This window comes from Cellulomonas sp. HZM (assembly GCF_000708885.1).
Taxonomy (GTDB): Bacteria; Actinomycetota; Actinomycetes; order Actinomycetales; family Cellulomonadaceae; genus Cellulomonas.
In genome coordinates, this window is sequence record NZ_JEOE01000012.1 from 1 (window position 1) to 99115 (window position 99115).

The 99115-nt window shown below is 73.4% G+C and carries 87 protein-coding genes, 1 pseudogene and 2 riboswitches; of the genes and pseudogenes, 51 read left to right on the plus strand and 37 right to left on the minus strand.

Going from position 1 to position 99115, the window contains the following annotated elements; translation table 11 throughout:
* Window positions 1–204 precede the first annotated feature (204 nt).
* Both AW16_RS0108395 and AW16_RS0108400 read right to left on the minus strand, forming a co-directional pair.
* Window positions 205–1353 carry a glutamate--cysteine ligase gene (locus AW16_RS0108395; protein WP_029289615.1) on the minus strand — a complete coding sequence of 383 codons (1149 nt, stop codon included), beginning with the start codon at window positions 1351–1353 and terminating at the stop codon, window positions 205–207.
* The gene (locus AW16_RS0108400) at window positions 1353–2525 is read right to left on the minus strand and encodes a class I SAM-dependent methyltransferase (RefSeq protein ID WP_029289617.1); all 1173 of its coding nucleotides are present in this window, start codon (window positions 2523–2525) and stop codon (window positions 1353–1355) included. The genes AW16_RS0108395 and AW16_RS0108400 overlap by 1 nt, the downstream gene beginning before the upstream one ends.
* Before the next feature lie 258 nt (window positions 2526–2783).
* On the opposite strand from AW16_RS0108400, the gene groES reads away from it, so the two are divergent.
* Complete coding sequence (gene groES, locus AW16_RS0108405; RefSeq protein ID WP_029289619.1) at window positions 2784–3080, plus strand: co-chaperone GroES; 297 nt, start codon at window positions 2784–2786, stop codon at window positions 3078–3080.
* 114 nt (window positions 3081–3194) lie between these two features.
* Here the strand turns inward: groES and AW16_RS0108410 are convergent, their stop codons facing one another.
* A complete protein-coding gene (locus AW16_RS0108410; protein ID WP_029289621.1) occupies window positions 3195–3491 on the minus strand; it encodes a WhiB family transcriptional regulator in 297 nt (98 codons plus the stop codon).
* A 286-nt stretch (window positions 3492–3777) separates the two neighbouring features.
* On the opposite strand from AW16_RS0108410, the gene AW16_RS0108415 reads away from it, so the two are divergent.
* From AW16_RS0108415 to guaB, 3 genes are all read left to right on the plus strand, one after another.
* Window positions 3778–4734 (plus strand): MerR family transcriptional regulator, encoded by a 957-nt coding sequence (locus AW16_RS0108415; RefSeq protein WP_231495982.1) that lies wholly within the window; start codon window positions 3778–3780, stop codon window positions 4732–4734.
* A 148-nt stretch (window positions 4735–4882) separates the two neighbouring features.
* A complete protein-coding gene (locus AW16_RS0108420; RefSeq protein ID WP_029289625.1) occupies window positions 4883–5536 on the plus strand; it encodes a response regulator transcription factor in 654 nt (217 codons plus the stop codon).
* A 43-nt stretch (window positions 5537–5579) separates the two neighbouring features.
* On the plus strand, window positions 5580–7079 hold the full coding sequence (gene guaB, locus AW16_RS0108425; protein WP_029289627.1) for an IMP dehydrogenase: 1500 nt from the start codon (window positions 5580–5582) through the stop codon (window positions 7077–7079).
* A 14-nt stretch (window positions 7080–7093) separates the two neighbouring features.
* Here guaB and AW16_RS0108430 read toward each other — a convergent pair whose 3' ends face one another.
* Window positions 7094–7813, minus strand: coding sequence for an exonuclease domain-containing protein (locus tag AW16_RS0108430; protein WP_029289629.1), 720 nt, complete (start codon window positions 7811–7813; stop codon window positions 7094–7096).
* Between the two features lie 180 nt (window positions 7814–7993).
* Between AW16_RS0108430 and AW16_RS0108435 the strand changes: the two genes are divergently transcribed.
* Window positions 7994–9118, plus strand: a complete 1125-nt coding sequence (locus AW16_RS0108435; protein ID WP_029289631.1) for a GuaB3 family IMP dehydrogenase-related protein — start codon at window positions 7994–7996, stop codon at window positions 9116–9118.
* 79 nt (window positions 9119–9197) lie between these two features.
* Here the strand turns inward: AW16_RS0108435 and AW16_RS0108440 are convergent, their stop codons facing one another.
* From AW16_RS0108440 to AW16_RS0108455, 4 genes are all read right to left on the minus strand, one after another.
* Entirely contained in the window at window positions 9198–9992 is a 795-nt protein-coding gene (locus AW16_RS0108440) for an ABC transporter ATP-binding protein (protein WP_081861549.1), read from the minus strand.
* Window positions 9993–10075: 83 nt separating this feature from the next.
* Window positions 10076–11137, minus strand: a complete 1062-nt coding sequence (locus AW16_RS0108445; protein ID WP_029289635.1) for an iron chelate uptake ABC transporter family permease subunit — start codon at window positions 11135–11137, stop codon at window positions 10076–10078.
* Window positions 11134–12186 carry an iron ABC transporter permease gene (locus AW16_RS0108450; RefSeq protein WP_029289637.1) on the minus strand — a complete coding sequence of 351 codons (1053 nt, stop codon included), beginning with the start codon at window positions 12184–12186 and terminating at the stop codon, window positions 11134–11136. The genes AW16_RS0108445 and AW16_RS0108450 overlap by 4 nt, the downstream gene beginning before the upstream one ends.
* A gap of 7 nt (window positions 12187–12193) precedes the next feature.
* Window positions 12194–13270 carry an iron-siderophore ABC transporter substrate-binding protein gene (locus AW16_RS0108455; protein ID WP_029289639.1) on the minus strand — a complete coding sequence of 359 codons (1077 nt, stop codon included), beginning with the start codon at window positions 13268–13270 and terminating at the stop codon, window positions 12194–12196.
* A 208-nt stretch (window positions 13271–13478) separates the two neighbouring features.
* Between AW16_RS0108455 and AW16_RS0108460 the strand changes: the two genes are divergently transcribed.
* From AW16_RS0108460 to AW16_RS0108495, 8 genes are all read left to right on the plus strand, one after another.
* Window positions 13479–14240 carry a DeoR/GlpR family DNA-binding transcription regulator gene (locus tag AW16_RS0108460; RefSeq protein WP_029289641.1) on the plus strand — a complete coding sequence of 254 codons (762 nt, stop codon included), beginning with the start codon at window positions 13479–13481 and terminating at the stop codon, window positions 14238–14240.
* Between the two features lie 59 nt (window positions 14241–14299).
* Complete coding sequence (locus tag AW16_RS0108465) at window positions 14300–15340, plus strand: zinc-dependent dehydrogenase (protein WP_029289643.1); 1041 nt, start codon at window positions 14300–14302, stop codon at window positions 15338–15340.
* Window positions 15341–15401: 61 nt separating this feature from the next.
* Window positions 15402–16994, plus strand: a complete 1593-nt coding sequence (locus AW16_RS0108470) for a PTS mannitol transporter subunit IICB (RefSeq protein WP_029289645.1) — start codon at window positions 15402–15404, stop codon at window positions 16992–16994.
* Window positions 16991–17428, plus strand: coding sequence for a PTS sugar transporter subunit IIA (locus tag AW16_RS0108475; protein WP_029289647.1), 438 nt, complete (start codon window positions 16991–16993; stop codon window positions 17426–17428). Before AW16_RS0108470 ends, AW16_RS0108475 begins: the two co-directional genes overlap by 4 nt.
* A 60-nt stretch (window positions 17429–17488) precedes the next feature.
* Complete coding sequence (locus tag AW16_RS0108480) at window positions 17489–18466, plus strand: 1-phosphofructokinase family hexose kinase (protein ID WP_029289649.1); 978 nt, start codon at window positions 17489–17491, stop codon at window positions 18464–18466.
* Between the two features lie 89 nt (window positions 18467–18555).
* Window positions 18556–18825, plus strand: a complete 270-nt coding sequence (locus AW16_RS0108485) for an HPr family phosphocarrier protein (RefSeq protein ID WP_029289650.1) — start codon at window positions 18556–18558, stop codon at window positions 18823–18825.
* Window positions 18825–20504: a phosphoenolpyruvate--protein phosphotransferase gene (gene ptsP / locus AW16_RS0108490; RefSeq protein WP_029289652.1), complete on the plus strand. Its 1680-nt coding sequence runs from the start codon at window positions 18825–18827 to the stop codon at window positions 20502–20504. The genes AW16_RS0108485 and ptsP overlap by 1 nt, the downstream gene beginning before the upstream one ends.
* Before the next feature lie 19 nt (window positions 20505–20523).
* Window positions 20524–22182 carry a succinic semialdehyde dehydrogenase gene (locus AW16_RS0108495; RefSeq protein ID WP_029289654.1) on the plus strand — a complete coding sequence of 553 codons (1659 nt, stop codon included), beginning with the start codon at window positions 20524–20526 and terminating at the stop codon, window positions 22180–22182.
* Window positions 22183–22192: 10 nt separating this feature from the next.
* On the opposite strand, the gene AW16_RS0108500 is transcribed toward AW16_RS0108495, so the two are convergent.
* From AW16_RS0108500 to AW16_RS0108510, 3 genes are all read right to left on the minus strand, one after another.
* Window positions 22193–23398: an acetate/propionate family kinase gene (locus AW16_RS0108500; RefSeq protein WP_029289655.1), complete on the minus strand. Its 1206-nt coding sequence runs from the start codon at window positions 23396–23398 to the stop codon at window positions 22193–22195.
* Window positions 23395–25491: a phosphate acetyltransferase gene (pta, locus tag AW16_RS0108505; RefSeq protein WP_029289656.1), complete on the minus strand. Its 2097-nt coding sequence runs from the start codon at window positions 25489–25491 to the stop codon at window positions 23395–23397. Before pta ends, AW16_RS0108500 begins: the two co-directional genes overlap by 4 nt.
* 71 nt (window positions 25492–25562) lie before the next feature.
* Window positions 25563–28040 (minus strand): phosphoketolase, encoded by a 2478-nt coding sequence (locus AW16_RS0108510; RefSeq protein WP_029289658.1) that lies wholly within the window; start codon window positions 28038–28040, stop codon window positions 25563–25565.
* Window positions 28041–28326: 286 nt separating this feature from the next.
* Here AW16_RS0108510 and AW16_RS0108515 point away from each other — a divergent pair, with 286 nt between their 5' ends.
* The 3 genes from AW16_RS0108515 to AW16_RS0108525 are packed head-to-tail and all read left to right on the plus strand — an operon-like array spanning window position 28327 to window position 31306.
* Window positions 28327–29229 (plus strand): SURF1 family protein, encoded by a 903-nt coding sequence (locus tag AW16_RS0108515; protein ID WP_231495983.1) that lies wholly within the window; start codon window positions 28327–28329, stop codon window positions 29227–29229.
* 57 nt (window positions 29230–29286) lie between these two features.
* Window positions 29287–29907: a TetR family transcriptional regulator gene (locus AW16_RS0108520; RefSeq protein ID WP_197021592.1), complete on the plus strand. Its 621-nt coding sequence runs from the start codon at window positions 29287–29289 to the stop codon at window positions 29905–29907.
* Between the two features lie 58 nt (window positions 29908–29965).
* A complete protein-coding gene (locus tag AW16_RS0108525) occupies window positions 29966–31306 on the plus strand; it encodes a DUF3533 domain-containing protein (protein WP_081861545.1) in 1341 nt (446 codons plus the stop codon).
* A gap of 54 nt (window positions 31307–31360) precedes the next feature.
* On the opposite strand, the gene AW16_RS0108530 is transcribed toward AW16_RS0108525, so the two are convergent.
* The 5 genes from AW16_RS0108530 to AW16_RS0108550 all read right to left on the minus strand — a co-directional run bounded on the left by AW16_RS0108530 (window position 31361) and on the right by AW16_RS0108550 (window position 38200).
* The gene (locus tag AW16_RS0108530) at window positions 31361–32374 is read right to left on the minus strand and encodes a magnesium and cobalt transport protein CorA (protein WP_081861550.1); all 1014 of its coding nucleotides are present in this window, start codon (window positions 32372–32374) and stop codon (window positions 31361–31363) included.
* Between the two features lie 619 nt (window positions 32375–32993).
* Entirely contained in the window at window positions 32994–33524 is a 531-nt protein-coding gene (locus tag AW16_RS0108535) for a carboxymuconolactone decarboxylase family protein (RefSeq protein WP_231495984.1), read from the minus strand.
* 99 nt (window positions 33525–33623) lie between these two features.
* Window positions 33624–34511 carry a sigma-70 family RNA polymerase sigma factor gene (locus AW16_RS0108540; RefSeq protein WP_197021593.1) on the minus strand — a complete coding sequence of 296 codons (888 nt, stop codon included), beginning with the start codon at window positions 34509–34511 and terminating at the stop codon, window positions 33624–33626.
* Between the two features lie 75 nt (window positions 34512–34586).
* The gene (locus AW16_RS0108545) at window positions 34587–36320 is read right to left on the minus strand and encodes an ABC transporter ATP-binding protein (RefSeq protein WP_029289666.1); all 1734 of its coding nucleotides are present in this window, start codon (window positions 36318–36320) and stop codon (window positions 34587–34589) included.
* Window positions 36317–38200 (minus strand): ABC transporter ATP-binding protein, encoded by a 1884-nt coding sequence (locus AW16_RS0108550; protein WP_029289667.1) that lies wholly within the window; start codon window positions 38198–38200, stop codon window positions 36317–36319. The genes AW16_RS0108545 and AW16_RS0108550 overlap by 4 nt, the downstream gene beginning before the upstream one ends.
* Window positions 38201–38393: 193 nt before the next feature.
* Between AW16_RS0108550 and guaA the strand changes: the two genes are divergently transcribed.
* The 3 genes from guaA (at window position 38394) to AW16_RS18945 (ending at window position 41422) form a co-directional block, all read left to right on the plus strand.
* Window positions 38394–39965, plus strand: a complete 1572-nt coding sequence (gene guaA, locus AW16_RS0108555) for a glutamine-hydrolyzing GMP synthase (RefSeq protein ID WP_029289668.1) — start codon at window positions 38394–38396, stop codon at window positions 39963–39965.
* 58 nt (window positions 39966–40023) lie between these two features.
* Window positions 40024–40464, plus strand: coding sequence for a DUF3817 domain-containing protein (locus AW16_RS0108560; protein WP_231495985.1), 441 nt, complete (start codon window positions 40024–40026; stop codon window positions 40462–40464).
* 202 nt (window positions 40465–40666) lie between these two features.
* On the plus strand, window positions 40667–41422 hold the full coding sequence (locus AW16_RS18945) for a hypothetical protein (protein WP_369794771.1): 756 nt from the start codon (window positions 40667–40669) through the stop codon (window positions 41420–41422).
* An 83-nt stretch (window positions 41423–41505) separates the two neighbouring features.
* On the opposite strand, the gene AW16_RS0108570 is transcribed toward AW16_RS18945, so the two are convergent.
* Both AW16_RS0108570 and AW16_RS0108575 read right to left on the minus strand, forming a co-directional pair.
* Window positions 41506–41925: a hypothetical protein gene (locus AW16_RS0108570; RefSeq protein WP_029289671.1), complete on the minus strand. Its 420-nt coding sequence runs from the start codon at window positions 41923–41925 to the stop codon at window positions 41506–41508.
* Window positions 41922–43499 carry a PspC domain-containing protein gene (locus AW16_RS0108575; RefSeq protein WP_029289672.1) on the minus strand — a complete coding sequence of 526 codons (1578 nt, stop codon included), beginning with the start codon at window positions 43497–43499 and terminating at the stop codon, window positions 41922–41924. Before AW16_RS0108575 ends, AW16_RS0108570 begins: the two co-directional genes overlap by 4 nt.
* A gap of 168 nt (window positions 43500–43667) precedes the next feature.
* Between AW16_RS0108575 and AW16_RS0108580 the strand changes: the two genes are divergently transcribed.
* From AW16_RS0108580 to pcrA, 5 genes are all read left to right on the plus strand, one after another.
* Window positions 43668–45017, plus strand: a complete 1350-nt coding sequence (locus tag AW16_RS0108580; protein WP_051681798.1) for an ATP-binding protein — start codon at window positions 43668–43670, stop codon at window positions 45015–45017.
* A complete protein-coding gene (locus AW16_RS0108585; protein ID WP_029289674.1) occupies window positions 45014–45676 on the plus strand; it encodes a response regulator transcription factor in 663 nt (220 codons plus the stop codon). Before AW16_RS0108580 ends, AW16_RS0108585 begins: the two co-directional genes overlap by 4 nt.
* 57 nt (window positions 45677–45733) lie before the next feature.
* Window positions 45734–46081, plus strand: coding sequence for a hypothetical protein (locus AW16_RS0108590; protein ID WP_029289675.1), 348 nt, complete (start codon window positions 45734–45736; stop codon window positions 46079–46081).
* A gap of 47 nt (window positions 46082–46128) precedes the next feature.
* Entirely contained in the window at window positions 46129–46611 is a 483-nt protein-coding gene (locus tag AW16_RS0108595) for a DUF456 domain-containing protein (protein ID WP_029289676.1), read from the plus strand.
* 80 nt (window positions 46612–46691) lie between these two features.
* On the plus strand, window positions 46692–49283 hold the full coding sequence (gene pcrA / locus AW16_RS0108600) for a DNA helicase PcrA (protein ID WP_029289677.1): 2592 nt from the start codon (window positions 46692–46694) through the stop codon (window positions 49281–49283).
* A gap of 28 nt (window positions 49284–49311) precedes the next feature.
* Here pcrA and AW16_RS0108605 read toward each other — a convergent pair whose 3' ends face one another.
* Together AW16_RS0108605 and AW16_RS0108610 are read right to left on the minus strand one after the other, a co-directional pair.
* The gene (locus AW16_RS0108605) at window positions 49312–49854 is read right to left on the minus strand and encodes a Clp protease N-terminal domain-containing protein (protein WP_029289678.1); all 543 of its coding nucleotides are present in this window, start codon (window positions 49852–49854) and stop codon (window positions 49312–49314) included.
* Window positions 49854–50063, minus strand: a complete 210-nt coding sequence (locus AW16_RS0108610; protein ID WP_029289679.1) for a helix-turn-helix transcriptional regulator — start codon at window positions 50061–50063, stop codon at window positions 49854–49856. Before AW16_RS0108610 ends, AW16_RS0108605 begins: the two co-directional genes overlap by 1 nt.
* Window positions 50064–50285: 222 nt before the next feature.
* Here AW16_RS0108610 and AW16_RS0108615 point away from each other — a divergent pair, with 222 nt between their 5' ends.
* The 4 genes from AW16_RS0108615 (at window position 50286) to AW16_RS0108630 (ending at window position 56023) form a co-directional block, all read left to right on the plus strand.
* A complete protein-coding gene (locus AW16_RS0108615; protein ID WP_231495986.1) occupies window positions 50286–52238 on the plus strand; it encodes an acyltransferase family protein in 1953 nt (650 codons plus the stop codon).
* A gap of 159 nt (window positions 52239–52397) precedes the next feature.
* Entirely contained in the window at window positions 52398–53585 is a 1188-nt protein-coding gene (gene sucC, locus AW16_RS0108620; protein ID WP_029289681.1) for an ADP-forming succinate--CoA ligase subunit beta, read from the plus strand.
* Between the two features lie 34 nt (window positions 53586–53619).
* The gene (gene sucD / locus AW16_RS0108625) at window positions 53620–54501 is read left to right on the plus strand and encodes a succinate--CoA ligase subunit alpha (RefSeq protein ID WP_029289682.1); all 882 of its coding nucleotides are present in this window, start codon (window positions 53620–53622) and stop codon (window positions 54499–54501) included.
* Between the two features lie 196 nt (window positions 54502–54697).
* A complete protein-coding gene (locus AW16_RS0108630) occupies window positions 54698–56023 on the plus strand; it encodes a DUF6350 family protein (protein ID WP_231495987.1) in 1326 nt (441 codons plus the stop codon).
* Window positions 56024–56026: 3 nt separating this feature from the next.
* Here AW16_RS0108630 and AW16_RS17670 read toward each other — a convergent pair whose 3' ends face one another.
* Entirely contained in the window at window positions 56027–56587 is a 561-nt protein-coding gene (locus tag AW16_RS17670; RefSeq protein ID WP_051681799.1) for a hypothetical protein, read from the minus strand.
* Window positions 56588–56652: 65 nt separating this feature from the next.
* Between AW16_RS17670 and purN the strand changes: the two genes are divergently transcribed.
* Window positions 56653–57285: a phosphoribosylglycinamide formyltransferase gene (purN, locus tag AW16_RS0108640; protein WP_029289685.1), complete on the plus strand. Its 633-nt coding sequence runs from the start codon at window positions 56653–56655 to the stop codon at window positions 57283–57285.
* A gap of 11 nt (window positions 57286–57296) precedes the next feature.
* On the opposite strand, the gene AW16_RS0108645 is transcribed toward purN, so the two are convergent.
* Entirely contained in the window at window positions 57297–58244 is a 948-nt protein-coding gene (locus AW16_RS0108645; protein ID WP_029289686.1) for an NAD-dependent epimerase/dehydratase family protein, read from the minus strand.
* 123 nt (window positions 58245–58367) lie between these two features.
* Between AW16_RS0108645 and AW16_RS0108650 the strand changes: the two genes are divergently transcribed.
* Together AW16_RS0108650 and purH are read left to right on the plus strand one after the other, a co-directional pair.
* Window positions 58368–59168 (plus strand): TetR/AcrR family transcriptional regulator, encoded by an 801-nt coding sequence (locus tag AW16_RS0108650; RefSeq protein ID WP_081861552.1) that lies wholly within the window; start codon window positions 58368–58370, stop codon window positions 59166–59168.
* Window positions 59169–59208: 40 nt separating this feature from the next.
* Window positions 59209–59294, plus strand: a riboswitch (ZMP/ZTP riboswitch).
* 71 nt (window positions 59295–59365) lie between these two features.
* Window positions 59366–61000 (plus strand): bifunctional phosphoribosylaminoimidazolecarboxamide formyltransferase/IMP cyclohydrolase, encoded by a 1635-nt coding sequence (gene purH / locus AW16_RS0108655; RefSeq protein ID WP_029289688.1) that lies wholly within the window; start codon window positions 59366–59368, stop codon window positions 60998–61000.
* A gap of 46 nt (window positions 61001–61046) precedes the next feature.
* On the opposite strand, the gene AW16_RS0108660 is transcribed toward purH, so the two are convergent.
* The gene (locus AW16_RS0108660; protein ID WP_051681807.1) at window positions 61047–62309 is read right to left on the minus strand and encodes an FAD-dependent oxidoreductase; all 1263 of its coding nucleotides are present in this window, start codon (window positions 62307–62309) and stop codon (window positions 61047–61049) included.
* Window positions 62310–62396: 87 nt separating this feature from the next.
* On the opposite strand from AW16_RS0108660, the gene AW16_RS18070 reads away from it, so the two are divergent.
* On the plus strand, window positions 62397–62864 hold the full coding sequence (locus tag AW16_RS18070; protein WP_231495988.1) for a DUF3017 domain-containing protein: 468 nt from the start codon (window positions 62397–62399) through the stop codon (window positions 62862–62864).
* An 87-nt stretch (window positions 62865–62951) separates the two neighbouring features.
* Here AW16_RS18070 and AW16_RS17050 read toward each other — a convergent pair whose 3' ends face one another.
* A complete protein-coding gene (locus AW16_RS17050) occupies window positions 62952–63932 on the minus strand; it encodes an MIP family channel protein (protein WP_029289691.1) in 981 nt (326 codons plus the stop codon).
* Between the two features lie 288 nt (window positions 63933–64220).
* Between AW16_RS17050 and AW16_RS0108675 the strand changes: the two genes are divergently transcribed.
* The 5 genes from AW16_RS0108675 to pulA all read left to right on the plus strand — a co-directional run bounded on the left by AW16_RS0108675 (window position 64221) and on the right by pulA (window position 75116).
* Window positions 64221–65438 carry an NADP-dependent isocitrate dehydrogenase gene (locus AW16_RS0108675; protein WP_029289692.1) on the plus strand — a complete coding sequence of 406 codons (1218 nt, stop codon included), beginning with the start codon at window positions 64221–64223 and terminating at the stop codon, window positions 65436–65438.
* 131 nt (window positions 65439–65569) lie between these two features.
* Complete coding sequence (locus tag AW16_RS0108680; protein ID WP_029289693.1) at window positions 65570–66016, plus strand: SRPBCC family protein; 447 nt, start codon at window positions 65570–65572, stop codon at window positions 66014–66016.
* 51 nt (window positions 66017–66067) lie between these two features.
* Window positions 66068–67060 (plus strand): malate dehydrogenase, encoded by a 993-nt coding sequence (locus AW16_RS0108685; protein WP_029289694.1) that lies wholly within the window; start codon window positions 66068–66070, stop codon window positions 67058–67060.
* A 125-nt stretch (window positions 67061–67185) separates the two neighbouring features.
* Complete coding sequence (locus tag AW16_RS0108690) at window positions 67186–67854, plus strand: GNAT family N-acetyltransferase (protein ID WP_029289695.1); 669 nt, start codon at window positions 67186–67188, stop codon at window positions 67852–67854.
* 362 nt (window positions 67855–68216) lie between these two features.
* Window positions 68217–75116 (plus strand): pullulanase-type alpha-1,6-glucosidase, encoded by a 6900-nt coding sequence (gene pulA, locus AW16_RS17675; RefSeq protein WP_051681801.1) that lies wholly within the window; start codon window positions 68217–68219, stop codon window positions 75114–75116.
* Between the two features lie 191 nt (window positions 75117–75307).
* Here pulA and AW16_RS0108705 read toward each other — a convergent pair whose 3' ends face one another.
* On the minus strand, window positions 75308–76633 hold the full coding sequence (locus AW16_RS0108705; RefSeq protein ID WP_034648506.1) for an ABC transporter substrate-binding protein: 1326 nt from the start codon (window positions 76631–76633) through the stop codon (window positions 75308–75310).
* A 344-nt stretch (window positions 76634–76977) separates the two neighbouring features.
* Between AW16_RS0108705 and AW16_RS0108710 the strand changes: the two genes are divergently transcribed.
* The 4 genes from AW16_RS0108710 to AW16_RS0108725 are packed head-to-tail and all read left to right on the plus strand — an operon-like array spanning window position 76978 to window position 81183.
* Window positions 76978–78156: an ROK family transcriptional regulator gene (locus AW16_RS0108710; RefSeq protein WP_029289698.1), complete on the plus strand. Its 1179-nt coding sequence runs from the start codon at window positions 76978–76980 to the stop codon at window positions 78154–78156.
* Window positions 78153–79253, plus strand: a complete 1101-nt coding sequence (locus tag AW16_RS0108715) for a substrate-binding domain-containing protein (RefSeq protein ID WP_029289699.1) — start codon at window positions 78153–78155, stop codon at window positions 79251–79253. Before AW16_RS0108710 ends, AW16_RS0108715 begins: the two co-directional genes overlap by 4 nt.
* Window positions 79250–79984 (plus strand): ATP-binding cassette domain-containing protein, encoded by a 735-nt coding sequence (locus AW16_RS0108720; RefSeq protein WP_034648508.1) that lies wholly within the window; start codon window positions 79250–79252, stop codon window positions 79982–79984. The genes AW16_RS0108715 and AW16_RS0108720 overlap by 4 nt, the downstream gene beginning before the upstream one ends.
* On the plus strand, window positions 79981–81183 hold the full coding sequence (locus AW16_RS0108725) for a sugar ABC transporter permease (RefSeq protein ID WP_029289701.1): 1203 nt from the start codon (window positions 79981–79983) through the stop codon (window positions 81181–81183). The genes AW16_RS0108720 and AW16_RS0108725 overlap by 4 nt, the downstream gene beginning before the upstream one ends.
* A 1-nt stretch (window position 81184) precedes the next feature.
* Here the strand turns inward: AW16_RS0108725 and AW16_RS0108730 are convergent, their stop codons facing one another.
* The 4 genes from AW16_RS0108730 to purU form a co-directional block, all read right to left on the minus strand.
* Window positions 81185–81673, minus strand: a complete 489-nt coding sequence (locus AW16_RS0108730; protein ID WP_029289702.1) for a VOC family protein — start codon at window positions 81671–81673, stop codon at window positions 81185–81187.
* 2 nt (window positions 81674–81675) lie between these two features.
* The gene (locus tag AW16_RS0108735; RefSeq protein ID WP_029289703.1) at window positions 81676–82182 is read right to left on the minus strand and encodes an SRPBCC family protein; all 507 of its coding nucleotides are present in this window, start codon (window positions 82180–82182) and stop codon (window positions 81676–81678) included.
* Window positions 82179–82517: a helix-turn-helix transcriptional regulator gene (locus AW16_RS0108740; protein ID WP_029289704.1), complete on the minus strand. Its 339-nt coding sequence runs from the start codon at window positions 82515–82517 to the stop codon at window positions 82179–82181. The genes AW16_RS0108735 and AW16_RS0108740 overlap by 4 nt, the downstream gene beginning before the upstream one ends.
* Before the next feature lie 75 nt (window positions 82518–82592).
* Window positions 82593–83456: a formyltetrahydrofolate deformylase gene (purU, locus tag AW16_RS0108745; protein WP_029289705.1), complete on the minus strand. Its 864-nt coding sequence runs from the start codon at window positions 83454–83456 to the stop codon at window positions 82593–82595.
* A gap of 49 nt (window positions 83457–83505) precedes the next feature.
* On the opposite strand from purU, the gene AW16_RS0108750 reads away from it, so the two are divergent.
* On the plus strand, window positions 83506–83994 hold the full coding sequence (locus AW16_RS0108750; RefSeq protein WP_034648511.1) for a GNAT family N-acetyltransferase: 489 nt from the start codon (window positions 83506–83508) through the stop codon (window positions 83992–83994).
* A 148-nt stretch (window positions 83995–84142) separates the two neighbouring features.
* Window positions 84143–84709, plus strand: coding sequence for a phosphotransferase (locus AW16_RS0108755; RefSeq protein ID WP_369794772.1), 567 nt, complete (start codon window positions 84143–84145; stop codon window positions 84707–84709).
* A gap of 29 nt (window positions 84710–84738) precedes the next feature.
* Here the strand turns inward: AW16_RS0108755 and AW16_RS0108760 are convergent, their stop codons facing one another.
* Window positions 84739–85617: a hypothetical protein gene (locus AW16_RS0108760; RefSeq protein WP_029289708.1), complete on the minus strand. Its 879-nt coding sequence runs from the start codon at window positions 85615–85617 to the stop codon at window positions 84739–84741.
* A 128-nt stretch (window positions 85618–85745) separates the two neighbouring features.
* A riboswitch (ZMP/ZTP riboswitch) is annotated at window positions 85746–85832 on the plus strand.
* Window positions 85833–85908: 76 nt separating this feature from the next.
* On the opposite strand from AW16_RS0108760, the gene glyA reads away from it, so the two are divergent.
* From glyA to AW16_RS0108780, 4 genes are all read left to right on the plus strand, one after another.
* On the plus strand, window positions 85909–87195 hold the full coding sequence (gene glyA / locus AW16_RS0108765) for a serine hydroxymethyltransferase (protein WP_029289709.1): 1287 nt from the start codon (window positions 85909–85911) through the stop codon (window positions 87193–87195).
* A complete protein-coding gene (locus tag AW16_RS0108770) occupies window positions 87195–88076 on the plus strand; it encodes a bifunctional methylenetetrahydrofolate dehydrogenase/methenyltetrahydrofolate cyclohydrolase (protein ID WP_029289710.1) in 882 nt (293 codons plus the stop codon). Before glyA ends, AW16_RS0108770 begins: the two co-directional genes overlap by 1 nt.
* Window positions 88077–88158: 82 nt before the next feature.
* Window positions 88159–88464: a hypothetical protein gene (locus AW16_RS0108775; protein ID WP_034648516.1), complete on the plus strand. Its 306-nt coding sequence runs from the start codon at window positions 88159–88161 to the stop codon at window positions 88462–88464.
* Window positions 88465–88529: 65 nt separating this feature from the next.
* On the plus strand, window positions 88530–89342 hold the full coding sequence (locus AW16_RS0108780; RefSeq protein WP_231495989.1) for an exodeoxyribonuclease III: 813 nt from the start codon (window positions 88530–88532) through the stop codon (window positions 89340–89342).
* A gap of 9 nt (window positions 89343–89351) precedes the next feature.
* On the opposite strand, the gene AW16_RS0108785 is transcribed toward AW16_RS0108780, so the two are convergent.
* On the minus strand, window positions 89352–90689 hold the full coding sequence (locus tag AW16_RS0108785; RefSeq protein WP_081861548.1) for an MFS transporter: 1338 nt from the start codon (window positions 90687–90689) through the stop codon (window positions 89352–89354).
* Between the two features lie 56 nt (window positions 90690–90745).
* Between AW16_RS0108785 and AW16_RS0108790 the strand changes: the two genes are divergently transcribed.
* Complete coding sequence (locus tag AW16_RS0108790; protein ID WP_029289714.1) at window positions 90746–91327, plus strand: winged helix-turn-helix domain-containing protein; 582 nt, start codon at window positions 90746–90748, stop codon at window positions 91325–91327.
* Here AW16_RS0108790 and AW16_RS0108795 read toward each other — a convergent pair.
* The 5 genes and pseudogenes from AW16_RS0108795 to AW16_RS18755 form a co-directional block, all read right to left on the minus strand.
* Complete coding sequence (locus tag AW16_RS0108795) at window positions 91308–92453, minus strand: Mrp/NBP35 family ATP-binding protein (RefSeq protein WP_029289715.1); 1146 nt, start codon at window positions 92451–92453, stop codon at window positions 91308–91310. The two genes, AW16_RS0108790 and AW16_RS0108795, sit on opposite strands and share 20 nt — an antisense overlap.
* A 53-nt stretch (window positions 92454–92506) precedes the next feature.
* Window positions 92507–93010 (minus strand): DUF1003 domain-containing protein, encoded by a 504-nt coding sequence (locus AW16_RS0108800; RefSeq protein WP_029289716.1) that lies wholly within the window; start codon window positions 93008–93010, stop codon window positions 92507–92509.
* Window positions 93003–94283, minus strand: a complete 1281-nt coding sequence (locus AW16_RS0108805) for a magnesium transporter MgtE N-terminal domain-containing protein (RefSeq protein WP_029289717.1) — start codon at window positions 94281–94283, stop codon at window positions 93003–93005. The genes AW16_RS0108800 and AW16_RS0108805 overlap by 8 nt, the downstream gene beginning before the upstream one ends.
* 43 nt (window positions 94284–94326) lie before the next feature.
* Window positions 94327–94779 (minus strand): siderophore-interacting protein, encoded by a 453-nt coding sequence (locus tag AW16_RS18750; protein ID WP_231495990.1) that lies wholly within the window; start codon window positions 94777–94779, stop codon window positions 94327–94329.
* 65 nt (window positions 94780–94844) lie between these two features.
* A pseudogene (locus tag AW16_RS18755) lies at window positions 94845–95141 on the minus strand (siderophore-interacting protein); the annotation flags it as partial.
* 98 nt (window positions 95142–95239) lie between these two features.
* On the opposite strand from AW16_RS18755, the gene AW16_RS0108815 reads away from it, so the two are divergent.
* Entirely contained in the window at window positions 95240–95845 is a 606-nt protein-coding gene (locus AW16_RS0108815) for a general stress protein (RefSeq protein ID WP_051681803.1), read from the plus strand.
* Window positions 95846–95881: 36 nt separating this feature from the next.
* Here AW16_RS0108815 and AW16_RS0108820 read toward each other — a convergent pair whose 3' ends face one another.
* On the minus strand, window positions 95882–97432 hold the full coding sequence (locus AW16_RS0108820; RefSeq protein ID WP_029289719.1) for an aminopeptidase P family protein: 1551 nt from the start codon (window positions 97430–97432) through the stop codon (window positions 95882–95884).
* 163 nt (window positions 97433–97595) lie between these two features.
* Here AW16_RS0108820 and AW16_RS0108825 point away from each other — a divergent pair, with 163 nt between their 5' ends.
* Both AW16_RS0108825 and AW16_RS0108830 read left to right on the plus strand, forming a co-directional pair.
* Window positions 97596–98438 carry a PHP domain-containing protein gene (locus tag AW16_RS0108825; protein WP_029289720.1) on the plus strand — a complete coding sequence of 281 codons (843 nt, stop codon included), beginning with the start codon at window positions 97596–97598 and terminating at the stop codon, window positions 98436–98438.
* The gene (locus AW16_RS0108830) at window positions 98435–99058 is read left to right on the plus strand and encodes a MarC family protein (RefSeq protein WP_029289721.1); all 624 of its coding nucleotides are present in this window, start codon (window positions 98435–98437) and stop codon (window positions 99056–99058) included. The genes AW16_RS0108825 and AW16_RS0108830 overlap by 4 nt, the downstream gene beginning before the upstream one ends.
* Window positions 99059–99115: the final 57 nt, after the last annotated feature.

A 99115-nucleotide genomic window follows, 5' to 3' on the forward strand; every position in this document is an offset into this window, starting at 1 on the left:
CCCTCACGAGGCGATCCAGGGACTTCGAACATGCGTATGAATCTACCCGAACCGGACACCCCGGGTCAACCCCAAAATGGCACCTGACCAGCACAAACACCGACAGGGTTATCCACAACCACAAGCCTGTGGACGGCTCGACCAACGGCCCTGCGCCAGCCCCTCGACCATGCCGAGCTCGTCACGGGCAGAGACGGGCCCGCCCTACAGCGGCTTGCCTGCCTTCATCTCCGCGACGAGCGAGCGCACCACCGCATCCAGCTCGCCTGCGTTGCGCCGTGCGACGGCCCGCTGCCGCTGGTACGAGGCCCCGCGCCGCAGGATGACGCGCACCTGTTCGAGCTCCTCGGAGCACCCGAGCCGCTCCGCGACGGGTGCGAGGTCGCCGAGCCAGCGCGTGACGGAGTCCGTGACGAGCTCCTCGTCGCCCGCCGCGTCGGTGATGAGGATCGCGTCCATCCCGTACCGCGCGGAGCGCCACTTGTTCTCCTGCGCGAACCACGGCGGGATCGTCGGCAGCGTCTCGCCGCGGTCGAGCATCGTGGAGAAGTGCTCGACGAAGCAGTGCGTGAGCGCCGAGATCGCCGTGACCTCGAGCAGGTTCGCGGCGCCGTCGGCGATCCGCATCTCGAGCGTCCCGAACCGCGGCGAGGGCCGGATGTCCCAGCGGACCTCGTCGAACTGGTCGATCACGCCCGTGTGCATCATGTCGCCGACGTACTGCTCGAGCTGGCCCCACTCGTCGAACCCGAACGGCAGCCCCGCGGTGGGCAGCTGCTGGAACAGCAGCGCCCGGTTGGACGCGTACCCGGTGTCCTTGCCGGCCCAGAACGGCGACGACGCGGACAGCGACTGGATGTGCCCGAACACGGTGAGCATCGCTCGCGTCAGGGGCAGCACCTTCGCGCGGTCCTCGATCCCGACGTGCACGTGCACGCCGTAGATGAGCATCTGCCGACCCCACCACTGCGTCCGGTCGATGAGCGTCGCGTACCGCTGCTTGTCGCTGACCTTCTGCTTGGACCAGTGCGCGAACGGGTGCGTCCCGGAGCCCATGAGCTCGATCCGCAGCGGCTCGGCCGCCTCGCCGACCTCGTCGAGCGCGCGGCGCAGGTCCGCGCCGGCCTCGCCCACGGTCCGGCACTTGCCCGACGAGATCTCGATCGTGTTGCGCAGGAGCTCCTGCGTGATGTTGGGGTGGTCGGTGCCGTCGTCGGGACGCACGGCCGCCAGGACCGTGTCCGCGGCCTGCCGCAGGTCACCCGAGTCGGCGTCGACGAGCGCGATCTCCCACTCGATCCCGACGGTCGAGCGCTCGGACTGCGCGAAGGGCAGCGTGACGGGCGCGGCCATCAGACGGGCTCCACCACGAGCACGCGCTGCTGCCCGGCGATCCGCGTCAGGACGATCGTCCCCGTCGCGTCGCCGCTCAGGTCGAGCTGGCGGCGCAGCTGCTCCGGAACCACGGCGGTCCCCCTCTTCTTGATGGTGAGCTTCCCGACACCGCGCTCGCGCAGGTAGGAGCGCAGGCGCTTGAGCCCGAACGGCAGGTCGTCGAGCACGCGGTACGCGGTCGCCGTGGGGACGGGGTGCAGCTCGTCGGACGTCACGTAGGCGATCGTGGGGTCGACGAGCCCGCCGCGCACCTCGGCGGCGGTGCGGCCGACGAGGCCCGCACGGATCACCGCACCGTCCGGCTCGTACAGGTAGGCACCGAGCGGCCGCGCGTCGGGGTGGTCGGTCGACCCCGAGACGACGTGGCCCTGGCCGCCGACGAGCACGAGCGCCGAGCGGCCGGGCCCCTCGGGCGCGAGCGGCCCGAACCACAGCCCCGCCTCGACGACGTCCCCGTCGACCGAGACCCACTGCGTGTGCGCGTCGGCCGGCAGCGCCGCGTGCGGCACACCGGGCCCGAGCTTGAGCCCGAGCGCGGGGACCCTCGAGCGCAGCGCGAGCACCGCGTCGAGCGGGGGAGCGTACGCGGCGGGGTCGAACAGCCGCGCGCCCGACGAGGTGCGGCGCGCCGGGTCGGCGTAGATCCCGTCGACGCCGTCGAGGTCGGTGGCCAGCCCGTCCTCGTGTCGCACGGTGGCCTCGGGGAAGTGGCGGAGGTTGACGGTCGCGATCGCGGCCGTCATCTCGTCGACCTCGCAGGCCGTGACCCGCAGCCCGATCGCCGCGAGGGCCATGGAGTCGGCGCCGATCCCGCACGTGAGGTCTGCCACGTGCGCCAGCCCGGCGTCGCGGTACCGGCGCGCGTGGTGCGCGGCGACCTCGAGCCGGGTCGCCTGCTCGAGGCCCGCCTGCGTGAGCAGCATGCCGTCGGCGAAGTCGCCGAGCTTGTCGTGCGCGCGCGCCCGCAGCCGGGACTGCGTCAGGGCGGCCGCGACGAGCACGGGGTCGAGACCCTCGGCGCGCATCCGCTCGGACAGGGGCATGGCGAGCTTCTCGTCGTACGGCGGCAGCGCGGACAGCAGCGCCCACCCCTCGGGCGCGAGCAGCGCGGTCAGTCCGGCGGCGTCCACGCGCCGATCCTTGCACGCGGCCGCGCTCCGCGCGCTCGTCACCGGCCCGGCCCCGCTTCGTCGGCCCTCTGTCGTCTTCCCTGAGCGAACGGCTGGCACTCGGGTTGACCGAGTGCTAACGCGTTCCTAGAGTGAGGAACTGGCACTCGCCTCGTGCGGGTGCCAACGCGCCACAGGCCCCGGCACCCGCGACGACGGTGGCCCGACGGTGCGACACCCGAATCGCTGAACCACTCACACGCGAAGGGGAGGTCCGCTGTGTCGGTCTCCATCAAGCCCCTCGAGGACCGGATCGTCGTCAAGACGCTCGACGCCGAGACGACGACCGCCTCGGGCCTCGTCATCCCGGACAGCGCCAAGGAGAAGCCCCAGGAGGGCGAGGTCCTGGCCGTCGGTCCCGGCCGTGTCGACGACAACGGCAACCGGATCCCGCTCGACGTCGCCGTCGGCGACAAGGTGATCTACTCGAAGTACGGCGGCACCGAGGTCAAGTACGCCGGCGAGGAGTACCTGATCCTCTCGGCGCGCGACGTCCTCGCGATCGTCGTCAAGTGATCTGACGCTGGTATGACGCCCGGCCGAGCCGGGTACGACGAAGGCCCTCCGTCCCGCAGTGGACGGAGGGCCTCTCGTCTTCCTGGGCTCCTCGGTGCCGGGGGGTGGTACGGCTCAGACCGCCGAGCGGCGGGCCGACTGCCGGCTGAGGATGGCGGCGCGCTCGTCCTCGGAAAGCCCGCCCCACACGCCGTAGGGCTCGCGCACCTGGAGCGACTGCTCGCGGCACTCCTTGAGCACCGGGCAGGTCGCGCAGATCGCCTTGGCGGCCTCGGCGCGACGACGACGGGCCGAGCCCCGCTCGCCCTCCGGGTGGAAGAACAGGTCCTGGTCGGCGTCGCGGCACGCGCCGTCGAACTGCCACTCCCACAGGTCCATCACCGGTCCGGGCAGTCGCGAGATCTCGGCCATTGCTCCTCCTGGGGTGTTCCTGGGCTGTGCGTGAGCTGGTGTGCTCCGGCGGGTCGTGCGGTCGTCGGCCACGTTGCCCGACGGGTTCGCGAGCGATCGGTGCGGAGCGACGAGATGCACGCTACAACCGCGCCAAAGGTTGTTCAAGACCCGTTCGGACTTTGGTCCCGTGAATCGATTGTCGGCCTGTGCTGCAACGCTCGGATCGTGGCGTTCACGCCCGCGGCGAGCGCGACGCACCGTGGACGAGCGGGCCGATCGCGCCACGGGCTGGCAGAATCGCGCCATGGTCACGCACGCCGAGCGCCCGCCCGCGCCGGAGGCGGAGCGCACGATGAGCGACGGCGCCGCCGTCACGTCGGCCGAGCCGTCGCCGGACGAGGCGGGTCCGGCGCTCGCGGTCGCGGCGGTCGCCCGCCGCCTCGGCGTCGCACCGGCCACCCTGCGTACGTGGGACCGGCGCTACGGACTCGGACCCAGCGAGCACTCCGCGGGCTCGCACCGTCGGTACTCGCCCGCGGACGTCGAGCGCCTCGTCGTGATGCGCCGGCTCACGCTCGACGGCGTCGCGCCCGCCGACGCGGCCCGCGCGGCCATGTCGCCGACCGTGCCGTCGGTGACCGTCACGCCCGCTCCGGCGGACGTCTCGCCGTCGATGCTCGTGGACGCGGCTCTCGTCGACGACGCCGCCACGTGCGCCCGGCTGCTCGCTCTCGACCCGTCGACGTCGGTCGCCGACTGGTGGACCTCGAGGGTCGGGCCGGCGCTCGCGGACCTGCGTCGTCGGGTCGTGCTCGACCGGCCGGGCTCGGACGCGGTGCGCACGCTCGAGGGGGCCGCCGTCGACGCGCTGCGCGCCAACCGCGTGCCGCTCCCGCGCGGGGCCGGGGTCGTCCTCGTGCTCGTCCCGTCGGGCCAGGAGCGCCCGCTCGTCGCGCACGCGCTCGCAGCGGCGCTCGCGGCCGGCGGCGTGGACGCGCGCGTCGTCGGCGGCCCCGCGCGCGGTGCGCACACCGCCGAGCTCGTCACGATGACCCGCGCGCGTGCGGTCGTCACGATCTGCACCTCGGGCGCCCCGGATCTCGCGGTCGTCGAGCACCTCGCCGAGCAGCGACCCGACGTGCCCCAGTTCGTCATGGTGCCTGACGCGGCCGCGGCGGACCTGCCCCTCGGGCACGCGGTGCACCGTGCCCGCAGCTTCACCGGTCTGCTCCACGAGACGCTCGCGGTCGCGGCGGCGTGACAATCCGCCCATACGACCTGGGAACCGGCGCCGTCAAGCCCTCTTGACGATTTCTTTCGCGCGGGCGCTAACGTCGCCCTGCGGTCGGGCCGATACCCGGAAGAGGGCCGTCAGGCCTGTCTCGTCGACCGTCCCAGGAGGAGCACGTATGGCAGGCGTCGTGGTGTGCCACGGCTCGACCGTCGTCCGCGAGCGACTCGTCGTGACGTCCATCGGCGTGCCCACGCTCAGCCCGGTCCGCGCGGCTGCGAGCGTCGACGAGCTCATGGCGCACGCGCGCCGCATCCCGCCCACGATCGTGCTGCTCGACGCGCACATCGCGGCGCCCGGTGCCAGCGAGGCGATCCGCCGGCTGCGTGCCGTCGCCCCGGGTGCGGCGGTCGTGCTGCTCGCCTCTCCCGACGACTCCGCGGCACTCGACCGCGCGCTCGCGCTCGGTGCTCGCGGCTTCCTCGCTCCCGACGTCGGCCGTCCCGAGCTGTCCGCGGTCGCCGCGCACGTGCTCGCGAGCCCCGTGCTCCCGACCGGTCCGCGCCCCGTGCACGAGGTCCCGCAGCCTGCCCCGCCGCCGCTCGGCGACTCCACGCAGGAGGCGCTCGACGCTCCGGTCGTGCTGACCAAGCGCGAGATCGAGGTGCTCGTCGGGATGAGCAACGGGCGCTCGAACGCGCAGATCGGGCAGGAGCTGTTCCTGTCCGAGGACACCGTCAAGACGCACGCTCGCAGGCTGTTCCGCAAGCTCGGCGCGAACGACCGTGCGCAGGCGGTCGCGATCGGGCTGCGCGGCGGTCTCATCCGCTGACTCGCGGGCCTTCGGGCCCTCCGCGGGGACGTATCCTGGGCCGATGACGGACCACGACCCGTTCGCCCGCACCGGACTGACCTACGACGACGTCCTCCTGCTGCCGGGGGAGACCGACGTCATCCCGAGCGAGGTCGACACGACCTCTCGGCTGACGCGCGAGATCTCGGTGCGCGTGCCGCTGCTGTCCGCGGCGATGGACACCGTCACCGAGTCGCGCATGGCGATCGCGATGGCCCGCCAGGGCGGCATCGGCATCCTGCACCGCAACCTGTCGATCGCCGACCAGGCGCACCAGGTGGACCGCGTCAAGCGCTCCGAGTCCGGCATGGTGACGGACCCCGTGACGGTCTCGCCCGACGCGACGCTCGCCGAGCTCGACGCGCTGTGCGGCACCTACCGCGTCTCCGGCCTGCCCGTGGTCGACGAGCAGCGTCGCCTCCTGGGGATCATCACCAACCGTGACCTGCGCTTCGTGCCGGGCGACGATTTCGCCACGCGCCGCGTGCGCGAGGTCATGACGCCGATGCCGCTGGTCACCGCGCCCGTCGGCATCGCTCGTGACGACGCCGCCGCGCTGCTCGCCAAGCACAAGATCGAGAAGCTGCCGCTCGTCGACGAGGCAGGCGTCCTGCAGGGCCTCATCACCGTCAAGGACTTCGTGAAGTCGGAGCAGTACCCGCTCGCGACGAAGGACGCCGAGGGGCGCCTCGTCGTCGGTGCGGCCATCGGGTTCTTCGGGGACGCGTGGGAGCGCGCGACCGCACTCGTCGAGGCGGGCGTCGACGCCGTCGTCGTGGACACCGCGAACGGCCACGCGCGGCTCATGCTCGAGATGGTCACGCGGCTCAAGACCGACCCGGGCACGCGGCACGTGCAGGTCATCGGCGGCAACGTCGCGACGCGTGAGGGTGCGCAGGCGCTCGTCGACGCGGGCGCCGACGCGGTGAAGGTCGGCGTCGGGCCCGGCTCGATCTGCACGACGCGCGTCGTCGCGGGGGTCGGCGTGCCGCAGGTGACCGCGATCTACGACGCGTCGCTCGCGTGCAAGCCCGCCGGCGTCCCGGTCATCGGCGACGGCGGCCTGCAGTACTCGGGCGACATCGCCAAGGCGCTCGTCGCCGGTGCGGACACCGTCATGCTCGGCTCGCTGCTCGCGGGCTGCGACGAGTCGCCCGGCGACCTCGTGTTCGTCAACGGCAAGCAGTACAAGCACTACCGCGGCATGGGCTCGCTCGGCGCGATGGCGTCACGGGGGCGCGTCTCGTACTCGAAGGACCGCTACTTCCAGGCCGACGTGTCCTCCGACGAGAAGATCGTCCCCGAGGGCATCGAGGGGCAGGTCCCGTACCGCGGTCCGCTCGGCGCGGTCGCGCACCAGCTGGTCGGCGGTCTGCACCAGTCGATGTTCTACGTCGGCGCGCACACCATCCCCGAGCTGCAGACCAAGGGGAAGTTCATCCGGATCACCCCCGCGGGCCTCAAGGAGTCCCACCCGCACGACATCCAGATGACGGTCGAGGCGCCGAACTACTCGAGGTAGCCGGCCCGAAGCGGCTACCAGAGCGTCCCGACGGGTTCGCGTGCCGGCCAGTACGCGTGCGCACCAGGCCCGTCGAGCCCCTGCTCGGCGCGCCACGCGTTGAACCCCTCGGCCCACGCGCGGTGCGCCGTCTCCTGGTAGGCGTGCAGCTCGTCGAGGTCGAGCGCCGCGACCTCGGGGAACCGGTCGACGATGCGCTCGAGGACGTCGAGCGTCGCGACGACGTCCACGTCCGCGCTGTGCAGCGAGCCGTGCTCCTGCACCTCGTAGTGCGCGCACAGGTCGACGAGCTTGCGCTTGCCCTTGCGGTAGCGGTCCGCGGCGCGGTCGAGCACCAGCGGGTCGATCACGGGCCGGGGGTCGCAGCACAGGCGGTCCGGGAGCGTGGGCAGGCGGTGGCGGCGCAGCTCGGCGTCCAGCAGGCACAGGTCGAACGCGGCGTTGTACGCGACCACGGGCACGCCGCCGCGCAGCGCCTCGGCCAACAGGGTCGCGATCTCGTCGAGCGCGTCCCGCGGAGCCGCACCGAACTCGCGCGCGTGCTCGGTGCTGATGCCGTGGATCTCGGACGCACCCTGCGGGATCTCGACGCCCGGGTCGATCAGCCACGTGCGCACGTGCGTGCCCGAGGCGTCGCGGCGCACGAGGGCCGCGGTGACGATGCGGTCGTGGTCGACGTCGACGCCCGTCGTCTCGGTGTCGAACCCGAGCAGCGGCCCCGCCGTCCACGTCATGCCGTCGTCACCTCCCGTCTCGTCCTTCTTCGTCCGGTCGTCGTCCGGTCGTCGTCCCGTCGTCGTCCGGCCGCCGTCAGCATCGCACCGTCCACCGACACGACCCCGCAGGCGGCGCCGCGTGGCGCGGACCCGCGGACCGGTGCGGGGCTCGAGCACCGGCCCCGGTAGCCTGGGCGGGTGAGCAACGAGATCGAGATCGGCCGCGGAAAGCGCGGTCGCCGCGCGTACTCCTTCGACGACGTCGCCGTGGTGCCCTCGCGCCGCACGCGCGACCCGCAGGAGGTCTCGGTCGGCTGGCAGATCGACGCGTACCACTTCGACCTCCCGGTCGTCGCGGCCCCCATGGACTCGGTGATGAGCCCGCAGACCGCGGTCGCGCTCGGGCGGCACGGCGGCCTCGGCGTGCTCGACCTCGAGGGCCTGTGGACCCGCTACGACGACCCGAGCTCGCTGCTCGAGGAGATCGCGACGCTGGACCCCGCACGTGCCACCGCGCGCATGCAGGAGATCTACGCGGCACCCATCCGCCCTGAGCTCATCGCCGAGCGGCTGCGCCAGGTGCGCGAGGCGGGCGTCACGGTCGCGGGCGCGCTCTCGCCCCAGCGCACGCAGGAGCACTGGCGCACGGTCGTCGACGCCGGTGTCGACCTCTTCGTCATCCGCGGCACCACGGTGTCCGCCGAGCACGTCTCCGGGCGCGCGGAGCCCCTCAACCTCAAGCGGTTCATCTACGAGCTCGACGTGCCCGTCATCGTCGGTGGCGCGTCGACGTACACCGCGGCCCTGCACCTCATGCGCACGGGCGCGGCGGGCGTGCTCGTCGGGTTCGGCGGGGGAGCGGCGCACACGACGCGCACCTCGCTCGGCATCCACGCGCCGATGGCGACCGCCGTCGCCGACGTGGCCGCCGCGCGGCGCGACTACCTCGACGAGTCGGGCGGCCGCTACGTGCACGTCATCGCGGACGGTGGCGTGGGCCGCTCGGGCGATCTCGTGAAGGCCGTCGCGTGCGGGGCCGACGCCGTGATGCTGGGCGCAGCGCTCGCGCGGTCGACCGAGGCGCCGGGGCGCGGGTTCCACTGGGGCCCCGAGGCGCACCACTCGCACCTGCCGCGCGGCGAGCGCGTCGAGGTCGGCACCGCGGGCACGCTCGAGCAGATCCTGTTCGGCCCCGGTCACACCGCGGACGGCACGCTCAACCTCGTCGGCGCGCTCAAGAGGGCGATGGCGACGACGGGCTACTCGGACCTCAAGGAGTTCCAGCGCGTCGAGGTCGTCGTCTCGCCGTACCAGCCGCACTGACCGGCCGCACGGACCAGCCGCACCGATCCAGCCGCACCGATCCAGCCGGACCGACGACCCGCCGGGCTGTCCGGACCCGTCAGATGAGGGCGTCCGACGGCACCGGGCGCTGAGGTGCGGCGCCCTCGCCGTCGTCGCGCCGCACGGCACCCGAGTGGTGCCGCCCCACGGGCAGCACGAGCGGCGTCCCGGACACGTCGTCGAGCACCACGCGGGACGTCATCCCGAACACGTCGGCGACCATCTGCTCGGTCACGACGTCGGCCGGCGTGCCCTGCGCGTAGAGCCGGCCCTCGCGCACCGCGACCAGGTGGTCGGCGTAGCGCGCCGCGAGGTTCAGGTCGTGCAGCACCATCACCACGGTCGTGCCGCGGTCGCGGTTGAGGTCGGTGAGCAGGTCGAGCACCTCGACCTGGTGCGCGACGTCGAGGAACGTCGTCGGCTCGTCGAGCAGCAGCACGTCGGTCTCCTGCGCGAGCGCCATCGCGATCCACACGCGCTGGCGCTGGCCGCCGGACAGCTCGTCGATGGGCCGGTCGGCGAGGGCGAGCGTGTCGGTGGCGCGCAGCGCGTCCTCGACGGCCGCGTCGTCCTGAGCGGTCCAACGGCGGAACCAGCCCTGGTGCGGGTAGCGGCCGCGGCCGACGAGGTCGGCGACCGCGATGCCCTCGGGGCTCACGGGCGTCTGCGGGAGGAGCCCGAGGATGCCGGCCACGTCGCGCGTGGGGATCTCGTCGATGGGCCGGCCGTCGAGCAGCACCCGCCCGCTCGTCGTGCGCAGCAGGCGGGCCATCGCGCGCAGGAGCGTGGACTTGCCGCACGCGTTCGCGCCGACGATCGTCGTGATCCGCCCCTGGGGGACCTCGAGCGTCATGTCGTGCACGACGACGCGGTCGTCGTACCCGATGGTCGCGGCGTCGACGGCGAGCGTGTGGGTGCTGCGGGGGGAGGGGGTGGTCACAGCGATGCTCCCGAGCGGTTGGCCCTGGCGAGGAGCCAGAGCAGGTAGGGGGCGCCGAGGACGCCGGTGACGACGCCCACGGGGAACCGGGTGCCGAGCAGGTGCTGACCCGCGAAGTCGCCGACGACGACGAGCAGCGCGCCGACGAGCGCGGACGGCCACAGCAGCGGCCCGGAGCCCCGCACGAGGCGGTGGGCGATCGGCCCGGACAGGAACGCGACGAAGGCGATCGGGCCCGCCGCTGCGGTGCCGACCGACACGAGCGCGACGGCGACGACGAGAAGCTGCAGACGTGTCCGGTCGGCGGGGACGCCGAGCGCGGTCGACGCGTCGTCGCCCAGCTGCAGCGCGGTGAGCCGGCGCGCCAGCAGCCATGCGCACGGGACCAGGACGACCATCGCGGCGGCGAGCGGCCCGACGACCGGCCAGAAGGCCGAGTTGAGGCTCCCCGTGAGCCAGCGCAGCGCCTCGTTGACCTGGTAGACCTCGCTGCGCGTGAGCGCGTACGAGACGACCGAGTCGAGCATCGCGCCCACCGCGATGCCGATGAGGATGAGCCGGGTCCCGTGCACGCCGCCGCGCCACGACAGCGCGTAGATCGCGAGCGCGACCCCGATGCCCGCGACGACGGCCACGCCGGAGAGCACGAGGCCCGACAGGCCGAACGCCGTGATCGACAGGACCGCGGCGGCGGACGCGCCCGCGCTGATCCCGATGATGTCGGGGCTCGCGAGCGCGTTGCGCAGCATCGTCTGGAACACGACGCCACCCATGCCGAACGCGATGCCGACGAGCACGCCCGCGACCACGCGCGGCAGCCGGAGCTGGCCGACCGTGTACGACGCGCCCTGCACGTGCTGCCCGAGGACGACGCGCACCACGTCGGCGATCGAGTAGGAGCGCTCGCCGACGCACAGGGTCACGACGACGGCCGCGAGCAGGACGACCGCGAGCACCGCGACGACGAGACGCCAGCGCCGGACCCGCGAGCGGCGGCCGGCCGCGACCACGGCCCCCGGGCGGGCCGCGGCGGCCGGGCGGTCGAGCACCGCGCTCACAGCTCACGCACCTTCTGCCGACGGATGATCCAGATGAACACGGGCGCGCCGAGGACGGCGGTCATGACGCCGACCTCGAGCTCCTGCGGGCGTGCGACGACGCGTCCCACGACGTCGGCGCCCAGCAGCAGGGCCGCGCCGAACGCCGCGGAGTACGGGAGCAGCCAGCGGTGGGACGGGCCGGTGAACGTGCGTGCGAGGTGCGGCATGACGAGCCCGACGAACGCGATGGGCCCGGCGACCGCGACGGCGGTCCCCGCGAGCAGCACGGCGGCGAGCCCGCCGAGCGCGCGGATCGTGCCCGTGCGCTGGCCGAGCCCGATCGCCAGGTCGTCCCCGAGCGCGAGCGCGTCGAGACCGCGCGCGGACGCGAACGCGAGGACCGCCCCGACCAGCAGGAACGGCGCGACCTCGACGATCTGCGCGGTGTCGGCCCGGCCGAGCGAGCCCACCTGCCAGAACCGGAACGTCTCGAGCACGTCGATGCGCGTGAGCAGCACCATCGAGATGAGCGACATGAGCGCGGCGGTGACCGCCGCCCCGGCGAGCGCGATCTTCAGGGGGGTCGCCCCCTCGCGGCCGGTCGAGCCGATCGCGTACACGAGCGCCGCGGTCGCGGCCGCGCCGAGGAACGCGAGCCAGACGTACTGGTCGATCGACGTCAGCCCGAACCAGGCGATGCCGACGACCACGAACAGCGACGCGCCCGAGCTGATCCCGAGGATGCCCGGGTCGGCCAGCGGGTTGCGGGTCAGCCCCTGCATGAGGGTCCCCGCCATGCCGAGCGCCGCTCCGACGAGCAGCCCGACGACCGTGCGCGGGATGCGCGCGTGCACGGCGACCTGGGACATGTTCGTGGGGTCGGGGTGCAGCAGGCCCGCGACGACGTCGCCGAACGACACCACGCGTGAGCCGAACGCGAACGACGCGAGGACCATGACCAGCAGCGCGGCGGCGCACACGACCAGGCCGACGACGCGTCGACGGCGCAGCGACGCCGACCGCCCCCGTGCGGGGGCGGCCGGCGTCGGTGTGGCGGTGAGCGTCACCCGAGGGTCACTGGACCTTCTTGGCGGCGGCCTCGAAGAGGTCGGTGTAGTCGTCGATGCCCCACGGGATCGACAGCACGGTCGGCCCGGAGGTCGACGCGGCGAGCGAGGAGTTGTCCGGCACGACGACGACCGAGCCGCGCGCGACGGCGGGGATCTTCGACAGCAGCGGGTCCTTCTGCAGCCACGCGAGCGTGCTGTCGTCGCCGTAGGTGACGAGGATGTCGGCGTCGGCGAGCTTGTCGGCGTTCTCCGCGCTCAGCTGGCCCGCGAACTTCTTGTCGCTCGACAGCGCGGTCACCGAGGGGGCGAGCTTCAGGCCCAGGTCCTCGACGTACTCGACGCGCGCGTCGTCCTGCGTGTAGACCCAGAACTTGCTCTTGTCGGCCTTGTCGATCCACGTGTAGGCGAACGTCTTCCCGGCGATGTCCGGGTGCGCCGCGACGGCGTCCGCGATGACCTTGTCGACCTCGTCGACCTTCGCCTGCGCCTGCGTCTTGAGGCCGATGGCCTCGCCGTCGAGCAGCGCGGTCTCGCGCCACGTCGTGGCCCACGCGACGCGGGGGAACGACACGGTCGGCGCGATGGCCGAGAGCTGTGTCCAGTCGTCCTTCGACAGGCCCGAGTAGGCGGCGAGGACCACGTCGGGCTGGGTGTCGTTGACGCCCTCGAAGTCGATGCCTGCCGTCTCGTCGAACAGCTTGGGCAGCTTGTCGCCGGTCGCGCCGAGCTTGCTGAGGGCGTCGAACGTCCAGGGCAGCACGCCGTCGCCGTTGTCGTCGCCGTACGCCTGCTTGGCGAACCCGACGGGCACGACACCGAGCGAGATCGGCACGTCCTGGTTGGCCCACGCGACGGTCGCGACGCGCTCGGGCTTCGCGGGGACCGTGGTGTCGCCGAAGGTGTTCTTCAGCGTGACCGGGAACGCCTGGGCGGTCGCCGCGGTCTCGCCGGCCGAGGGTGTGGTCGCACCGGCCGTCGCGCCCGAGTCGTCGGAACCGCCCGACGAGCAGGCGGTCAGGGCGAGCGCCGCGACGGCGGCGAGGGCGGCGAACCGGGCGGGGCGCGGCAGGGCGGGGCGCATCGGAGTCCTCTGGGGTCGACTGTTAGGCGAGGCTCACCTTATGCGTGCGCACGGCACGTTCCAAGCGGACCTAGGTCACAGCCCGATCCAACATTTGCTTGCGCCCGTTTCTGCCCGGGTGTGTTGACAGGCGCCCGCGAAGCGGAGCACGATGTCGAACCGAGGCGGATGGATCACCCGATCCGGTCCACGAGACGACGGAGCGCACGTGTACGCACAGGAGCGGCACCAGAAGATCCTCGCGGCGGCGCGCGCCGACGGGCGCGTCGACGTCGCCGGCCTCGCCGCCTCGCTCGACGTCACCCCCGAGACGATCCGCCGCGACCTCACGGTCCTCGAGCGCCACGGGCTGGTGCGCCGGGTGCACGGCGGTGCGATCCCCGTCGAGCGGCTCGGGTTCGAGCCCGGGCTCGCGGACCGCGAGCGCATGCTCGCGGGCGAGAAGGACCGGATCGCACGGGCAGCGCTCGAAGAGCTCCCCGACGGCGGCGCCGTGATCCTCGACGCGGGCACGACCACCGTCCGCCTCGCGGAGATGCTCCCGCAGGACCGGGAGATCATCGTCGTCACCCACGCGCTCCCCGTCGCGACGGTGCTCGCCTCGCGGCCCAACGTCACGCTGCACCTCGTGGGCGGCACGATCCGCGGCCGCACGCTGGCGGGCGTCGGCGACTGGGCCGTGCGGGCGCTCGCGGACGTGCGGGTCGACGTCACGTTCCTCGGCACCAACGGGCTCACGGTCGAGAACGGCCTCACGACTCCCGACCTCGCCGAGGCCGCGGTCAAGCGCGCCCTCGTCGCCGCCGGGCGCCGCACCGTCGTGCTCGCCGACCACAGCAAGGTCGGCCGCTCGGACCTGGCCATCGTCGCGCCGCTCGGCGTCGTCGACACGCTCATCACGGACACCGGCCTCGACAACGAGACCACCGAGGAGATCGAGTCCGCAGGGCCGCGCGTCGTGCGCGCCTGACGGCACCGCCCTCACCACCCAGGTCGTGCCGACGGCGGCGCGACGAGCGAAGGAGAACGATGAAGGTCTTCCGCTTCTACGCCCCCGGCGACGTGCGGCTCGAGGACGCCCCCGAGCCGACGGCCGGACCCGGTGAGGTCAAGCTGCGCGTCCGTGCGTGCTCCATGTGCGGCACCGACGTCAAGATCTCGCAGGCGGGCCACCTGCGCATCCGGCCGCCGCGCGTCATGGGCCACGAGATCGCCGGCGAGGTCGTCGAGGTCGGCGCGGGTGTCGAGGGCTGGAGCGCAGGCGACCGCGTGCAGGTCATCGCCGCGATCCCGTGCGGCCGGTGCGAGTACTGCACCGCCGGCCTGATGACGATCTGCCCGAACCAGGTGTCGATGGGCTACGACTTCGACGGGGGCTTCGCGCCCTACACCGTCGTCCCGGCCGAGGTCCTGGCCGTGGACGGCCTCAACCGCATCCCCGAGAACGTCTCCTACGCGGAGGCGTCCGTCGCGGAGCCGTTCGCGTGCGCGATCAACGCGCAGGAGCTCATCGACGTGCACGACGGCGACGTCGTCGTGGTCGTCGGCTCCGGCCCCATCGGGTGCCTGCACGTGCGGCTCGCGCGTGCCCGGGGCGCCGCCCAGGTGTACCTCGTCGAGCTCAGCCGCGAGCGTCTCGACCTCGCCGCCGCCGTCGTGCAGCCGGACGCCGCGATCTGCTCGGCGGAGACCGACCCGGTCGAGGCGGTGCGCGAGCTCACCGGGGGCAAGGGCGCGAGCGTCGTCATCACCGCAGCCGCGTCCGGTGCCGCCCAGGAGCAGGCGCTGCAGATGCTCGCCCCGCGCGGCAGGTTCTCGCTGTTCGGCGGCCTCCCCAAGGACCGGCCGACGATCACCCTGGACTCGAACGTCGTGCACTACAAGGAGCTCATGCTCATGGGTGCCAACGGATCGAGCCCGCAGCACAACAAGCAGGCGCTCGCGCTGATCGCCGACGGGAGCGTGCCCGTCGCCGATCTCATCACGCACCGCCTGCCGCTGGACCAGGTGGCCGAGGGCATCGAGGTCGTGCGCTCGGGCGCCGGCATCAAGGTCACCATCGAGCCCTGAGGGGCGCACGCGTTACCTGGCAGATCAACGACGATCACCAAGAGTGGAGTGTGAGCCGCACATGGCCACAGCAGCAGTCGCACCGACCGCGACGCGCGGCAAGACCGCGCAGGTCCGCCTCCAGAGGTTCGGGGCGTTCCTGACGGGCATGATCATGCCCAACCTCCCCGCATTCCTCGCGTGGGGGCTCATCACCGCGCTGTTCATCGCGGTGGGCTGGTTCCCCAACGGCATCCTCGGCGGGTTCGGCAACGCGGACGCGGCCGGCGCCTGGCAGGGTGCCGCGACGCAGCTCGTCCAGGCCGACGACGGGACGACGTTCCACCAGTACCTCGGCCTCGTCGGCCCGATGGTCACGTTCCTGCTTCCCCTGCTGATCGCGAACTCCGGCGGACGCATGGTCTACGGCGAGCGCGGCGGGGTGGTCGCGACGATCGCGACCGTCGGCGTCATCGTCGGCTCGACCGTGCCGATGTTCCTCGGCGCGATGATCGTCGGCCCGCTGGCCGCATGGGTCATGAAGCAGGTCGACAGCATCTGGGACGGCAAGATCAGGCCCGGCTTCGAGATGCTCGTCAACATGTTCTCGGCGGCGATCGTCGGGGGAGCGCTGTCGATCGGGGCGTTCTTCGGCATCGCCCCGATCGTGACGCACATCAGCGCGTGGCTCGGCGACATCGTGAGCTGGCTGTCGGACAACCACCTGCTGCCCGCGATGAGCATCATCGTGGAGCCGGCCAAGGTGCTGTTCCTCAACAACGCGATCGGCAACGGCGTGCTCGTGCCGCTCGGCGCACAGCAGGTCACCGAGCAGGGCAAGTCGCTCCTGTTCCTCGTCGAGGCCAACCCCGGGCCGGGCCTGGGCATCCTGCTCGCCTACACGCTGCTCGGCGTCGGCGCAGCGCGCTCGACCGCACCGGGCGCGATCATCGTGCAGTTCTTCGGTGGCATCCACGAGGTGTACTTCCCGTTCGTGCTCATGAAGCCGGCGCTCATCGTGGCCGCCATCGCCGGTGGCGCCACGGGCATCGCGACGAACGTCGTGTTCGGCTCGGGGCTCGTCGGTCCCGCGGCACCCGGCTCGATCTTCGCGGTGTACGCGCAGACCGCCAAGGGCAGCTGGCTCGGCGTGACGCTGTCGGTGTTCCTCGCCGCGCTCGTGTCGTTCCTCGTCTCGGCGGTCATCCTGCGGGCCACCCGCAAGCGGGACCTCGCCGCGGGTCAGAGCGGCGACCTCGAGGCGGCGATCGCTGCGACCGAGGCGAACAAGGGCAGGTCCTCGGCGGCGCTGTCGGCGCTGCGTGCCGAGGAGGCGCAGGCGGCCGGCGGGCACGCGGCGCCGATCCGCTCGATCGTGTTCGCGTGCGACGCGGGCATGGGCTCGAGCGCGATGGGCGCGAGCGTGCTGCGCGACAAGCTCCGCAAGGCCGGGGTCGAGGGCGTCACGGTCGTCAACAAGGCCGTCGCGAACCTCGAGGACGACGCGGACCTCGTGATCAGCCAGCGCGAGCTCACGGACCGAGCACGGCTGCGGGCACCGGGGTCGCGTCACGTCTCCGTCGACAACTTCATGAACAGCCCGGTGTACGACGAGGTCGTCGCGCAGGCCAAGGCGTCGCAGGCGGCCGACGGCGTCGGTCAGGGGGCGTCATGACGGAGATCCTGTCGCGCGACCTCGTCGTGCCCCACGGCCGGGCGACGACGCGCGAGGAGGCCATCGACGAGGCCGGTGCGCTGCTCGTCGGCGCGGGTGCGGTCACGGACGCGTACGTCTCGGCGATGCACGCACGCGAGCGCTCGGTGTCGACCTACATGGGCAACGACCTCGCGATCCCGCACGGCACCAACGAGGCGAAGGACGAGATCGTCCGCTCGGCCGTGTGCCTCGTCAGGTACGACGCGCCGATCGACTGGGGCGGCAACCCGGTGCGCGTCGTCGTCGGGATCGCGGGCGTCGGCGACGAGCACCTCGGGATCCTCGGCAAGATCGCCGTGGTGTTCGCCGACCAGGACGAGGCACGGCGCGTGCTCGACGCCGGGACGCAGGACGAGCTGCTCGACGTCCTGCAGGCGGTCAACACCGACTGAGCCGAACCCACCTCAGGTGAGCCCACGCCTGCACCGGTACCCGTCCGACGAGGAGCCACGTTGATCGTCACCGTCACACCGAACCCGAGCCTGGACCGCACGTTCGACGTGCCGTCGCTCGCCGTCGGGGAGGTCAACCGCGCCAGCGGCACGCACGTGCACCCGGGCGGGAAGGGCATCAACGTGTCGCGCGCGCTGTCCCGCCACGGCGTCGCCACGCGTGCGGTGCTGCCGCTGGGCGGTGCGGACGGCATCGAGCTCTCGGTGCTGCTGCGGGCGCTCGACGTCGAGGTCCACGCCGTGGCGCTGGGCGGCTCGACGCGCAGCAACGTCGCGGTCGTCGACGCGTCGGGCGTGACGACCAAGGTCAACGCCGCAGGTCCGCGGCTCGCCGCGGACGAGGTGTCGGCCCTGGTGGCGGCGGTCGAGCTCGAGCTCGACGCCGTCCGCGACGACCCGTCCAGCTGGCTGGTCCTCGCCGGGAGCGTGCCCGAGGGCGCGGGCGAGGACCTGTACCCCCGGCTGGTGGCGGCGGCACGGGCGCGGGGGGTCGCGGTCGCGGTCGACGCCTCGGGAGACGATCTCGCCGGCACGGTCGCCGCGGGGGGCACCGACCTGCTCAAGCCGAACCTCGAGGAGCTGTGGCACCTGCTCGGGCACACGCCGACGACCGTCGGCGGAGTCGCGGACGGGGCGCGTTCCGTGCTGGGGCAGGGGCACCGTCGCGTGCTCGTGTCTCTCGGCCCCGACGGCGCCCTGCTCGTCACGCCGGACGGGACCTGGTGGGCCGGGGGACCGCCCCTGGTACCGCGCAGCACGGTCGGCGCGGGCGACTGCACGCTCGCCGGCTTCCTGTCGGCGGACGGCGCGCCCGCCGAGCGTCTGCGCACGGCGGTCGCGTGGGGGCGCGCGGCGGTCTCCCTCCCGGGCAGCGCGGCGCCCGGTCCCGACGACCTCGACCTCGCGGCCGTGCGCGTCGTCCCGGATCCCCCCGCGGACGCGCTGCCCCGCGACCTCGCGCCGGTCGCCACCGGCTGACCGCCGTGGCCCGCCGCGCGCGCACGCACGACCCCGTACCCCGAGCCGTACCAGCACCTGTACCAGTACCCGCACGAAGGAGGACCACGATGCCCGAACGCACCGTCGCGATCGGTTCGCGCCAGGGGCTGCACGCCCGTCCCGCCACGCTCCTCGCCCAGGCCGCGGGCTCCGCCGGCGTGCCCGTCACGATCGCCAAGCCGGGGGGTGCTCCGGTCGACGCCGCCAGCATGCTGCTCGTCATGACCCTGACGGCGGCCCAGGGCGACGAGGTCGTCCTCGCCGCCGACGGTCCCGACGCCGACCGGGTGCTCGACGAGCTCGCAGAGCTCCTCGCGCGCGACCTGGACGACGAGTGATGTCCGTCGCGGCGGACGCGCACACGTTCCAGGGCGTCGGCGTCGGACGGGGGCTCGTCGTCGGGCCTGTCGCCAAGGCGTACCCGTCTCCGACGCTCCCGGCGGACGGCGGCGGGAGCCCGGACGACCTGGTGCCCGCGTTCGACCGCGTCGCACAGCTCCTGACGGCTCGCGCGCAGGCCGCCACCGGCGCGCTCGCGGACGTGCTCGCAGCGACCGCTCAGATGGCGCAGGACCCCGCACTGCGTGGTGAGGCCACGCGACGGGTCGACGCGGGCGAGAGCCCGGCGGAGGCGGTGGACCGGGCGGTCGCCCGGTTCGTGGACATGTTCACCGCCGCGGGCGGCATGCTCGCCGAACGCGTCACCGACCTGCGGTCCGTGCGCGACAGGGTGGTCGCCGAGCTCCTCGGGCTCGACGAGCCGGGTGTCCCGGCGCTCGACCGCCCGAGCGTCGTCGTCGCCTCCGACCTCGCGCCCGCGGACACCGCGGTGCTCGACGTCGAGAAGGTGCTCGCGATCGTGACGCAGCACGGCGGCCCCACCGGGCACACCGCGATCATCGCGGGCCAGCTCGGCATCCCGTGCGTGGTGCGCGCCACCGGCGTGATGCAGGTCCCGGTGGGCGCCGAGGTCGCGGTCGACGCCGCCGCGGGCACCGTGGTGCTCGACCCCGACCCCGCCGTGCGCGACGAGGCCCGAGTGCGCACCGAGGCGGCACGCAGCCTCGCGCAGGACACCGCGCCGGGGGCGACGAAGGACGGCCACGCCGTCAAGCTCCTCGCGAACATCGGCACGCCGCAGGACGCGCACCGCGCCGCGGGGCACGCAGTCGAGGGCGTCGGCCTGTTCCGCACCGAGGTGCTGTTCCTCGAGAGCGCCACGGCACCGACGCTCGACGAGCAGGTGGCGGTCTACTCCGAGGTGCTCGGTGCGTTCGCCGGTGGCAAGGTCGTCGTGCGCACGCTCGACGCGGGGGCCGACAAGCCGCTCGCGTTCGCGACCCAGCCCGACGAGGAGAACCCCGCCCTCGGGGTGCGCGGGTACCGCCTCGTGCGTCGTGTCCCGGAGCTGCTGCGCACCCAGCTCGAGGCACTCGCGCGCGCGGCCGAGGTCACGGGTACCACGCCGTGGGTCATGGCTCCCATGATCTCGACGGCGCAGGAGGCGGCCGACTTCGTCGCGACCGCCCGCGACGCCGGGCTGAGCGGGCCCGTCGGCGTCATGGTCGAGGTGCCGGCCGCCGCGCTGCGCGCACGCGACGTGCTGGACGTCGCGGACTTCGTCTCGATCGGGACCAACGACCTCGCGCAGTACACGATGGCGACCGACCGCCTGCGTGGCACGCTCGTCGACCTGCTCGACCCGTGGCAGCCCGCCGTGCTCGAGCTCGTCGCGACGACGGCGCGCGCGGCCGGCGAGGCCGACCGCTCCGCCGGTGTGTGCGGCGAGTCGGCCGCCGACCCGCTCATGGCGCTCGTGCTGACCGGGCTCGGCGTGACGAGCCTGTCGATGAGCCTGGGTGCCGTCCCCGCGGTGCGGTACGCGCTGCGGTCCCACACTCTCCAGGAGTGCCGTACGGCGGCGGAGGCGGCCCTCGCGGCCCGCACGGCGCACGACGCGCGGGCCGCCGTGCGGTCTCTCGCGGACCCCGGCGTGGTCGCCAGCCTGGCGCTGTGACGCGCGTACCCTGACGCGCATGGCGCACGAACCGTCCGGCGACGCCGGGAAGAACCTGCCCGCCGAGCTGCACGACCCGGAGACCGACCCGCTCGCGACGTACGTGCTCGAGCCCGACGACGTGCGCACCCTGCTCGAACGCGTCGTCGCCTCGCCGGGCGCCGCGACGCACGTCTCGCACGCTCCGTACACGGGCGCGCCGATCGCTGCCGTGCCGATGTCCACCCCCGACGACGTGGTGCGTGCGGCCCGCGAGGCACGCGCGGCCCAGCGGCTGTGGGTCGCCCGTCCGCTGCGCGAGCGCACCGCGGTGGTCGCGCGCTTCCACGACCTCGTGCTCGACCGGCAGAGCGACGTGCTCGACCTCATCCAGCTCGAGAACGGCAAGGCGCGTGTGTCGGCCTTCGAGGAGGTGTGCGACATCGCCCTCGTCGCGCGGCACTACGTCGCGCGCGCCCGGCGCTACCTCGCGCCGCGCCGCGTCGGCGGGCTCGTGCCCGGGCTGACGAGCGTGCGAGTGCTGCGTCACCCGGTCGGCGTCGTCGGCATCATCGCGCCCTGGAACTTCCCGCTGACGCTGACGATCGGCGACGTGATCCCGGCGCTCGTCGCGGGCAACGCGGTGATCCTGCGCCCCGACCCGCAGACGGCGCTGACCGCGCTGTGGGCGGCCGAGCAGCTCGAGGAGGCGGGCCTGCCCGCCGGGCTGCTGCAGGTCGTCGTGGGCGACGGCCCGCACGTCGGCGGCGCCGTCGTGGAGAACGTCGACCACGTGTCGTTCACGGGCTCGACGCGCACCGGCCGCGTGGTCGGTGCGCAGGCCGGCGGCCTGCTGGTCCCCGCGACGCTCGAGCTCGGCGGCAAGAACCCGATGTACGTCGCCGACGACGTGGACGTCGAGGTCGTCGCCGAGGGTGCGGTACGCGCGTGCTTCGTCGGCACCGGGCAGGTGTGCGTCTCGATCGAGCGCGTCTACGTGCGCGAGGAGGTGTACGACGAGTTCGCCGCCGCGTTCGTACGCCGCACGCGTGAGCTGGTCCTCGGCGCCGGGCTCGACTACCGATCGGACGTCGGCTCGCTCACGTCGGCGGCGCAGCTCGCGACCGTCGTCGAGCACGTCGAGGACGCGATCGGGCACGGCGCGACCGTGCTGGCCGGCGGGGTGCACCGCACGGACCTCGGCCCGTGGTTCTACGAGCCGACGATCCTCGCCGACGTGCCCACCGAGGCGCGTCTGCACCGTGAGGAGACCTTCGGTCCGGTGGTCGCCCTGTACCGCGTCGCGTCCGACGACGAGGCGGTCGCCGCGATGAACGACACCGAGTACGGCCTGAACGCGAGCATCTGGACCGCGGACGCACGGCGGGGTGCCGCGCTCGCGGCGCGCGTGCGCTCGGGCTCGGTCAACGTCAACGAGGGCTACGTCGCGACGTGGGGCTCGGTCGGCGCACCGCAGGGCGGCGTCGGCGCTTCCGGGATGGGCGCGCGGCACGGGCGCGAGGGGCTGTGGGAGACCACGCGGCTGCAGACGATCGGCGTGCAGCGCGGCGTGCACGGGCTCGTCGGGAACCGTGGCCCGAGCATCGGCCTGAACCGGCTGTTCGGCCTCGGCCGCGAGGTGTGGCCGCAGGTCTACGGCGAGCTGCTGCGCGCGATGAAGGCCGCCCGCCTGCCCTGAGCGGGTCCCGTCACGACGCGCCGGCCACCTCGACCGCCTGGCGGGCGATCGCGAGCTCCTCGTTGGTCGGGAGCACGACGACCGTCGTCCGGCTCGCGTCCGTCGAGATGATCGTCGGCGCCTTCTTGCGGCCCGCGTTGCGCTCCGCGTCGAGCTCGATCCCCAGCGGGGCGAGTCCCTCGAGCGCACCGGCGCGGACCTGGTCGTCGTTCTCGCCGACGCCCGCCGTGAACGCGATCGCGTCGACGCGGCCCAGGACCGCCGCGTAGGCGCCCACGTACTTCTTGATCCGGTGCGTGTAGACCTCGAGGGCCGTGCGCGCGTGCTCGTCGCCGTCGGCCGCCAGCTGGTGGACCGCGCGCAGGTCGTTCTCGCCCGACATGCCCTTGAGCCCCGATCGCCGGTTGAGCAGGTCGTCGATCTCGTCGACCGACATTCCGGCGTTGCGCTGCAGGTGGATGAGCACCGCCGGGTCGATGTCGCCCGAGCGGGTGCCCATGACGAGCCCCTCGAGCGGCGTCAGGCCCATCGACGTGTCGACCGCGTGCCCACCGCGCACGGCGGACGCCGACGCGCCGTTGCCGAGGTGCAGCACGATCGTGTTGGTGTCCTCGAGCGGGCGGCCCAGGAACGCCGCGACCTCGCGCGAGACGTACTGGTGCGACGTGCCGTGCGCGCCGTACCGGCGCACCTGGTAGGCGGCGGCGACGTCGCGGTCGATCGCGTAGGTCGCCGCGGCCGCGGGCAGGTCGTGGAAGAACGCGGTGTCGAACACGGCGACGTGCGGGACGTCGGGCAGCAGCTCGCGCGCGACGCGGATGCCCGTGAGGTTCGGCGGGTTGTGCAGCGGTGCGAGCGGTGACAGCTCGTCGATCTGCCGCTCGACCTCGGCGTCGACGAGCACCGGGCCCGAGAACCGCGGCCCGCCCTGCACCACGCGGTGGCCCACCGCGACGACGTGCGCGTCCGCGAGCGACGGCCCGACCTCGTCGAACAGGCCCAGCACGATCCGCAGGCCGACGCCGTGGTCGGGCACCGGGAGCTCGCGCTGCGTCACCGCGTCGCCGACCTCGTGCCGGACCGACCCCGCGGCCTCGCCGATGCGCTCGACGATGCCCGACGCACGCGCCTCGCCGGTCGTGGGGTCGACGAGCTGGTACTTGATCGACGACGAGCCCGAGTTGACGACCAGCACGCTGCCGGTGGAGTCGCTCACGAGGTGCCTTCCTTCGCAGCCTGCGCGCCGACCTGCTCGGCCTGCGCCTGGATCGCGGTGATCGCGACGGTGTTGACGATGTCCTGCACGAGCGCCCCGCGTGACAGGTCGTTGACCGGCTTGCGCAGCCCCTGCAGCACCGGGCCGATCGCGACGGCGCCTGCCGAGCGCTGCACGGCCTTGTACGTGTTGTTGCCGGTGTTGAGGTCGGGGAAGACGAAGACGGTGGCCCTGCCGGCGACCGCCGAGTCGGGCAGCTTGGTCTTCGCGACCGACGCGTCGACGGCGGCGTCGTACTGGATCGGACCCTCGACGGACAGGTCCGGGCGGCGCTCGCGCACCAGCGCGGTGGCCTGCCGCACCTTGTCGACGTCGGCGCCCGTGCCGGACTCGCCCGTCGAGTAGGAGAGCATCGCGATGCGCGGCTCGATGCCGAACTGCTCGGCGGTGCCGGCCGACGAGATCGCGATGTCGGCGAGCTGCTCCGCGGTGGGGTCGGGGATGACGGCGCAGTCGGCGTACACCAGCACGCGGTCCTCGAGGCACATGAGGAACGCGCTCGAGACGTTCGAGACGCCCGGCGCGGTCTTGATGATCTCGAACGACGGCTTGATGGTGTGCGCCGTGGTGTGCGCGGCCCCCGAGACCATGCCGTCGGCGAGCCCGAGCTGCACCATCATCGTGCCGAAGTACGACACCGACGGGACGATCTCCCGCGCCCGCTCGACCGTCATGCCCTTGTGCGCGCGCATCTGCGCGTACTCCTGCGCGAACCGGTCGACCCACTGCGGGTCGTGCGGGTCGACCACCTGCGCGTCGTCGATCGCGAGGCCCAGCTCGGCCGCGCGCGTGCGGATCGTCGTCTCGTCGCCCAGGATCGTCAGGTCCGCGACCTGGCGCTGCAGCAGCGTCGAGGCGGCGCGCAGGATGCGGTCGTCCTCGCCCTCCGGCAGCACGATGCGCTTGCGGTCGCCGCGTGCGCGGTCCAGCAGCGCGTACTCGAACATGAGCGGCGTGACGACCTCGGGACGGGCGACGTCGAGCGCCGCGAGCAGCGCGGCGCCGTCGATGTGCTGCTCGAACGTCGCGAGCGCGGTCTGCACCTTGCGCTCGGAGTCGGCGGTCAGACGCCCGCGCGTCGAGGCGGCCGCGCTCGCGGAGCGGAACGAGCCCAGGCTCGTCGAGATGATGGGCAGCCGGCTGCCGAGGCCCTCGACGAGGCGGGTCACGGTCGGGGCGGGGTCGAAGCCGCCGTTGAGGATGATGCCCGCGAGCGTCGGGAACCCCTCGGCCTGGTGGGCCAGGAGCAGCCCCAGCAGCACGTCCGAGCGGTCCCCGGGGGTGATGACGACGGCGCCGTCCGCGAGCCGGTCCAGCAGGTGCTCGATCGACATGGCCCCGACGAGGACGTCGAGCACCTCGCGTGCCAGCAGCCCCTCGTCGCCGGCGATCTGCGTGCCACCGACCGCCTCCATGAGCTGCCCCACGGTGGGGGCCGTGAGCAGCGGGCTCTCCGGGAGCGCCCACGCGGGCGTGCCGTCCTTGGTCAACGCCTCGCGCACCGCGTCGAGCCCGCCCGGCGCGCACCGGTTCGCGACGACCGCCGCGACCTGCGCGTGGTTCGCGTCGAGCTCGGCCACCGCGACCTCCACGGCCTGGTGCAGCGCCTCGGGCTTGCGCCCGCGCCCGTTGACCACGAGCACCACGGGCGCCGCGAGGTTCGCCGCGATGCGCGCGTTGTACGCGAGCTCGGTGGGACCGGCGACGTCCGTGTAGTCGGTCCCGACGACGACGACGGCGTCGCACTGCTTCTCGACGTCGTGGAACCGCGTGATGATCCGCGACAGCGCGGCCTCGGGGTCGGGCAGCAGCTCCTCGTAGGTCACGCCGACGCACTCGTCGTACTCGAGGTCCACGCCGTCGTGCTCGAGCAGCAGCTCGAGCACGAAGTCCTTGGTCTCGGTGGACCTGGCCACCGGGCGGAACACACCGACGCGCTGCACGGTGCGGGTGAGCAGGTCCACGAGCCCGAGGGCGACGACGGACTTGCCGGTGTCACCCTCGGGCGAGGCGACGTAGATGGTGCGGGCCACGGTGGCGGTTCTCTCCTCGGGCAGGCGGACCGGGGGCGGGCAGGGGCTCGCCCCCGGTCCTGGTGCTGGTTCTACTCGTTGTCGCCGCCGGTGGCCAGGGTCGCGGCGACCTGGCCCTCGTCGGACTGGTCCTGCGCGTCGGGCCACACCCAGTCGCGCACCTCGGGCAGGTCGTCGCCGTGCTCGCGCGTGTACTCACGCGCTGCGATGCGGCTGTCGACCATCTTCTGGCGCAGGCCGGCCTGGGCGGTGCGCAGGCTCGGCACCTGGTCGATGACGTCCATCACGAGGTGGAACCGGTCGAGGTCGTTGAGCATGACCATGTCGAACGGCGTCGTCGTCGTGCCCTCCTCCTTGTAGCCGCGCACGTGGATGTTCGCGTGGCCGTGCCGGCGGTAGGTGAGGCGGTGGATGAGCCACGGGTAGCCGTGGTACGCGAAGATCACCGGCCGGTCGTCGGTGAACAGCCCGTCGAAGTCCTTGTCGGACAGGCCGTGCGGGTGCTCGCGCTCGTCCTGCAGGCGCATGAGGTCCACGACGTTGATGACGCGCACCTTGAGGTCGGGGATCTCGCGGCGCAGGATGTCGGCCGCCGCGAGCACCTCGAGCGTCGGCACGTCGCCCGCCGCACCGAGCACCACGTCCGGCTTCTCGCCGGGCGTCTCGGTGCCCGCCCACTCCCAGATGCCCAGGCCACGCGTGCAGTGCGCCACGGCCTCGTCCATCGTCAGGAAGTTCGGTGCCGGCTGCTTGCCGCTGACCACCACGTTGACGTACTGCCGGCTGCGCAGGCAGTGGTCGTAGGTCGACAGCAGCGTGTTCGCGTCCGGCGGGAAGTACACCCGCACGACCTCGGCCTTCTTGTTCACCACGTGGTCGACGAAGCCGGGGTCCTGGTGGCTGAAGCCGTTGTGGTCCTGGCGCCACACGTGGCTCGAGAGCAGGTAGTTGAGGCTCGCGATGGGCCGGCGCCACGGGATGTGGTTGGTGACCTTGAGCCACTTGGCGTGCTGGTTGAACATCGAGTCGATGATGTGGATGAACGCCTCGTAGCAGTTGAACAGGCCGTGCCGGCCCGTCAGCAGGTACCCCTCGAGCCAGCCCTGGCACTGGTGCTCGCTGAGCATCTCGAGCACGCGGCCCGCGCGGGCGAGGTGCTCGTCGACGTCGGCACCGTAGAACTGCGCGTTCCACTGCTTGTCCGTCACGTCGAACACCGCCTGCAGGCGGTTGGACGCCGTCTCGTCGGGCCCGAAGATGCGGAAGTTGTCGGGGTTCTGCTTGATGACGTCCGTGAGCCAGGTGCCCAGCACGCGTGGCGCCTCGGAGATCGACCCGCCCGGGACGGGCACGTCGACCGCGTAGTCGCGGAAGTCGGGCAGCCGCAGGTCCTTGAGCAGCAGGCCGCCGTTGGCGTGCGGGTTGGCGCTCATCCGCAGGTCGCCCTCGGGTGCGAGCGCCGCGACGTCGTCGATGATGCGGCCGTTCTCGTCGAACAGCTCCTCCGGCTTGTACGACGACAGCCAGGCGCGCAGCACCTCGAGGTGCTCCGGGGTGTCGCGCGCGTTCGACAGCGGCACCTGGTGCGCGCGCCACGAGCCCGTGGTCTTCTTGCCGTCGATGTAGTCGGGTCCCGTCCAGCCCTTGGGCGTGCGGAACACGATCATGGGCCAGCGCGGGCGGCTCTCGTCGCCGTCCGCGGCGCGCGCCTTGATCTCGGCGATCTCGTCGAGCACCTCGTCGAGCAGCGCGGCGAACCGGCCGTGGATGCTCTGGTGCGTCTCGTCGTCGAAGCCCGCGACGAACACGTGCGGCTTGTGGCCGTAGCCCTCCATGAGGGAGACGAGCTCGTCGTCGTCGATGCGCGCGAGCACCGTCGGGTTCGCGATCTTGTAGCCGTTGAGGTGCAGGATCGGCAGCACGACGCCGTCGTGGACGGGGTTGACGAACTTGTTGGAGTGCCAGCTGGTCGCGAGCGGGCCGGTCTCGGCCTCGCCGTCGCCCACGATCGTGGCGACGAGCAGGTCCTTGTTGTCGAACGCCGCGCCGTACGCGTGCGAGAGCGCGTAGCCGAGCTCGCCGCCCTCGTGGATCGATCCCGGGGTCTCGGGTGCGACGTGCGACGGGATGCCGCCCGGGAACGAGAACTGGCGGAACAGGCGGCGCAGGCCCTCGGCGTCCTGCGTGATGTCGGAGTAGTACTCCGAGTACGTGCCGTCGAGGTACGCGCTCGCGACCAGGCCGGGTCCGCCGTGCCCGGGACCCGTGACGTAGATCGTCGACTGCTGGCGCTCCGCGATCGCGCGGTTGAGGTGCGCGTACAGGAAGTTCAGTCCGGTCGTGGTGCCCCAGTGGCCGAGCAGGCGCGGCTTGACGTCGTCGCGCGTGAGCGGCGTGCGCAGCAGCGGGTTGTCGATCAGGTAGATCTGCCCGACCGACATGTAGTTCGCGGCGCGCCACCACTTGTCGATGCGCTCGAGGGTCTCGGTGTCCACCGCGCTGCCGCTCCCGGTGCGCCAGGAGGTCGACGTCTGCGTCGTCGTGCTCATGCGTGCTCCCCGTGGTCGTCCGGCGGCTCCCGCCGGGTCCGTCACCAACCAAGTACCAGCCAACCGCGTCCCGGGACCCGGGTGCGGGACCTCCGTCCCGCACGACCCCCGGCGACCGGTGCCACGTCACTGCCCATACAACCCCAGATCGGGCCAGGGCGCAGGGGGGTGCGCGTGAACGGTCGGTGCGGGCACGACGACGCGGCGCCGCAGGTCAGCGTGCCGGGGCGCTCGGATCCGGGCGGGCGCGCGCACCGTGTCGAGGGCGTCCGGGTTACCGTGGGGCGTGACCGAGCAGATCCCCGCGCCCACGGACGTCGGCGTGCCGCCGTCCGACGAGCGCGAGGACGCCGTCGGCCCCGCAGCCGAGCCGTCGTCGGCGGCGCCTCCGTCGTCCGGGTCGTCGGGGTCCGCCTGGGAGGTCGAGGGACGTCGGCCGCCCACGACGATGCTGCGCGCGGCGCTGCGTCCGCGCATGCTCGGGATGCTGCTGCTCCTGCTCGCGGCGGCCGCGGTGTGCGCGCGGCTCGGCGTGTGGCAGCTGGACCGCGCGCACGTGCGCGGTGACGCCGACCGTGACCGTCAGGTCGAGCAGACCGAGCAGCTCGCGGCCGTCCCGGTCGTCGACGTCCTCGCGCCGCAGACGACGTTCCGAGGCGAGCTCGTCGGGCGCAAGGTCGCCGCGTCCGGGACGTACGACGCCGCGGCGCAGCTGCTGGTCCCCGGACGCGAGCACGACGGCCGCACGGGCTTCCTGGTGCTGACGCCCCTGCGTACCGCGGACGGCGTGCTGCCCGTGGTGCGCGGGTGGGTCACGTCGGCGACGGACGCGGGTGACCCGCCCGCCGGCCCGGTGCAGGTCGAGGGGTACCTGCAGGCCTCGGAGCAGGCGGGGTCCGGCATCGCCGACGGCCGCACGGACGCGATCAGCTCCGCCGAGCTGGTCAGCGACTGGGGCGGACCCATCTGGACGGGCTACGTGGTGCTGTCGTCGAGCACACCTGCCCAGGGCGGGCTCGCGCTGCTCGATCCGCCGAAGGTCACGGGTCAGGACCTCAACCTGCAGAGCCTCGGGTACGCCGCGCAGTGGTGGATCTTCGGTGCGTTCGCGGTGCTGCTGTGGCTGCGGCTGGTGCGTGACGAGGCGCGGGGCGGCGTCCCTCGCCGGCGGGTGGACGCCGCCGCGTGACGCATGTCCCATCGGGACGCGTGTCCCACTGAGACATTCCGGCGTATCGTCGGGGACGTGACCGACGACCGACGCGAGCGCAAGGCGCGCCGCACCCGCGACGCCATCGCGGACGCAGCCCTCGAGCTGATCCTCGAGCACGGGTCCGACGCCGTGGGCGTCGAGGACATCACGAACCGCGTCGACGTCTCGCGCCGCACGTTCAGCCGCTACTTCGCGACCAAGGAGGAGGCGGCGCTCGACTTCCTGCGCCGTGACCTCGCCGACCTCAACGCCGCGCTCGCCGGACGCCCGGCCGACGAGCGCCTCGTCGACGCCTACGTCACCGTGCTGCACGCCTGGGTGCGCGACGACGCCGAGGCGTGGCAGCGCGTCCCTCGTCGCCGCGAGATCCTGCGGCTGGCCGCGACGGAGCCGGCGATCGGTGCCGCGTACCGGCAGATCATCGCCGACGCCCAGGACGAGACCGCGCGTGTGGCTGCCGACCGGCTCGGCCTGGACGCGGACAGCGCCGCGAGCGACCTTCGGCCCGTCGTGCTCGCGGGCATCGCGACAGCGGGGCTCACGGCGGCCGGACGCGCCTGGGTGGCAGGCGCCGACGGCGACCTGCCGGGGCTCGTCGAGCGCGTGTTCGCGCTGCTGCACACCGAGCTCTCCGCCTTCTCGCCGACCGCCTGACGCACCTCGCGCCCCTGGCACCCACCTCTTTACTCGAACCTCCCACCGGAGCCCAGCCATGCCCTGCGACCCCCGCTCCGAGACGACCCGCCCGGACCGTCTCGCGCCCGACAACCTCCCGCGCCACGCGAGCGCCGTGCGCGCCCTGCAGGTGCTGCGGGGTCCGCGGATCTGGGTGTTCCCGACGATCGCCGTCGGCGTCGTCGCCCTCGCGCTGTCCCTGCTGTACATGGGCGGGATCCTCAACCCGCAGGCGGACCTCGAGGACCTGCCGATCGCGCTGGTGTCCTCCGACGAGGGGGCGGACGTCGGCGGCGGCCGCCTCGAGGCGGGTGCGGACGTCGTCGAGGCGATCACGTCCGCCGCCGACGGGTCGATCGACTGGCGCGTGATGCCCGCCGACGAGGCGCGCACCGCGCTCGCGCGCGACGAGGTGTTCGGCGCGCTCGAGATCCCGTCGGACTTCTCCGCGTCGCTCGCGGCGCTCGCGGCCAGCTCCGACGGCAGCGCGGCACCGACGATGACGGTGCTCACCAACCAGGCCGCGGGCAGCCTCGGCTCGAGCTTCGCGTCGAGCGCCGCGCAGGCCGCCGCGCACGGCGCGTCCGCACAGCTCGGGGAGAAGCTGACGGCTCAGGCCCAGGCTGCCGGCGGCTCGTCGGCCCCGACCAACGCGACCCGGCTCATGCTGGCCGACCCCGTGACCGTGACGGTCGAGCCGGGGCACGCGCTCGGCAAGCACTCCGGCGCGGGGCTCAGCGCGTTCTACTACACGCTGCTGCTCGTGCTCGCGGGGTTCGTCGGCGCGACGATCGTGCACACCGCGGTCGACGGTGCGCTCGGGTACGCCGACACCGAGTACGGGCCGTTCCACCGTCGGCGCGACGCGGTCGCGATCAGCCGCACCCAGACGTTCCTCGTGAAGTCGGCCATCTCCGTGGTGCTGGCCGTGCTCACCTCGGCGCTCATCATGCTCGCGACGATCGGGCTGCTCGGCATGGATGCCGGCCACCTGCCGCTGCTCTTCGCGTTCTCGGTGTGCGCGTCCGCGTCGGTCGCGGTGGGCGTGCACGCGATCAACACCGCGTTCGGCACGGCCGGGCAGCTGGTGTCGATGTTCGTGTTCGTGGTGCTCGCGCTGCCGTCGTCGGGAGCCACCGTGCCGCTCCAGGCGCTCCCCGACTTCTACCGGTTCCTCGCGACGTTCGAGCCGATGCGCCAGCTGTCCGACGGTGTGCGCTCGATCCTCTACTTCGACGCGCAGGCCACCGGCGCGCTCCCGCGGGCGTGGTCGATGATCGCGCTCGGCCTGGTGCTCGCGCTGGTCGCCGGCCTCGTCACGGCACGCGTCTACGACCGCCGGGGGCTGCGCCGGCTGGGGCACCCGGCGGCGGCCTGACGAACGTGCCGCGCCGGCGGCACTGCCTGCGCGCGCAGCGCCGTGGCCGCTGCGTCAGATCCAGCGGCGGTGCCGGAACACCAGGTACAGCGCGACGCTGACCGCGCCCATCGCCGCGAGCGCGGCCGGGTAGCCCAGCGCCCAGTGCAGCTCGGGCATGTGGTCGAAGTTCATGCCATACACGGTCCCGACGAGAGTCGGCGCGAACAGGATCGCCGCCCATGCCGAGATCTTCTTGACCTCCTCGTTCTGGGCGTTGCTGGCCTCGGAGAGCGCCTTCATCTCCTCGTTCTGGCGCTGCGCGACGAGGGTCGCGTTGACCGTGAGGATGTCGCGCAGGGCCGCGCGGAAGCTCTCGACGCGCTCGTCGACCTCGGTGACGTGGTCGGCGACGTCGCGCAGGTACTTGCGCTGCTCCTCGTCGACCCCGTACTTGGTGAAACCGGCACTCAGCGCGGCGAGGATCGCCCCGAGCGGACGGACCGCGCGCTGGAAGTCGACGACCTCCCGCGACAGCTCGTAGATGCGCCGCGACACCGCCGGGTCGCCGCGGAACACCTCGGACTCGATCTCGTCGATGTCGTTCTCCAGTCCGGCGACGACCGGGCCGTAGCCGTCGACCACGGCGTCGAGGATCGCGTAGAGCACCGCCTCGGGGCCGCGCGCCAGCAGGTCGACGTCCTGCGCGACGCGCCTGCGCACGTCCGCGAGGTCGGGGGACTGGGCGTGGCGCACGGTCACGACGAAGTCGGGGCCGACGAACACGTGCAGCTCGCCGAACTCGACCTGCTCGGCCGCGTCGACGTACCGCGCGGCGTGCAGCACCACGAACAGCGTCGAGCCGTACCGCTCGAGCTTCGGCCGCTGGTGCGCCTGGATCGCGTCCTCGACCGCGAGCTCGTGCAGGTCGAACTCCTCGGCCAGGCTCACGATCTCGGCGGGGTCCGGCCGGTACAGGCCGATCCAGGCCATCGCGCCGCGGTGCTCGCGCAGGCACGCGTACGTGGCCGGGAGGTCGTGCGGCCGGTCGAGGAGCCGCCCGTCGCGGTACACGCCTGCGTCGACCATGCTCGAGCGCTGCTCGTCGCGGACGTCGTCGGTGCTCGTCGGTGGAGGAGCGGTGCGCGCGCTCTGCTGGCGTGCGAGCGCGAGGCGCGCGATGTGCAGCCGCGGGAGGCCCGCTGCGGCGGCGCGGACCGCGCTGCGCGTTCCCTGGGGCGTCCCGTCCTGGGGTGCGCTCTGGGCGGGCGTGCCCTGGGCGGGCTTGGTGCGTCCGAGGCTGGTCGCGCCGGAGGCGGGGGTGACGACGGTGGTGCTGCGACGAGGCATGGCAGGGCTCCGGTGGGGTCCCGCGTCACGCAGGGCGCGACGCGCAGGGGACCCGCACCGGTGCGGGTCGCGGCCGGTGCGGGTCAGGGCTCGGGGCGGGGACTACTACTGGGGGGCTCGCCGCTCATGGTGGCCTCCTCCCCGTCCGCCGCGTCCCTCCGGCAGGGCTGCGCGCAGCGTGACACTACGCCTGCCGGGGCGCCGTGGGCCAACCGTGCGGTGCTGCCGTGGTCGGCGGCGGCACCGCGCCCCGCCGTGCCCCGAACTGCGACCCGAACCGCGACCCGAACTGCGACCCGAACCGCGCCCCGAGCAGTGCCCCCACCCGCGCCCTCGAGCTGCCCCGAGCGCCCGCCCGTCACGCGTGCGCCGCCGCACCCACCGTCGTCGGCTCGCCCCCCGCGGTCGCGGCCGCGACCGCCGCCGCACGCTGGGACGGGTCGTAGCTGCCACCGGGCACCTTGACCATCACGTTCAGCCGGTTGAACGCGTTGATGAGCGAGATCTGGGCGACGAGGGCGGCGAGCTGCTCGTCGTCGAAGTGCCCTGCCGCATCGGCCCAGACGTCGTCGGGGACGCCGGCGGTGTCGGCGAGGCGCGTCGCCGCCTCCGTCAGGGCGAGCGCGGCGCGCTCCGCTGCGGTGTACACGGTCGTCTCGCGCCATGCGCCGACCAGGCCGATCCGCAGCGCGGTGACCCCGGCCGCCTCGGCCTCCTTGACGTGCATGTCGAGGCACGCGCCGCAGCCGTTGATCTGGCTCGCCCTGATGTTCACGAGCTCGACCGTGGAGCGCGGCAGGGGAGAGGCGTGCACGGCCGAGTCGGCGGCGACCAGGTGCTGCACGATCCGGGGGGCGACAGCGGTGGCGAACATGTCGATGCGGGTCACGATGTGCTCCTTCGTCGGGGTGTGCTTGCGCGGGTGCGCTTGCACAGGTGTGACGAGCGGGGCGCGACGAAGGTAACGGGCTCGACGGGCGTGCGCCGGTCAGGCCGACCTCGCCCCGAGGTTCATCGCCGCCAGGCGTGCGGGGTCGGTGACGGAGTGGATCTCGACGATGCGGTCGTCCTCGACCGTGCACGCCATGACCGCGAACGGCCGGCCGTCGGCGCTGCGCACGACGAGGCCCGGCAACCCGTCGACCCATGCGCTGCGGACGTCGAGCTCCGTGCCGACCCCGCGCCGCGCCTGCTCGACGAGCACCGCGGTGCCGCGGCGGACGACGTCCCGGCGGGCGTTGTGCACGGTCCACATGAGGTCCGGGTGCAGGACCCGCAGCAGACCCTCGACGTCACCGCCGCGCGCCGCTGCGAGGAACGCGTCGACCACCGCTCGCTGCCGCCGACGGTCGACGGGTGCCTCGGCCCCGCGCACCTTGTTCCGGGCGCGGCTCGCGGCCATCTTCGTGGCGTCCGCGGACTTCTCGACGATCGAGCCGATCTCGGCGAACGGCATCCCGAACACGTCGTGCAGCACGAACGCGAGACGCTCGTCGGGCGAGAGCGTGTCGAGCACCACCAGGAGCGCGGTCCCGACGGAGTCCGCGAGGACCGCGTCCGCCTCGGGGCCGTCGTCGACCTCCGTCACGACCCACTCCGGGGCGGTGTCGAGCGGCCTCTCGGGCCGCGTCCGACGTGCACGGAGCACGTCGATGCACACCCTGCTCACCACGGTCGTCAGCCATCCGGCGAGGTTCTCGATCGCCGCGGCGTCCTGCCGGGACAGGCGGATCCACGCCTCCTGGACGGCGTCCTCGGCGTCCGCGCGCGACCCGAGAACACGCTCGGCCACGGCCGTCAGGCGCCCGCGCTGCTCCTCGAAGGCCTGGGCGACCGCGTCGCCCCGCACCGCACCACCGCTGCTCGCGCCCGCCACGTCGTCCGCTTCCCTCGTCCGCACCGTCGACGTCGATGACGTCCCGACGCGGTCCGAGGTAACCACGCCGAGCGATCACTCGTGCTGCCAGCTGTGCCAGAGCGCCGCGTAGTCGCCGCCCGCGGCGACCAGCTCCTCGTGCGGGCCGATCTCCGAGATGCGGCCGCCGTCGACGACCGCGACGCGGTCCGCGTCGTGCGCCGTGTGCAGGCGGTGGGCGATCGCGACGACCGTGCGCCCCGCGAGCACGCCGTTGAGCGAGCGTTCGAGGTGGCGCGCAGCGCGCGGGTCGAGCAGCGACGTCGCCTCGTCCAGCACGAGCGTGTGCGGGTCGAGCAGGACGAGGCGCGCGAGCGCGACCTGCTGCGCCTGCGCGGGCGTGAGCGCGGCGCCGCCCGAGCCGACCTCGGTGGCCAGCCCGTCCGGCAGCGCCTCGACCCACGACCAGGCGTCGACCGCCTCGAGCGAGCGGCGCAGCGCGTCGTCGTCCGCATGCTCGTCGGCCAGTCGCAGGTTGTCCGCGAGCGTGCCGACGAACACGTGGTGCTCCTGCGTGACGAGCGCGACGTGACCGCGCAGCTCGTCGAGCGGCAGGTCGACGAGCGGGACGCCGCCCACACGCACCGACCCGCCCGTGGGCGGGTGGATGCCCGCGAGCATGCGTCCGAGCGTCGACTTGCCCGCGCCGGACGGGCCGACCACCGCGAGCCGCTCACCCGGCGCGAGCGCGAGGTCGATGCCGTGCAGCACGTCGTGCCCCTCGCGGTACGCGTACCGCAGGTCCTGCGCGACCAGGTCTGCGCCCTCCGGCTCGGCCGGGTGGGCCTCTCGGTCCGGGTCGACCAGCTGCACGCCCACCACACGGGCGAGCGACGTCGCCGCCACCTGGATCTCGTCGAGCCAGAAGATCAGCTCCCACACCGGACCGGTGACCTGGTAGGTGTACATCACGATCGTCGTGACCACGCCGAACGTCACGTGCTCGTTCGAGGCGAGCCAGCCGCCCCACAGCAGCACGGCGACCGGTGCGAGCACGAACGTGAGGTCGACGGTCGGGAACAGCACGGTGCGCAGGTTCAGCGTCGCGGCCTCCGCCTCGAAGGCCTCCGAGAGGTCTGCACGCACGCGGCCCATCCGGCGTCGGGTCAGGCGCAGCGCGTCGATCGTGCGCGCGCCCTCGACCGACTCGGTGATGGTGCCGTTGAGCTCGGCGTACGCCGCCGACTCACGCAGGTACGCGGGCGTCGCCCGGCGCAGGTACCAGCGCACGACCAGCACGAGCGACGGCACGCCCACGAACATCGCGACCGCCACGAGCGGCGACAGCAGCAGGCTCGCGACGACCGTGAGCGTGATCGTGACGACCGCGACGACGACGCGCGGCACCCCGAACCTGACCGCGTGCTGCAGCTTGTTGATGTCGTTCGTCGTGCGCGCCACCAGGTCGCCCGTGCCGGCACGCTCGACCGTCGACAGGGGCAGCGACGTCACGGTCTCGATGAACTCCTCGCGCAGCTCGGCGAACACCATCTCGCCGAACAGCATCGACGAGCGCTGCGCGAACCGGATGAGCACCGTCTGCGCCAGCACGGCGCCCGCGCCGATCGCGATCATCGAGTTGACGTATCCCACGGTCGTGCCGTCGGAGACGGCGTCGACCAGGCGGCCGAGGATCCACGGGCCGGCGAGGCCGGCGACCGCCGCGAGCGTGTGCAGGACGGCGATCTTGGTCAGCGGCCTGCGGTGCTCGCGGAACAGCCGTGCGGTGTACGCGCGCGTCGCCGCGCCGTCGGCGATGGGGAGCCTCATGCGCGTCCCGCCTTCCCGTCGTTCGTGACGCCCGCCGGGGCGTCGAGCAGCTCGTCGAACGCCTCGTCGGCGATCGGGTCGTCGTCGGTGCCGGCGTCGTCCGCGCCCGCGGGAGCGAGCACGGCCGGCAGACCGTGGGCCGGCGTGCTCTCGTCGAGCCGGCGTCCGACGACGCTCAGGTAGGCCGAGGCCCACGCCTCGTCGGCCGCGAGCAGCTCGGTGTGCGGACCGCGCGCGACGACCTGGCCGTCGAGCAGGAACTGCACCTCGTCGACGTGGTCGAGCACGAGCGGTGACGCCGTCACGACGAGCGTCGTGCGCCCCCGCCGGGCATCGACCAGCCGGCTCGCGATGCGCGCCTCGGTGTGCGCGTCCACCGCGCTGGTGGGCTCGACCAGGAGCAGGATCTCGGGGTCGATGAGCAGGGCCCGGGCGAGCGCGACGCGCTGGCGCTGGCCGCCCGAGAGCGAGCGGCCCTTCTCGGGCAGCTCGCCCGCGAAGCCGTCAGGGGTGGAGTCGACGACGTCGTGCGCGTCCGCGAGCGTGATCGCGCGCAGCAGCCGCGCCTCGTCGCCCTCGCCGTGCACGTCGAGCTCGGCACCGAGCGTGCCCGAGAACAGGTGCGGCGTCGCCTCGGCCAGCACGACCCGCTCGCGCAGCTCGTCCTTGTCGAGGTCGGCGACCGGAACTCCTCCGAGCGTCACGGGGGTCTCGCGCTCGAGCTCGTCGTCGAAGCGTGCCATGCGGGTCGCGACGGCCGCCGACTCGTCGGGGTCCGCGCTCACGAGGGCGACCAGCCGGTGCGCGTCGACGCGCACGCCCGTCGTCTCGTCGACCAGGGGCGAACCAGGCGCGGGCAGCGCCGTCGTCCCCGGTCGCGCACCCGCTGCGGGCACGACGCGCAGCACGCCGATCACCTTCGTCGCGCCCACGTGCGCGCGCGTCGCCGACTGCACCATCCACGTCGCGTTCTGCACGGGCCAGCCGAGGAACGCTGCGTAGCCGTAGGTCGACACGAGCTGGCCGGGCGTGATCGTTCCGTCGAGCGCCATGTGGGCGCCGAGCCACACCAGGACCACGACGAACGAGCCCGGCAGCAGCACCTGCAGCGCGTCGAGCCAGGACTGCGTCGAGGCCACGGCCACACCGCGTGCGCGCACGAGCTGCGACTGCTCGCGGTAGCGCGCGTTGAAGACGTCCTCGCCGCCGATCCCGCGCAGGATGCGCAGGCCCGAGACGGTGTCCGAGCCGAGCGTCGTGAGACGTCCGGACGCCTCGCGCTGCGCGACCTGGCGGCGCTGCAGCGGCTTGACGAGCGCGCCGAGCGAGACGGCGACCGTCGGCAGGCCGAGGAGCACGACGAGTCCCAGCGGGACCGACAGACGCAGCATGAGCACGGCCGCGATGCCGTACGCGACGATCGAGCCGATGAAGCGCGCGAGCACGTGGTAGAGCTCGCCGACGCGCAGCGCGTCGTTCGCCACGGCCGAGACGACCTCGCCCGTGGGCAGCTCGGCCGTGATCGCGTGGCCCGAGTGCGTGACCGTGCGCCCGACGAGCTGCGACGAGGCGAACGACGCGCGCAGCCAGTTCTGGACGTCGTAGCGGTGCCCGACGGCGGCCGCTGCCGCGCTCACGACCCCGAGGGCGCCGAGGAGCCCGGCGGACCGCCACAGGTCCGGGCCGAAGCCGTGCTTCAGGCCCGAGTCGATCGCGTGGCCCGTCAGGTACGGGAGGACCGCCTGGCAGGAGAACATGACGATGCCCAGCAGGACCGCGACGAGCAGGATCCCCCACTGGCGGCACGCGAGCCACCACAGGTAGCGGACGGGACCGGTCAGCGGCGGCGTGCCGGGGTCGTCGAGTGGGAGGGAGCGCATGATCGGCAACCGTACGTGCGCCCACCGACACGGCTCGAATCGTTTTCCCCGTCGCGCGGAGAACGCTCTCCGGCGGCGGGTGGCCGCGGGTGCGGCACGCCTGCCGACGGCGCCCGACGTCGCTGCCCGGTGCGGCCGACCGCGGGCCGGACGCGCGGTCCGGGGCCCGCGAGCCGCCGACTACCCTGGGGGCGTGACGCAGACGCCCCCTCCCGCGCACCGCCCGGTGCTCGTCGTCGACTTCGGCGCCCAGTACGCCCAGCTCATCGCGCGCCGCGTGCGCGAGGCGAACGTCTACTCCGAGATCGTGCCCCACACGGCCTCGGTGCAGGACCTGCTGGCCAAGGAGCCCGCGGCGATCATCCTGTCCGGCGGCCCGTCGTCGGTGTACGCCACGGGCGCGCCGTTCGTCGACCCGGCGCTGTTCGAGGCCGGCGTCCCGGTGCTCGGCATCTGCTACGGCTTCCAGGCGATGGCGCAGGCGCTCGGCGGCACCGTCGCGCAGACCGGCCAGCGCGAGTACGGCGGCACGTCGGTGCAGGTCACCGACGCCGGAACCGTGCTGTCCGGGAGCCCGGACCAGCAGACGGTCTGGATGAGCCACGGCGACGCCGTGCACGCCGCGCCCGAGGGCTTCGAGGTCCTCGCGACGAGCGACGGATCGCCGGTCGCCGCGTTCGAGGACCGCGCCCGCCGCCTGTACGGCGTGCAGTGGCACCCCGAGGTCAAGCACTCCCCGCTGGGGCAGAAGGCGCTCGAGAACTTCCTCTACGAGGGCGCGGGGCTCGCGCCCGACTGGAACCCCGGCAACGTCATCGCCGAGCAGGTCGAGCGCATCCGCACCCAGGTCGGCGACGCCCGCGTCATCTGCGGTCTGTCGGGCGGCGTCGACTCGTCGGTCGCCGCGGCGCTCGTGCAGCGCGCGGTCGGCGACCAGCTCACGTGCGTGTTCGTCGACCACGGCCTGCTGCGCTCGGGCGAGGCGGAGCAGGTCGAGAAGGACTTCGTCGCGGCGACCGGGGTGAACCTCGTCGTCGTCGACGCGCGCGAGCGGTTCCTGCACGCGCTCGCGGGCCACACGGACCCCGAGACCAAGCGCAAGATCATCGGCCGCGAGTTCATCCGCGTGTTCGAGGACGCCGCGCGCGACGTGGTCGCGGGCAGCGACGACGAGGTGCGCTTCCTGGTCCAGGGCACCCTCTACCCGGACGTCGTCGAGTCCGGCGGCGGCGAGGGCGCGGCGAACATCAAGTCGCACCACAACGTGGGCGGTCTTCCCGACGACCTGCAGTTCGAGCTCGTCGAGCCGCTGCGCACGCTGTTCAAGGACGAGGTGCGCGCGGTCGGCCTCGAGCTCGGCGTGCCCGAGGCGATCGTCTGGCGCCAGCCGTTCCCCGGCCCGGGCCTGGGCATCCGCATCATCGGCGAGGTCACGGCCGAACGGCTCGACGTCCTGCGCGCCGCGGACCTCGTCGCACGCGAGGAGCTCACGCGAGCCGGGCTCGACCGCGACATCTGGCAGTGCCCGGTGGTGCTGCTGGCCGACGTCCGGTCGGTCGGCGTGCAGGGCGACGGCCGCACCTACGGTCACCCCGTCGTGCTGCGGCCGGTGTCCTCGGAGGACGCCATGACCGCCGACTGGTCGCGCGTCCCGTACGACGTGCTCGCGACGATCTCCACGCGCATCACCAACGAGGTCCCCGAGGTCAACCGCGTCGTGCTCGACGTGACGAGCAAGCCGCCGGGCACCATCGAGTGGGAGTGACCCGCGCGAGCGGGCCACGGGCGCGACAGGCAGGACCAGCGGGACCGGAAGGACCACAGTGAGCGAGACGAACGACGTGACGGGTACGACCACGGGGCAGACCGAGGTCGGCACGCAGCCGGCCGACGACGCCCAGACCGCCGCCTGGCGGCGCAAGGCGACCGGTGCGCTCAAGCGCTACCGCGTGATGGCGTGGGTCACCGGCACGATGCTCCTGCTGCTGTGCCTGGAGATCGTGCTGAAGTACGGCTTCCACGTGAACGGGTACGACGCCGCGGGTCACGCGAAGCCCGTGATCGGCAACTGGGTCGCGATCGCGCACGGCTGGATCTACGTGGTCTACCTCGTGACGGTCGTCGACCTGTGGTCGACGATGCGCTGGAAGCTGGGTCGCCTCGCGACGCTCGCCGCGGCGGGCGTCGTGCCCGTGATGTCGTTCGTCCTCGAGCGCAAGGCGCACGCGCAGGCGGTCGCCCGGATCGAGTCCGGCGCCCGCTGACCCCCCAGCCCGGGCCCGCTCGCGCGCGAGGTCTCGGTCACGTCCTCGACGCGCCGCGCGGCGGGTCCGGCATCTGTAGCGAAATGCACCCCTTTCGCTACAGTCGACCTGCAGGAACGCAGCGCTCGCGGGGCCGCCGACGGCCTCCCGGACCCCTCGTGCAGGGGTCCGCACCCGGACGTGAGTGAAGGGGAACGGGACAGTGGCGACATCAAGCAAGGGGAGCAGCAAGGGTGTCAAGGGACTCGCCCTGGTCACCCTCATCCTGGGCATCGTCTTCGTCGTGGCCGGTGCGGTGACGTGGGGAGCCGTCACGTCGAACCTCGGGGCCGAGAAGATCACGGTGTCGGACGACGCGAGCGCCTTCCAGGGGCAGCTCGTCGACACGCCGTGGGAGGCCTGGGTCCAGGCCGACGTCATCAACAAGCACGCGCTGGAGGCGTCCGGCGGCAAGACGTACGCCGAGCTCCCGCAGGACGACCCCAAGCGCGAGACGGTCATGACCGCCTCGTTCCTGCGGGCGTCGCTGTTCACGTCCGTCGTGGCGTTCGGGGTCGCGCTCCTCGTCGTCGGCATCGGCGTGTCGCTGCTGATCATCGGCTGGGCGCTGCGCCGCGTGGGCACGCACATCGCCGAGGGTGACGTGGCGGTCGCCGGACCCGCGCCCACCCCTGTCGCTGCCGCACCCGCTGCGCCTGCGCCCGTCGCGGCGGTCGTGCCGCCCGCCCCGGTCGTCCCGCCCGAGCCCGTCGCGCCGCCGGCGCCCGAGCCTGTCGCGCCGCCGGCGCCCGAGCCCGTCGCGCCGCCCGTACCGGCCGACGAGCCCGCACCGTCGCCCGCAGGGCCGCCGCCGGTCGACCCCGTGGTCGCACCGACCGAGCCCGACGTGAACGCGGCCGACGACGTCCGCGGCGCGCACGCGCAGGACGACCCCCCGGCCCCGCCGCGCGAGATCTGACGCGCGAACGGTTCACGCACGACGAGACCGCCCCCCCGAGCGGGGAGGGCGGTCTCGTCGTGTGCGGCCGGTCCGGTGCCGACTCAGCGCCGGCCGCGCCGCACGCCCGGGACCAGCGAGCCCACCAGCAGGGCGAGACCGCCCGCGCCGAGGAGCACGATGATCGCGAGCTGGACGTCGATGGTCGCGCCGCCCGCCCAGGCGAGCAGGCCGACCCCGACCGCCGCCAGCATGAGCCCCCACACGACGGTGCGGACTCGCGGACGCCGTGCAGGCTCGTCCTCGAGCCGTCCCGCGGGGACGCCCAGCGGGAGCGGTGTCGACGGCGGGATGTCCGCGCCCGACGCGACGATGTCGGGTGCCTTGTCGGATGCGCCGGACGAACCGGTGACAGGCGCGGGCTCCTCGTCCGGGACGGGTGTCGCCTCCACGACGGGGAGCACCGCGGTCGGCTCGTCCTCGCCGGGGGTGGCGGCGTTGTCTCGTGTGGGGTCGCTGCTCATGAGTCCTCCCGGACGACGGTGATGTTGCCCGCGCCGGCCTTGATGTCCAGCGTGAGCTGCGGGGAGCGGGTGGTGGAGGCGACGTCGGTGAACGTGCGGTCGCGCAGCCGGACGCCGTCGGTGCCCTGGGCGGCGCCGGGGTCGACGTCCCACTCCATGCGCCCCGCGCCGAGCTCGACGCTCGCGGTGACGGCGGCGTCCGCGGGGACGACGACGGTGAGGTCGCCTGCGCCGATCGTGAGCGGGACGGTGAGCGTCGCGTCCGTCATGGGGACCCCCGCCAGGTCGACGCGTGCGTCACCGAACCCGAGCGCGAACCCGTCGGCGGCGCTCTGCCGGTCGGTGAACGTCGTGGTGACGTCCCCGGCGAACCGGGACTCCGCGGGACCGTCCCACCGCCAGGCGTCGTGCGCGGCGACACCGGCGGGACCCGCGACGAGGATCGCCATGATGGCGAGGAAGCCGAGCGAGCCCGACCGCCTGCCGCGCAGCCCCGCCACGACGATGCCGAGCCCGGCCAGCACGACCGTGATGCCGAGGACCGTGAGCAGGACCGGGCCGTCGAAGTGGTCCGTGCGGTGCGCCGCGAGCAGCGCGGCGGACGAGAGCAGGACGAGCGCGACGACCGTCCCGGTGGTCGCGGCGCCCGGCCCGAGCACGCGCGGTCGCACGGGGCGCGGGGGTGCCGGAGGTGTCACGGGTCGCGTCGCGGCGTACGGCGGGGTCACCGGGATGCCTCCCGCGGTTCCCGGCGTGGGACGCCACGACCGGTCGGTGCCGGCGCCTGCGGCCGACCATCCTGCGGCGTCCGGCGTGGGCGTCGAGCCTGGCGTGAGGGGAGGCGCCGAGGTCGAGACGGGCGCGAGCGGCGTCGTCGCGGCCGACGTGTACCCGGCCGACGGACCGGCCGGGCCCGCGCTCGTGGGGGCGGTGCCGGTGGGGGCGCCGCTCGTCGGGTCGGTGCCCGTGGGCGCGCCGCTCGTCGGGCCCGTGCTCGTCGGCGCAGGGCTCGTCGGTGCAGGGCTCGCCGGGAACGGCCCGTACGGCCCGGAGGGCCCGGCCGGCGCCGCGGGTCCGGACCGGCGAGCGAGGTGCACCACGAGGAACCCGATCCCGACCGCCACGGCGATCCAGAACAGCGTCGCGATCGCCGCGAACACCCCGTGGAACAGCCCCCCGTCGCGGCCCCACCACAGGAAGGGCGTCCCGCCGCGTCCGAGGCCGACGACGACCATCGCGGCAGCGCCGATGATCGCGGCGTCGAACCGCCCGGCGATCAGCTCCTCGAGGTGGATGCGACCGTCGCGGCGCTCGGGCAGGAGCGCCCACGCCGCGCCGTACAGGAGCAGGCCGAACCCGCCGAGCAGCACGGACGCCGCGAACAGCGCGCGCCACACCAGCGGGTCGAGCCCGAACCGCGCGGACAGCCCCGAGCAGACGCCCGCGAACCAGCGGTCGTCGCCGCGGGTCAGGTCGAGCCTGCGGATGCTCGCGAAGAACCCGGAGGTCGGGTGCGGGGGTGCGCCGCCGGGTCCCGAGGAGCCGGGCTGTGCGCCGGGTGCTGTCGTGTCCATGCCTCGATCCTGACGCGCGTGCGTCTGGCGCGGCATCGGGACTGACCCTGAACCGACCCTGACATCTGCCAGCCGCGCCCCGGGGAACGGCCCGCCCGGACCCTCACCGGACCCTGAGATGTGCGCGAACGGCGCCGGGCGACGGCCGTGACGTGTGACGATCGTCCCGTGACGACGACCGCCGGCCCCGCGTCGCCCTTCGGGGCGGCCTCGCGCCTGCCCCTGCGGCGACCCGAGCAGGGGCGCTGGGTGGGTGGCGTCGCGGCGGGGCTCGCGGCGCACGTCGGGCTCCCGGTGCGGCTGCTGCGCGTGGCGTTCGTCGTGCTCGCCCCGCTCGGCGGCGTCGGGGTGTTCCTCTACGGCTTCTGGTGGGTGACCGTCCCCGCGGGCGACCCGCTCGAGGCGGCGGTCGACGCGCGTCCCTCGGCACTCGCCCGGCTCTCGAGGCGCCAGGCGGACGCGGCGCCGGCGCGCCGCTGGCCCGTCACCGACGTCGCGGTCGGCGCGCTGCTCGTCGCGCTCGCGGCCGTGCTCGTCGCTGGACGGGCCGGACGGCTCGACCTGGACTGGGTGCTGCCCGCGTTCGTCGTGCTGGCGGGGGTGGGGCTGGCGTGGAGCCAGCTCGACGCCGCGCAGCGTGGTCGGCTGCGGCGGCGGGCCGGCGGGCGGACGCCCGTGTCGGTCCTGCGCCTGCTCGGCGGCGTCATCCTCGCGGCGGTGGGCGTGCTGCTGCTCGTGGGCCAGGGCTCGGGCCGGGGTGTCGCGACCGACGACCTGCTCCAGACCGTCGTGGCGTCGCTCGCGGTGCTCGCGGGCGTGGCGCTCGTGCTGACGCCCTGGTGGCTGCGGCTGGTGCGGGAGCTCGGCGACGAGCGGGCGGCGCGCGCACGCGAGTCGGAGCGGGCGGACATCGCGGCGCACCTGCACGACTCGGTGCTGCAGACCCTCGCGCTCATCCGCGCCCGAGCCGACGACCCGGCCGAGGTCGCACGCATGGCCCGCGCGCAGGAGCGCGAGCTGCGCGAGTGGTTGTACGACGACCGCCCCGCGCCCGGTACATCGCTCGTCGCGGCGCTGCGGGGCATCGTCGCGGAGGTCGAGGACTCGCGCTCGGGTCCGGACGGCGACCCGGTCGCGATCGAGACCGTCGTGGTCGGCGACCGTGCGCCCGACGCCGACACCGAGGCGTTGCTCCAGGCCACGCGCGAGGCGCTGGTCAATGCCGTGGTGCACGGCCGCCCGCCGGTGTCCCTCTACCTCGAGGTGGGACCGAGCGAGGTCGAGGTGTACGTGCGCGACCACGGCGACGGGTTCGACGTGGACGCGATCGAGCCCGACAGGTTCGGGGTGCGCGAGTCGATCGTCGGTCGCGTGCACAGGCGCGGGGGCGAGGCGAGCGTGGTGTGCAGGCCGGGCCGCGGCACGGAGGTGCACCTGCGCGTGCCCGTCGGGCCGGGCGAGGAGAGCGCGGGCGCCGCGGGGCGCGCGCACGACGACGAGAAGGAGCCGCCGGCATGAGTGCGGGAGAACCGGTCGACGTGGTGCTGGTCGACGACCACCACATGTTCCGCACGGGCGTGAAGGCGTCGCTCGACGACGGCGTCCGGGTGGTCGGCGAGGCGGACACGGTCGACACCGCGATCGAGCTCGTGCGCCGCGTGCGCCCGCCCGTGGTGCTGCTCGACGTGCACCTGCCCGGCGGCGACGGCGGAGGCGGGGCCGAGGTGCTGCGCGCGTGCGCGGACCTGCAGGGCGAGGTGCGGTTCCTCGCGCTGTCGGTGAGCGACGCGTCCGAGGACGTCGTCGCGGTCATCCGTGCGGGCGCGCGGGGCTACGTGACGAAGGCGATCGACGGCGCCGCTCTGTCCGACGCGGTGCGTCGTGTGGCGGGCGGTGACGCGGTGTTCTCGCCGCGGCTCGCGGGGTTCGTGCTCGACGCGTTCGGTGCGGCAGCGGGGGACGTCGCGACGGGTGACGACGAGCTGGACCGCCTCTCGGCACGTGAGCGCGAGGTCATGCGGCTCATCGCGCGCGGGTACTCCTACCGCGAGGTCGCCGCGGAGCTGTTCATCTCCGTCAAGACCGTCGAGACGCACGTCTCGGCGGTGCTGCGCAAGCTCCAGCTGTCCTCGCGCCACGAGCTCACGCGGTGGGCCGCCGCGCGGAGGCTGCTGTGACGAGGCCCTCCCGATCGTTCTGACAACCTGTCAGAACGATCGGGTAGCATCGCGGGCATGAAGCTCCTGTTCGACATCGTGCTCACGCTCCACCTCCTCGGCTGGGCGATCGTCCTCGGCGGCGTCCTCGTCAGCATGCGCCCGCCGAAGCTGCCGAAGGGCGTCCTGCACGGCGCCCTGACGGCACTGGTCACCGGCATCCTCATGGTCGGTCTCGCCGACATGAGCGACGAGCTGCGCGACCCGGACATGGCGAAGATCGCGGTCAAGCTCGTCGTGGCCCTGTGCGTCACGGCGCTCGTCCTCGTCGGCGTGCGGCAGCCCGAGCGTGTCACGACGAGGTTCCTCGGTGCGATCGCCGGCCTGACGGTGCTCAACGTCGCCGTCGCCGCCATCTGGCGCTGACGCAGCCCGCAACCCGCTCTCGACGACGTCGGCGCTAGGGTCCCTGCATGCCGGACCCGGGGAACCTGCTCGTCGGACTCGCCGTGGTCGCCGGGCTCGTGGGCGTCGTCGTCCAGGTGCTGCCCGGCGCGCTCCTGGTCCTCGCCGCGGTCGGCGTGTGGGGCGTCGTCACGGGCGGCGCGGTCGGCTGGGGCGTCGTCGCGGTCGCCGTCCTCGCGACCGGTGCCGCCCAGGTCGTGAAGTACCTGGTCGCCGGACGGCACCTCTCGCGCGGCGGCGTCCCGCCCTCGGCGGTCGTGTGGGGAGCGGTCGCGGGAGTGGTGGGGTTCTTCGTGATCCCCGTGGTCGGCCTGCCCGTCGGGTTCCTCGCAGGGACGTTCGTCGCCGAGTGGGTGCGACTGCGGTCCGGGCGGCGTGCGTGGCGCGCGACGCTCGTCGCCATGCAGGCCACGGGCCTGACGATCCTGGTCGAGCTGGCCGGAGCCCTCGTCACGACCGCGGCGTGGGTCGTCGGGCTCGCCGCTGCCTGATCGTCCGTGTCGTCGTCGCGCCGCGTCCTGTGGGCGGTGAGGACCCTCGTGTCGGTGGCGGCGCCTACCCTGGTGGGGCCATGACGTCGCTCTTCGATGCCCTCGACCTCCCGCTGCCGGAAGGCGCCCGCCCAGGCGCTCGCGACCGCAGCGGCGCCGCCTTCGACCCCGGCGCGCACACCGCGCGCCGCGACCCCTCGGGGCTGCCGCGCGTGATGGCTCCGCGCGACGACGACGAGCAGGCCGAGGTCGACGAGCGCCGTGCCGCCGACGAGCGGCGCCGCGAGGAGGAGGCGGCCGAGCTCCTCGTCGGCCTCAACCCGCAGCAGCGCGAGGCGGTGCTGCACCACGGAGGCCCCCTGCTCATCGTCGCGGGCGCCGGCTCGGGCAAGACGCGGGTCCTCACGCACCGCATCGCCTACCTGCTGGCGACCCGGCGGGCCCGGGCGGGGGAGATCCTCGCGATCACCTTCACCAACAAGGCCGCGGCGGAGATGCGCGAGCGCGTCGAGCACCTCGTCGGGCCCGCCGCGAGCCGCATGTGGGTGTCCACGTTCCACTCCGCATGCGTCCGGATCCTGCGGCGCGAGGCGACGACGATCGGGTTGCGCTCGAGCTTCTCGATCTACGACTCGGCGGACTCGCAGCGGCTCCTGACGCTCGTCGCGCGCGAGCTGGACCTCGACCCGAAGCGCTACCCGGCGAAGGCGCTGGCGTCCAAGATCTCCTCGCTCAAGGACGAGCTGGTCGACGCCGAGGAGTTCGCGCGCACGTCCGGCGGCGGTGCGTCCAACGACTACGACGCGGCGGTGGCGCAGGTCTACACGCGCTACCAGGCGCGCCTGCGGCAGGCGCACGCGCTGGACTTCGACGACCTGATCATGGCGACTGTGCACCTGCTGCAGGCGTTCCCGGCGGTCGCGGAGCACTACCGACGGCGGTTCCGCCACGTGCTCGTCGACGAGTACCAGGACACCAACCACGCGCAGTACGTGCTGGTGCGCGAGCTCGTCGGCGGTGCCGTGGGAACCGGTCCCGACGCGCAGGCACCGGCGCAGGACGTGCCGGCGGGCGAGCTGACCGTCGTCGGCGACGCGGACCAGTCGATCTACGCGTTCCGCGGAGCGAACATCCGCAACATCCTGGAGTTCGAGGCCGACTACCCCCAGGCGCGCACGATCCTGCTCGAGCAGAACTACCGCTCGACGCAGACGATCCTCTCGGCGGCCAACGCCGTCATCAGCCGCAACCCCGGGCGCAAGCCCAAGCGCCTGTGGACCGACGCGGGCGCAGGCGCGCAGATCGTCGCGTACGTCGCGGACGACGAGCGCGAGGAGGCACGCTTCGTCGTCGAGGAGATCGACCGGCTGGGCGACTCCGACGGCGTCCGGCCGGGCGACGTGGCGGTGTTCTACCGCGCGAACGCGCAGTCCCGCGCGCTCGAGGAGGCGCTCGTGCGCGTCGGGCTGCCGTACAAGATCGTCGGCGGCACGCGCTTCTACGAGCGGCGTGAGATCAAGGACGCCGTCGCCTACCTGCGCGCGATCGCGAACCCGGACGACGACGTGAACGTCCGTCGCATCCTCAACGTGCCCAAGCGTGGGCTGGGGGAGCGCTCCGAGGCCATGGTCGCGGGCTTCGCGGAGCGTGAGCGCATCTCGTTCGGCGCCGCGCTCGAACGGCTGGAGGAGGTGCCCGGTCTCGGCACGCGTGCGGTCGTCGGGCTCCAGGCGTTCGCGACCATGCTGGCCGAGCTGCGTGCGATGGCCGCGGACGGTGGGCCCGCCCTGGTGCTCGGTGCGGTGCTGGACCGGTCGGGCTACCTCGCCGAGCTGCGTGGCAGCGACGACCCGCAGGACGCGACGCGCGTCGACAACCTGGCCGAGCTGCACGCGGTCGCCACCGAGTTCGAGCAGTCGGACCCCGAGGGAGACCTGGCCGACTTCCTCGAGCGGGTCTCGCTCGTCGCCGACTCGGACCAGATCCCGACCCCGGACGGTGCGGAACCCGACGACGCGCCGGCGGCGGACCCGGGTGTCATCACGCTGATGACGCTGCACACCGCGAAGGGCCTCGAGTTCCCGGTCGTGTTCCTCACGGGCATGGAGGACGGCACCTTCCCGCACATGCGGTCGCTGAGCGACGTCGACCAGCTCTCGGAGGAGCGCCGGCTCGCGTACGTGGGGGTCACGCGTGCGCGCGAGCGGCTGTACGTGTCCCGCGCGGCGGTGCGCTCGGCCTGGGGCGTCCCGAACGAGTTCCCGCCGAGCCGGTTCCTCGACGAGCTGCCTGACGAGCTGATCGACTGGCGACGGCGCGAGTCGTCGACGTCGCAGCTGCGAGGTGGCTGGGGGTCCGGGTACGGGTCCGGCGGGTACGGCTCAGGCGGGTACGGGTCGGGCGGGGCTCGCGGGTCGTCGTCGGGCTCCCGCGAGCGCGAGAAGCGTCCGGCGCTGCCGTCGACCGGAGCGACGTTCGGGTCGGCGACGCCGCGGGCGGCGGGCGACGTGCCGCAGCTCGCGCTCGGCGACCGGGTGACGCACGACGCCTACGGCCTGGGCACGGTGGTCGCGCTCGAGGGGGCGGGGCCGAACGCCGTGGTGAAGGTCGACTTCGGCACCGAGGGGACCAAGCGGCTGCTCCTGCGCTACTCGCCTGTCACGAAGCTGTAGCCGAGCGCGGGTCCCGAGCCGCGCAAGCTCAAGCGGCGGGGTGCTCGGCGCGCTGACGCTCGACCTGCGTACGCACGGCGGCGACGTCGACCGCGCACGCGGCGAGCACCCTCGCCGCCGGGGCGCGGTGCTCGAGCCTCGTGGTCGCGAGCAGCAGGTGCCCCGGGTCGATGCGCCTGTCGTGCCCCGCGACCGCCTCCCGCAGCGCGAGCTCGAGCGTCTTCTTCGCGTCGGGCGCGAACGCCAGCCGGCGGCGTGCACGGGCATGCGGGTGGTCGAGAGCACCGGCGCCGAACTCGTGCTCCACCTGCGCCCGCACGGCGGCGAGGTCGATGCCCACGGCGGCGAGCGCGTCCGCGTCGATCCCGTCGTCGGTGTGCCGGGCTGCGCGCGCGACCGCAGCCGGATCGGTTCCCGCCGCGGCCAGGGCGACGCACGCGATCGATCTCGGGTCGGCGACGACCGCCGCGAGCAGGTGGGCCGACGTGACCGAGCCTGCCCCCGCGGAGCGGGCCTGGTCGTGCGCGGCGGTGACCGCGTCGCGCGCTTGTGCGCTGAACCTCTCGAGCATCAGCCGAACCTCTTCCCGTACTTCTTGTGGACGGCCTGTCGGCTCACGCCCAGCGCGTCGGCGACCTGCTGCCAGGACCACCCGAGCGCCCGGGCACGTCCGACGTGGAGGCCTTCGAGCCGGTCGGCGAGCTCGTGCAACGAGCGCACCGCTCGCAGGCCGTCGCCGGGCTCGGCGGAGGCCGCGGTGGTGAGCAGGTCGGTGGTCATGTCGTCAACATAGGTTGACAGAGCAGAGGTGTCAACCGTGGTTGACATCCGTGACACGCCAGCCGACCTGGTCCGTCGTGTCGGACCTCGCGCCTACCGTGGCTGCAACGGACAAGTCGGGCCGTCGGGGTCGGCGGGACGGCGGCGGCGGTCGGGTCGTCGTCCCCGGCGGTCGGACGTCGGTCTGGCGTCGGGACGCCTGCGTGACCGGGAGGAGGAGCCGTGACGATCGCACCGCACCGTGCGGCCGCCCCCGCAGCCGACGCCGCGCGACCCCCGGGACGCGCCGAGGGTCGGTCGAGCGCGGTACCGGCGGCCGACGACGTGCCGAGCTCGCCGCACCGGGGCCGGATCCGCGGGCTCGACGGGCTGCGAGCGCTCGCGGTGGCCGCGGTCGTCGCCTACCACCTGTTCCCGCGCGCGGTGCCGGGTGGCTTCCTCGGCGTCGACGCCTTCTTCGTCGTCAGCGGGTTCCTCATCACGACGCTGCTGCTGCGGGACGTCGAGCGTCGCGGCCGGATCTCGCTCGTGCCGTTCTGGGTGCGGCGCGCACGGCGGCTGCTGCCGGCGCTCGCGCTCGTCGTCGTGGTGTCGCTCCCGCTCGCGCGCGCCGCCGATCCCGACCTGCTCGTGGGCATCGGGCGCGAGGTGCTCGGCGCGCTCACGTTCTCGACCAACTGGCTCGCGATCGCCGCAGGCACCAGCTATTTCGGTGCGACCGCTCCGGAGCTGTTCCAGCCGTTCTGGTCGCTCGCGATCGAGGAGCAGTTCTACCTCGTGTGGCCGTTGCTGCTGGTGCTGCTACTCGCGTTCGGGCGGTCCTGGCGCGGCCGCGCTCGCGTCGTGGGAGCCGCGGCGCTCGCGTCCGCGCTGCTCATGGCCGTGCTGTACGTGCCCGGCGGCGACCCGACGCGCGTGTACTACGGGACCGTGACGCACGCGTTCGGGCTGCTGATCGGTGCGGCGGCCGCGTTCGCGTGGACCGGCCGGGGCGCGTCGATGCTCCCGCGGACGCGCTGGGCCCGGTGGGCCGGTCCCGCGTCGCTCGGCGCGCTCGCGCTGCTCGTCGTCGTCCTGCGCGCGGACGGGACGTTCGCCTACCGCGGCGGGATCCTGCTCGGCTCCGCGCTCGCCGCCGTCGCGGTCGTCGCGTGCACCGGGCCGGTGGGCGCGTACGTGCGGCTGCTCGAGACCCGGCCGCTCGTGTGGGTGGGCGAGCGGTCGTACGGCATCTACCTGTGGCACTGGCCGGTGATCCTCGTGATCGCCGCGTTCGCTGGGCAGGAGCCCGGCAGCAGCACGTGGTGGCGCGTCGCGGTGGCCGCGGTGGGCGTCACGCTCGTCGCGGCGTGGGCGAGCCACCGGTGGGTCGAGCAGCCGGTCCGCGAGCTGGGGTTCCGTGGCGTCGCCGCCCGCATCGGGTCGTCCCTGCGGGTCGGCGCACCCGGTCCGCGCGTCGTCGCGGGCGTCGTCGCCGTCGCGGTCGTCGCAGCGGCGCTCGTCGTCGTGACCGCGCCGTCGGTGTCGCAGGCCCAGTGCGCGGTCGAGGCGGCGCAACGAGAGATCGCCCAGCGCGACGCAGCCGCGCGTGAGCACGCCGGCGCGCACGGGTCGGGGGACGCCGCGGACGCGGCAGCGGGGATCGCGGCGCTCACCGGGCCGGTCACGGGAGAGGACGTCGTCGCGTTCGGCGACTCGGTGCTGTCCGCGGCGGCGCCCACGATGTACCGCGAGCTGCCCGGCATCCGGATCGACGCCAAGCCGATCCGCAAGTGGGTGGACGCCGACGAGATCGTCGAGGCAGCCGCCGCGAAGGGCGAGCTGCGTCCCGTCGTGGTGCTGAACTTCGGCACCAACGGAGGCTTCCAGTTCCCGGGCTCCGCGAAGGCGCTCGGCAAGGTGCTCGACGCGATCGGTCCCGACCGCGCGGTCGTCGTCGTCACGATCAACGGCATCAGCCACTGGGTGCCGGACGCGAACGCCGAGCTGAGGAAGCTCGTCGCGAGCCACCCCAACGTGCACGTGGCCGACTGGCACGCGTATGTCGCAGCGCACCCCGGGCTGCTGCACGCCGACCGCACGCACCCGAACATGACCGGGGTCGAGCGGTACACGAGCGTGCTCGAGGACGCGCTCGACGACCTGGTGCCGGCCGACGGCGGGTCCCGCTCGTAGCGCTCGGGGCAAGTCCCGGTCTCGCGAACGCCATGCGCTGCACGAGACCGGCAAAGATCTCTCGATGTGAAGACATCTCCGCCGCGCGGCTACGATCAGGACCGGCGCTGCTGCCGAACCCGAGGCCGCAGACGTGGTCGATGAGAGGAACCGGACCAGGTGGACCTGTTCGAGTACCAGGCACGTGACATCTTCGAGAAGCACGGTGTTCCCGTGCTCCGTGGCGTGGTCGCCACGACCGCCGACGGGGCGCGCGCCGGAGCCGAGCAGCTGCTCGGCGACGAGTCCGGCGTCGTCGTGGTCAAGGCTCAGGTCAAGACCGGCGGCCGCGGCAAGGCGGGCGGCGTCAAGATCGCCCGTAGCGCCGACGAGGCCGCCGAGAGGGCCGGCGAGATCCTCGGCATGGACATCAAGGGCCACACGGTCCACCGCGTGATGGTCGCCGAGGGCGCCAGGATCGCCCAGGAGTTCTACTTCTCCGTGCTGCTGGACCGGGCCGAGCGCCGCTACCTCGCGATGTGCTCGGTCGAGGGCGGCATGGAGATCGAGGAGCTCGCGGTCGAGCGCCCCGAGGCGCTCGCACGCGTCGCGGTGGACCCGCGCACGGGCATCGACCAGGCGAAGGCCGACGAGATCGTCGACGCCGCCGGGTTCCCGACGAAGACCACGCCCGAGATCGCGGCCAAGGTCGCGGACGTGCTCCAGAAGCTGTGGGCGGTCTACCAGGGCGAGGACGCGACGCTCGTCGAGGTCAACCCGCTCGTGCTCACCGAGGACGGTGACGTCGTCGCGCTCGACGGCAAGGTCACGCTCGACGCGAACGCCGACTTCCGCCACGCGGACCACGCCGAGCTCGAGGACAAGGCCGCGGCCGACCCGCTCGAGGCGCGTGCCAAGGAGAAGGACCTCAACTACGTCAAGCTCGACGGCGAGGTCGGGATCATCGGCAACGGCGCGGGCCTCGTCATGAGCACGCTCGACGTCGTCGCCTACGCGGGCGAGAAGCACGGTGGGGTCAAGCCCGCCAACTTCCTCGACATCGGCGGCGGCGCCTCGGCCGAGGTCATGGCCGCGGGCCTGGACATCATCCTGTCGGACCCGCAGGTCAAGTCGGTGTTCGTCAACGTCTTCGGTGGCATCACGGCGTGCGACGCGGTCGCCAACGGCATCGTCGCGGCGCTCGAGATCCTGGGCGACGAGGCGAGCAAGCCGCTCGTCGTGCGCCTCGACGGCAACAACGTGGTCGAGGGTCGGCGCATCCTCGCCGACGCCGGCCACCCGCTCGTGACGCTCGCCGACACGATGGACGGCGGGGCCGACAAGGCCGCCGAGCTGGCCAACGCCTGAGCCCGACCGACTTCAGCAGAGAGAAGCAGCAACCATGGCGATCTTCCTGACCGAGGCCTCCAAGGTCATCGTCCAGGGCATGACGGGCTCCGAGGGCACGAAGCACACGACCCGCATGCTCGCGTCCGGCACGAACGTCGTCGGCGGCGTGAACCCGCGCAAGGCCGGCACGACCGTCGCGTTCGGCGAGACCGAGGTGCCCGTCTTCGGCTCGGTGGCCGACGCGATGGCCCAGACCGGTGCCGACGTGTCCGTCATCTTCGTCCCGCCGGCCCACACCAAGGGCGCCGTCGTCGAGGCGATCGACGCGGGCATCCCGCTCGTCGTCATCATCACCGAGGGCGTCCCGGTCGCGGACACGGCCGAGTTCTTCGCGTACGCGCAGGACAAGGGCGTGCGCCTCGTCGGCCCGAACTGCCCCGGCCTGATCAGCCCCGGGAAGTCGAACGTCGGCATCATCCCGGCCGACATCACCGGCCCCGGCCGCGTCGGCCTGGTCTCGAAGTCGGGCACGCTGACCTACCAGATGATGTACGAGCTGCGGGACTTCGGGTTCTCGTCGGCCGTCGGCATCGGCGGCGACCCGATCATCGGCACGACGCACATCGACGCGCTGGCCGCGTTCGAGGCGGACCCTGACACGGACCTCATCGTCATGATCGGCGAGATCGGCGGCGACGCCGAGGAGCGTGCCGCGGCCTACATCAAGGAGAACGTGACCAAGCCGGTCGTCGGCTACGTCGCGGGCTTCACGGCCCCCGAGGGCAAGACGATGGGTCACGCGGGTGCGATCGTGTCCGGCTCGTCGGGCACCGCGGAGGCCAAGAAGGTCGCCCTCGAGGCCGCCGGCGTCAAGGTCGGCAAGACGCCGTCCGAGACGGCTGCGCTCGCTCGCGAGATCCTCGCGGGCGCCTGAGCACCACGCACCCGACGCCCCGGTCACCCACGCGGTGACCGGGGCGTCGTGCTGCGGGGACCGGTCCGGCCCAGGTCGGTCCGCGTGCGACGCGCGGGCTCGCGACGACGTCCGCGCCGGGTGTGACGAGAAGCGCGCGACCGACTCGCCGCGCCGCCTGCGCCCCCGCGCCGCGCGCCCCGGCGACCATGTCTGCGTGAGCCGCACCCGTCCGCCCCTCGTCGCCGACCGCGCCGCGGGCGGGACCCGGCCCGGTTCACGCGGCCCCGGGGCGCGCCGCCGCGGCGTGCAGCCCCGCACGGGCCCGACGCCGGCGGTCGGCGAGGCGTTCGCGACGAGCACGCTCGACGGCGCCCCGCGCTGGGTGGGCGGCGTGCTGTGCGCGGTGCAGGCTGCCGTCCTGTCGCTCCTGGTGCTCGTGCTGCCCGCGGTCGCGGCGTTCGTCGCGACCGCGGCGGACCCGAGCAACGCGCACGTCACGTGGCTGCGGGCGGTCCGCGTGGGTGCATCGCTGTGGCTCGCGGGGCACGGCGTCGCGCCGGTCGTCGCCGGTACGGCGGTGACGCTCGTGCCGCTCGGGGCGACGGTGCTGCTCGTCTTCGCGTGCTACGCGTCCGCACGCCGCTCGGGCGTGCCCGTGCGCGCGGCGTTCCTGGCGGGGACGGGCGCGTACGCGGTGCTCGTCGCCCTCGTGGCGCTGGCGTGCGGGGCCGGCGTGCCCGGGGCGCTGCGCGGCCTCCTCGGCGGCGCGGTCGTCGCGGGTCTCGGGATCGGCGCCGGCCTGCTGCGCAGGCCGGGCGCGCCGACGCTGCGCGCGGCGACCCGGCCGTACTGGTCCCGGCTGCCGGGCTGGTCGCGCGTCGGGGCCGCGGCCGGCGGGCTGGCCGCGGGGATGCTGGTCCTGGTGTCGTCCGTGCTCGCGGCCGCGTGGGTCGTCGCGGGCACCGCGACGGTGCGGGACATCGTCGAGGGCCTGGGCGTCGAGTCGGTCGGGGGAGTGGTCCTCGCGTTCGGTGAGCTGCTGTTCGTGCCGGACCTCGTGGTGTGGGCGCTCGCGTGGCTCGCAGGTCCTGGCTTCGCGGTGGGGTCGGGCACGTCGTTCGCGCCGGGGGGGCTCACGACGGGACCGATGCCCGCCATCCCGCTGCTGGGCGCGCTCCCGACGAGCTCGCTGCCGGGTGCGTGGCAGCTCGCGACGCCGCTCGTGCTCGCGGGGGTCGGGGCGCTCGCGGGGTGGTACGTGCATCGTCGGCTCGTGCGCGACGACGTGTGGTGGCGTGCGGTCGCGGCGTGCGCGGTGCTCGCGCTCGCCGCGGGTGCCGTGTGCGCCGTGCTCGTCGCTCTCGCGTCCGGGGGGGTCGGCCCCGGACGCATGGAGCAGGTCGGCGCATCGGCCTGGAAGGTCGGGGTCGCGGTGGTGTGGCCGGTGCTGCTGGGTGCGCTCGCGGTCGTCGTGCCGAGCGACGCCGGGGTGCGCGCGGGCGTGGCGCGCCGGCTGGGGCGTCCGCGCGACGTCGGCTGAGCCTCAGCCGCGGCTGCTCGACGGCGTCAGGCGCCGCTGGAGGTCGTCGATCCCCTGGCGGTACACCTGGTCGCACTCGGCGTGCGCGGCCTGCGTGAGCGCACGGTCGAGGCACTGCGTGTGCGCGGTCTGCAGGTCCCAGGTGAGCGCGAGCGTGCCGCCGGCGAGCAGCCCCCACAGGGTCGCCAGGACCGTGCCGGCGATGAGCGTGGGGGTGAGTGCGCCGCGGACGTGGGAGCGGACCGCGAGAACGGCCCCGCGGCCCCCGACGACCGCGGCGGCGAGCACGAGCACGAGCGAGAGCACCTGCCACGGGAGCCGGAACGTCGACATGATCGCTCCGACGAGCAGCAGGACCCCGAACAGCGTGCCCAGCGACCGGGCGCGCGCCGCGCCCGCCGCGTCAGCGGGTCGCTGCGGTGGTCGGCCGCCGGTGCCCGGCTCCGGCTCGTCCGACGCCCGGGGTGCGGGGCGCGGCGGACCGGGGTGCTGCTGCGGAGGCGGGTACGCGTGCGGCGGCTCGCCCGGGCGGGGCTCCTCGGGCGGCGCGTACGGGTTGCTCACCCCGGCATTCTCACCCACGCAGCCCCGTCGTCGTCCCGCGGTCCACGCCCGGTAGGGTGCCGCGCGTGAGCACACCCACCCCTGACACCCGGACGTCGGGCCGCCTCGTCGTGCTGGTCTCCGGGACCGGATCGAACCTCGCGGCGCTGCTCGAGGCGCACCGCGACCCTGCGTTCGGCGCGCGGGTCGTCGGGGTCGTCGCCGACCGTGCGGACATCCGTGCGCTCGAGATCGCCCGCGAGGCGGGGGTCCCGACGGCGGTCGTCCGGCTGGGCGACTTCCCGGACCGCGCTGCCTGGGACGACGCGCTCACGCAGGCGGTCGCGATGTTCTCGCCGGACGTCGTGGTGCTGGCCGGGTTCATGAAGCTCGTCGGGCCGCCGTTCCTCGCCAGGTTCGAGAACCGCGTGGTGAACACGCACCCCGCGCTGCTGCCGTCGTTCCCGGGCGCGCACGGCGTCCGGGACGCGCTGGCGTACGGCGTGAAGGTGTCGGGCTGCTCGGTGATCGTCGTGGACGGCGGCGTCGACGCGGGGCCGATCCTCGCGCAGGAGGCCGTGCCTGTCCTCGCCGACGACGACGAGGCGTCGTTGCACGAGCGCATCAAGGTCGTCGAGCGGGGGCTCCTGGTGGACGTCGTCGGGCGCATCGCTCGCGGCGGGCTCACCGTCGACGGACGGACCGCCGCGATCGGCTGACGCGCGGCCGCTCACGCGGAGACGCGTCCCTGCCACCACGTGACGGTCTCGCGCACGATCGCGTCCCACGGCGTCGGGGAGAGCCCGAGCGTGCGCTCGGTGGCCGACGAGTCGACGACGAACGGCTCCGTGAACTGGTACCGCACGCGTGCGACCTCGCGCACGGCGGGGACCGCGACGCCCATCGTGCGCAGCATCCAGGCGGGTACGGGAGAGATGTTCGGTACGGGCACCCCCGCCTCCGTCGCGAGGCGTCCCGCGAGGTCGCGGTAGGAGAGCGGTGCGTCGGTCGGGGCGACCCATGCGGAGCCCCATGCCCGCTCGTCCTGGGCCACGGCGGCGAGAGCCGCGACGAGGTCCGCCAGGTAGGTCCACGAGTGCGGCTGGTCGGGATCGCCGACCGGGCGCAGGGTGCGGCCCGCCAGCAGGGGCTCCATGAGCATCGCGCCGGCGTGCGCCGTGCCGAGTGCGCCGGGCCCGAGGTAGTCGCTCGCGCGGACCTCGGTCGCGCGCAGCCGACCGGCCTCGTGCCGCGCGAGCGCCTCGCGCCACATCTGGGCGCGCACCGCCCCCTTCGCCTCGGTGCTGCGCAGCGGCGTCGCCTCGGTCATCACGCCCGACCCCGCGCCGTACCCGTACAGGTTGCCGACGGTGACCAGCACCGCACCGGTGCGTTCGGCGACGTCCATCGCCGCGCCGTGCAGCACCGGCCACAGCTGCGGCCAACGGTGGTACGGCGGGTTGGCGGCGTCGACGAGCGACGCCGCGCCCACGGCCAGCCGCGCCAGCGAGCTCGCGTCCGACGCGTCGGCGGCCACGTGGCGCACGCCGGGCACGGCCGCCCGCCCTTCCGGTGCGCCGCTGCGGGAGACGACGACGACGTCGTGACCCTGCTCGACGAACAGGTCGGTGAGCGCCGACCCGACGGGGCCCTTGCCGAGGACGACGTGACGTGCCATGACTTCTCCAGACGTCGGGGAGAGCGGTGCTCTCGGATGTGAGCAGCGTTCACCCAACGCGACCGGATGTCAAGAGCGGTGCTCTCATTGCGGATCGGCGCTCTCGGCGGCATGCTGTCGGCCATGCCCGACGACGCGCCCGCACCCGCACGAGCGGCCACCGCCCGCGAACGCGCCCGCCAGTCCTTCACCGCGGACCTCCTCGATGCGGCCCGCGCGCGCGTCCGGTCCGAGGGCGCCGCACAGCTGTCGCTGCGCGCCGTCGCGCGTGACCTGGGCGTCGCCTCGTCGGCCGTCTACCGCTACGTCGACTCGCGTGACGCGCTGATCACGCTGCTCGTCATCGAGGCCTACGACGCCGCGGGCGAGGCGTGCGAGCGGGCGGCCCGCGACGCGGCCGGCAGCGACCCGCTGGACCTGTGGCTCGCCGTCGCGCGCGCATTCCGAGGGTGGGCGCTGCACGACCGGCACGCGTTCGAGCTCGTCTACGGCACCCCGGTCCCCGGCTACATCGCGCCCCAGGACACGGTCCGCCACGCGACGCGCGTGTGGGCCGCGATCGGCACCTCGGTCTTCGAGGCCGCGCGCGTCGGCCGGAGTCCGACCGACGCGGAGGAGGTGCTCGCGCTGCGGCTGGTCTCGCCCGAGGTCGTCGCGGTCGCGGTGCAGGTCGGGTCGGCACGCCAGGCCGACGACGAGCCGTCGGGCGGACCCATGGACGCAGCCGACGGCCTCGCGGGCGCCCCTGAGCACGTCGCAGCCGCCGCCGCGGGAGCGCTCGCGTCGATGTCGCTGTTCGCCGCGCTGCTCGGCGCGGTCACGATGGAGCTGTTCGGCCACCTGTACGGCATGACGACCGACGCGGACCGGCTGTTCGAGACGACCATGACGGCTGCTGCGCGAGGTGCGGGCCTCGTCGGCTGACGCGCGGCCGTCGCCAGCTACCCCGCGCGGGGCTAGACTCGCACGCGGTCGTGACTGGCGAGGGTGGGCAACCACCGGGGAGCGGCCGCAGTGCCCTGCAGTGCGCCGCCCGCCTGGGCGCCTGGGTCCGTTGCCCGTCCCGGGCCGGCCCAGGCCGGCCTGTCGTGCCGAACCGGCACGCGCCGACAGGAGTGGTCATGACCGCCGCGCACCCCAGCACCCTCGTCTCGTTCACCGGTGACCCCACCGACCCCGCCTCGCGCCGCCCGCTGCGTCGAGCGCTGCTCAGCGTCTACGACAAGACGGGCCTCGCCGAGCTCGCGACGGCCCTGCACGCCGCCGGCGTCGAGCTGGTCTCGACCGGCACGACCGCCTCGACCATCGAGTCCGCGGGCGTCCCCGTGACCCGGGTCGAGGAGCTGACCGGCTTCCCCGAGTGCCTCGACGGGCGGGTCAAGACGCTGCACCCGCGCGTGCACGCCGGCCTGCTCGCCGACGTCCGCCGCCCCGAGCACGTGGCACAGCTCGCCGAGCTGGGCATCGAGCCGTTCGACCTGCTCGTCGGCAACCTGTACCCGTTCTCCGCGACCGTGGCCTCGGGCGCCGGTCCCGACGAGTGCGTCGAGCTCATCGACATCGGCGGTCCCGCGATGGTCCGGGCCGCAGCCAAGAACCACGCGTCGCTCGCGGTCGTGGTCGACCCCGCCGCGTACGGCGAGGTCGCCACGGCGCTCGCGGACGGCGGCTTCACGCTCGCGCAGCGCCGCGCGCTCGCCGGCCGCGCGTTCGCGCACACCGCCGAGTACGACCAGGCGGTCGCGGGCTGGTTCGCGGCGCAGCTCGCACCCGACGAGACCGCGGCCGAGACGGGCTTCCCGGCCGTCGTCGGCGCCACCTGGACCCGCGACGAGGTGCTCCGCTACGGCGAGAACCCGCACCAGTCCGCCGCGCTGTACCTCGACGCGGACGGCGTCGCCGGGCGCGGGCTGGCCGGTGCCACGCAGCTGCACGGCAAGGCCATGAGCTACAACAACTACGTCGACGCCGACGCGGCGTGGCGCGCGGCGCACGACCACGACGAGCCCGCGGTCGCGATCATCAAGCACGCCAACCCGTGCGGCATCGCGGTGGGCGACGACGTCGCCGACGCGCACGCGAAGGCGCACGCGTGCGACCCGGTCTCGGCCTTCGGCGGCGTCATCGCCACCAACCGTCCGCTCACGGCGGCGGCAGCGGCGCAGATCGCACCGGTCTTCACCGAGGTGGTCGTCGCTCCGGAGTTCGATCCGGAGGCCGTCGAGATCCTCACGCAGAAGAAGAACATCCGGCTCCTGCGGGTGTCCGGCGTCGCGGCGGGGCTCGAGCGCCGGCCGGTCTCGGGCGGGCTGCTCGTGCAGCAGGCGGACCGCATCGACGCCGCGGGCGACGACCCGACGACCTGGACGCTCGCGACGGGCGACGCGGCCGACGAGGCCACGCTCGCCGACCTCGCGTTCGCGTGGCGGGCCGTGCGCGCGGTCAAGTCCAACGCGATCCTGCTCGCCTCCGGCGGCGCGTCGGTCGGCGTCGGCATGGGCCAGGTCAACCGCGTCGACTCGTGCCGCCTCGCGGTCGAGCGCGCGAACACGGGCGACGTCGAGCGTGCGCGCGGTGCGGTCGCGGCGTCGGACGCGTTCTTCCCGTTCGCAGACGGCCTGCAGGTGCTGCTCGACGCGGGTGTGCGCGCGGTCGTGCAGCCCGGCGGCTCGGTGCGCGACGAGGAGGTCGTCGCGGCCGCCCGCGAGGCCGGCGTGACGCTCTACCTCACCGGCACGCGCCACTTCGCGCACTGAGCCGGCCGCCGGGGCCCATCCCGTCCCGCTCCGCCCGCGCGCCCGGTCACGGCTGGTCGCGCAGGGCGGAGCGCAGCGGGGTCCCCGCGTCGGCCGCGAGGGCGGGGTCGAGCCGCGGCAGGTCGGTCGCGCCGAAGAGTCGCCGGGCGGCAGCGACGTCGCGCGGCCGGTCCACCGTGAGGGTCGCGGTGAGCACGTCGGTGCCCGGCCGCCACCACAGCGCGGTCCAGCCGTCGGTCCCGCCGGGCGTGCCGCGCAGCACGACGTCGTCGTCGGTGCCGGGCAGGCCGAACAGCGTCAGCTCGTGGCCGAGCTGCGTCGAGAAGACGTAGGGCGCGGGGTCCGCGGGAGCGCCGGGGACGCCGAGCAGGTCGTCGACGAGCGCCACGGGTCCGCGCAGCGCGCCGTCCCAGTGCCCCGGTGGGACCCAGCCGTGCCGGTGCGAGCGCCGCAGCGCGACGTCGCCGACCGCGCGCACGGTCCGTGCCGCACCGAGCACCCGGTACGTCTCGTCGACGCGCAGCGCGCCCGAGCGCTCGCGCGGCAGCGCGTCACCCAGCCAGTCCGTCGCGGGGCCGGCGCCGACCGCGGCGAGCACGACGTCCGCCCCGATCCGCTCGCGCCCGGCGGGCCCGACGACGTCCACGCCGTCGCCGCGCACGTCCACGACCTGCGCCGACGTGACGAGCCGGACCCCGGCGTGCGCGAACGCGGGCGCCAGCAGGCCACCCACGGTGACGCCCAGGGCGCCGGACAACGGGGCCGGGCCCGCCTCGAGCACCGTCACCTCCACGCCCGCAGCTGCGGCGACACCCGCGACCTCCGCCCCGATCCAGCCGGCCCCGACGACCACGAGCCGCGTGCCCGGACGCAGCCGTGCGCGCAGCACGTCGGCGTCCGCGGCGGTGTGCAGGACCAGCGCGTCCGACCAGTCGGCAGGCCTGCGCGGGCGCGCCCCGCTCGCGACCACCACGACGTCCGCGGTCACGTCACCGGCACGGGTCGCGACCGTCGCCGCGGCGTCGTCGGCCCGCAGACCGTGCGCGGGGAGCGCGAGGCGCACGTCGTCGGCGAGGCTCATGAGGTCCGCACCCAGCTCGTCGGCCAGCCACGCGGGCTCGCGGCGATCGAGGAGGTGCTTGGACAGCGGCGGACGGTCGTACGGCGCGCGCCCCTCGTCGCCCAGGACGGTGACGTGGCCGTCGAACCCACGCTCACGCAGCGCGGCGACGGTCTGCGTGGCGGCCAGGCCCGCGCCGACGACGACGACGCGGCGCGGGTCGCGCGAGGCGTCGCTCGGGTGGCTCACCGACCACACGGTAGTCTCCGCCGGGAGGGGCGCCCCTCCCCACGGAGGGTGCCCGAGATGCCCGAGGAGCGGCGGTGAGGCACGCAGGTGGCTGTGACGAACGCGGAGGGCCGGATGCCGGCGGGTGACGACGTGCACGACGGGCCGGACGACCCGGCGGCGCAGTCGTCGGGGGAGCGAGCCTCCGAGCAGGCGCCCGAGAGCCCGTCCGACGCGGCCACCGGCTCCGCCGCAGCTCCCGAGCTCGACCCGCAGGAGCTCGACCCGCGCGCGATCCGCCGCGCGTCGTTGCAGGCGGGGCGCAACCCCTCGTTGTGGTGGACCAGCGCCGCGATCGTCGTCGCCGTCGTCGTGTCCCTCGTCGTCGGCACGCGTGCCGGCGCGTACACGCTCGCGGTGGCCCTCGCCGTGTGCGCGGTGGTCCGCGTCGTGCTGCCACAGCCCGGACCGGTCGCGCTCTCCGTGCGCGCCAAGCCGATCGACGTCACGGTCCTGACGGTGCTCGCGGCGAGCATCGCGGCTCTCGCGGGGCTGCTGCCCGGCAACCTCTCCTGACCCCGACCGGGCCGCCCCCGGACGCACGGACGCCCGGCCCCCGCGGGGGACCGGGCGTCCGAGATCCGGTCCGGGGACCGGCAGGCGTCAGGCCTTGTGCTCGTCGACGACCACGACGTCCTCGTCGGTGACGTACACGTCCTCCTCCTGCAGGAGGTTGTCCTCGACGGGCTCGGCCGCGAACGCGCGGTAGACGAGGCCGGCGAGCGCCGCACCGACGACCGGTGCGAGCCAGAACACCCACAGCTGCTTCCACGCCCACGCGGACGCGAAGATCGCGGCGGCCGTGGAACGGGCCGGGTTGATCGAGGCGTTGGTGACGGGCATCGCGACGAGGATGACGACCGAGAGCGTCAGACCGATCGCGAAGGGCGCGACCTTCGTGTTGGCGCGACGGTCGGTCACGCCGAGGATCACGCCGACGAACACGGCCGTGGCGACGAGCTCGACGATGAGCGCGGCGACCAGCGTGAACTCGGCCTGGCCCTGCGAGGCCGCCGAGATCGGCGAGTGCGCGCCGAAGCCGTTCGCGACGCCGCTGAAGAACGTGCGCGAGGTCGCCTTGCCGGTCGTGTCGATGAGCGCGGGCAGCGCCGACGGGATCGCGATGAAGATGACGGCGGCACCGATCGCACCACCGACGAGCTGCGCGACCCAGTAGGGCACGACGTCCTTCCACGGCGTGCGGCCGGCGACGGCCGCGCCGATCGTCACCGCGGGGTTGAAGTGGCCGCCCGAGACGTGGCCGACGGCCGCGGCGCTCGCGGCGACGGCGATGCCGAAGCCGAGCGCGACGCCGAGGGCACCGCCGCCGAGCGAGCCGAGGCTCGCGTACAGCGCGATCCCGAGGCCGGCGAGGACGAGGAAGAACGTGCCGAACGCCTCCGCGCCGAGGCGCGCGGCCAGGCTGGGGCCGGCGACGATCGCGGTGCCCGCGGGCACGTAGTACGCGTCGACCTCGGTGGGCGGGGCGATCTGCTCCGTCGGGGCGGCAGGCGCGTCCGGGGCCGGCGTCGTCGCCGCGTCCTCCTGCGGTGCGTCCGGGGTCTGGTCGGGGTTCTGGGACATGCGGGTCCTGTCCTTCGAGGGCTCGTGGGAACGGCTCCGCCGGTGCGTGCGCGCGGCGTGGCCGCGTGTCGCACCCGGTGGGAACGCCTGCCAGCATGCCAGGCCAACCCGTGAGAGTCACCGCTCTGGGTCGGCGTCCCGCCATGCGGGCACGCGTGACGCGCTTCACGAGCTCCCCGGCTTCGGCAGATCTCTCGACGTCGAGTAATCTTGGCGCGGGACGCCGCGGTGGTGCAGGACCTCGTGCGCCGCGCGAACCCGTCCAACCACAGCACAGGAGACCCCCGCATGGCGAAGATCAAGGTCGTCGGTCCGGTCGTCGAGCTCGACGGCGACGAGATGACGCGCATCATCTGGCAGTTCATCAAGGACCGCCTGATCCACCCGTACCTCGACATCGACCTGCGGTACTACGACCTGTCGATCCAGAACCGCGACGCCACCGACGACCAGGTGACGATCGACGCGGCGCACGCCATCAAGGAGCACGGCGTCGGCGTCAAGTGCGCGACGATCACGCCCGACGAGGCGCGCGTCGAGGAGTTCGGGCTCAAGAAGATGTGGGTCTCGCCCAACGGCACGATCCGCAACATCCTCGGCGGCGTGGTGTTCCGCGAGCCGATCATCATCAGCAACATCCCGCGCCTGGTGCCGGGCTGGAACAAGCCGATCATCATCGGCCGTCATGCGCACGGCGACCAGTACAAGGCGACCAACTTCAAGGTCCCCGGCGCCGGCACGCTCACGCTGACCTACACCCCGGCCGACGGCTCCGAGCCGCTCGTGCAGGAGGTCGTGACGTACCCCGAGGCGGGCGGCGTCGCGATGGGCATGTACAACTTCAACGAGTCGATCCGCGACTTCGCGCGCGCCTCGTTCGCCTACGGCCTGCAGCGCGGCTACCCCGTGTACCTGTCGACCAAGAACACGATCCTCAAGGCGTACGACGGTGCGTTCAAGGACATCTTCCAGGAGGTGTTCGACGCCGAGTTCGCGGCCGCGTTCGCCGAGGCCGGTCTCACCTACGAGCACCGCCTGATCGACGACATGGTCGCCGCCGCGATGAAGTGGGAGGGCGGCTACGTCTGGGCGTGCAAGAACTACGACGGCGACGTCCAGTCCGACACGGTCGCGCAGGGCTTCGGCTCGCTCGGCCTCATGACGTCGGTGCTCATGACGCCCGACGGCACGACGGTCGAGGCCGAGGCGGCGCACGGCACGGTGACGCGCCACTACCGCCAGCACCAGGCCGGCAAGCCGACGTCGACCAACCCGATCGCGTCGATCTTCGCGTGGACCGGTGGCCTCAAGCACCGCGGCAAGCTGGACCAGACGCCCGAGGTCGTGCAGTTCGCGGAGACGCTCGAGGACGTCGTCGTCACGACGGTCGAGAGCGGCAAGATGACCAAGGACCTCGCGCTGCTCGTCGGCCCGGACCAGGAGTGGCTGACCACCGAGGACTTCCTCGCGGCCCTCGACGAGAACCTCGCGGCACGCCTGGCCTGAGCCTCGGCACGTCGCACGGACGGCGTCCTTCCCACCACGGGGAGGGCGCCGTCCGCGCGTTCGGGGTCGGCGCCCGGTGGCGGCGCGGGTGTGCCCGCGTGAGCATGGGGATTCGACGAAGGGAGCACGCCGTGCCAGACGAGAAGCCCACCACCGACCACGTCGCCCGCGCCGAGAAGCTCGTGCACGCGAGCCCGGACGCCGTGTTCGACGCGCTGACGTTCTCGGGCACCGACGAGGACATCATGTTCGGCGCGACGGTCACGAGCGACTGGCAGCCCGGCAGCACGGTGACGTGGGCCGGGGAGTGGGAGGGCAAGCAGTTCGAGGACAGCGGCACGGTCGTGGCCGTCGAGCGGCCGACGCGCCTCGTCGTGACCCAGGAGACGTCCACGGCGGGCGGTGAGACGACGACCCACGCGACGCACACCATCACCTACACCCTCACGCCCGAGGACGACGGCACGCGCGTGGTGCTGGAGCAGGACGGCAACGACAGCGCCGAGCAGGCCGAGCAGTTCGCCGCGAACTGGCAGGCGTCGCTGGACGGCGTCGCGACGTACGCGGAGCGCGGGTAGCGTGCCGGTAGCCGCCGGGGCGACCCCGGCGGCGCCGAGCGAAGGAGCGAGATGCCCGCGACCCAGCCCGTCAACGTCACCGTCACCGGTGCGGCCGGCCAGATCGGCTACGCGCTGCTGTTCCGGATCGCGTCGGGCCACCTGCTCGGTCCGGACGTGCCCGTGCGGCTGCGCCTGCTCGAGGTCCCGCAGGCGGTGAAGGCGGCCGAGGGCACGGCGATGGAGCTCGACGACTGCGCGTTCCCGCTGCTCGCCGGCGTCGACATCCACGACGACGCGACGGCGGCGTTCGACGGCGCGAACGTCGCGCTGCTCGTCGGCGCACGCCCCCGGACGGCCGGGATGGAGCGCGGCGACCTGCTGAGCGCGAACGGCGGCATCTTCGGCCCGCAGGGCGCGGCGATCAACGCGGGTGCGGCCGACGACGTGCGCGTGCTCGTCGTGGGCAACCCCGCCAACACCAACGCCTTCATCGCACGCTCGGCGGCCCCCGACGTGCCCGCGGACCGGTTCACCGCGATGACGCGCCTCGACCACAACCGCGCGGTCGCACAGCTCGCGGCGCGCACGGGTGCGGCGGTCACGGACATCGAGCGCGTGACGATCTGGGGCAACCACTCGGCGACGCAGTACCCCGACCTGTCGCACGCCACGGTCGGTGGCCGTCCTGCGCTCGAGGTCGTCGACGACGAGGCGTGGGTGCGCGACGTCTTCGTCCCGACCGTCGCCAAGCGGGGAGCCGCGATCATCGAGGCCCGCGGGGCGTCGAGCGCCGCGTCGGCGGCGAACGCGGCGATCGACCACGTGTTCTCGTGGGTCACGGGCACGCCGACGGACGACTGGACGTCGGCCGGCGTCGTGTCGGACGGGTCGTACGGCGTGCCCGAGGGGCTCGTCTCGTCGTTCCCGGTGACCTCGGACGGCTCGGGCTGGCGCATCGTCCCCGACCTCGAGGTCGACGACTTCTCGCGGGAGCGGATCGACGCGTCCGTCGCCGAGCTCGTCGAGGAGCGCGACGCGGTGCGGGCGCTCGGACTCGCCTGACGCCTCGTCCGTCCGGGCGCGTCGGTCCGGGCATGTTCCTCCGGGAGCGGCCGTGCTGGTGCTTCCACCAGCGGCGATGCGTGTCCGAGTTGCGACTGGACGTGCGTCCGGGTCACGATTGGCCCATGTCCTCGTCGCCGGCACCCTCCGGCGGTCGGGCCCGGCCCGCACCGCCCGACGTGGTCGTGCGCCTGGACCCGCGTGACCGCCCCGCTGCCGCGCGCGTGCTCGCCGCTGCGCTGGCCGACGACCCGGGGTTCCGGCACATCTTCCCCGTGGACCGCCGGCGCGAGAAGGAGCTGCGCGCGCTGTACCGGATGACCCTCGCGGACGCGCTGCGTCATGGCACGGTGTTCGCGACGAGGCTCGACGGACAGATCACCGGTGTGGCCGCGCTCTACGCGCCCGGCACGTACCCGATGACGACCGGTCGCTGGTGGCGTCAGGCCGGGCGCATCCTCGGCCTCGCGGTGCGCACTCGCACGCATGCGGTGCGGCTCATGAAGTTCGGGGACCTCACGTCGGGTGGCGTGCCCTCGGACTCCTGGTACGTCGAGGCCCTGGGCGTCCGCCCGGACCTGCAGCTCGAGGGGCGCGGCAAGCTGCTCATGCAGCACGTGTTCGCCGCGGTCGACGAGCACAGCGACCCGGGCTACCTGGAGACGACGAAGCCGCTGAACGTCGCGTACTACGCGGCGTTGGGCTACGCCCTGGTCCACGAGCGCGTGCCGCTCGCGGCTGACGGCCCGTGGATCTTCCCGATGGCGCGCCCCGCGGTGGCGTCCGCCGCCTGACCCGGCCGGGCCCCGCTCCAGTCCGAGTCCGAGACCGAGCCCGCCACGCGCCTGCGCGCCCCGTGCGCGCGCCAGCAGCGTCTCGATCAGCGGCACCTGTGACGCACGCACACGCCTGCCGACCCGATCGCGCCTCACGAGTCGACTCCTGTCACAAGGTCCGCTGATCCGGCACGCCATGGCGTAGGCACGAGCGCCCGTGCGCAACCGCAAACACTTGCTGCAAGTTGCCGCAAACGAGTACGGTGCCGACAACCCGTCGACGAGGTCGTCGTCGGAGCAGCCCGCGCGCCGACCCCAGGTGCCGCGGGTGTGCAGCCCACATGCCCGCGCCCCCCGCGCGGTGACGAAGGAGTCGTCGCATGTCCGCTCTCGCCCGTGCCCGCCGCCCGCTCTCGGCGCTCGCCGCCGTCACGCTCGCGTTGGCCGGCGCCGTCGCCGCCCAGCAGCAGGCGGTCGCGGCCCCCGACACCTACACGCTCGTCGGGAGCCTGCAGACCGAGATCGGCTGCGCCGCCGACTGGTCGCCCACCTGCACGGACGGCGACCTCGCGCCGGTGGACGGCAGCGACGGGCACTACGCGACGACCATCACGCTGCCCGCCGGCAGCTACGAGCTCAAGGTCGTCGCGAACCACTCGTGGGACAAGGCGTACGGCTTCGGCGGCGGGAGCGCGGCGGACACGGCGAACATCCCGCTCGTCGTCGCGGGGAGCACACGCCTCGCGGTCGACTTCGACCTCTCGACCGGCCGCACGTCGCTCACCCCGCTCGACCTGCAGGCCGACGCCGAGGCCGACCCGGTCGCGAAGGCGCCCGTGCGCGAGCCGGGATCAGGCAACCAGTTCTACTTCGCCATGACCGACCGCTTCGCGAACGGCGACACCTCGAACGACCGAGGCGGGGTCACCGGCAGCCGTGACGTCACGGGCTACGACCCGACCGACAAGGGCTTCTACGAGGGCGGTGACATCGCGGGACTGCGCTCGAAGCTGGACTACGTCAAGGGCCTCGGGACCACGGCGATCTGGTTGACGCCGTCGTTCAAGAACAAGTACGTGCAGGGCGTCGGCACCGACGACGAGTCCGCCGGGTACCACGGGTACTGGGTCACCGACTTCACGACGATCGACCCGCACTACGGCTCGATGGACGAGCTGTCGGGCCTCATCGCCGACGCCCACGCCAAGGGCATGAAGGTCTACTTCGACGTCATCGCGAACCACACGGCCGACGTCATCCAGTACGAGCAGGCGCCGAAGGCGGGCGACTACCCGTACCCGTACGTCTCCGAGGCGGACCAGCCGTACAAGGACGCCGACGGGGAGGCCTTCAGACTCTCGGACGTCGTCGGCACCACGTTCCCGAAGCTGGACGCGAAGACCTCGTTCCCCTACACGCCGGTGGTCCCCGACGACGAGAAGGACGTCAAGGTCCCGGCGTGGCTCAACGACCCGACGCTGTACCACAACCGCGGGAACTCGACCTACGCCGGTGAGTCCGCGACGCTCGGCGACTTCGGCAACCTCGACGACCTCATGACCGAGAACAAGACCGTCGTCGACGGCATGGCCAAGATCTTCGAGCGCTGGGTCGACCTCGGAATCGACGGCTTCCGCATCGACACGGTCAAGCACGTGAACATGGAGTTCTGGCAGTCCTGGACCGCGCAGGTCATGGACCATGCGCACGCGAAGGGCAAGGACGACTTCTTCATGTTCGGCGAGGTGTACGACGCCGACGCGACCAAGACGAGCCCGTACGTGCGCCAGACGGACATGAGCTCGGTGCTCGACTTCGCGTTCCAGTCCGCGGCGTCCGGGTACGCGGGCGGGGGATCGGCCAAGAGCCTGTCCGGCCTGTACGCGAGCGACGACTACTACACGATGCCCGACTCGAGCGCGTACGCGCTGCCGACGTTCCTCGGCAACCACGACATGGGTCGCATCGGCTACTTCCTGGCAGGCAAGAGCGACACCGAGCAGCGCGACGTGCTCGCCCACCAGCTCATGTTCCTCACGCGCGGCCAGCCGGTCGTCTACTACGGCGACGAGCAGGGGTTCGCCGGCACGGGCGGGGACAAGGACGCGCGCCAGTCGATGTTCGGCACCCAGGTCGACGACTACGCGAAGCAGAAGCTCGTCGACGGCACCGTGATGGGCTCCGACGACCACTTCTCGACGAGCGGCACGCTGTACAAGGCGATCGCGAGGCTCGGTGCGCTGCGCAAGGACAACCCCGCGCTCGCGGACGGTGCGCAGGTCGAGCAGTACACCGCCGACGGCACGGGCGTGTACGCGTTCTCGCGCGTCGACCGCGACCAGAAGGTCGAGTACCTCGTCGCCGTGAACAACGCGACCACCGCGAAGAGCGCGACGTTCTCGCCGCTCAGCCCGCACGCGACGTTCGACGCGCTGTACGGCGCGACGGGCTCCGTGACGGCCGACGGCGACGTGACGCTGCAGGTCCCGGCGCTGTCCGCGGTGGTCTACAGGGCGACGAGCGCGCTGCCGACGCGGACCGACGCGATCTCCGCGACGTTCGACCAGACGGCGGGGCAGCCGGTGAAGGCGCTGCAGCCCGTGTCCGTGACGCTCGGCGAGCAGGCCTACGCCGAGACGACGTTCTCCTACCGCGTCGCCGGCGCCGACGACTGGACGGTGCTCGGCACGTCCGACACCGGCAGCCCGCGCGTGTTCCACACGACGAGCGGTCTCGCGGCGGGCTCGCTCGTCGAGTACCGCGCGGTCGTCGTCGACGCGTCGGGCAACCGGTCGGTCGCGACGAGCTTCGCGACGGTCGGCGACGGCTACGGCGGCGGCACGCCGGTCGAGGCCGACGCCGCGAGCAAGGTCACCGTCCCGGGTGACCACAACAGCGAGATGGGCTGCTCGGCCGACTGGCAGCCCACGTGCTCGGCGGCCGAGCTGGCACTGCAGCCGAACGGCCTGTACTCGGCCTCCTTCTCGCTGCCCGCCGGCACGTACCAGTACAAGGCCGCGATCGGTGCCGCGTTCCACGAGGCCGCGGGCGACGAGAACGGCGGGTGGAACGAGAACTACGGCGTCGACGGCGTGAAGAACTCGCCGAGCGGCAACATCTCCTACACGGTCACCGACCCGGACCGGAAGGTGACGTTCTGGTACGACCCGCACACGCACCTGGTCACCAACGACGCGGCCGGCGCCGTCTACACCGTGGCGGGCAGCTTCCAGAAGGCGCTCGGCTGCGAGGGCGACTGGAGCAGCACGTGCCTGACCAACCTGCTGACCGACCCCGACGGCGACGGGGTGTGGACGTACACGACGTCGGCGATCCCCGCGGGCGACTACGAGGCCAAGGCGATCAAGGACCTGTCGTGGGACACGAGCTACGGGACGGCGGGCGGCCAGAACGTCGCCTTCTCGGTCACCGCGGAGACGCCGACGGCGACGTTCAGCCTCGACACCTCGATCGGTGTGCTGAGCATCGAGGCCGGTCAGCCGACCGAGCCCGGCACCGGTGACCTCGTCGTGACCGTCCCCGGCAGCCACAACTCCGAGATGGGCTGCTCGGCCGACTGGCAGCCCGACTGCACGCAGGCGCAGCTCGCGCTCCAGCCCGGCGGGGTCTACTCGGGCACGTTCACGCTGCCTGCGGGCGACTACGAGTACAAGGTCGCGATCGGCGGCTCGTGGGACGAGAACTACGGCGCCGGCGGCGTGCGCGGCGGTGACAACGTCACGTACTCGCTGACGAAGCAGACGGACGTGACGTTCGTGTACGACCCGCGCACGCACGCGTTCACGTCGAGCGCGCAGGGGCCGATCTACACGCTCGCGGGCAGCTTCCAGTCCGAGCTCGGCTGCACCGGCGACTGGCAGCCCGCCTGCCTCGCGGCGTGGCTGCAGGACCCCGACGGCGACGGCACCTACACGTTCTCGACGAGCGCGCTGCCGACCGGCGCCTACGAGGTCAAGACCACGCAGGGCAGCTGGGACCTCAACTGGGGCGCCGACGGCGTCGCGGGCGGTGCGAACATCCCGTTCTCCGCGTCGACCGGCAAGCAGGTGCTGTTCTCGTTCGACTCGAGCACGCACGTGCTGACGGTGACCGTCGCCGACCCGCCGCTGCCGGGCACGGGCCAGTCCCGCGCGCACTGGGTCACGAAGGACACGCTCGCGTGGCCTCGCGACCTGCTGCCCGAGGGCGCCGACCCGGCCGACCTCACGTGGACGCTGCACCACTCCGCGACCGGCGGGCTCGCGCTCGACGACGGCCAGGTGACCGGCGGCGACGAGGTCGCGCTCACGTACGACCCGGCGGGGCTGCCGGCGTCGGTGACGAAGCAGTTCCCGGCCCTGACCGGGTACGTCGCGCTGCACGTCGACGGGTCCCGTGCGGCCGAGCTGCTCGAGGGCGAGCTGCGGGTGCTCGAGCGCTCGTCGGACGGGCCGGCCGCCTGGACCGGGGTGCAGGTGCCCGGAGTCGTCGACGACCTATACGCGACGGCGGCGAAGAAGGCCGACCTCGGCATCACGTGGTCGCACGGCGTCCCGACGCTCGCACTATGGGCCCCGACGGCGCAGGACGTGGACGTCCTGGTCGAGACCGGCACGAGCACCGAGCGCGTGCAGACGACCCGCGGCTCCGACGGCGTCTGGCGCGTCACCGGCACGAAGGCATGGAAGGGCGCGCGCTACCTGTACGCCGTCACCGTGTACGTCCCGAGCACGGACCGTGTCGAGGAGAACGACGTCACCGACCCGTACTCGATCGCGCTCACGCAGGACTCGATGCGTTCGGTCGTCGTCGACCTCGACGACCCGACGACCCAGCCCGGCGTCTGGAAGGACACCGCGCAGCCCGTCGTCGAGAAGGCCGTCGACCGATCGATCTACGAGCTGCACGTGCGGGACTTCTCGATCAAGGACCAGACGGTCCCCGCGGCCGAGCGCGGCACGTACCTCGCGTTCGCGCGGGACAGCGACGGCATGAAGCACCTGCGCGCGCTCGCGCAGGCCGGCCTGAACACCGTGCACCTGCTGCCGACGTTCGACATCTCCTCGATCGAGGAGGACCGCAGCAAGCAGCAGGCGCCCGACTGCGACCTGGACTCCTACGGCCCGGCGTCGAGCGAGCAGCAGGCGTGCGTCGCGAAGGTCGCGGCGAAGGACGGCTTCAACTGGGGGTACGACCCGTACCACTACCAGGCGCCCGAGGGCTCCTACGCGGTCGACGCCGACGGCGCCGCGCGCGTGAGCGAGTTCCGCACGATGGTCGGCTCGCTGCACGCGACCGGCCTGCAGGTGGTCCTCGACCAGGTGTTCAACCACACCTCGGAGTCGGGCCAGGGTGCCACGTCGGTGCTCGACAAGGTGGTGCCCGGCTACTACCACCGGCTCGACGCGAACGGCACGGTGCAGACCAGCACGTGCTGCCAGAACGTCGCGACCGAGCACGCGCTCGCGGGCAAGCTCATGGTCGACTCGGTGGTGCTGTGGGCCAAGGAGTACAAGGTCGACGGCTTCCGCTTCGACCTCATGGGCCACGCCTCGAAGCAGAACCTGCTCGACGTCCGGGCGGCGCTCGACGCGCTCACGCCCGCGAAGGACGGTGTCGACGGGAAGAAGGTCTACCTGTACGGCGAGGGCTGGAACTTCGGCGAGGTGGCCGACGACGCGCTGTTCACCCAGGCGCGTCAGGGCAACCTCGGCGGCACCGGCATCGGGACGTTCAGCGACCGGCTGCGCGACGCCGTGCGCGGCGGCGGACCGTTCGACGAGGACCCGCGCGTGCAGGGCTTCGGCTCCGGGCAGTACACCGACCCGAACTCGTCGGCCGCCAACGGCACCACCGAGCAGCAGCTCTCGGGCGTCGAGCACAACGCCGACCTCGTGCGGCTGGGCCTCGCCGGGAACCTCAAGGACTTCTCGTTCACGACGAGCGACGGGACGGTCCGCAAGGGCAGCGAGATCGACTACAACGGCCAGCCGGCGGGCTACGCCGACGAGCCAGACGAGGTGATCTCCTACGTCGACGCGCACGACAACGAGACGCTGTGGGACGCCCTCACGGAGAAGCTCCCGCAGGCGACGTCGATGAGCGACCGCATCCGCATGAACACCCTGTCGCTCGCGACGACCGCGCTCGCGCAGACCCCGTCGTTCTGGCACGCGGGTGCCGACATGCTGCGCAGCAAGTCGCTCGACCGGAACAGCTACGACTCGGGCGACTGGTTCAACGCGATCGACTGGACGGGGGCCGACAACGGCTTCGGCCACGGCCTGCCCCCGGCCGGCGACAACCAGGCGAAGTGGGACTACATGAGGCCGCTCCTGCAGGACGCGTCGCTCAAGCCGACCGCGGCGCAGGTCGCGCAGGCGAGCGCGCAGGCGCAGGACCTGCTGCGGCTGCGGACCTCGACCCGGCTGTTCCGGCTCGGCACCGCCAAGGCGATCGAGCAGAAGGTCACTTTCCCGGGCAGCGGCACGAAGGCGACGCCGGGTGTCGTCGTGATGAGCATCGACGACACGGTGGGTGCCGACGCGGACCCGGCCCTCGACGGCGCGCTCGTCGTCTTCAACGCGGGAACGACGACGACGACGCAGAAGGTCGCTGCGCTCGCCGGACGGGGCTACGAGCTGTCGCCGGTGCAGCAGGACGGGGCCGACGACGTCGTGCGACGCACCACCTGGGACGCGGCGACCGGGACCGTGACGGTGCCGGCTCGCACGGTCGCGGTGCTCGTCGACCCGCAGGCGACGACGACCCCGACCCCGACGCCGACCGCGACGCACACGGCGACGCCGAAGCCGACGCACTCGCCGAAGCCCACGCAGAGCCCGAAGCCGACCGCGACCCCGAAACCGACCGCGACCCCGAAGCCGGGCGGCCACCACGGGTCGGCGCACGTGCGCCTCTCGGCGGGAACGGTGCGCGCCGGCGGCACGGTGCACGTGCGGGGTACGGGCTTCACGGCGGGCGAGCGCGTGCAGGTGTGGCTGCACTCGACGCCGGTGCTGCTGCTCGGGGCGACGGCGTCCTCGTCGGGTGCGGTCGACGCGATCGTGACCATCCCGACCGAGACGGCTCTGGGTGCGCACACGATCGAGGTCCGCGGGCTGAGCTCGGGCATCGAGGGCTCCGCGGCGCTGCGGGTCGTCGCGGCGGACGCGCAGCTGGGTGCGACCGGGTTCTCCCCGGGCCTGGCAGCGGTCGCGGCGACGCTCCTGCTCGCAGGCCTCGTCGTCCTGGCAGCGGCACGCCGCCGCCGCTCCTGACGACGTAGCACCCCCGGGACCGGGTGGGATCTGGCTCGTACCGCGAGCCAGATCCCACCCGGTCCGTCGCGTTGCGCGCCCCGGCTCCGCGCACCGGCTCTGCGCCTGGGGCCGGGGACGGCGAGAGGGTGCGCTCCCCGTGGGGAGCGCACCCTCTCGCCGTGCGGTGCCCGGCCGCGCCGGGCGGGACGTCAGTGGTTGATCGCCGCCTGGAACAGGTCGGCCTGGAACTGCGTCACGTCGCTGTCACCGGTGGTGAACTTCGCGGTCGCGTCGGAGATCTTGGTCAGCCAGCTCACCGGCACGGCAGCCCCGTGGGCGAGCGACGGCACGATGATGTCCTGCTTGAACGAGGCCATCGCGTCCTGCTGGTAGGGCGAGAACTGCGAGGGGTCCGCGTCGATACGGGCCGGGATAGAACCCTTCGCCTTGTTGAAGCCGACCTGGCCGTCTCGCGAGCTCAACGAGTCGAGCCACGCCTTGGCGCCGCCCGGGTGCTGCGCGCCCACGGGGAGCGTGAACGAGTCCGCGAGGAAGTCGTACATGCCGTCGGTGCCCGGCGTCGGGAAGTACGTGTAGTCGTCGGGCGACTTCTTGCCCGCCTCCTCGAAGGCCGCCTCGGCCCAGTCGCCCATGATGTTGTAGGCGGCCTCGCCGTCGATCACGCGCTGCGTCGCGTCGCCCCAGTCGAGGCCGTCGCGGTCCTTGTTGGTGTACGACATGAGCGTGCTGAAGTCGTCGAGCGCGGCCTTGACGGTCGCGCCGTTCCAGTTGGTGACGCCGGTCCACAGGCCGGAGTAGCCCTCGGGGCCGAGGTCGGCGAGGAAGACGTTCTCCAGCAGCTGCACCTGGGTCCAGGTCGTCGCGATGGCGAGAGGCTGCTTGCCGGACTTCTTGATCTTCTCGAGGTCCTTCATCCAGTCCTGCAGCGAGCTGTACTTGGTCGCAGGGTCGACGCCCGCGAACTCGAGCACCTTCGGGTTGGCCCACACGACGTTGGCGCGGTGGATGCCGGCCGGGATCGAGTAGATCTTGCCGTCGACGGTGAGTCGGTCGATGAGGTCCTGCGGGAACGCGTCGCGCAGACCGAACTCGTCGTAGAGGCTCGAGATGTCCTCGACCTGGCCCGCGTCGATGTAGTCCTGCAGCTCCGCGCCGGCGTGCGCCTGGAACGTGTCCGGCGGGTCGTGCTTCGCGAGGCGCGACGCGAGCAGGTCCTTCGCGGCCGAGCCGGCGCCGCCCGCCACGGCACCGTTCACGAACTTCGTGTCGGGGTGCTGCGTGCCGAAGACCTTCACGAGTGCGTCGAGGCCGAGCTTCTCCGAGCCCGACGCCCACCAGGTGAAGACCTCGACCTGGCTGGCGTCGCCCGTGACGGCGTGGCTGCCCTCGGTGCTGGAGGAGGACGCGTCGTCGGAGCCGGAGCTGCACGCGGTGAGCGCGAGGGCCGCGACCGTGGTGACGGCCGCGACGGCGGCGAGGCGCGAGCGGCCTCGGGAGGGCAGGCGAGTTGACATGCGGGTGGCTCCTACGTCGTCGTTCGTGCCAGGCCGGAGAGGGCTGAGCTCCGCCGGCGCGCCGCATCTTCGGCGACGGGCGCGGAAAGCACACCCCATGCTCGAATTGCAGTCAAGAAGTGACGGGACTTCTGTGCCTATTGTGCCGATGAGTTCACCCCGGACGCGTCCGTATTCGACCCGGTTGGGCGATTGTGCGCGTTGCGCCGTTCGGGTGGTGCGTCGGACCCGTCCGCGCTGGTGATCACGCTCGTCGGCGCCCGCGCGGAACCCGTCCGGGTGACCGGTGCCCGTCTCGTCCCCGGCCGTCCGGAGAGCGGGTGTGCGCTGTGTATCCTTCGCGCGTGGGCGAAGACCGGATCACTCCCGGCTCGCAGACTTCACTGCGTGAAGCGAATCGGGCGCGGATCGTCAACGCCGTCCAGCAGCGTGGCTCGCTCACGCAGGTCGAGCTGGCCGGTGTCACCGGCCTGTCCCCGGCGACCGTCTCCAACATCGTCGGCGAGCTGACCGCGTCCGGCGTCCTCAACACGTCCCCCACCACGCGCTCGGGCCGCAGGGCCCTGCAGGTCACGCTCGCGCGCAACCTCGGGCTCGTCGCCGGCCTGCACTTCGGCACGCGGAGCCTGCGCGTCGCGCTCGCCGACGTCGCGCACCGCATCGTGGCCGAGCAGCGCATGCCGCTCGCCCCGGACCATCGTGCGGACGCGGGGCTCGAACGCGCGGCGCTCATGGTGCAGGAGATGGTCGCGTCGGTGGACGCGTCGATGTCCGAGGTGCTGGCCGTGGGCGTGGGTGTGCCCGCACCGATCGACGTGCGCACCGGACGCGTCGCGATGCGAGGCGTCCTGCGCGGGTGGGACGGCGCTGCGGTGCCCGAGGTGCTCGGCGCTCGCCTCGACGTGCCGGTGTTCGTCGACAACGACGCGAACCTCGGGGCCCTGGCCGAGGTGCGCCTGGGCGCCGCACGGGGCATGCAGCACGTCGTCTACCTGCGGGTCTCGCACGGTGTGGGCAGCGGCCTGGTGCTCGACGGGAAGGTCTTCCACGGACGCGGCGGCGCCGCGGGGGAGGTCGGCCACATCGCGGTCGACGAGCGCGGGCCGGTGTGCCGGTGCGGGAACCGTGGCTGCCTCGAGACGTACGTCGGCGCTGCGGCGCTGCTCGACATGCTGCGCGCGAGCCACGGCCACCTCACGCTGCGCGACGTCATCACGCGCGCCGAGGCGGGCGACCCGGGGTGCCGGCGGGTGATCTGGGACGCGGGACGCCACCTCGGGGTCGCGGCTGCCGGTGTGTGCTCGCTGCTGGACCCGCAGGCCGTCGTCGTCGGCGGCCAGCTCGCGGAGGCCGGTGACCTCCTGCTCGAGCCGCTGCGCGCGACGGTCGCGGAGCGCACGTTCCCCTCCGCGAACGGTCCCGTGCAGGTGATGGTCGGCGAGCTCGGGTCGCAGGCCGAGGTGCGCGGCGCGCTGGCGACCGCGCTCGACCACGTGAGCATCCCCGCGGCGGTGGTCCCGTGACGCGCACGACCTCACGCACGCTCCTCGCGGCCGCGCTCGCGGTGCTGGCGCTGCTCCTGCCCGCGTGCTCGGCGCCCGCGCCGGAGCAGGGCTCCGCGTCCGACGACGTCATCGGCCTGCTGCTGCCCGAGTCGAAGGCGTCCCGCTACGAGAGCCAGGACCGCCCGTCGTTCGAGGAGACGGTCGCGCGACGCTGCCCGCAGTGCGAGGTGCTGTACGCCAACGCCGACCAGGACGCGGCGCGCCAGGAGCAGCAGGCCGAGTCCATGCTGACGCGTGGCGCGGGCGTGCTGGTCATCGACGCGGTCGACGCGGTCGCGGCCGTGAGCATCGTCGAGCGCGCGCACGCACGTGGCGTCCCCGTCATCGCGTACGACCGGTTCATCTCGAGCCCGGACCTGGACTACTTCGTCGGTGCCGACGGGCAGCGCATCGGGCGGCTCCAGGGCGAGGCGCTCGTCACCGCGCTCGCGCGCGAGCGCACGGGACCCAGCGACCCGCCCGATGGCATCCTCGTCGTCAACGGGTCGACGACCGACCCGAACGCGGCCGCCTACAAGCAGGGCCTCGCCGATGCCCTCGAGGGCGCCCCCGTCGAGGTGCTCGCGAGCTACGACACGCCCGACTGGAGCCCGGACAAGGCGCAGGCGTGGGTCAGCGACCAGCTCACGAAGTTCGGCTCGCGCGTGAAGGCGGTGTACGCCGCGAACGACGGCACCGCGGGGGGAGCGATCTCGGCCATGCGCGCCGCGGGCTTCGACCCCGTGCCGCCGGTCACCGGGCAAGACGCCGAGCTCGCCGCGATCCAGCGGATCATCACGGGCGACCAGCTCATGACCGTGTACAAGGCCGTCTCCGAGCAGGGGCGCACCGCGGCGGAGCTCGCCGTGCGCGTGCTGCAGGGCGAGACACCCGTCATGTCGTCGCGCGTGCAGGGCGTACCCGCGCTGCTGCTCGCGCCGACGGCCGTCGACATCCACAACGTGCGCCGCGTCATCGTCGACGGCGGCGTCTACACCACGGAGGAGATCTGCGTGGAGCCGTACACCGCCGCCTGCGGAGCCGCGGGCGTCACGACGAGCGGAGCGTCCGGATGAGCCGCACCCCCGTGGTGTCCCTGCGAGGCGTATCGCGCAGCTTCGGCGCTGCCCGCGCCCTGGTGGGCATCGACCTCGACGTGCACGCGCACGAGGTGGTCGCCGTCGTCGGAGACACCGGCGCGGGCAAGTCCTCGCTCGTGGGCGTGCTGTCCGGGGCGCTCGCGCCCGACGAGGGCCAGGTGCTGGTCGACGGGGCCGCCGTGAGCCTCACCGACCCCGCCGCCGCGCGCGCCCTCGGGATCGCCGCGGTGTTCCAGGACCTCGCGCTGTGCGCCAACCTCGACGTCGTCGAGAACCTGTTCCTCGGCCAGGAGACCGTGCGGGGCGGCCTGCTCGACGAGGTCGCGATGGAGAAGGAGGCGTGGCGCCTGCTCGGTGGCCTCGCCGCGCGCGTGCCGTCGGTGCGGATGCCCGTCGCAGCCCTGTCGGGCGCCCAGCGCCGTTCGGTCGCCATCGCGCGCGTGCTGCTCGGCGAGCCGCGCGTCGTGCTGCTCGACGAGCCGACCGCGTCGCTCGGGCTCACGCAGGTCGCCGAGTTCCTCACGCTCGTCGAGCGACTGCGCGAGCGCGGGCACGCCGTGCTCATCACGAGCCACTCGCTGTCCGACCTGCAGGCGGTCGCGGACCGCATCGTCGTCCTGCGGCTGGGCCGCACCAACGGGGAGTTCGACGCCGACAAGGCCAGCTACGAGGACCTGCTGGCCGCGATGACGGGGGTGCCGCGATGACCGGACCGACACCGCTGGTGACGGCGCAGGACCCGGGCTCGCGGTCCGCGCAGCTGCGCCGCCGGCTCGCGACGGGAGACCTCGGCTCGCTGCCCGTGGTCGTCGTGCTCGTCGTCGTGTGGGTCGTGTTCCAGGCACTGAGCCCGACGTTCCTGTCCGCCGACAACCTCGTCAACCTGGTGCAGCAGTCGGCCGCGACCGGGGTCATCGCGCTGGGTGTCGTGCTCACGCTCCTGCTCGGGCAGATCGACCTGTCGGTGGGGGCGGTCTCCGGCATGGCCGCGGCGACCGTCGCGGTCGGGTCGGTGCGCCTGGGCTGGCCGCTGTGGCTCGCGGTGCTCGTCGCGCTCGCGGCCGGTGCCCTCGTCGGGCTGCTGTACGGCGCGGTGCACACGCGGCTGCGGGTGCCGAGCTTCGTGTTCACGCTCGCGGGCCTGCTCGTCGTCACCGGTCTCCAGCTGCGTGTCCTGGGTGCGCAGGGCTCGGTGAACCTGCCGTTCCAGGCGTGGCTCGTGCGGTTCTGCCAGACCGCGTTCCTCGATCCCGCGTTGTCGTGGGCGATCGCCGGGGCTGTCGTCGTGCTCTACGGCGCGGCGCGACTGCGCGACCGTGCGCGGCGCGTGGCGGCCGAGCTGTCGGCGCCGAGCCTCGGCTCCGTCGGGTTGCGGGTCGGGGCGCTCGCGGTGCTGCTCGCGGTGACGATCGCCTACCTCGGCACGGACCGCGGCGTGGGCGCGATGTTCGCCCTGTTCGTGGGGCTCGTCGCGCTCACGGACCTCGCGCTGCGGCGCACGCGCTGGGGCCGCTCGGTGCGCGCGGTCGGCGGTGACGCCGAGGCGGCGCGCCGCGCGGGCGTCCCGGTGCGGCGCGTCCTCGTGTCCGCGTTCGTCGCCTGCTCGACGCTCGCGGCGCTCGGCGGGGTGCTGGCGGCCGGGCGGCTCGCGGCGGCCAACCAGGCGACCGGTGCGCCGGAGGTGGCGCTCACGGCGATCGCCGCGGCCGTCATCGGCGGCACCAGCATGTACGGCGGCCGCGGCTCGGCGTGGTCCGCGCTGCTCGGCATCCTCGTCATCCAGTCGGTCTCGACGGGCCTCACGCTGCTCAACCAGGACCAGGCCGTGCGACTCGTGGTCACCGGCCTGGTCCTGGGTGTCGCGGTCGTCGTGGACGGCCTGCAGCGGCGCGCGCGCGAGTCCTGACTCAGGTCTCGCCGCGGTAGGCCGCCTCGATCGCGGCGATGTCGAGCTTGACCTGCGTGAGCATCACCTGGGTCGCGCGCGCGGCGGAGGCCGGGTCGGCGTCGGGGGACAGCGTCAGGTCGAACAGCCGCGTGGGCACGACCTGCCACGAGAGCCCGAACCGGTCGGTGAGCCACCCGCACGCGACCTCGGTCCCGCCGCCCTCGAGCAGCGCGGACCAGTAGTGGTCGACCTCCTCCTGCGTCTCGCAGTCCACGACGAACGAGAACGCGGCCGTGAGCTGTAGCGACGGACCGGCGGAGATGGCGTCGACGCGCTGACCGTCGAGCTCGAGCTCGACGAGGAACGGCGAGCCCTTCGGCACGTCGGGCAGGTCGTTCGGAGCCTCGACGACGCGCAGGATGCGCGAGCTCGGGAACACCGAGACGTAGAACTGCGCCGCCTCGAGCGCCTCGCTGGAGTACCACAGGTGCGGCCGGACGATGCCCATGGTCAGGCCCCCGCACGATCGCCGTCGAGCGCGCCCGCGAGCACCTCGTCGAGCTGTTCGTACCCCTGCACCACGCCGGTCTCCATGCCGCTCGCGACCATGCCGTCGCGGGCCTCGAGGCTCGGGTAGGTCGCGTGGATGCGCAGCCGCGATCGCCCGTCGTCGAGGTCCTCGAACGCGATCGTCTCGATCGAGACCACGTCGGCGAAGCCCAGGTACTCGAACGTCTGCACGGCGAAGTCGTCGCGGACGCTGTGGAAGGTGCCGCGGAACCCGTGCGTGGACCCGTCGGGCGCGGTGGCGACGTACGACCAGCGCCCGCCGGACACGAAGTCCCACTCGTCGATGTCCATCGTGACGTCCCGCGGACCCATCCAGCGCGCGACGAGCGCCGGGTCGCCGTGCGCGCGGTGGACCGCGGCGGCGGGGGCGTCGAACTCACGGACGATGTCGATGAAGGGCACGCCCGCGGGGGCGTCGATCTGCACGGGGTTGCTCTGCGTGGTCATGGCTTCTTCTCCTGCATCTCGCCGAGGACGGCGTCGAGCGAGCGGAACCTGCTCTCGTGGACCAGCCGGTAGCGGTCGATCCACGCGGTGAGCTCCTCGAGCGCCGCGGGGGCCAGGTGCACGGGCCGGCGCTGCGCGTCGCGCGTGCGCGTGACGAGCCCCGCCTGCTCCAGCACCCGGATGTGCTTCGAGACCGCCTGGAGCGTGATCTCGAAGGGTTCGGCCAGCTCGTTGACGGTCGCCGGCCCGCGGGACAGGCGGGCGACGATGCGCCGACGCACCGGGTCGGCCAGGGCCAGGAAGGCCCGGTCGAGGCGGTCGTCGTCGGCGCTCATCGTCAACCCATCTGTTGATCAACCAAAGTGTTGATTACGACGATAGACCGAGGTCCGCGCCACCCGCAAGGGGGGTCAGCGGAAGACGATCGTGCGGTGCCCGTCGAGCAGCACGCGGTGCTCCGCGTGCCAGCGCACCGCGCGTGCCAGCGCGCGGCGCTCGACGTCCTGGCCGAGCGCGACGAGGTCGTCGACGTGCCGTGTGTGGTCGACGCGCTCGACGTCCTGCTCGATGATCGGGCCCTCGTCGAGGTCGCCGGTCACGTAGTGCGCTGTCGCGCCGATGAGCTTGACGCCACGGTCGTGCGCCTGCGCGTAGGGCCGGGCGCCCTTGAACGACGGCAGGAACGAGTGGTGGATGTTGATGACGCGGCCGGCCAGCGCCCGGCACAGGTCGTCGGACAGGATCTGCATGTACCGCGCGAGCACCACGAGCTCGACGTCGAGCTCCTCGACGAGCTCGAGCAGGCGCGCCTCGGCGGCGGCCTTCGTCGCGGACGTGACCGGGACGTGGTGGAAGTCGATGCCGTAGAACTCGGCGAGCGGCGCGAGCGCGGTGTGGTTGGAGACCACCGCGACGATGTCGATCGGGAGGTTCTCCGAGCGCTGGCGGAACGCGAGGTCGTTGAGGCAGTGCGCGGCCGTCGATCCCATGACGAGCGTGCGCACCGGGCGGCCCGCGACGTCGAGCGACCACGTCAGGTCGAACCGCGGCGCGAGCCCGGCCAGCGCCGCCTCGAGGTCCGCGCGACCCGCGCCGGACGTCACCTGGACCCGCATGAAGAACAGCCCCGACAGCGGGTCGCCGAACTGCTGCGACTCCGTGATGTTGCCCCCGTGCTCGGCCAGCAGCCCGGCCACGGCGTGCACGATGCCGGGGCGGTCGGGGCACGAGAGCGTCAGGACCCAGGGGGTGAGGTCTTCCGAGGTGTGGGACACGAGCACCGAGAGTAGTGCGCCCGCGCGAACGGCTGACACGATGGGGCGCATGACGGAAGGCAACCTCGACATCCGGCCGGTCGCGCGCGACGAGGCGGGGGAGCTGCTGACGCTGCGGCGCGCCGCGTTCGTCACCGAGGCGCAGCAGTACGGCGACCCGCACATCCCGCCGCTCACGCAGACGCTCGACGAGCTGCGAGCCGACCTCGAGGCGGACGGCGTCGTGACGCTCGGCGGCTGGCAGGGGCACCGGCTCGTCGGCTCGATCCGCGTGCTGGTCGAGGGCACCAAGGCGACGCTCGGCCGGTTCGCGGTGGCCCCGGACCTGCAGGGCCAGGGCTTCGGCACCGAGCTGCTGCTCGCGATCCTGCCGTACCTGCCGGACGGCATCGAGGAGGTGTGGGTGTTCACGGGCCGCGACTCGGTCCAGAACCTGGCGCTGTACGAGAAGCACGGCTACGAGCACCAGCACGACCAGACGGCCGGCGACCTCACGTACGCGTTCCTGCGCAAGACGCTCGGGGGCGACGACGACTGAGCGCGTCCTCGCGGGCGTCCCGGACGGGCCCGTCGAGGTCCCGGCGGCGATCCGCCGGCTCGCGGGCGACGACGAGCCCGACGCGGTCTGGCGCAACGGCCTCGGCGGGCTGACGTTCCGGCTCGGACCCGACCGGTACGCCAAGTGGGTGCCCGCGGGCGACGACCGGACGCACCTGCGCCACGAGGCCGAGCGGTTGCGGTGGGCCGGCGCCTGGGTGCCCGTCCCGAGCGTGCTCGAGCTCGGCGCGGACGACGAGGGCTCGTGGCTCGTGACCTCCACGGTGCCCGGGCGCAGCGCGGTCGACCCGCGCTGGCTCGCGGAACCCCGCACCGCCGCGCGCGCGATCGGCGCCGGGCTGCGGGCGCTGCACGACGCGCTCCCGGTCGAGGGCTGCCCGTTCGACTGGGGCGTGGCGACCCGTCTCGCCGGGGCCGAGCCGCCGCTGCCCGTGCCCGAGGTCGACGTGCTCGTCGTCTGCCACGGCGACGCGTGCGCGCCCAACACGCTGCTGCACGACGACGGCCGCTGGAGCGCGCACGTGGACCTCGGCGCGCTGGGCGTCGCCGACCGGTGGGCCGACCTCGCGATCACGGCCTGGAGCACCGAGTGGAACTACGGTGCCGACTTCGCCGGGGAGGTCTACGAGGCGTACGGCGTGCAGCCCGACGAGGGGCGGCTCGCGTTCTACCGCGCGCTGTGGGACGCGACCTGACCCGTCAGCGACCCGTCAGCGACCAGCCGTCACTTCTTCGTCGCGAACGTGTAGACCGGCTTCTGGTACTTCTTGCCCCACGCCTTCCACAGCGCGCGCGCCGAGTCGCCGCGCTTGCCCCCGCACGAGTGCGTGTACCCGCCGTACTGCGACTTGTGCGTGATGACGATCGCCATGCAGTCGGCCTGCATCTCGTTCGCGGTGCCGACGCTCGTCCCGTAGACCTTCGCGGTCGCCTTCTCCGCCTTCGCGCGGTACGTCGCGCCCTTGACGAGCCGACGGTACTGCACCACGTGAGCGCACTCGTGCAGCGCGACGTGCCGCAGCAGGGCGGGCGACAGCCCGGCCTGGATGTGGATCTCGTGCACCCACGTCGTGCGGCTGCTCGTGCCGTAGTACGTCTCGGTCGCGAGCCCGACGACCGCACCCGGGGCCTTGACCGGCGGGGTGTTGATGTAGATCGGCTCCTTGGGGCAGTACGCCTTCATGTAGCTGCGCGCCTTGGCGATGTACTTCTTGTACTTCACGCCGTCGGTGGTCCTGGTGGTCCAGGTGCGGCTCGTCGACGACGCACCGCCGCCGGCTGCCACGAGCAGGCGGAACTTCTTGGTCCCCGGCTTCGCCTTGTACGCGACCGAGAACTTGGCGGTCGAGCGGGACACCGTGGCGGTGTCGACCGTGACCCACCTCGAGCCGTCGCGGCGCTGCACGCGCACCTTCTGACCCGCGGCCGGGTACACCTCGCCGGTGAACTTCACGGTGGTCGTCGACACCGCGTAGCTCGGGAGCCACCCGACGAACAGCTGGGCCTTGGTCGCGGCCTGCGCGCCGGGCGCGACGAGCAGCGTCATGCCCGCGACGACGAGCGCCGTGAGCGTGGCGGTGAGCCACCGTCGGGTCGTCGTCATCGGTGCCCCCTCGTTCCCTGCTGCCCGGTGCCCGCCACGCCTCGTCGCGTCGTCGTCGCACCGTCCGTGAACGTGAGGGTAGCGCCCGCGGAAAGCGTGCGCCCGCTCGCGCGGGGCGTTGCTAGGGTGTACCCCGTCGCGACTGGCGAAGGGTGGGTCACCACCGGGGAGCGACGCAGCAGCAGACCAAAGGGTCGGACGCCTGGGCCCCCGGTCACCACCACACCGGTCCTGACCAACCGAGTGCGCGGGTGCCGGAAGCCCGCCCACGCTGACTGCCAGGGAGTGCCCATGAGCAACACCCCGATCCTCGACCAGAACATCTCCGAGCTCGACCCCGAGATCGCGGCCGTCCTCGACGGCGAGCTGCGCCGCCAGCAGAGCACGCTCGAGATGATCGCGTCCGAGAACTTCGTGCCCCTCGCGGTCCTGCAGGCGCAGGGCTCGGTGCTGACCAACAAGTACGCCGAGGGCTACCCCGGCCGCCGCTACTACGGCGGCTGCGAGCAGGTCGACATCGCGGAGAACATCGCGATCGAGCGGGCCAAGGCACTGTTCGGCGCCGAGTTCGCCAACGTCCAGCCCCACTCGGGTGCCACGGCCAACGCCGCCGTCCTGCACGCGATCGCGCGTCCGGGCGACACGATCCTGGGCCTCGCGCTCGACCAGGGCGGTCACCTCACCCACGGCATGAAGATCAACTTCTCGGGCCGGCTGTACGACATCGTCGCGTACGGCGTCGACCCCACCACGTCGCTCGTCGACATGGCCGACGTCCGCCGGCTCGCGGTCGAGCACAAGCCCAAGGTCATCATCGCGGGCTGGTCGGCGTACCCGCGCGAGCTCGACTTCGCCGAGTTCCGTGCGATCGCCGACGAGGTGGGCGCCTACCTGTGGGTCGACATGGCGCACTTCGCGGGCCTCGTCGCGGCCGGTGTCCACCCGTCGCCCGTGCCGCACGCGCACGTCGTGTCGTCGACCGTGCACAAGACGATCGGCGGCCCCCGCTCGGGCTTCATCCTGACCAACGACGCGGACCTGGCGAAGAAGATCAACTCCGCGGTCTTCCCCGGCCAGCAGGGCGGCCCGCTCATGCACGTGATCGCCGCGAAGGCCGTCGCGTTCAAGATCGCCGGCACGCCCGAGTTCCGTGACCGCCAGGAGCGCACCGTGCGCGGCGCGCGGATCGTCGCGGAGCGACTCACCGCCGCGGACGTCGCGGGCGCGGGCATCACGGTCCGCTCGGGCGGCACCGACGTGCACCTGGTGCTCGTCGACCTGCGCGACGCCGCGATCGACGGCAAGCAGGCCGAGGACCTGCTGCACGAGGTCGGCATCACGGTGAACCGCAACGCGGTCCCCAACGACCCGCGGCCCCCGATGGTCACCTCCGGCCTGCGGATCGGCACGCCCGCCCTGGCCACGCGCGGCTTCGGCGACGCCGAGTTCACCGAGGTCGCGGACATCATCGCCACGGCCCTCGTCGGCGGCGAGACGCTCGACGTGCCGACGCTGCGCGCCCGGGTCGCGAAGCTCGCGGACGCGTTCCCGCTGTACCAGGGCCTGGAGCAGTACTGATGACGGCGCAGGTCCTGGACGGCAAGGCCACGGCCGCGACGATCAAGGCCGAGCTGACCGAGCGGGTCGCGGCGCTCGCGGCTCGGGGGATCGTCCCCGGGCTGGGCACGCTGCTGGTCGGGTCCGACCCGGGCTCGCAGTGGTACGTCGCGGGCAAGCACAAGGACTGCGCGGAGGTGGGCATCGCCTCGATCCGCGAGGACCTGCCGGCCGACGCGACGCAGGAGGAGATCGAGGCGGCCGTGCGCCGGCTCAACGAGGACCCGGCGTGCACCGGGTTCATCGTGCAGCTCCCGCTGCCCGCGGGGATCGACACCAACCGGGTGCTCGAGCTGGTCGACCCCGACAAGGACGCCGACGGCCTGCACCCGACGAACCTGGGCCGCCTGGTGCTGCGCGTCAACGAGCCGGTCACCAGCCCGCTGCCGTGCACGCCCCGCGGCATCGTGGACCTGCTGCTGCGCCACGACGTGGACCTGCGTGGCGCCGACGTGGTCGTCGTGGGACGTGGCGTCACGGTGGGCCGATCGATCGGGCTGATCCTCACGCGCCGTGAGATCAACGCGACCGTCACGCTCACGCACACCGGCACCGCCGACCTCGCGGAGCACACCCGGCACGCGGACGTCGTCGTCGCCGCCGCCGGTGTGCCGGGCATCATCGCCGCGGACATCGTCAAGCCGGGCGCGGTGGTGGTCGACGTCGGCGTCTCGCGCGCGGTCGACCCGGAGACGGGCAAGAGCCGGGTCGTCGGGGACGTCGACCCCGGGGTGCTCGAGGTCGCGTCCTGGGTGTCGCCGAACCCGGGCGGGGTCGGACCCATGACGCGCGCGATGCTGCTGGCCAACGTGGTCGAGACCGCGGAGCGGCTCGCGGTCTGAACGGGCTCGTCGGCGACGGCGGGACGGGTCTCTCGACGAGAACCGCCCCGCCGTCGCCGTCCCGTTCGCTAGGGTCCCGACCGTGACAGACGCGCAGGCGCCGAGGCGCTCGAGGTACGCGACCAGTGCCGGGACGATCGTGAGCGGCTTCGTGATCGCGGGCGGGAGCGGCCTGCTGGCGCTGCTGGCCGTCGCGGCCGACGAGGACGGTCTGCTGTGGGCGGCCGGCGTCGTGCTCGTGGTCGGGCTCGGGCTGCTCGCGCTGGGGCTGCACCAGCTCGCGGTCAACGTCGACCTCGCGGCCGCCGCGGCGGTCGGTGTGCTGGACGACGAGCCGACGACCGACGGCACGACGGTCGGCGCGCCGGCTGCGAGCGAGCCGGCCTGACGGCCTCGGGCGGTGAACCTGCCCGTCGTTCGTGACGTGTCGGTGGCATGGGGTTGGATGACCGGGTGCTGAGAATCGCCACGGTCAACGTCAACGGGATCCGCGCCGCCTTCCGCCGGGGGATGGGCGAGTGGATCGAGTCGCGCAGCCCGGACGTGCTGCTGCTGCAGGAGGTGCGCGCGTCCGACGAGATCCTCGCGGACCACCTGTCTCCCGAGCACTGGCACCTCGCGCACGAGGCGAGCGAGACGGCCGGCCGTTCGGGCGTGGCGATCGCGTCGCGCCTGCCGATGTCCGCCGTGCGGATCGGGATGCGCACGGGCGTGACCGGTGACACGGGTCGCTGGGTCGAGGCGGACCTCGAGGTCCCGGCACGCGACGGCGCGCCGCCGCACACGGTCACGGTGATCTCGACGTACATCCACTCCGGGACCGTGGGCACGCCCTCGATGGACGAGAAGTACGCGTTCCTCGACCACGTGACCGCTCGCCTCGCCGACATCGCGGAGGCGGGCGGCTACGCGGTGGTCGCGGGGGACGTGAACATCGCCCACCGCGAGGTGGACATCAAGAACTGGAAGGGCAACCTCAAGGCGGCGGGCTTCCTGCCGCAGGAGCGTGCCTACCTGGACCGCTGGTTCGACGACCTGGGCTGGCGCGACCTCGGTCGCGAGCTCGGCGGCGAGGGGCCCGGGCCGTTCACGTGGTGGTCGTGGCGCGGGAAGGCGTTCGACAACGACGCGGGCTGGCGCATCGACTACCAGCTGGCCACACCCGAGCTCGCGGACGCGGCGGTGTCGGCGACCGTCGACCGTGCGGCGACGTACGCCGAGCGGTTCTCGGACCACGCGCCGCTGGTGGTCGACTACGACCTGTGAGCAGGTCCGTCAGTCCCGCGGCTCGGTGACCTGACCCGCGTCCGCGAGCGGCGGCCGATCGTCGGCGCCTGCGGTCCCCGACCGCCGCGGCTCGGGCGCGCCGGGCAGGTCACGCATGCCCAGGAACGGTCCGAGCAGCACGGGGAGCGTGCCGAGCGCCGTGACGCCGACCGCGACCCACATCGTGGGCTGCACGCCCGCGTGCGTCCCGAGCCAGCCCCCGACGAGCCCGCCGATCGGCATGCAGCCCCACACGATGAACCGGATCGAGGCGTTCATCCGGCCGAGGAGCGGGGGAGGGCACACCCGCTGGCGGAAGCTCACCTGCGCGACGTTGTAGAGCACGACGACGAACGAGAGCAGGAACCCTCCGGCGACCATGAGGAGCTGAGCCGGCACCGCGACGTGCGCGGCGAGCGGCGTCAGGGCCGCGGCCGGCACGGACAGGACGGCCGCGACGGGGATGACCCTGGCCTCGCCCACCCACCGGGCGGCCCGCTCGGAGAGCACGGCGCCGAGCAGGCCGCCGATCGCCGACGCGGAGAGCACCGTGCCGAGGGCCGCGGTCGTGAGCCCGAGGACGCGCAGCGCGTAGATGACGAACACGGCGTTGACGATGGCCGAGCCGAAGTTCGACAGGCCCGTGCAGGCCACGATGCGTCGCAGCAGCGGCTGGTGCACGACGAACGAGAGCCCCTCGCCGATCTCGGTCCGCAACGGTCGGCGGGACGCGGGCGACGGGAGGTCCTCCTGGTGCCGGATCCGACCGACCGCGAACGCGGAGACGAGGTAGGTGACGACGTTGACGGCGATGAGTGCGGGTGCGGTCACGACGCGCAGCAGCGCACCGCCCACCGCGGGGGCGACAACCTGCGCGACGGACTGCGTGGCCTGCAGCTTGGAGTTGCCCTCGACGACGTGCTCGAGTCCCACGAGCCCGGGGACATAGCTCTGGTGCGCCACGTCGAAGAAGACCGAGGCCGCGCTGATGACCAGCCCCGCGGCGATCAGCAGCGGCATGGTCGCGGTGCCGGTGAGCGCGGCGACGACGACGACCGCGAGCACGGTCGCACGCACGACGTCGGACACGATCAGCACGCGGCGCTTGCGCATGCGGTCCACCCAGGCGCCGGCCGGCAGGCCGATGACGAGGAACGCGGCGGTCTCGGCGGCCGTGAGCGCGCCCATCTGCCACTCCGTCGCGGCGAGGTGCTGCACGGCGAAGATCGGGAGGGCGAGGTAGGTGAGCTGAGCGCCGAGCTGTCCGAGCGCGTCGCCGGTCCACAGGCGCCGGAAGTCGGCATGGTGGACGAGCGAGCGCCTCGGGGACTGGTCGGCTGCGGTCACCGGACCAGAGTGAACAAGTGATTGAGAAAAGTCAATCAGTGGGGGATGATGAGCGCATGGCGGGTGCGGGCGAGCAGCGGACCGCGGGTGCGGACGGCGACGGGGAGGTCGACGCCGACGCCCGCGCGCTCGCGTCGACCCTGCGCCTGCGCATCCTGCGGCTGTGCCTCGACGAGTCGCTGACCAACCGGGAGATCGCACGACGCCTCGAGAAGAACCCCGCGACGGTGCTGCACCACGTGCGCACGCTCGTCGACCGTGGCTTCCTGGTGGCCGAGCCGGTGCGACGCGGGGCGCGTGGCTCGCGCGAGGTGCCCTACCGTGCGACCGGCAAGTCGTGGCGCACGCCGCCGCGCCCCGGCCAGGCGCGGCTCCTCGTCGACACGTTCCTCGAGGAGCTCGCTCTCGTGCCCGACCTGGACAGCGTCGTCATGGCGCGCCTCGGGCTGCGGCTGCGGCCCGACGAGCACGCCGAGCTCGTCGGGCGGATCGACGCGCTGCTGCAGGAGTACGCCGCGCGTCCGTCGTCGTCCGACGGCGAGCCGTACTCGATGTTCGTCGCGGTGCACGAGGACGTCTCGCGCCGCCGCGCGCCCGAGGCCCGACCGCAGGCGGGAGTCAGCGCCCCGCGGGGGTGAGTCCGAGGGAGAGCCCCGCGAGACCGCGTGGGCGGGTGGTGAGCGCGCGTGCGACCTCGCGCAGGGCGCGGGACGCGGGCGCGTCGGGCTCGGCGAGGACCACGGGGGTCCCGCCGTCGCCGGCCTCGCGCAGCCGCACGTCGAGCGGCACCTGCGCGAGCAGCGGCACGTCGCTCCCGACGATGCGCGTCAGGCTCTGCGCCACCTGCTCGCCGCCGCCCTCGCCGAAGACGTGCAACCGCGAGCCGTCGGGCTGCTCGAGCCACGACATGTTCTCGACGACGCCGACCACGTGCTGGCGCGTCTGCACCGCGACCGACCCCGCGCGCTCCGCGACCTCGGCCGCCGCCGCCTGCGGCGTGGTCACGACGACGATCTGCGAGCCGGGCAGCAGCTGCGCCACCGAGATCGCGATGTCGCCCGTGCCGGGCGGCAGGTCGAGCAGCAGGACGTCGAGGTCGCCCCAGAACACGTCGGCGAGGAACTGCTGCAGCGCGCGGTGCAGCATCGGGCCGCGCCACACGACGGGCTGCCCGGGCGGCACGAACATCCCGATCGATACGACCTTGACGCCGTGCTCGACGGGCGGCAGCAGCATGTCGTCGACCCGCGTGGGCTGGCGCGTGACGCCCAGCATCCGGGGGATCGAGAAGCCGTAGATGTCGGCGTCCACGACGCCCACGCGCAGCCCGTCGGCGGCCATCGCCACGGCGAGGTTGGCCGTGACGGACGACTTGCCGACACCGCCCTTGCCCGACGCGATCGCGAACACCTTCGTCAACGAGCCGGGCTGCGCGAACGGGATCGTCGGCTCGGCGTCCGTGCCGCGCAGCAGCGTGCGCAGCGCGGCGCGCTGCTCGGCGGTCATGACCCCCATCTCGACGGTCACCGAGTCGACCCCGTCGACGCCCGACGCGGCCGCGGTGACGTCGCGCGTCAGCGTGTCCTTGAGCGGGCAGCCCGTCGTCGTCAGGTCGATCCCGACCACCGCGCGGCCGCCGTCCACCTCGACGGACCGGACCATGCCCAGCTCGGTGATCGGACGGCGGATCTCGGGGTCGAGCACCCCGGCGAGCGCGTCGCGGACCGCGAGGACGAGGGTGTCGTCGTGAGCGTCGTGGGGCATGCGCCCATGGTAGGTCGGTGCACGGGGCGCCCGACCGGGACGTCCGGCCGACGTCAGCGCGCGGGATCCGGCTCGGGCTCGTCCTGCTCACGCTCGGCGTGGATGTCCTCGAGCAGGTTGCGCAGCTCGGAGCGCACGAAGTCGCGCGTCGCGACCTCGGACAGCGCGATGCGCAGCGCGGCCATCTCGCGGGCCAGGAACTCGGTGTCGGCCAGGTTCCGCTCGGCGCGCTGGCGGTCCTGCTCGGCGCCCACGCGGTCGCGGTCGGCCTGGCGGTTCTGCGCGAGCAGGATGAGGGGTGCGGCGTACGACGCCTGCAGCGAGAGCATGAGCGTCAGTGCCGTGAAGCCGCGGCTCGCGCTGTCGAACCGCAGGTGGTCGGGCGCGAGCGTGTTCCAGCCGATCCACACGATGCAGAACACCGTCAGCCACACGATGAACCGCGGCGTGCCGAGGAACCGTGCGATGGCCTCCGACCACTCGCCCTGGCGCTCGGAGGAGATGCGCGGGCGCGAGCGACGACGCCCCGTGAGCGGCTGGTCGAGGCGCTCAGCCACGGCCGCCCCCGCCGATCGTGGCCGGCTCGTCGTCGACCTCGCGCCAGTCCTCGGGCAGCAGGTGGTCGAGCACGTCGTCGACCGAGACGACGCCCAGCAGCCGGCGCTCGGCGTCGACCACCGGCAGCGCGAGCAGGTTGTAGGTGGCGAGCTGGCGCGTGACGGCCATCAGCGGGGCGTCGGCCGGGAGCGCCTCGATGTCGCTGTCGACGATCGTGCCGATCGAGTCGTGCGGGGGCTCGCGCAGCATGCGCTGCAGGTGCACGACGCCGATGAACCGGCCGGTCGGGGTCTCGAGCGGCGGGCGTGTGACGAACACCATCGACGCGAGCGCGGGCGTCAGGTCCTGGCGTCGCACGTGCGCGAGCGCCGCGGCGATGGACGTCTCGGGGCCGAGGATGACCGGCTCGGTGGTCATCAGGCCGCCCGCGGTGTTGTCCTCGTACGCGAGCAGCCGCCGGACGTCCTTCGCCTCCTCGGGCTCCATGAGCTCCAGCAGCTCGGCCGCCTGCTCGTCCGGCAGCTCGCCCAGCAGGTCGGCGGCGTCGTCGGGCTCCATCGCCTCGAGCACGTCGGCCGCGCGGGTGAGCTCGAGGCCCTGCAGGATCGCGACCTGGTCGTCCTCGGGCAGCTCCTCGAGCACGTCGGCGAGGCGGTCGTTGTCGAGGGCCGAGGCGACCTCGAGGCGCCGGGTCGTGCCGAGGTCGTGCAGGACGTCCGCGAGGTCGGCGGGCTTGAGGTCCTCGTACTGGGCGAGCAGCAGGTCCGCGCCCTGCCCGAGCGACGCGGTGCCGAGGCCCGTGACGTCCGAGGCCGCGACGACGACCGACTCGCCGCGCCGCCGCAGCAGGCCGCGGTGCCCGCCCGTGCTGCGGCGCACCGAGACCTTCGTGACGATCCAGTCGCCGTTGCGCTGCAGCTCGATCGCGACGTCCTCGACGGTGCCCGACCCGGACCCGTCCGCGAGCTCGACGGTGCGGTCCAGCAGCTCGCCGACGACGAGCGTCTCGAGCGAGCGCTGCTCGAAGCGGCGCATGTTCACCAGGCCGGTCGAGATGACCTGGCCCGCGTCGATCGAGGTCACGCGCGTGAGCGGCACGAACACGCGTCGTCGGCCCGGGACCTCGACGACGAGGCCCACCGCGCGGGGGGCGCCCTTGGGGCGCACGAGCACGACGACGTCGCGCACCCGCCCGACCTCGTCGCCCAGGGGGTCGAACACCGCGGTCCCGGCGAGTCGCGCGACGAACACCCTGGTCCCGACGCTGCTCACGCGGCCAGCCTAGACGCTGCGGGCCCGTCGGCCCGGCGTGCGCCTACCGCTGGGGGCGCGCGCCGTGCTTCCAGTACCCGCTGAACGTCACGTCCGCCTTCGGCAACCCGCGCGCGGTGACGAGGTGACGGCGCGCTCCGGTGGCGAGAGCTGCCTCGCCGACGACGAATGCGTACGGCCGCCCCGCCGGGACGTCCAGGTCCTGCACGGCGGCGAGCGTGAGGCGTCCCGGTACTGCGTGCGCGTCCTGACGCACGAGCCAGCGCACCTGCACGCCCGCGGGCGCGTCGGGGTGCTGCACGTCCTGCGCGGTCGGCACCTCGACGATCGCGACTCCCTGGGCGTCGCGCGGCAGCGAGGCCAGCACCCCGAGGACGGCCGGCATGCCGGACTCGTCGGCGGCGAGCAGCGTCCAGTCGTGGTCGGCCGACGGTGCGAGCATCGTGCCCTCGTCGAGCAGCCCGACCGGGCTGCCGGCCTCGCAGCGACGCGACACGCAGCGGCGGTGACCGCCTCGCCGTCGCTGTCGCCGTGGACGACGAGGTCGATGTCGATCTCGCCCGCGTCGGGGCGGGCGCTGCGCACGGTGTAGTTGCGCAGCAGCGGGCGCACGCTCGCAGGCATCGTCGCGTAGCGCGCGTACCCTGCGAGCGTCATCGACGGCGGCAGACGCAGCTCGGACTGGCCTGGTCGAGGGACGAGCAGGCGGAACCACTGGTCGTAGCCCCGCGCGGGCATCCCCTCGAGGCCGCCGACGGTCACGCGCACGATCGACGGGGAGACGCGCGTGCTGCGCACGACGTGCGCGCGACGCATCTGCGAGCCCTCCGGGGTGGGTGGCTTGCTCCGGGCGGCCATGCTCTCCTCCTCGTCGACAGCGTGGAGGTCAGTTTAGGTAAGGCGAACCTAAGGTCAAGAGGGTGGCGGGTGAGATCGTCCACGGGCAGGATCGAGACATGCCCTCGAACCGCCCTCGCGTGCCGCGCACGCCGACGTTGCCCCAGGGGGACGCGGTCGCGACCTACGGCACCTACTCCGAGGCGACCAAGGCCGTCGAGGTGCTCGCGACCCACGAGTTCCCCGTGCAGCTCGTGACGATCGTTGGGACCGACCTGCGCATGGTCGAGCGCGTCACCGGCCGGCTGTCCTACCCGCGGGTCGCCTCCGGCGGGTTCGTGATGGGCGCGTGGTTCGGGCTCTTCGTCGGGCTGATCCTCACGTGGTTCACCACCGAGGACCGCGGGACGCCGATCGTGCCCGCCATGATCATCGGTGGGGCGTTCGGGCTGCTGCTGTCCGTGCTGACCTACGCCTTCACGCGCGGGCGGCGCGACTTCACGTCGGCGAGCCAGATCGTGGCGTCGTCGTACACGTTGCTGTGCGACGCGAGCAAGGCGCACCAGGCCCGCAACCTGCTGATGCAGCACGGCGGCCTGGGCTCGACGTGGCCACCGCCCGCGGTGCCGACCCAGCAGGTGCCGACCCAACAGGTGCCGTCGACGCGACCCGACGACGAGCAACCGGGACCGCCCACGCAGCCACCGGCGCCGCCGCAGTCCTGAGGTGCTCGGCGTGCCGTCGCGGGACCGACGAAGCCGTCAGGAGCCGAGCAGCCCCCGCATCCACGCCTCGACCGCATCGGGGTCGCGGGGGAGCGCGGCCGACAGGTTCTCGTTGCCGTCCGCCGTCACGAGCACGTCGTCCTCGATGCGCACCCCGATGCCGCGGTACTCCTGCGGCACCAGCAGGTCGTCCGACTTGAAGTACAGCCCGGGCTCGATCGTGAACACCATGCCGGGCTCGAGGACCGCGTCGAGGTACATCTCGGCACGGGCCAGCGCGCAGTCGTGCACGTCGATGCCGAGGTGGTGGCTCGTCCCGTGCACCATCCAGCGCCGGTGGTATTGCGCCTCGGGGTCGAGCGACTCGGCGGCGCTGACGGGCAGCAGCCCCCACTCGTCGAGCCGCTGCGCGATGACCTCCATGGCCGCCGCGTGCACGTCGCGGAACCGTGCGCCGGGGACGGCGACCGCGAACGCCGCGTCGGCGGCGTCCAGCACCGCCTGGTAGACCCTGCGCTGGACCTCGGTGAACGTCCCGTCGACCGGGAGCGTGCGCGTGACGTCCGCCGTGTACAGCGAGTCGATCTCGACCCCGGCGTCGAGCAGCAGCAGCTCGCCCGCGCGGACCACGCCGTCGTTGTCGATCCAGTGCAGCGTCGTGGCGTGCTCGCCCGCGGCCGCGATCGTCTCGTACCCGACGGTGTTGCCCTCCTGGCGGGCATGGCCCACGAACGTGCCCTCGACGACGCGTTCGCCGCGCGCGTGCCGCTGAGCGCGCGGGAGCTCGCGCACGACCTTCTCGAAGCCGTCGACCGTGACGTCGACCGCGCGTCGCATCTGCTCGATCTCGTGCGCGTCCTTGACGAGCCGCAGCTCGGACAGCGCCTCGGCGAGCACGTCGTCGCGCTCGCCCGCGGCCTCGGTCGCGCGGATCTCGTCGACCACCGCCTCGATCGTCTCGTCGGCCCCGGGCACGACGAGCACCTGCACGCCGTCCGGGCCGACGTCCTTGGCGAGCGCGTCGCGCAGGTCGTCGACGTGCCGGGTGGTGATGCCGGTGGTGGTCTCCATGTCCTCGAGCGTCGGGCGCGCACCCACCCAGAACTCGCCGTAGCGGGAGTCCGAGAAGAACTCGTCGGTGTCGCGGCCCGCGAGCGGGCGCATGTAGAGCACGGCGTGGTGGCCGCTGCCGTCGTCGCCGCGGCCGTCCTCGACGGGGTGCAGGACGAGGACCGCGTCGGGCTCCTGCTCGGATCCCAGGCCCGTGAGGTGGGCGAACGCGGAGTGCGGGCGGAACCGGTAGTCGGTGTCGTTCGAGCGGGTCTTGTAGGTCCCCGCGGGGACGACGAGCCGCTGGCCGGGGAACTGCGCCGACAGCGCGCTGCGGCGGGCGGCGGTGAAGTCGGCCGCGTCGCCGCGCTGCGCCTGCGACGGCGGGCGGTCGCCCCAGCCGGACGTCACGAACTCGACGAACGTCGCGGAGCCCGGCCGCTGCGAGCGGTTGGAGCCGCGGTCCGCGAGCGGCTGCGTCGACGTCGTGGCCGACGTGGCGGCCGGGGTGGAGGAGTCGGTGCGGTGCTCGCTCATGCGATCCATCCTCCCACCGCGCGTGGACGCTCCTCTCGCCGAGAGCGCGCCGCCGGCCCGAGAGTCGAACGAGAGTCGAACGCCGACGGCGCGCTCTCGGGCCGGACCCGCGCTCTCGCCCCGCGACCGGCGGCGCTCGGCCGGGCGACTAGCGTGGGGGACCGTGCGCATCGACCTCCACGCCCACTCGACCGCCTCGGACGGCACCCGCACGCCCGCGCAGGTGGTCGCCGACGCGGCGGCCGCCGGCCTCGACGTCGTCGCGCTCACGGACCACGACACGACCGCCGGCTGGGCCGAGGCGGCGGCCGCTGTCCCGGCGGCCGGGGTCGCGCTGGTGCGCGGCACCGAGGTTTCGGCGCGCTCCCGCGGCATCTCGATCCACCTGCTGAGCTACCTGCAGGACCCGTCGCACCCCGCGCTGGTCGCGGAGCTCGAGCGCACGCGCGAGGCGCGGCTGCACCGCGCCGAGCGGATCGTCGAGCTGCTCGCACGCGACCACCCGATCACCTGGCAGGACGTGCTCGACCAGTCCGCCGACGCCGTCGTCGTGGGCCGGCCGCACGTCGCCGACGCGCTCGTCGCACGCGGTGTCGTACCCGACCGGGACGCTGCTTTCGTCGAGCTCCTGCGTGCCGACGGCCCGTACCACGTGCCGCACTACGCGCCCGACGCCCCCGACGCGGTCGCGGCCGTGCGCGCCGCCGGAGGCGTCCCGGTGTTCGCGCACCCCGGCGCGGACGCGCGCGGACGCGTCGTGCCCGACGAGGTGTTCGACGAGCTCGCGGAGGCGGGTCTCGCCGGCATCGAGGTGAACCACCGGGACCACTCGCCCGCGCAGCGGGCACGCCTCGGTGCGATCGCCGACCGGCTCGGTCTTCTCGTCACGGGGTCGTCGGACTACCACGGTGACGGGAAGCAGAACAGGTTGGGGGAGAATCTGACCGAGCCGCGCGTGCTGGCGGCGATCGAGGAGCAGGGGACGAGCGAGGTGGTCAGGCCGTGAGCGACGTGCTCGACGCGCGGTTGTTCATGTCCGTGTTCATCACGTTGTTCGTGATCATGGACCCGCCCGGGACGGTGCCGATCTTCCTCGGGCTCACGAGCACCATGACCCGGCGCGAGCGCAACCGGGCCGCGCGGCAGGCGATCCTCGTGGCGTTCGGCGTCATCGTGTCGTTCGCGCTGTTCGGCCAGTCGCTGCTCAACTACATGCACATCTCGCTGCCCGCGCTGCAGGCGTCGGGCGGACTGCTCCTGCTGCTCATCGCGATGGAGCTGCTCACCGGCAAGGCCGAGGAGCCGCAGCCGTCGGCCAACTCGAAGGTCAACGTCGCGCTCGTGCCGCTCGGCACGCCCCTGCTCGCGGGGCCCGGTGCGATCGTCGCGACCATGGTGTTCGTGCAGCAGTCGGACAAGACCGTGGCCGACTGGGTGGCGATCGCGCTCGGCGTCGTCGCCGTGCACATCTGCCTCTACCTCGCGATGCGGTTCGCCAACGTCGTGCACCGCATCCTCAAGGACTCGGGAACGATCCTCGTCACCCGCATCGCGGGTCTGCTGCTGGCCGCGATCGCCGTGCAGCTCATCGCCGACGCGATCACGGCATTCGTCCAGGCCGCCTGACCGCCGCCCGGCTGCCCGCCCCGCCCCCGCCCAGGCGCGCGCGCCTCCCCTCGCCCG

Excerpts from the sequence above, each read along its gene's own strand:
- AW16_RS0108395 (WP_029289615.1), bottom strand. The coding sequence starts at position 1,353 with ATGGCCGCGCCCGTCACGCTGCCCTTCGCGCAGTCCGAGCGCTCGACC.
- AW16_RS0108410 (WP_029289621.1), bottom strand. The coding sequence starts at position 3,491 with ATGGCCGAGATCTCGCGACTGCCCGGACCGGTGATGGACCTGTGGGAG.
- AW16_RS0108415 (WP_231495982.1), top strand. The coding sequence starts at position 3,778 with ATGGTCACGCACGCCGAGCGCCCGCCCGCGCCGGAGGCGGAGCGCACG.
- AW16_RS0108420 (WP_029289625.1), top strand. The coding sequence starts at position 4,883 with ATGGCAGGCGTCGTGGTGTGCCACGGCTCGACCGTCGTCCGCGAGCGA.
- guaB (WP_029289627.1), top strand. The coding sequence starts at position 5,580 with ATGACGGACCACGACCCGTTCGCCCGCACCGGACTGACCTACGACGAC.
- AW16_RS0108430 (WP_029289629.1), bottom strand. The coding sequence starts at position 7,813 with ATGACGTGGACGGCGGGGCCGCTGCTCGGGTTCGACACCGAGACGACG.
- AW16_RS0108440 (WP_081861549.1), bottom strand. The coding sequence starts at position 9,992 with ATGACGCTCGAGGTCCCCCAGGGGCGGATCACGACGATCGTCGGCGCG.
- AW16_RS0108455 (WP_029289639.1), bottom strand. The coding sequence starts at position 13,270 with ATGCGCCCCGCCCTGCCGCGCCCCGCCCGGTTCGCCGCCCTCGCCGCC.
- AW16_RS0108465 (WP_029289643.1), top strand. The coding sequence starts at position 14,300 with ATGAAGGTCTTCCGCTTCTACGCCCCCGGCGACGTGCGGCTCGAGGAC.
- AW16_RS0108470 (WP_029289645.1), top strand. The coding sequence starts at position 15,402 with ATGGCCACAGCAGCAGTCGCACCGACCGCGACGCGCGGCAAGACCGCG.
- AW16_RS0108475 (WP_029289647.1), top strand. The coding sequence starts at position 16,991 with ATGACGGAGATCCTGTCGCGCGACCTCGTCGTGCCCCACGGCCGGGCG.
- AW16_RS0108485 (WP_029289650.1), top strand. The coding sequence starts at position 18,556 with ATGCCCGAACGCACCGTCGCGATCGGTTCGCGCCAGGGGCTGCACGCC.
- ptsP (WP_029289652.1), top strand. The coding sequence starts at position 18,825 with ATGTCCGTCGCGGCGGACGCGCACACGTTCCAGGGCGTCGGCGTCGGA.
- AW16_RS0108495 (WP_029289654.1), top strand. The coding sequence starts at position 20,524 with ATGGCGCACGAACCGTCCGGCGACGCCGGGAAGAACCTGCCCGCCGAG.
- AW16_RS0108510 (WP_029289658.1), bottom strand. The coding sequence starts at position 28,040 with ATGAGCACGACGACGCAGACGTCGACCTCCTGGCGCACCGGGAGCGGC.
- AW16_RS0108525 (WP_081861545.1), top strand. The coding sequence starts at position 29,966 with ATGCCCTGCGACCCCCGCTCCGAGACGACCCGCCCGGACCGTCTCGCG.
- AW16_RS0108530 (WP_081861550.1), bottom strand. The coding sequence starts at position 32,374 with ATGGTCGACGCAGGCGTGTACCGCGACGGGCGGCTCCTCGACCGGCCG.
- AW16_RS0108545 (WP_029289666.1), bottom strand. The coding sequence starts at position 36,320 with ATGAGGCTCCCCATCGCCGACGGCGCGGCGACGCGCGCGTACACCGCA.
- AW16_RS0108550 (WP_029289667.1), bottom strand. The coding sequence starts at position 38,200 with ATGCGCTCCCTCCCACTCGACGACCCCGGCACGCCGCCGCTGACCGGT.
- AW16_RS0108570 (WP_029289671.1), bottom strand. The coding sequence starts at position 41,925 with ATGAGCAGCGACCCCACACGAGACAACGCCGCCACCCCCGGCGAGGAC.
- AW16_RS0108575 (WP_029289672.1), bottom strand. The coding sequence starts at position 43,499 with ATGGACACGACAGCACCCGGCGCACAGCCCGGCTCCTCGGGACCCGGC.
- AW16_RS0108585 (WP_029289674.1), top strand. The coding sequence starts at position 45,014 with ATGAGTGCGGGAGAACCGGTCGACGTGGTGCTGGTCGACGACCACCAC.
- AW16_RS0108590 (WP_029289675.1), top strand. The coding sequence starts at position 45,734 with ATGAAGCTCCTGTTCGACATCGTGCTCACGCTCCACCTCCTCGGCTGG.
- AW16_RS0108595 (WP_029289676.1), top strand. The coding sequence starts at position 46,129 with ATGCCGGACCCGGGGAACCTGCTCGTCGGACTCGCCGTGGTCGCCGGG.
- pcrA (WP_029289677.1), top strand. The coding sequence starts at position 46,692 with ATGACGTCGCTCTTCGATGCCCTCGACCTCCCGCTGCCGGAAGGCGCC.
- AW16_RS0108605 (WP_029289678.1), bottom strand. The coding sequence starts at position 49,854 with ATGCTCGAGAGGTTCAGCGCACAAGCGCGCGACGCGGTCACCGCCGCG.
- AW16_RS0108610 (WP_029289679.1), bottom strand. The coding sequence starts at position 50,063 with ATGACCACCGACCTGCTCACCACCGCGGCCTCCGCCGAGCCCGGCGAC.
- sucD (WP_029289682.1), top strand. The coding sequence starts at position 53,620 with ATGGCGATCTTCCTGACCGAGGCCTCCAAGGTCATCGTCCAGGGCATG.
- AW16_RS0108645 (WP_029289686.1), bottom strand. The coding sequence starts at position 58,244 with ATGGCACGTCACGTCGTCCTCGGCAAGGGCCCCGTCGGGTCGGCGCTC.
- AW16_RS0108650 (WP_081861552.1), top strand. The coding sequence starts at position 58,368 with ATGCCCGACGACGCGCCCGCACCCGCACGAGCGGCCACCGCCCGCGAA.
- purH (WP_029289688.1), top strand. The coding sequence starts at position 59,366 with ATGACCGCCGCGCACCCCAGCACCCTCGTCTCGTTCACCGGTGACCCC.
- AW16_RS17050 (WP_029289691.1), bottom strand. The coding sequence starts at position 63,932 with ATGTCCCAGAACCCCGACCAGACCCCGGACGCACCGCAGGAGGACGCG.
- AW16_RS0108675 (WP_029289692.1), top strand. The coding sequence starts at position 64,221 with ATGGCGAAGATCAAGGTCGTCGGTCCGGTCGTCGAGCTCGACGGCGAC.
- AW16_RS0108685 (WP_029289694.1), top strand. The coding sequence starts at position 66,068 with ATGCCCGCGACCCAGCCCGTCAACGTCACCGTCACCGGTGCGGCCGGC.
- AW16_RS0108690 (WP_029289695.1), top strand. The coding sequence starts at position 67,186 with ATGTCCTCGTCGCCGGCACCCTCCGGCGGTCGGGCCCGGCCCGCACCG.
- pulA (WP_051681801.1), top strand. The coding sequence starts at position 68,217 with ATGTCCGCTCTCGCCCGTGCCCGCCGCCCGCTCTCGGCGCTCGCCGCC.
- AW16_RS0108705 (WP_034648506.1), bottom strand. The coding sequence starts at position 76,633 with ATGTCAACTCGCCTGCCCTCCCGAGGCCGCTCGCGCCTCGCCGCCGTC.
- AW16_RS0108720 (WP_034648508.1), top strand. The coding sequence starts at position 79,250 with ATGAGCCGCACCCCCGTGGTGTCCCTGCGAGGCGTATCGCGCAGCTTC.
- AW16_RS0108725 (WP_029289701.1), top strand. The coding sequence starts at position 79,981 with ATGACCGGACCGACACCGCTGGTGACGGCGCAGGACCCGGGCTCGCGG.
- AW16_RS0108730 (WP_029289702.1), bottom strand. The coding sequence starts at position 81,673 with ATGGGCATCGTCCGGCCGCACCTGTGGTACTCCAGCGAGGCGCTCGAG.
- AW16_RS0108735 (WP_029289703.1), bottom strand. The coding sequence starts at position 82,182 with ATGACCACGCAGAGCAACCCCGTGCAGATCGACGCCCCCGCGGGCGTG.
- AW16_RS0108740 (WP_029289704.1), bottom strand. The coding sequence starts at position 82,517 with ATGAGCGCCGACGACGACCGCCTCGACCGGGCCTTCCTGGCCCTGGCC.
- AW16_RS0108750 (WP_034648511.1), top strand. The coding sequence starts at position 83,506 with ATGACGGAAGGCAACCTCGACATCCGGCCGGTCGCGCGCGACGAGGCG.
- AW16_RS0108760 (WP_029289708.1), bottom strand. The coding sequence starts at position 85,617 with ATGACGACGACCCGACGGTGGCTCACCGCCACGCTCACGGCGCTCGTC.
- glyA (WP_029289709.1), top strand. The coding sequence starts at position 85,909 with ATGAGCAACACCCCGATCCTCGACCAGAACATCTCCGAGCTCGACCCC.
- AW16_RS0108770 (WP_029289710.1), top strand. The coding sequence starts at position 87,195 with ATGACGGCGCAGGTCCTGGACGGCAAGGCCACGGCCGCGACGATCAAG.
- AW16_RS0108790 (WP_029289714.1), top strand. The coding sequence starts at position 90,746 with ATGGCGGGTGCGGGCGAGCAGCGGACCGCGGGTGCGGACGGCGACGGG.
- AW16_RS0108795 (WP_029289715.1), bottom strand. The coding sequence starts at position 92,453 with ATGCCCCACGACGCTCACGACGACACCCTCGTCCTCGCGGTCCGCGAC.
- AW16_RS0108815 (WP_051681803.1), top strand. The coding sequence starts at position 95,240 with ATGCCCTCGAACCGCCCTCGCGTGCCGCGCACGCCGACGTTGCCCCAG.
- AW16_RS0108820 (WP_029289719.1), bottom strand. The coding sequence starts at position 97,432 with ATGAGCGAGCACCGCACCGACTCCTCCACCCCGGCCGCCACGTCGGCC.